The sequence below is a fragment of the Streptomyces sp. JH14 genome (assembly GCF_029428675.1).
Classification (GTDB): domain Bacteria; phylum Actinomycetota; class Actinomycetes; order Streptomycetales; family Streptomycetaceae; genus Streptomyces.
The window spans coordinates 400,318-515,660 of the sequence record NZ_JAJNEL010000001.1 but is presented as its reverse complement, the minus strand read 5'-3'; the positions used below and the strand labels follow the sequence as shown (position 1 = coordinate 515,660).

General features: G+C 69.7%; 91 protein-coding genes and 9 pseudogenes (2 of these 100 only partly in view). 66 read left to right on the top strand and 34 right to left on the bottom strand.

Going from position 1 to position 115,343, the window contains the following annotated elements; all coding sequences use genetic code 11:
• The 3 genes in view from LRD69_RS02290 to LRD69_RS02280 are tightly spaced (at most 27 nt apart) and all read left to right on the top strand, a layout consistent with a single transcriptional unit that may run on beyond the window.
• A protein-coding gene (locus tag LRD69_RS02290; protein ID WP_277324860.1) for an FAD-dependent monooxygenase crosses the window boundary here: on the top strand, positions 1–232 show its end. It extends 1,313 nt beyond the left edge of the window; only the last 232 of its 1,545 coding nucleotides appear in the window; its start codon lies off the left edge, out of view; the stop codon is at positions 230–232.
• A 27-nt stretch (positions 233–259) separates the two neighbouring features.
• Positions 260–1,192 (top strand): VOC family protein, encoded by a 933-nt coding sequence (locus tag LRD69_RS02285; protein ID WP_277324859.1) that lies wholly within the window; start codon positions 260–262, stop codon positions 1,190–1,192.
• Positions 1,192–2,040: an alpha/beta hydrolase gene (locus tag LRD69_RS02280; RefSeq protein ID WP_277324858.1), complete on the top strand. Its 849-nt coding sequence runs from the start codon at positions 1,192–1,194 to the stop codon at positions 2,038–2,040. The genes LRD69_RS02285 and LRD69_RS02280 overlap by 1 nt, the downstream gene beginning before the upstream one ends.
• A gap of 76 nt (positions 2,041–2,116) precedes the next feature.
• Here LRD69_RS02280 and LRD69_RS02275 read toward each other — a convergent pair whose 3' ends face one another.
• Positions 2,117–2,896: an IclR family transcriptional regulator gene (locus tag LRD69_RS02275; RefSeq protein WP_277324857.1), complete on the bottom strand. Its 780-nt coding sequence runs from the start codon at positions 2,894–2,896 to the stop codon at positions 2,117–2,119.
• Between the two features lie 74 nt (positions 2,897–2,970).
• Between LRD69_RS02275 and LRD69_RS02270 the strand changes: the two genes are divergently transcribed.
• Genes LRD69_RS02270 through LRD69_RS02255 form a run of 4 tightly spaced genes read left to right on the top strand, consistent with a single transcriptional unit; the run spans position 2,971 to position 6,996 of the window.
• On the top strand, positions 2,971–4,131 hold the full coding sequence (locus LRD69_RS02270; protein WP_277324856.1) for a cupin domain-containing protein: 1,161 nt from the start codon (positions 2,971–2,973) through the stop codon (positions 4,129–4,131).
• A gap of 2 nt (positions 4,132–4,133) precedes the next feature.
• Positions 4,134–4,961 (top strand): fumarylacetoacetate hydrolase family protein, encoded by an 828-nt coding sequence (locus LRD69_RS02265; protein ID WP_277324855.1) that lies wholly within the window; start codon positions 4,134–4,136, stop codon positions 4,959–4,961.
• Positions 4,958–5,677: a maleylpyruvate isomerase family mycothiol-dependent enzyme gene (locus LRD69_RS02260; protein WP_277324854.1), complete on the top strand. Its 720-nt coding sequence runs from the start codon at positions 4,958–4,960 to the stop codon at positions 5,675–5,677. The genes LRD69_RS02265 and LRD69_RS02260 overlap by 4 nt, the downstream gene beginning before the upstream one ends.
• Positions 5,678–5,712: 35 nt before the next feature.
• Entirely contained in the window at positions 5,713–6,996 is a 1,284-nt protein-coding gene (locus LRD69_RS02255; RefSeq protein WP_277324853.1) for an FAD-dependent oxidoreductase, read from the top strand.
• A gap of 67 nt (positions 6,997–7,063) precedes the next feature.
• On the opposite strand, the gene LRD69_RS02250 is transcribed toward LRD69_RS02255, so the two are convergent.
• Entirely contained in the window at positions 7,064–7,813 is a 750-nt protein-coding gene (locus LRD69_RS02250) for an IclR family transcriptional regulator (RefSeq protein ID WP_277324852.1), read from the bottom strand.
• A 71-nt stretch (positions 7,814–7,884) separates the two neighbouring features.
• Between LRD69_RS02250 and LRD69_RS02245 the strand changes: the two genes are divergently transcribed.
• The 7 genes from LRD69_RS02245 to LRD69_RS02210 all read left to right on the top strand — a co-directional run bounded on the left by LRD69_RS02245 (position 7,885) and on the right by LRD69_RS02210 (position 15,690).
• Positions 7,885–8,691: a fumarylacetoacetate hydrolase family protein gene (locus tag LRD69_RS02245; RefSeq protein ID WP_277324851.1), complete on the top strand. Its 807-nt coding sequence runs from the start codon at positions 7,885–7,887 to the stop codon at positions 8,689–8,691.
• Between the two features lie 9 nt (positions 8,692–8,700).
• Positions 8,701–9,663, top strand: a complete 963-nt coding sequence (locus LRD69_RS02240) for an acetaldehyde dehydrogenase (acetylating) (protein WP_277324850.1) — start codon at positions 8,701–8,703, stop codon at positions 9,661–9,663.
• Positions 9,660–10,670, top strand: coding sequence for a 4-hydroxy-2-oxovalerate aldolase (dmpG, locus tag LRD69_RS02235; protein WP_277324849.1), 1,011 nt, complete (start codon positions 9,660–9,662; stop codon positions 10,668–10,670). Before LRD69_RS02240 ends, dmpG begins: the two co-directional genes overlap by 4 nt.
• Positions 10,671–11,402: 732 nt before the next feature.
• Positions 11,403–12,284: an RNA polymerase sigma factor SigJ gene (gene sigJ, locus LRD69_RS02225; RefSeq protein WP_277329595.1), complete on the top strand. Its 882-nt coding sequence runs from the start codon at positions 11,403–11,405 to the stop codon at positions 12,282–12,284.
• An 831-nt stretch (positions 12,285–13,115) separates the two neighbouring features.
• Positions 13,116–13,640 (top strand): cupin domain-containing protein, encoded by a 525-nt coding sequence (locus LRD69_RS02220; protein ID WP_277324848.1) that lies wholly within the window; start codon positions 13,116–13,118, stop codon positions 13,638–13,640.
• Positions 13,641–13,796: 156 nt separating this feature from the next.
• On the top strand, positions 13,797–14,642 hold the full coding sequence (locus LRD69_RS02215) for an alpha/beta hydrolase (RefSeq protein WP_277324847.1): 846 nt from the start codon (positions 13,797–13,799) through the stop codon (positions 14,640–14,642).
• 823 nt (positions 14,643–15,465) lie between these two features.
• Positions 15,466–15,690: a hypothetical protein gene (locus LRD69_RS02210; RefSeq protein ID WP_277324846.1), complete on the top strand. Its 225-nt coding sequence runs from the start codon at positions 15,466–15,468 to the stop codon at positions 15,688–15,690.
• Positions 15,691–15,956: 266 nt separating this feature from the next.
• Here the strand turns inward: LRD69_RS02210 and LRD69_RS02205 are convergent, their stop codons facing one another.
• The gene (locus tag LRD69_RS02205; protein ID WP_277324845.1) at positions 15,957–16,475 is read right to left on the bottom strand and encodes a hypothetical protein; all 519 of its coding nucleotides are present in this window, start codon (positions 16,473–16,475) and stop codon (positions 15,957–15,959) included.
• 797 nt (positions 16,476–17,272) lie between these two features.
• Between LRD69_RS02205 and LRD69_RS02200 the strand changes: the two genes are divergently transcribed.
• Positions 17,273–18,388 (top strand): amidohydrolase family protein, encoded by a 1,116-nt coding sequence (locus LRD69_RS02200; protein WP_277329594.1) that lies wholly within the window; start codon positions 17,273–17,275, stop codon positions 18,386–18,388.
• Between the two features lie 346 nt (positions 18,389–18,734).
• Here the strand turns inward: LRD69_RS02200 and LRD69_RS02195 are convergent, their stop codons facing one another.
• Positions 18,735–19,358: a TetR/AcrR family transcriptional regulator gene (locus tag LRD69_RS02195; protein WP_277324844.1), complete on the bottom strand. Its 624-nt coding sequence runs from the start codon at positions 19,356–19,358 to the stop codon at positions 18,735–18,737.
• A gap of 55 nt (positions 19,359–19,413) precedes the next feature.
• On the opposite strand from LRD69_RS02195, the gene LRD69_RS02190 reads away from it, so the two are divergent.
• The 14 genes and pseudogenes from LRD69_RS02190 (at position 19,414) to LRD69_RS02125 (ending at position 29,829) form a co-directional block, all read left to right on the top strand.
• Positions 19,414–20,136: a hemerythrin domain-containing protein gene (locus LRD69_RS02190; protein ID WP_277324843.1), complete on the top strand. Its 723-nt coding sequence runs from the start codon at positions 19,414–19,416 to the stop codon at positions 20,134–20,136.
• Entirely contained in the window at positions 20,133–21,110 is a 978-nt protein-coding gene (locus LRD69_RS02185; RefSeq protein WP_277324842.1) for a hypothetical protein, read from the top strand. The genes LRD69_RS02190 and LRD69_RS02185 overlap by 4 nt, the downstream gene beginning before the upstream one ends.
• 149 nt (positions 21,111–21,259) lie before the next feature.
• A complete protein-coding gene (locus tag LRD69_RS02180) occupies positions 21,260–21,745 on the top strand; it encodes an Rrf2 family transcriptional regulator (protein WP_277324841.1) in 486 nt (161 codons plus the stop codon).
• 243 nt (positions 21,746–21,988) lie between these two features.
• Positions 21,989–22,249, top strand: a complete 261-nt coding sequence (locus LRD69_RS02175) for a hypothetical protein (RefSeq protein ID WP_277324840.1) — start codon at positions 21,989–21,991, stop codon at positions 22,247–22,249.
• 86 nt (positions 22,250–22,335) lie between these two features.
• Complete coding sequence (locus LRD69_RS02170; RefSeq protein WP_277324839.1) at positions 22,336–22,794, top strand: carboxymuconolactone decarboxylase family protein; 459 nt, start codon at positions 22,336–22,338, stop codon at positions 22,792–22,794.
• 34 nt (positions 22,795–22,828) lie between these two features.
• Positions 22,829–22,951 (top strand): annotated as a pseudogene (locus LRD69_RS02165) (twin-arginine translocase subunit TatC); the annotation flags it as partial.
• Between the two features lie 142 nt (positions 22,952–23,093).
• Positions 23,094–23,687: a DUF4291 domain-containing protein gene (locus LRD69_RS02160; protein ID WP_277324838.1), complete on the top strand. Its 594-nt coding sequence runs from the start codon at positions 23,094–23,096 to the stop codon at positions 23,685–23,687.
• Positions 23,688–23,757: 70 nt separating this feature from the next.
• Positions 23,758–24,328, top strand: a pseudogene (locus LRD69_RS02155) (IS5 family transposase).
• 50 nt (positions 24,329–24,378) lie between these two features.
• On the top strand, positions 24,379–24,633 hold the full coding sequence (locus LRD69_RS02150; protein WP_277324837.1) for a helix-turn-helix transcriptional regulator: 255 nt from the start codon (positions 24,379–24,381) through the stop codon (positions 24,631–24,633).
• A gap of 185 nt (positions 24,634–24,818) precedes the next feature.
• Positions 24,819–25,232 carry a CoA-binding protein gene (locus LRD69_RS02145; protein WP_277329593.1) on the top strand — a complete coding sequence of 138 codons (414 nt, stop codon included), beginning with the start codon at positions 24,819–24,821 and terminating at the stop codon, positions 25,230–25,232.
• Positions 25,233–25,318: 86 nt separating this feature from the next.
• Positions 25,319–25,990 carry a DUF4291 domain-containing protein gene (locus tag LRD69_RS02140; protein WP_277329592.1) on the top strand — a complete coding sequence of 224 codons (672 nt, stop codon included), beginning with the start codon at positions 25,319–25,321 and terminating at the stop codon, positions 25,988–25,990.
• A 439-nt stretch (positions 25,991–26,429) separates the two neighbouring features.
• Positions 26,430–27,308 (top strand): RNA polymerase subunit sigma, encoded by an 879-nt coding sequence (locus LRD69_RS02135; protein WP_277324836.1) that lies wholly within the window; start codon positions 26,430–26,432, stop codon positions 27,306–27,308.
• A 282-nt stretch (positions 27,309–27,590) separates the two neighbouring features.
• A complete protein-coding gene (locus LRD69_RS02130) occupies positions 27,591–28,337 on the top strand; it encodes a hypothetical protein (RefSeq protein WP_277324835.1) in 747 nt (248 codons plus the stop codon).
• Positions 28,338–29,148: 811 nt separating this feature from the next.
• The gene (locus LRD69_RS02125) at positions 29,149–29,829 is read left to right on the top strand and encodes a hypothetical protein (protein ID WP_277324834.1); all 681 of its coding nucleotides are present in this window, start codon (positions 29,149–29,151) and stop codon (positions 29,827–29,829) included.
• Here the strand turns inward: LRD69_RS02125 and LRD69_RS02120 are convergent.
• The 3 genes and pseudogenes from LRD69_RS02120 to LRD69_RS02110 all read right to left on the bottom strand — a co-directional run.
• Positions 29,826–30,031 (bottom strand): annotated as a pseudogene (locus LRD69_RS02120) (hypothetical protein); the annotation flags it as partial. The gene LRD69_RS02125 and the pseudogene LRD69_RS02120 overlap by 4 nt on opposite strands.
• A gap of 262 nt (positions 30,032–30,293) precedes the next feature.
• Positions 30,294–30,845, bottom strand: a complete 552-nt coding sequence (locus tag LRD69_RS02115) for a TetR/AcrR family transcriptional regulator (protein WP_277324833.1) — start codon at positions 30,843–30,845, stop codon at positions 30,294–30,296.
• Entirely contained in the window at positions 30,842–32,353 is a 1,512-nt protein-coding gene (locus LRD69_RS02110; RefSeq protein WP_277324832.1) for an MFS transporter, read from the bottom strand. Before LRD69_RS02110 ends, LRD69_RS02115 begins: the two co-directional genes overlap by 4 nt.
• Before the next feature lie 345 nt (positions 32,354–32,698).
• Here LRD69_RS02110 and LRD69_RS02105 point away from each other — a divergent pair, with 345 nt between their 5' ends.
• The 3 genes from LRD69_RS02105 (at position 32,699) to LRD69_RS02095 (ending at position 36,776) form a co-directional block, all read left to right on the top strand.
• Positions 32,699–34,942 (top strand): PQQ-binding-like beta-propeller repeat protein, encoded by a 2,244-nt coding sequence (locus LRD69_RS02105; RefSeq protein WP_277324831.1) that lies wholly within the window; start codon positions 32,699–32,701, stop codon positions 34,940–34,942.
• Between the two features lie 556 nt (positions 34,943–35,498).
• Positions 35,499–35,699, top strand: coding sequence for a hypothetical protein (locus LRD69_RS02100; protein ID WP_277324830.1), 201 nt, complete (start codon positions 35,499–35,501; stop codon positions 35,697–35,699).
• A 381-nt stretch (positions 35,700–36,080) separates the two neighbouring features.
• On the top strand, positions 36,081–36,776 hold the full coding sequence (locus tag LRD69_RS02095; RefSeq protein WP_277324829.1) for an IMP cyclohydrolase: 696 nt from the start codon (positions 36,081–36,083) through the stop codon (positions 36,774–36,776).
• 819 nt (positions 36,777–37,595) lie between these two features.
• Here LRD69_RS02095 and LRD69_RS02090 read toward each other — a convergent pair.
• The 6 genes and pseudogenes from LRD69_RS02090 to LRD69_RS02065 form a co-directional block, all read right to left on the bottom strand.
• Positions 37,596–38,615, bottom strand: coding sequence for a TolB-like translocation protein (locus LRD69_RS02090; RefSeq protein WP_277324828.1), 1,020 nt, complete (start codon positions 38,613–38,615; stop codon positions 37,596–37,598).
• Positions 38,612–39,892 carry an MFS transporter gene (locus tag LRD69_RS02085; RefSeq protein WP_277324827.1) on the bottom strand — a complete coding sequence of 427 codons (1,281 nt, stop codon included), beginning with the start codon at positions 39,890–39,892 and terminating at the stop codon, positions 38,612–38,614. The genes LRD69_RS02090 and LRD69_RS02085 overlap by 4 nt, the downstream gene beginning before the upstream one ends.
• A 1-nt stretch (position 39,893) precedes the next feature.
• Entirely contained in the window at positions 39,894–40,784 is an 891-nt protein-coding gene (locus LRD69_RS02080; RefSeq protein WP_277324826.1) for an alkaline phosphatase family protein, read from the bottom strand.
• Between the two features lie 439 nt (positions 40,785–41,223).
• A pseudogene (locus LRD69_RS02075) lies at positions 41,224–41,592 on the bottom strand (FAD-dependent monooxygenase); the annotation flags it as partial.
• A gap of 282 nt (positions 41,593–41,874) precedes the next feature.
• Positions 41,875–42,414 (bottom strand): nucleoside-triphosphatase, encoded by a 540-nt coding sequence (locus LRD69_RS02070; protein ID WP_277324825.1) that lies wholly within the window; start codon positions 42,412–42,414, stop codon positions 41,875–41,877.
• Positions 42,415–42,758: 344 nt separating this feature from the next.
• On the bottom strand, positions 42,759–43,856 hold the full coding sequence (locus tag LRD69_RS02065; RefSeq protein WP_277324824.1) for a hypothetical protein: 1,098 nt from the start codon (positions 43,854–43,856) through the stop codon (positions 42,759–42,761).
• 1,160 nt (positions 43,857–45,016) lie between these two features.
• On the opposite strand from LRD69_RS02065, the gene LRD69_RS02060 reads away from it, so the two are divergent.
• The 5 genes from LRD69_RS02060 to LRD69_RS02040 all read left to right on the top strand — a co-directional run bounded on the left by LRD69_RS02060 (position 45,017) and on the right by LRD69_RS02040 (position 50,895).
• Positions 45,017–47,248 (top strand): penicillin acylase family protein, encoded by a 2,232-nt coding sequence (locus tag LRD69_RS02060; protein ID WP_277324823.1) that lies wholly within the window; start codon positions 45,017–45,019, stop codon positions 47,246–47,248.
• Positions 47,249–48,003: 755 nt separating this feature from the next.
• Positions 48,004–48,129 carry a hypothetical protein gene (locus LRD69_RS02055; protein ID WP_277324822.1) on the top strand — a complete coding sequence of 42 codons (126 nt, stop codon included), beginning with the start codon at positions 48,004–48,006 and terminating at the stop codon, positions 48,127–48,129.
• A gap of 476 nt (positions 48,130–48,605) precedes the next feature.
• Complete coding sequence (locus LRD69_RS02050; RefSeq protein ID WP_277324821.1) at positions 48,606–49,229, top strand: dihydrofolate reductase family protein; 624 nt, start codon at positions 48,606–48,608, stop codon at positions 49,227–49,229.
• Positions 49,184–50,125: a GNAT family N-acetyltransferase gene (locus LRD69_RS02045; RefSeq protein WP_277324820.1), complete on the top strand. Its 942-nt coding sequence runs from the start codon at positions 49,184–49,186 to the stop codon at positions 50,123–50,125. Before LRD69_RS02050 ends, LRD69_RS02045 begins: the two co-directional genes overlap by 46 nt.
• Before the next feature lie 101 nt (positions 50,126–50,226).
• The gene (locus tag LRD69_RS02040; RefSeq protein ID WP_277324819.1) at positions 50,227–50,895 is read left to right on the top strand and encodes a CatB-related O-acetyltransferase; all 669 of its coding nucleotides are present in this window, start codon (positions 50,227–50,229) and stop codon (positions 50,893–50,895) included.
• Between the two features lie 431 nt (positions 50,896–51,326).
• On the opposite strand, the pseudogene LRD69_RS02035 reads toward LRD69_RS02040, so the two are convergent.
• Positions 51,327–51,534 (bottom strand): annotated as a pseudogene (locus tag LRD69_RS02035) (IS256 family transposase); the annotation flags it as partial.
• 203 nt (positions 51,535–51,737) lie between these two features.
• On the opposite strand from LRD69_RS02035, the gene LRD69_RS02030 reads away from it, so the two are divergent.
• A complete protein-coding gene (locus LRD69_RS02030) occupies positions 51,738–51,905 on the top strand; it encodes a hypothetical protein (protein WP_277324818.1) in 168 nt (55 codons plus the stop codon).
• A gap of 59 nt (positions 51,906–51,964) precedes the next feature.
• Positions 51,965–52,162: pseudogene (locus tag LRD69_RS02025) on the top strand (HNH endonuclease); the annotation flags it as partial.
• Here LRD69_RS02025 and LRD69_RS02020 read toward each other — a convergent pair.
• Both LRD69_RS02020 and LRD69_RS02015 read right to left on the bottom strand, forming a co-directional pair.
• Positions 52,091–53,656, bottom strand: coding sequence for a tetratricopeptide repeat protein (locus LRD69_RS02020; RefSeq protein ID WP_277324817.1), 1,566 nt, complete (start codon positions 53,654–53,656; stop codon positions 52,091–52,093). The pseudogene LRD69_RS02025 and the gene LRD69_RS02020 sit on opposite strands and share 72 nt — an antisense overlap.
• Before the next feature lie 158 nt (positions 53,657–53,814).
• Positions 53,815–54,039, bottom strand: a pseudogene (locus LRD69_RS02015) (transposase); the annotation flags it as partial.
• Between the two features lie 146 nt (positions 54,040–54,185).
• Here LRD69_RS02015 and LRD69_RS02010 point away from each other — a divergent pair.
• The 3 genes and pseudogenes from LRD69_RS02010 to LRD69_RS02000 all read left to right on the top strand — a co-directional run.
• Entirely contained in the window at positions 54,186–56,870 is a 2,685-nt protein-coding gene (locus LRD69_RS02010) for a LuxR family transcriptional regulator (protein WP_277324816.1), read from the top strand.
• A 248-nt stretch (positions 56,871–57,118) separates the two neighbouring features.
• Positions 57,119–58,117 (top strand): L,D-transpeptidase, encoded by a 999-nt coding sequence (locus tag LRD69_RS02005; protein ID WP_277324815.1) that lies wholly within the window; start codon positions 57,119–57,121, stop codon positions 58,115–58,117.
• A 412-nt stretch (positions 58,118–58,529) separates the two neighbouring features.
• Positions 58,530–59,561: pseudogene (locus tag LRD69_RS02000) on the top strand (MFS transporter); the annotation flags it as partial.
• A gap of 74 nt (positions 59,562–59,635) precedes the next feature.
• Here the strand turns inward: LRD69_RS02000 and LRD69_RS01995 are convergent.
• Positions 59,636–60,706, bottom strand: a complete 1,071-nt coding sequence (locus LRD69_RS01995; protein WP_277324814.1) for a WYL domain-containing protein — start codon at positions 60,704–60,706, stop codon at positions 59,636–59,638.
• A gap of 217 nt (positions 60,707–60,923) precedes the next feature.
• Between LRD69_RS01995 and LRD69_RS01990 the strand changes: the two genes are divergently transcribed.
• Entirely contained in the window at positions 60,924–64,307 is a 3,384-nt protein-coding gene (locus LRD69_RS01990) for a pyruvate carboxylase (protein ID WP_277324813.1), read from the top strand.
• 57 nt (positions 64,308–64,364) lie between these two features.
• Here the strand turns inward: LRD69_RS01990 and LRD69_RS01985 are convergent, their stop codons facing one another.
• Positions 64,365–65,585, bottom strand: coding sequence for a saccharopine dehydrogenase C-terminal domain-containing protein (locus tag LRD69_RS01985; RefSeq protein WP_277324812.1), 1,221 nt, complete (start codon positions 65,583–65,585; stop codon positions 64,365–64,367).
• Between the two features lie 135 nt (positions 65,586–65,720).
• On the opposite strand from LRD69_RS01985, the gene LRD69_RS01980 reads away from it, so the two are divergent.
• Positions 65,721–66,434, top strand: coding sequence for a TetR/AcrR family transcriptional regulator (locus LRD69_RS01980; RefSeq protein WP_277324811.1), 714 nt, complete (start codon positions 65,721–65,723; stop codon positions 66,432–66,434).
• A 111-nt stretch (positions 66,435–66,545) separates the two neighbouring features.
• On the opposite strand, the gene LRD69_RS01975 is transcribed toward LRD69_RS01980, so the two are convergent.
• On the bottom strand, positions 66,546–68,072 hold the full coding sequence (locus LRD69_RS01975; RefSeq protein WP_277324810.1) for a hypothetical protein: 1,527 nt from the start codon (positions 68,070–68,072) through the stop codon (positions 66,546–66,548).
• 485 nt (positions 68,073–68,557) lie between these two features.
• On the opposite strand from LRD69_RS01975, the gene LRD69_RS01970 reads away from it, so the two are divergent.
• The 6 genes from LRD69_RS01970 (at position 68,558) to LRD69_RS01945 (ending at position 74,611) form a co-directional block, all read left to right on the top strand.
• Positions 68,558–69,052: a lamin tail domain-containing protein gene (locus LRD69_RS01970; RefSeq protein WP_277324809.1), complete on the top strand. Its 495-nt coding sequence runs from the start codon at positions 68,558–68,560 to the stop codon at positions 69,050–69,052.
• A 368-nt stretch (positions 69,053–69,420) separates the two neighbouring features.
• A complete protein-coding gene (locus LRD69_RS01965; protein WP_277329591.1) occupies positions 69,421–69,666 on the top strand; it encodes a ferredoxin in 246 nt (81 codons plus the stop codon).
• Positions 69,656–71,050: an FAD-dependent oxidoreductase gene (locus tag LRD69_RS01960; RefSeq protein WP_277324808.1), complete on the top strand. Its 1,395-nt coding sequence runs from the start codon at positions 69,656–69,658 to the stop codon at positions 71,048–71,050. The genes LRD69_RS01965 and LRD69_RS01960 overlap by 11 nt, the downstream gene beginning before the upstream one ends.
• 77 nt (positions 71,051–71,127) lie before the next feature.
• The gene (locus LRD69_RS01955; RefSeq protein WP_277324807.1) at positions 71,128–72,366 is read left to right on the top strand and encodes a cytochrome P450; all 1,239 of its coding nucleotides are present in this window, start codon (positions 71,128–71,130) and stop codon (positions 72,364–72,366) included.
• A gap of 131 nt (positions 72,367–72,497) precedes the next feature.
• A complete protein-coding gene (locus tag LRD69_RS01950; RefSeq protein WP_277324806.1) occupies positions 72,498–73,394 on the top strand; it encodes an SDR family oxidoreductase in 897 nt (298 codons plus the stop codon).
• Between the two features lie 86 nt (positions 73,395–73,480).
• Complete coding sequence (locus tag LRD69_RS01945; protein ID WP_277324805.1) at positions 73,481–74,611, top strand: PP2C family protein-serine/threonine phosphatase; 1,131 nt, start codon at positions 73,481–73,483, stop codon at positions 74,609–74,611.
• A 221-nt stretch (positions 74,612–74,832) separates the two neighbouring features.
• Here LRD69_RS01945 and LRD69_RS01940 read toward each other — a convergent pair whose 3' ends face one another.
• On the bottom strand, positions 74,833–77,376 hold the full coding sequence (locus LRD69_RS01940) for a polysaccharide lyase family 8 super-sandwich domain-containing protein (RefSeq protein WP_277324804.1): 2,544 nt from the start codon (positions 77,374–77,376) through the stop codon (positions 74,833–74,835).
• Positions 77,377–77,541: 165 nt separating this feature from the next.
• Between LRD69_RS01940 and LRD69_RS01935 the strand changes: the two genes are divergently transcribed.
• The gene (locus LRD69_RS01935) at positions 77,542–78,438 is read left to right on the top strand and encodes an adenosine kinase (protein WP_277324803.1); all 897 of its coding nucleotides are present in this window, start codon (positions 77,542–77,544) and stop codon (positions 78,436–78,438) included.
• Positions 78,439–78,517: 79 nt separating this feature from the next.
• Entirely contained in the window at positions 78,518–78,958 is a 441-nt protein-coding gene (locus LRD69_RS01930; protein WP_277324802.1) for a GNAT family N-acetyltransferase, read from the top strand.
• A 26-nt stretch (positions 78,959–78,984) separates the two neighbouring features.
• Here the strand turns inward: LRD69_RS01930 and LRD69_RS01925 are convergent.
• Together LRD69_RS01925 and LRD69_RS01920 are read right to left on the bottom strand one after the other, a co-directional pair.
• Positions 78,985–79,188, bottom strand: a pseudogene (locus LRD69_RS01925) (alpha/beta hydrolase); the annotation flags it as partial.
• Between the two features lie 151 nt (positions 79,189–79,339).
• Entirely contained in the window at positions 79,340–79,807 is a 468-nt protein-coding gene (locus LRD69_RS01920; protein ID WP_277324801.1) for a DUF5709 domain-containing protein, read from the bottom strand.
• Between the two features lie 348 nt (positions 79,808–80,155).
• Here LRD69_RS01920 and LRD69_RS01915 point away from each other — a divergent pair, with 348 nt between their 5' ends.
• Complete coding sequence (locus tag LRD69_RS01915) at positions 80,156–80,905, top strand: DUF4118 domain-containing protein (protein WP_277324800.1); 750 nt, start codon at positions 80,156–80,158, stop codon at positions 80,903–80,905.
• 54 nt (positions 80,906–80,959) lie between these two features.
• On the opposite strand, the gene LRD69_RS01910 is transcribed toward LRD69_RS01915, so the two are convergent.
• Complete coding sequence (locus tag LRD69_RS01910; RefSeq protein ID WP_277324799.1) at positions 80,960–82,948, bottom strand: amino acid transporter; 1,989 nt, start codon at positions 82,946–82,948, stop codon at positions 80,960–80,962.
• A gap of 322 nt (positions 82,949–83,270) precedes the next feature.
• Here LRD69_RS01910 and LRD69_RS01905 point away from each other — a divergent pair, with 322 nt between their 5' ends.
• On the top strand, positions 83,271–83,954 hold the full coding sequence (locus tag LRD69_RS01905) for a response regulator (RefSeq protein ID WP_277324798.1): 684 nt from the start codon (positions 83,271–83,273) through the stop codon (positions 83,952–83,954).
• Positions 83,955–83,970: 16 nt separating this feature from the next.
• On the top strand, positions 83,971–86,514 hold the full coding sequence (locus LRD69_RS01900; RefSeq protein ID WP_277324797.1) for a sensor histidine kinase KdpD: 2,544 nt from the start codon (positions 83,971–83,973) through the stop codon (positions 86,512–86,514).
• 136 nt (positions 86,515–86,650) lie between these two features.
• On the opposite strand, the gene LRD69_RS01895 is transcribed toward LRD69_RS01900, so the two are convergent.
• Positions 86,651–88,834: a discoidin domain-containing protein gene (locus LRD69_RS01895; RefSeq protein ID WP_277324796.1), complete on the bottom strand. Its 2,184-nt coding sequence runs from the start codon at positions 88,832–88,834 to the stop codon at positions 86,651–86,653.
• A 222-nt stretch (positions 88,835–89,056) separates the two neighbouring features.
• Positions 89,057–89,968: a metallophosphoesterase gene (locus LRD69_RS01890; protein WP_277324795.1), complete on the bottom strand. Its 912-nt coding sequence runs from the start codon at positions 89,966–89,968 to the stop codon at positions 89,057–89,059.
• Between the two features lie 111 nt (positions 89,969–90,079).
• Here LRD69_RS01890 and LRD69_RS01885 point away from each other — a divergent pair, with 111 nt between their 5' ends.
• Positions 90,080–91,072 (top strand): aldo/keto reductase, encoded by a 993-nt coding sequence (locus LRD69_RS01885; protein ID WP_277324794.1) that lies wholly within the window; start codon positions 90,080–90,082, stop codon positions 91,070–91,072.
• Positions 91,073–91,107: 35 nt separating this feature from the next.
• Here LRD69_RS01885 and LRD69_RS01880 read toward each other — a convergent pair whose 3' ends face one another.
• Positions 91,108–91,503: a nitroreductase family deazaflavin-dependent oxidoreductase gene (locus LRD69_RS01880; RefSeq protein ID WP_277324793.1), complete on the bottom strand. Its 396-nt coding sequence runs from the start codon at positions 91,501–91,503 to the stop codon at positions 91,108–91,110.
• 139 nt (positions 91,504–91,642) lie between these two features.
• Here LRD69_RS01880 and LRD69_RS01875 point away from each other — a divergent pair, with 139 nt between their 5' ends.
• The gene (locus LRD69_RS01875) at positions 91,643–91,825 is read left to right on the top strand and encodes a hypothetical protein (protein ID WP_277324792.1); all 183 of its coding nucleotides are present in this window, start codon (positions 91,643–91,645) and stop codon (positions 91,823–91,825) included.
• Between the two features lie 53 nt (positions 91,826–91,878).
• Here LRD69_RS01875 and lepB read toward each other — a convergent pair whose 3' ends face one another.
• Positions 91,879–92,511 carry a signal peptidase I gene (gene lepB / locus LRD69_RS01870; protein ID WP_277324791.1) on the bottom strand — a complete coding sequence of 211 codons (633 nt, stop codon included), beginning with the start codon at positions 92,509–92,511 and terminating at the stop codon, positions 91,879–91,881.
• A 144-nt stretch (positions 92,512–92,655) separates the two neighbouring features.
• Complete coding sequence (locus LRD69_RS01865; RefSeq protein WP_277324790.1) at positions 92,656–93,228, bottom strand: hypothetical protein; 573 nt, start codon at positions 93,226–93,228, stop codon at positions 92,656–92,658.
• A 232-nt stretch (positions 93,229–93,460) separates the two neighbouring features.
• Here LRD69_RS01865 and LRD69_RS01860 point away from each other — a divergent pair, with 232 nt between their 5' ends.
• Positions 93,461–95,353 (top strand): APC family permease, encoded by a 1,893-nt coding sequence (locus LRD69_RS01860; protein ID WP_277324789.1) that lies wholly within the window; start codon positions 93,461–93,463, stop codon positions 95,351–95,353.
• Positions 95,354–95,473: 120 nt separating this feature from the next.
• On the opposite strand, the gene LRD69_RS01855 is transcribed toward LRD69_RS01860, so the two are convergent.
• Positions 95,474–97,420 carry a discoidin domain-containing protein gene (locus tag LRD69_RS01855; RefSeq protein ID WP_277324788.1) on the bottom strand — a complete coding sequence of 649 codons (1,947 nt, stop codon included), beginning with the start codon at positions 97,418–97,420 and terminating at the stop codon, positions 95,474–95,476.
• Positions 97,421–97,618: 198 nt separating this feature from the next.
• Here LRD69_RS01855 and LRD69_RS01850 point away from each other — a divergent pair, with 198 nt between their 5' ends.
• The 3 genes from LRD69_RS01850 (at position 97,619) to LRD69_RS01840 (ending at position 100,676) form a co-directional block, all read left to right on the top strand.
• Positions 97,619–98,641 carry a LacI family DNA-binding transcriptional regulator gene (locus tag LRD69_RS01850; protein WP_277324787.1) on the top strand — a complete coding sequence of 341 codons (1,023 nt, stop codon included), beginning with the start codon at positions 97,619–97,621 and terminating at the stop codon, positions 98,639–98,641.
• 246 nt (positions 98,642–98,887) lie between these two features.
• Positions 98,888–99,811 (top strand): SDR family oxidoreductase, encoded by a 924-nt coding sequence (locus LRD69_RS01845; RefSeq protein WP_277324786.1) that lies wholly within the window; start codon positions 98,888–98,890, stop codon positions 99,809–99,811.
• A 1-nt stretch (position 99,812) separates the two neighbouring features.
• Positions 99,813–100,676, top strand: coding sequence for a MaoC/PaaZ C-terminal domain-containing protein (locus LRD69_RS01840; protein WP_277324785.1), 864 nt, complete (start codon positions 99,813–99,815; stop codon positions 100,674–100,676).
• A gap of 90 nt (positions 100,677–100,766) precedes the next feature.
• Here LRD69_RS01840 and LRD69_RS01835 read toward each other — a convergent pair whose 3' ends face one another.
• Together LRD69_RS01835 and LRD69_RS01830 are read right to left on the bottom strand one after the other, a co-directional pair.
• Positions 100,767–101,561, bottom strand: a complete 795-nt coding sequence (locus tag LRD69_RS01835; RefSeq protein ID WP_277324784.1) for an acyl-CoA thioesterase domain-containing protein — start codon at positions 101,559–101,561, stop codon at positions 100,767–100,769.
• 120 nt (positions 101,562–101,681) lie between these two features.
• Complete coding sequence (locus tag LRD69_RS01830; RefSeq protein WP_277324783.1) at positions 101,682–102,314, bottom strand: TetR/AcrR family transcriptional regulator; 633 nt, start codon at positions 102,312–102,314, stop codon at positions 101,682–101,684.
• A gap of 297 nt (positions 102,315–102,611) precedes the next feature.
• Here LRD69_RS01830 and LRD69_RS01825 point away from each other — a divergent pair, with 297 nt between their 5' ends.
• The 5 genes from LRD69_RS01825 to LRD69_RS01805 all read left to right on the top strand — a co-directional run bounded on the left by LRD69_RS01825 (position 102,612) and on the right by LRD69_RS01805 (position 109,004).
• Positions 102,612–103,784, top strand: a complete 1,173-nt coding sequence (locus LRD69_RS01825) for an acyl-CoA dehydrogenase family protein (protein WP_277324782.1) — start codon at positions 102,612–102,614, stop codon at positions 103,782–103,784.
• Complete coding sequence (locus LRD69_RS01820; RefSeq protein ID WP_277324780.1) at positions 103,781–104,935, top strand: acetyl-CoA acetyltransferase; 1,155 nt, start codon at positions 103,781–103,783, stop codon at positions 104,933–104,935. The genes LRD69_RS01825 and LRD69_RS01820 overlap by 4 nt, the downstream gene beginning before the upstream one ends.
• 5 nt (positions 104,936–104,940) lie before the next feature.
• On the top strand, positions 104,941–105,339 hold the full coding sequence (locus LRD69_RS01815; protein WP_277324779.1) for a Zn-ribbon domain-containing OB-fold protein: 399 nt from the start codon (positions 104,941–104,943) through the stop codon (positions 105,337–105,339).
• Positions 105,336–107,459, top strand: coding sequence for an acetate--CoA ligase family protein (locus LRD69_RS01810; protein WP_277324778.1), 2,124 nt, complete (start codon positions 105,336–105,338; stop codon positions 107,457–107,459). Before LRD69_RS01815 ends, LRD69_RS01810 begins: the two co-directional genes overlap by 4 nt.
• Positions 107,460–107,675: 216 nt before the next feature.
• Entirely contained in the window at positions 107,676–109,004 is a 1,329-nt protein-coding gene (locus tag LRD69_RS01805; protein ID WP_277324777.1) for an MFS transporter, read from the top strand.
• Between the two features lie 2 nt (positions 109,005–109,006).
• On the opposite strand, the gene LRD69_RS01800 is transcribed toward LRD69_RS01805, so the two are convergent.
• The 3 genes from LRD69_RS01800 to LRD69_RS01790 all read right to left on the bottom strand — a co-directional run.
• A complete protein-coding gene (locus tag LRD69_RS01800) occupies positions 109,007–110,497 on the bottom strand; it encodes an MFS transporter (protein ID WP_277324776.1) in 1,491 nt (496 codons plus the stop codon).
• Between the two features lie 139 nt (positions 110,498–110,636).
• On the bottom strand, positions 110,637–113,507 hold the full coding sequence (locus tag LRD69_RS01795; protein ID WP_277324775.1) for an NHLP bacteriocin export ABC transporter permease/ATPase subunit: 2,871 nt from the start codon (positions 113,505–113,507) through the stop codon (positions 110,637–110,639).
• Position 113,508: 1 nt separating this feature from the next.
• On the bottom strand, positions 113,509–115,343 hold the 3' portion of the coding sequence (locus LRD69_RS01790; RefSeq protein WP_277324774.1) for an NHLP family bacteriocin export ABC transporter peptidase/permease/ATPase subunit. Its footprint extends 445 nt past the window's final position; only the last 1,835 of its 2,280 coding nucleotides appear in the window; its start codon lies beyond the right edge, outside the window; its stop codon occupies positions 113,509–113,511.

The following is a 115,343-nucleotide window of genomic DNA, read 5'->3' as shown; positions in this document are numbered from 1 at the left end:
CCCGGCGACCCTGCTGTCGGCGGAGGAGAAGGCCGGCTGGGACGGGCTCGGCGCCCACTACCGCGCGGTGCGCCCGAAGACCTCGCACACCCAGGGTCCGGACGAGCTGGTCGACCTGGACGAGGTCGTCCTCCCCTGGATGCGCCGGTACGGCGCCCGTGTCATCGCGGTCCGTCCGGACAGGTTCGTCGCCGCCGCCGACACCCACGGCCTCGCCGTGCCCACCGTCTGATTGAGCCTGCGAAGAAGGAGAAAGACTTTGTCTGGTGTCAAGGAACTCGGATACGTCGTCTACGAGGTGAGCAGCCTCGCCGACTGGGAGCACTTCGGTGTCACCCTGCTCGGCATGCAGCTCGGCGAGAAGACCGGGGACGGCTTCACGCTGCGTACCGACGAGAAGGCCCACCGCTGGGTCATCAGCGAGGGCCTGGCCGACGACCTGGTGGCCACCGGTTATGAGGTCGAGGGCGCGGACGCGCTCGACACCCTGGTCGAGAAGCTGCGTGCGGCCGGCGTCGAGGTCACCGAGGGCGACGAGGCGCTCGCCGCCGCCCGCAAGGTGGACCGGATCTTCATCACCGCCGACCCGATGGGCAACCGGCTCGAGCTGGTCAACGGTCTGGCCGACGCCGCCACGCCGTTCGAGTCCGCGTCGCTGCTCGGCGGCTTCGTGACCGGCGCCGGCGGCGCGGGCCACCAGGTCCTGCTGGCCCACGGCGTTTCCCGGGAGACCTACCTGGGCTTCTACCTCGACCTGCTCGGCTTCAAGATCAGCGACATGATCGTCGAGGAGCTCGCCCCGGGCATCGTCGCCGACCTGATCTTCCTGCACTGCAACGGCCGCCACCACACCGTCGCCTTCGGTGACCTTCCGTCGCCGAAGAAGACCCACCACTTCATGGTCGAGGTCACCGACATCCGCGACGTCGGCCTGGCCTACGACCGGTGCATGGACGCCAAGCAGCCGTTCGAGATGACGCTCGGCATGCACCCGAACGACCACATGTTCAGCTTCTACGTCTTCACGCCGTCCGGTTTCAGCATCGAGTACGGCTGGGGCGGGCTGATCATCGACGACGAGACCTGGGAGGTGAAGACGCTCGACCGGCTGCACAGCTGGGGCCACCGTCCCCCGGGCGTCGTCGCCGGCCTGCTCGCCGCCGCACCGAACCCGATGGAAGAGAACCACTGATGACCCTCAACCCGCAGGACATCGCCCGCACCGTCGAGACCGCCGACTGGAAGCTCCGCTACTACGAGGCGGGCTCCGGCCACCCGGTCATCCTGCTGCACGGCAGCGGCCCCGGCGCCACCGGCTGGAGCAACTTCTCCGGCAACATCGAGGCCCTGGCCGAGCACTTCCACGTGTACGCGGTCGACATGCCCGGCTGGGGCGAGTCGGACGCCGCCACGGTCGACCGGCTCGACCACGTCGAGGCCGCGATCCAGTTCATGGACGCCCTCGACATCGACAAGGCCGCCTTCGTCGGCAACTCGATGGGCGGCCAGACCTCGCTCCGTCTCGCCACCGAGCATCCCGAGCGGATCTCCCACCTGGTCACCATGGGCCCGCCGGTCGGCATGCGGCTGCCGACCCTCTTCGGCGCCGGTGACGGCCCGTCCGAGGGCCTGAAGGTCCTGATCGAGACCTACCGCGACGCCAGCCCGGAGAACATGCGCCGGCTCGTCGAGATCATGGTCTTCGACAAGGCCCGGTTCGCCACCCCCGAGCTGTGCCAGGCCCGTTCGGACGCCGCTCTCGCCCGCCCGGAGCACCTGCGCAACTACGTCGATGGCATGCCCAAGGGCGCCCCGCTGCCCAAGTGGGTCAAGCCGGAGCTGCTGCCGACGATTCAGGTGCCGACCCTGCTGATCCACGGCCGCGACGACCGCGTCGTCTCCTACGAGACCTCGCTGTTCCTGCTGGCGAACATCCCGAACAGCCGCCTGGTGGTGCTCAACCGCTGCGGCCACTGGGCGATGATCGAGCACGCCGACGAGTTCAACCGGCTGGTCACCGACTTCGTCGCCAACAACTGAGTCACGGGCAGACCGTCCGGGAAGGGCCTGTACGACACCGCCGCGCCGACGTCGTCGTACAGGCTCTTCTCGTTTGTCAGGGGCCCTCCTCGGCGAGGTCCTGCTCCAGGGCGTGCGCCGCCGCGTTCAGGGTGGCGACCAGGGACCGCAGGCGGTGCGGGTCGTAGCGCACGCTGGGCAGCGACACCGACAGGCCGGCCAGCGCGGCGCCGTCCCGGTCACGCACCGGAATGCCGACAGCGACCAGACCGCGTTCGGACCGTCCCTTGTTGACGGCGAATCCGTTGCGCCGCAGCCGCCGCAGCTCAGCGCGCAGCTGGTCGGGATCCGGGCGCTCGGCCGGACGCTCCCGGTACCGCTCGGCTGCGTACACCTCGTCCAGCTCCTCGTCGGGGAGGTCGGCGAGCAGCAGAAGGCCCGCCGTGGTGCGGTGGGCCGGGAACACCATGCCCTCCCGGGAGCCGACCCGCAGGGCCTGCCGGCACTCGACGCTGGCGATGAAGCGCACTGTGTCCCCGGTGCGCACGATCAGGTTCGCGGTCTCGTCCAGCAGGTCGACGACCCGGTGCAGATGCGGGAGGGCCGCGGCCCGCAGCCGTGAGACCAGCGACTGGGAGTGCGAGGCGAGTTCAAGCACCGGGCCCGCGCGGTAGACGCGGTCCTCGCCCTGGACGGCGAAGTCCCGGTACACCAGCATCGCCAGGATCCGGTGCGCGGTCGACCTCGCGACGCCCAGGCGCTCGGCGATCTGCGACACGCTCGCGCCGCCCTCCATCTGCAGGATGGTCGCGGCCCGCAGCGCGTGGTCCACGCTGGCGATGGGGTAGGGCGGCGGGGTCTTGAGCGGCTTGTCCATGGTGTACTCCCGGAATGGTTCTGCTCTGCAGAATCTACATGTTCTTCAGAGAGAAACGGCGCACGCTGTGGCTTGTGACTCACTCCTCCCTCGCCCATGACATCGCCTCGGGCTCCCCGGTGCGGCTGCAGGCCGTCGCCGCGGAGGGGCAGCCCGAGGTCACCCCGGCTCTCGAAGAGCTGTACCGGGGCTTCGAGAACGAGCTGCTCGTCCCGCTGTGGACCGAGATCGGCGACCTCATGCCGGCCCACCCGCGCTCGCGCGCCATACCGCACGTGTGGCGCTGGCAGCGGCTGCGCGAGCTGGCCGCCCAGGCCGGCGACATCGTCCCGGTCGGCCGCGGCGGCGAGCGCCGCGCCATCGCGCTGGCCAACCCGTCCCTCGGCGGCCGGCCCTTCGCCACCCCCACGCTGTGGGCGGCCATCCAGTACCTGATGCCGGGTGAGGACGCCCCCGAGCACCGTCACACCCAGCACGCCTTCCGGTTCGTCGTCGAGGGCTCGGGCGTGTGGACGGTCGTCGGCGGCGACCCGGTGCCGATGAACCGCGGCGACTTCCTCCCGCAGGCCGGCTGGAACTGGCACGCCCACCACAACGCCACCGCCGATCCGATGGCCTGGATCGACGGTCTGGACATCCCCCTCCAGTACGTCACCGAGGCGCAGTTCTTCGAGTTCGGCCGCGACGAGATCAGTGACGCCGAGCGGATCACGCCGGAGCGGTCGCGCTCCGAGCGCCTGTGGGGCCACCCGGGCCTGCGCCCGCTGTCGGCCGCCCCGGCCACCCCGGGCAGCCCGCTGCTCTCCTACAAGTGGGAGTACACCGACGCCGCCCTGCGCGACCAGCTGCTGCTGGAGAGGGAGGGCTACGGCGGCACCGTCGAGCCCGGCCACGCCGCGGTGCGCTACGCCAACCCGCACGACGGCTCCGACGTGCTGCCGACCATCCGTGCAGAGTTCCACCGTGTCGCCCGCGGCGCCGAGACCGCGCCCGTGCGCGAGACCGGCTCCTCCGTCTACCAGGTATTCGACGGCTCCGGTGTCGTGACCGTCGGAGAGAAGTCCTGGACGGTCAGCCGCGGCGACCTGTTCGTCGTCCCGTCCTGGGAACCGTTCTCCGCCAGGTCCGAGGCCGGCGGGACCGACTCGGACTCCGGCGCCCTCGACCTCTTCCGCTTCTCCGACGCGCCCGTCTTCGAGGCGCTTCAGCTCCACCGCACCCAGAAGGACGTCTGACCATGAAGCTCGCCACCATCCGCACCACCGACGGCACCCGGGCGGTCCGCCTCGACGGCGACGTCCACGTCGACCTCGGTTGCACCGACCTGGGCGAGCTGTTCGCCGAGGCCGACTGGCAGGCCAAGGCCGCGGCCGCCTCCGGCACCACCTACCCGGTCGAGGGCGCGGACTTCGCGCCGGTCGTCCCGAACCCGTCCAAGGTCGTCTGCGTCGGCCACAACTACATCAACCACATCAAGGAGATGGGGCGGGACCTCCCCAACTACCCGACCCTCTTCCCGAAGTTCGCCGACACCCTCATCGGCGCGAACGACGACATCGTCAAGCCGGCCGAGACCGACGCGTTCGACTGGGAGGTCGAGCTGGCCGTCGTGATCGGCAAGCAGGTCCGCCGCGCCGACGAGCAGCAGGCCGCCGACGCCATCGCCGGCTTCACCGTCATGAACGACATCTCGGTGCGCGACTGGCAGTTCCGCACCATCGAGTGGACCCAGGGCAAGATCTGGGAGGCGACCACCCCGGTCGGCCCGTACGTCGTCACCCCCGACGAGGTCGGCGGCGTCCGCCCCGCCCTGAAGGTCAGGACGGTCGTCGACGGCCAGGTCATGCAGCAGGACGACACCGGCACGCTGCTGTTCGACCCGGTCTTCCTGGTGCAGTACATCTCCACCGTCATCACCCTGCGTCCGGGCGACATCATCGCCACCGGCACCCCGGCCGGCGTCGGCAACGCCCGCGACCCCAAGGTCTTCCTGCTCCCCGGCCAGAACGTGGTCACCGAGATCACCGGCCTCGGCGCCTGCACCAACAAGGTCGTCGCAGCGTGACGAACGGCACCCGTACCTTCGCCGACGCCCGCCGCTGGGCCCTGATCGGCGCCGAGCTGACCTTCGACGCCGTCGCCGGACTCGACGACGCCGGGTACGCCGCGCCCAGCACCCTGCCCGGCTGGAGCCGTGCCCACATCGCCGCGCACGTCGCCGCCAACGCCGAGGCCCTGTCCAACCTGGTCCACTGGGCCGCCACCGGCGAACCCACCGCGATGTACGCCTCGCCCGAGGAACGCGCCGCCGGCATCGAACGCGGCCGCGCCCTGCCGGCCGACCGGCTGACCGCCTGGCTGCGCCGCTCGGCGGACGCGCTCGAGGCGCGGATGGACCAGCTCACCGACGAGCAGTGGCGGCACGAGGTCGTCACTGCCCAGGGCCGTACCGTCCCCGCCACCGAACTGCCCTGGATGCGTTCCCGCGAAGTGTGCGTCCACGCCGTCGACCTGGCGACCGGCGTCTCCTTCGCCGACCTGCCGGCCGACTTCCTCGCCGCCCTGTGCGACGACGTCGCCGCCAAGCGCGCCGCGGCCCCCGGCCCAGCCGTGGCCCTGCGGGCCCCGGCCACCGGCGCCGGCTGGGAGCTGCCGGGCGACGGCGAGCCCGTCCCGGTCACCGGCGAACTGCACGACATTGCGGCCTACCTCACCGGACGTCGCGCCGACCTGCGCGCCGCGGACGGCACCCCCGCCCCCGCGCTGGGCGCCTGGCTCTGAACCCGGGGCCCGCCCCGCACATGCAAGGACAGCACATGAACCCTGAACCCACGCCTGCCGGACAGCCTGACGTCCTGGTGGTCGGCGGTGGCATCGGCGGCCTCAGCACCGCCTACGCCCTGTCACGCCAGGGACTACGGGTACGCGTTCTCGAACAGGCCCCGGAGTACGGCGAGGTCGGCGCCGGCCTGCAGATCGCCCCCAACTGCACCCGCATCCTCGCCGAGTACGGCCTGTTGGACGAGGCGAAGTCGCTGGGCGTCGTCCCGGAGAACATGGTGATGCGGGACGCGCTCGACTCCCAGGTGCTGACCCGGCTCGACCTGCGCGACCTCGAACGCCGCTACGGCTTTCCCTACATGGTCATCCACCGCAGCGACCTGCACGGCATCTTCCTGCGCGCCTGCCGGCGCGCCGGTGTCGAGCTGCTGAACGACCAGGTCGTCGTCGGCTACGAGAACACTCAGGGCGGCGCCCGGGTCCTCCTGAAGGACGGACGGGTCGAGTCCGCCCAGCTGGTCATCGCGGCCGACGGACTGCGCTCCGTGGCCCGCCGCCAGTTGATCGGTGACGACGTGGTCAGCTCCTCCTACGTCGCCTACCGTGCGGCTGTCCCCATCGAGCAGGTCAAGGACAACGGCATCGCGGAGAACGACGTCACCGTCTACGTCGGCCCGCACCGCCACTTCGTCCAGTACGCCCTGCGCGGCGGCGACATGTTCAACCAGGTCGCCGTGTTCGAGTCGCCCAAGGCCCTGGCCGGCGAGGAGGACTGGGGCACCCCAGACGAGCTGGACGCGGCCTTCGTGGGCAGTTGCGACACCGTCGTCAAGGGCATTCCGCTGATGTGGCGGGACCGCTGGTGGCGGATGTTCGACCGCGACCCGATCGAGACCTGGGTGCACGGCCGGATCGCCCTGCTCGGCGACGCCGCGCACCCGCCGCTCCAGTACATGGCGCAGGGCGCGATCATGGCGATCGAGGACGGCTGGGTGCTCGCCCAGCACTACGCCCGGCTGGCCGAGGCCGCCCCGGCGGGCACCGAGCCGGACTGGGACGGTGCGCTGGCCGCGTACGAGGCGGTCCGGGTGGAGCACTGCCGCCGGGTGCAGACGACGGCCCGCGCCTGGGGCGAGCTGTGGCACCTCGACGGGGAGTCCCGGCTCCAGCGAAACGCGATCATGCGGGCGCGGGACGCCGACGACTACGCCTTCACCGACTGGGTGTACGGTCCGACCGCGCTGACCCCGGACGAGGAACCCGAGATGTTCACGCCGATCCCGCTCTCCTCGGCGGCCGTCGAGGACCGGGCGGCCTGACCACCCACACGCCCCGGACCGTGGCCGGGTGTGACGCGAAGTGCGTCGCACCCGGCCACGGCCGGTTTCAGGGGCGCCGGCGGGCGAGGGTGGAGCCCAGGGCCGTGGCCGCGGCGCGTACGGCGTTCGCGTGGGACTCGGGGCGGAAGCGGCCGACCGGGCCGGTCACGCTGATGGCGGCGACCGCTGTCCGGCCGTCGGGCGGGAGGACCGGCGCGGCGACGCAGAGCAGGCCCGGCGTCGACTCCTCGCGTTCGTAGGCGACACCTGTCTCGACCGCCTTCACGAGCTGTCGGCGCAGCAGGCCCGGGGCGATCACGGTGTGCGGCGTGCGGCGTTCGAGCGGGGCTCTCAGCACGGCGGCCTGCTCGTCCTCCCCGGCGTAGGCCAGCAGCACCTTGCCGATCGCCGTGCAGTGCACCGGCATCCGCCCACCGGTGCGGGAGGGCGCCTTGGCCTGGCGGTGTCCGCCGATCTTGGCGACGTAGACGACCTCATGCCCCTCGCGCACGCCGAGGTGCACCGTCTCGTGGGTGCGTTCGTACAGATCCTGCAGAAACGGCATCGCCAGCTCCAGCAGGGTGCGTTCGGTGGCGGCGCGCAGACCGAGCTCGAAGAGGCCCCCGGAGAGCCGGTAGCCGTGGTCGGTCTTGTCGAGCAGCCGGTGATGGACCAGGTCCCCCGCGACGCGGTGGACGGTGCCCTTCGCCAGACCGGTACGCCGCACCAACTCGGCGAGCGGCAGCACGGAGTCGGCCGGGCCGAACGCGCGCAGGATCGCCAGTGCCTTGCCCAGGACGGTGTCGCTGTCCTCCATGGAAAAGAGCGTACCGCTGAGTGGAACGCCGACGTGGAGTTCCCCGCGCCCCATGCCGCAGATTGGACGACATGCCCCAGAACCACCCCACTGCCGACACCGACCGCATCGCCGCCGCCGCGGCCCGGCTCCGTGAGGCCGCTGCCACCGGCACCCCCGCCGCCCCCGTGCGCGACCTGATCGGCCGCGACGACGTCGAGGCCGCGTACGCCGTGCAGGAGCGGCTCGCCGCCGAGCGGATCGAGGCCGGTGCCACGGTCGTCGGCCGGAAGATCGGCCTCACCTCCACGGCCGTGCAGCAGCAGCTCGGCGTCGACCAGCCCGACTTCGGCTTCCTCTTCGACGACATGGAGTACGCCCACGGCTCGGTCGTGCCGGCCGACGCGATCCTCCAGCCGCGGGTCGAGGCCGAGATCGCCTTCGTGCTGGGGGCCGACCTCGCAGACGGACCGCTCGACCATGCCCAGGTGCGCGAAGCCATCGACCATGCCGTCGCCGCGATCGAGATCTGCGGCAGCCGGGTGGCCGACTGGGACATCAGCTTCGGTGACACGGTCGCCGACAACGCCTCGGCCGGCGGCTACGTCCTCGGCGCGCAGCGCGTCCCGCTCACCGGTTTCGACCCCGTCGCGGCCGAGATGGCCATGACCGTCGACGGCGAGACCGTCTCCACCGGCAGCGGCGCCGCCTGCCTCGGCGACCCGGTCAACGCCGTCGTCTGGCTCGCCCGCCAGGCCCGCGAACTGGGCGAGCCGCTCCGCGCGGGCCAGGTCATCCTCTCCGGTGCCCTCGGCCCGATGCGTCCCGTGACGCCGGGCGCTGCCGTTCATGCCACTGTCACCGGCCTCGGCACGGTGTCGGTCACCTTCTCCGCGTAAGGAACGACGATGAGCAAGACCAAGGTCGCCATCATCGGGTCGGGCAATATCGGAACCGACCTGATGATCAAGATCATGCGCAATGCGCAGCACCTCGAGATGGGGGTCATGGTCGGTATCGACCCGGCCTCCGACGGTCTGGCCCGCGCCGCGCGCCTCGGGTTCGAGACCACCCCCGAGGGCGTGGAGGGGCTGCTGAAGTCGCCGCAGATCGACGAGATCGGCATCGTCTTCGACGCCACCTCGGCCGGTGCGCACACGTACAACGACGAGAAGCTGCGCCCGCTCGGCATCCGCATGATCGACTTGACGCCGGCCGCGATCGGTCCGTACGTCGTCCCGGCGGTCAACCTCGAGGAGCACCTCGATGCGCCGAACGTCAACATGGTCACCTGCGGTGGCCAGGCGACGATCCCGGTCGTGGCCTCGATCAGCCGGGTCGTCCCGGTGGCGTACGCGGAGATCATTGCCTCGATCGCCTCCAAGTCGGCCGGCCCCGGCACCCGGGCCAACATCGACGAGTTCACCGAGACGACCTCCGCGGCGATCGTGCAGGTCGGGGGCGCCCAGCAGGGCAAGGCGATCATCATCCTCAACCCGGCCGAGCCGCCGCTGATGATGCGTGACACGGTCTTCGCGCTCGTCACCCTGCCCGAGGGCGAGGACGGCGAGACCGCGAAGGCGCAGATCGCCGTGTCGGTTCGCAAGATGGTCGCCGAGGTCTCGGCGTACGTGCCGGGCTACCGGATGGTCCAGGACGTCCAGATCACCGAGATCCCGGCCGACCAGCCGGTCGAGACGCTGCTGGCCGAGGGCGCGACCGCACGGCCGACCCACCAGGTGTCGGTCTTCCTCAGGGTCGAGGGCGCGGGCATGTACCTCCCGGCATATGCCGGAAACCTCGACATCATGACCTCGGCCGCGGTGCAGATGGCCGAGAAGATAGCCGCCGCGAAGGAGGCCACGAAGTGAGCACCCCGATCTTTGTACAGGACGTCACCCTCCGCGACGGAATGCACGCCGTCCGGCACCGCATCACGCCCGAGGACGTCAAGCGCATCGTCGTGGCCCTGGAGGAGGCCGGCGTCGACGCGATCGAGGTCGCGCACGGTGACGGCCTCGCCGGCGGCTCGCTCAACTACGGCCCGGGCTCGAACACCGACTGGGAGTGGATCGAGGCCGCCGCCTCGGTCCTGAAGAACGCCCGCCTCACCACTCTGCTACTGCCGGGTGTGGGTACCATCCACGAGCTGAAGCACGCCTACGACCTCGGCGTTCGCTCAGTGCGGGTGGCCACCCACTGCACCGAGGCCGACATCTCCGCGCAACACATCGCCGCCGCCCGCGAGCTGGGCATGGACGTCTCCGGCTTCCTGATGCTCTCCCACATGGCCGAGCCCGAACAGCTCGCGAAGCAGGCCAAGTTGATGGAGTCCTATGGCGCCCAGTGCGTCTACGTCACCGACTCCGGCGGCCGGCTGACGATGGACGATGTTGCCGCCCGGGTGCGCGCATACCGCGACAGCCTCGACCCGGCAACCGAGATCGGCATCCACGCCCACGAGAACCTCTCGCTCTCCGTCGCCAACTCGGTGGTCGCGGTCGAGAACGGCGTCTACCGTGTAGACGCCTCGCTCGCCGGACACGGAGCGGGCGCGGGCAACTGCCCCATCGAGGCCTTCGTCGCCGTCGCGAACCTGTCGGGCTTCAAGCACAACTGCGACCTGTTCAAACTGCAGGACGCCGCCGACGACATCGTCCGCCCCCTGCAGGACCGCCCGGTCCGGGTCGACCGCGAGACCCTCACGCTGGGCTACGCGGGTGTCTATTCCAGCTTCCTGCGGCACGCGGAGACCGCCGCGCAGCGGTACGAAGTCGACGTGCGCGACATCCTGATGGAATGCGGCCGGCGGCGACTGGTCGGCGGCCAGGAGGACATGATCGTCGACATCGCCCTCGGCCTGGCGGCCGGCCGCTGAGGTCTGCGACGGCCGGTCGGTTCACGATCGACTCCGTCGCAAGGATGTCGAGATGGCAGCCCGAGGGACCCACGGCCGGCTTCTGCGCTCCGCAGTGGCGCTCCAGCCGCCGTGGTCATCCCGACAGGGGATGACCACGGCAACGGCGCTCGTCGACCTTCGGTCGGCACCCGCCGATCAGCCGGAATTGCACCGACTGGAGAAGCGCCCCGCCCTCCGGGCGGCCACACGTATTCGTCCTTGTCGGGCTCGGGGTCGAGTTCCGGCCTGTGGTGCCTTGCCGTCATTCCATTAAGAGCATATGCTCCTAATGTGAGTAAAATGCGAAACGCCGAACTCGGAGACTTTCTCCGCACCCGACGGGCAGCCCTCTCGCCCGCGGACGCCGGGATCGCCACCCGCGATTCGCCACGCCGAGTACCGGATCTACGGCGCGATCGGTGAGCAGATGCCGGATGGGCGGCTTCCGGCGCCCGTGCGCGGTGATCGGCGCCATGGGGCGGGCCGAGGCGGCCTGGCGGAAGGCGCCGGCCGAGCAGGCCTCGCCGACGTTCGGGGGAGGCGGAAGCGCACGTTCCTGCCGTGGCGTCGTATGTGCGCAGAGCGCGCGGGCGCGACCGAACCAGGTCCCGCACGACATCAACTGTTGCTGACCAGATTCTGGATAAAAAATATCTCGATTTATGCAGGGTGCTCACCCGAGCATCGGCGAGAGCGAAGGAGGCCACGTCAATGGACGTGACGCGTATGCCCAGGCCACCTGGGGTGCTCGAGAACGAATGGGAAACCGTCCGGCCCGCCGTCTTCGGAGCGGCGTACCGCTTGCTCGGCAGCGTGGCCGATGCCGAGGACGTGACCCAGGACGTATGGCTGCGGGCAGCCGCAGCGGACCTGCGCGGCGTCCGTGACCTCCGGGCCTGGCTGCTCACGGTGGCCGCGCGACGGTCGTACGACATCCTCAAGTCCGCCCGCGCCCGCAGGGAAACCTATGTCGGGCCGTGGTTGCCGGCGCCGTTGCTGACGGGGCCGGACGCTTCGGAGCCGGTGCTGGTCGACGAATCCGTCGGGTCGGCGATGCTCCTGGTGATGGAGGAACTGAAGCCGCCGGAGCGTGTGGCCTTCATCCTCCACGATGTCTTCGGTCTCGAGTTCAGCCAGATCGCCGACGTGCTGGGCGCCTCTGCGGCGTCCGCCCGCCAGCTCGCCTCACGAGCGCGGCGGAAGGTGGCCACGGCAAAGCAGTCCACGCCCCATGCTTCCCCGGCGGAGCGCGAGCGCCTGCTCACCACCTTCCGCAACGCGTACGAAGCGGGGGATATGGCCGGTCTGGTACGCCTCCTGCATCCCGATGCCGTCTATGTCACCGACGGTGGCGGCAAGCTCGCCGCCGCACGCAAGTACATCCACGGCGGCGCGCGCATCGCCATGGTGATGGTACGCGTGGGGCGCCAGTGGCGCCCGGACAGCATTGAGGTCATCGAGGTCGGAGGCGAACCAGCGCTCCTGCTGCGTCGGGAAGGGCGGGCCGTCTCCGTGGACACGGTGGAGATCAAGGACGGCCTGGTCACCGCCTACCGCAGGGTCGTCAACCCGGACAAGCTCGCGCACTTGTGACACCTCACGCCAGGTGGGGCGCTCGAAGTGAGGCGTGCGGGCACCCTGCTCCCGGCGCCGCCGGGCCGGCGCGCCGGACGGAGCTGGACCGGCGTCCCGTGGCCGCGGTCGTAAGTCCTCCGCAGCCGTAGAACACCCCTCCGCCAGCGATCTCCTGGCCGTCACACCCGTGCCAGCCACCTCGTCTCACTGGTGTGAGCACCGAGAGAACCCTGGTCACTGCCGGGGACAGGGTCGATACGCCAGTAGCTCCGGTCCGGGCTGTGCCTGGACGGAACAGCTGGATCTCCTGACTCACATCCCAGCAACCTCAATGGCGAGGGTCGGGTGCGGTAGGTGATGCGGCGTTCCGGTAGCTGACAGCCCACCGCCGTGCCCTCGACGGGACGCCACGGCGCTTTGCACATGGGTCGTGCTCGCATGCATGCACTTCCTCCCGGAAAGAACGGAAGCTTCATGTCAGATTCGGCAGGCGGAACATCCTGGGCATGGCCGGCGTCAGCGCTGCTGCCCTGGCCGGTGCCGACATCCTCAGGGGCGGCGTCTCCAGAACGAGGCACAGTCGACCGAAGGGCTCGGAGATGTTCAGGACCCGACGTCCGCCACGCTGACGCGGTTCCAGGACCCGCTGCGCGTCCCGCCGGCGCTGCGGCCCAAGGCCCACGGGATCACGGGCTGATCCCGGATCGACGCCGTTCCGCCGGACCGAACAGCCGGGCGCTGCGCCTTCCGAGCCGGTGGGGTGCCCAGTCCCACGATGCGTCACTGCCCGCACGGGCGGCTGTGACGCCTCTCTTCCATGTCAATCGAGACCAGATTTCGAGGAGCCCCATGACCTTTTCCTTGGCCGAGCTCGACTCGCACGACCCGCACTGGAACAAGCGCGGCGCCTTCTACGTGCCGTCGGGCAAGGGCCCGACGGTGTGGGCCGCGGGCGACGTCTACACGATCAAGGCCACGGGCGCGCAGACCAATGGCGGGATGGGCTTCATCGAGGCCACGGTTCCGGCTGGCGGCGGACCCGTTCCTCACGCGCACCCCGAGCAGGAAGAGACGTTCTACATCCTCGACGGGGAGCTGGAGTTCCTCGACGGCGACCGTGTCTTTACCGCAGTCGCGGGCGACTTCATCCACATCCCCCGGGGAGTCCGCCACCGCTTCAAGAACAAGGCCAGCCACGCCGCAAGGATGATTTTCATCTTCACGCCTCCGGGCCTGGAACAGATCATCGTCGATCATGCCCTCCCCGCCAGGCCCGGAGAGGCGCCTCCGTCCGTCATCGACGACGACCAGCTCGCGCGGTTCAACACCATGGCCCGGCTGGCGAAGTCGATCGTCCTTCCAGAACCCTTCTGAATTCCATACCGCCCCCGCAGCCCGATCCGCGTTGCGGCAAACAAGGGCGCCAGGTGGTTGTCGTGCACGGAGGCATCCGCCGGCAAGGCCGGCGCTCACCTGGTCATGGCCCGACTTCCGGGCGTGTGACCGTCATCGCACACAGGAGAACCAAACATGCTCGAAGGATTCGAACACGGCTACGCCGAGGTGAACGGTACCCGGCTGCACTACGTCATCGGAGGCGAGGGCGAGCCGCTCGTCCTCATGGACGGATGGCCGCGCACCGTGCACGCTCTGCGCGAGATCCTCCCCCCGCTGGCGCAGCGCTTCCGTGTCATCGCCGTGGACTACCGTGGTCAAGGCACTTCGGACAAGCCCGCCGGCGGCTACGACAAGAAGAACATGGCCAAGGACATCTACGAACTGATCCGTGGCCTGGGCTACGAGCAGGTCAACATCGCCGGCGGGGACATCGGGGCGATGGTCGCCTACAGCTTCGCCGCGAACTACCCACACGCCACCAAGAAGCTCGCCATCTGGGAGGGAGGACCCTTCTCCCAGATATTCCTCGATGTCATCAGTCCCTTCCCCACCCCGGAAGAGCCGAACGCCTGGTGGTATCCCCTGAGTCAGGTCGACGACGACCTGCCCGTCAGGCTGCTGGCGGGACGGTTCCGGCACGTCATCGACTGGTCGACCGACCACCTGGCGCTTCACCCGGAGCGGATCGGCGAGGAAAGCCGCGCTCTGTACGCCGCGGCGTACGACGCACCCGAAGCGGTGGCCGCGGCCTTCGGCGTGTACCGGACGTTCCACCAGGACCTGGCCGACAACAACTCCTACCCGCCGCTGACCATGCCGGTCCTGGGACTCGGTGGCCAGTACGTCGCCGTGGTGCAGGCGATGATGGAAGGCAAGGCCACCGACATCCGCTACGCCACCATCGCCGACAGCGGTCACTACATCGCGGAGGAGCAGCCGGCAGCGCTTGCCGCCGAACTGGAGAAGTTCTTCGGCTGACGCCCTCGCACGCGTGGTCGCGTTGCTCTTAGGCTCAGCGACAGCGCGTGGGTGAGCAGGGTGTGCGGGATCGGAGCAAGCCAGACTGCACGTTCGATGGACTCGCAGACATGAAGCGGGCTCCTGCCACTCACTCATCAGCGTGGATGGTGGGAGTCCGCTGCCCTGCACGCAGCAACATCTCTCGGCTCGATCAAGGCCTCGAATGCCGAGGCCAGACCCGGGTTGCGTTCTGCCGCCGGCTTGCGTCCACCGCCGTGTTTGCGTACCCGCCCAGCGGCACGGCCCCGTCGGCGAACTCGGCCTGCCCACGCGAGATCTCCGACTCGGAGACCTCGGCCAGCCGCCACGACCGCGATCACGCCGTGGCCCAGGACCTCCGTCTGGGAGGCCGGATACAGGCGCCGTTGTCGCTCGTCGAGGTGCGGCAGCAGGACCGCGAACTTCGCGTCCAGGATGCTCAAGGTCTCGTCCGATATGGCCATGGCAGCCCATCTACCGTGCCGCACAACGAAGTTGTGCCGAAACCGGCAGTCGTTCATTGACGGCTTCTGAACCGCTTCCAGTTCGTCGCCGACCACCAGCGCCGCTACGGCGTGAAGCGGCTGTGCAGCATCCTCGGCGTCGCCCGCTCCAGCTACAACTGCTGGTGCCGGACAGCTGCGGACTGGGCTACGTGCCGGGGGCTGCTGCCAGGCTCGCCGCCCGGATACGAGTCGTGCATCGTGAATCGGAGGGCACCTACGGTGTTCCCAGGACCACCACTGAGCTCCGATGGAGGTGAACGCGTCAACTACTGCGGATCGCGCGCGTCATGCGGAGCATGAGGCTTGCAGGAGTACGACTGCGTCGCAGGCATTGCACCACGGTCGCCGACCCGCCGAGGGCGAAGGCCCCGGACCTGATCGGCGGCGACTTCACCGTGACCGAGCCGCACACGAAGTACGTCGGCGACTTCACCTGTCTCCCGCTGGAGCACTACTTGGCGACCGTCGTCGACCTTGCTTCGCGCCGCCTGGTCGGCCGGTGGTCGCCGCGTGCAGGCTGACGTCTCGGGGTCACGGTCTCACAGTGCTCGTCATCACCTGTTCAAATGGTGATGACGAGCACTCGTCAAGAAGGTGATAACCCCCGCCTTCGAGGGCTGGCTGTGTCCGCAAAAGACATCCGTCCTCGTTTACCGGCCGCCAGTTCACCCGGTGGCGACGGGAGACAGCAGGCCGGCCGCAGGCCGGTGGCCCCAGGCGGTGACCACAATCCGGCCGGCTCCCGGAGACCCGGCCGATCCGGCTTCCGCTGCCGGTTCTTTCATGATCAACCGTTCATGTGGACGGTGAAGTGCCTCTCGGTGGCACCGGCGGGAATGGTGCGAACGAAGCCCGAGGCCTTGCTGTACTTGCCCGATCCGCCGGTAATGCCGACGTCGACGTAGGACGGGGCGGGCAGGTGCAGCAGCGCCTGCCCGGCGAACTGCCCCTCAGGCAGGGAGAAGGTACCCAGGCACTGCAGCGCCGTCGGATTGACGTGGCTGATGGTGCAGATCGCGCTGTGATCGCCGACCTTCTTGCCGTCGCGATAGAGGTCCTCGTGGACGATGCGCTCGTCACCGATGCTGGCGCCCTTCTGGCCCAGATCTATTTCTGCGCTTGCGGTCTGCTTGCCGACCAGCTCGAAGATTTCGGACCGGTGCTTCGCCGTGGGAGCACTGATGGAAGTCGACGTGTCCGCCGAGGCCCACGGCGCAAGAGTGATGCCGCCGGCGAGTGCCGTGGCCACCCCCGCGGCCGCACTCAGATAACGCACCTTATTGGTCTTAAATATATTCAGCATCATGTCGCTCCATTCGGTGGCGAGTCGATGCGGTAGCGACAGAAGGGGCTACCCTTCGGCCCCGATGGATAGGGCCGGCTTCGATCGACTCGCGTAACAACCCTCGTTCGGGTAGACGCTTTTGACGGTTGCACACACATTCGTCACCTGTCAAACAGGTGACGAATTGGCTTGGGCTCCCGGCCGTCCGGTGAGATTCGTGAAGCCTCGGGCCCGACAGCAAGGGCAAGCCTTCGAGCGGCCTTCGGGGTGACCGGCCGCGGTCGCGCACTCCGGGCGCGACATCGGACCGGCCGCCCGGGGTGCGAACCGGCAGGCCCGGACAGGAATGTCCACCCTTGCCGGCGCCCATTTAGGAGCAGCTACTCCTAAGTGTAACGCAGGCCGCGACGCCTGCCATTTTCCGAGCCAACTCCCGGTGATCACCGGTGGTCGCAGCAGTCCCCGCCCCGGCCCGACCGGCAAGATCACGATCTACCGGTGGAGTGCTGCCGGCGGAAACGCCGCAGATCTGGGCTGTCACACCCGTGTGGGCCATCTCGTCTACCTGACGCGAGTCGAACCCCGCTGACGGGCCGCGGCCGGACCTTCGAAGTGGGTGTACATGCCCCGGGTCTTTACGGAGCAAAGGCGCAGGTTGGCGGGTCGGCCAGGCCGGAGCAGCCGCAGATCTCCACCGCCCGGGACTTGCTGAAGCACCGCGTGACACACGCTTTCCGATTGGAGACATGCCGATGAATTCCTTTGCTATACACGCCGGTTCGATGTTCGACGGATTCAGCCTGTCGGGCCCCGCCACTGTGCACGTCTTGGGGGACCGCATTGTGCGCGTGGACCGCACCGGGGCACTGCCCGCCGACGGCAGCGCGGTCATCGACCTCGGCCGCTCGGCCTGCCTGCTGCCCGGACTCATCGACACCCACGTCCACCTTGCCTTCGACGCCGGCCCCGACCCCGTGACGTCCTTGGCCTCCGCCTCCGACAGCGACCTGCTGGTGCACATGCGGGCTGCGGCCCGGTCCGCTCTGCTGGCCGGCATCACCACCGTGCGCGACCTCGGTGACCCCGGCTACCTCTCGCTGACCCTCGTGGAGGAGATGGCCGGGCACCCGGAGCAGGGCCCGGAAATTCTGGCTGCCGGACCTCCGCTGACCACGCGGGGCGGCCACTGCCACTTCTTCGGCGGTGAGGTCGAGGGCGCCGAAGCGCTTCGTGCGGCCGTCCGCGAGCATCACGCCCGCGGCTGTGCCGTCATCAAGATCATGGCCAGTGGCGGCCATATGACACCCGATTCGGTGGCGCCGCACGCGTCACAGTACGGCTTGGAGGACCTGCGTGTCGTCGTGGACGAAGCACACCGCCTCGGGCTGCCGGTGGCTGCCCACGCTCACGGCATCCAGGCCATCAGGGACGCAGTCGAAGCGGGCGTCGACAGCTTGGAGCACGTCTCCTTCCTCTCCGCTGACGGCATCGCCCCGGACCCCGATCTCATCGACACCATCGTGAGGAAGGGAACCTTCGTCAGCCTGACGCTGGGCCAGGACCCCGGAGTAGCCCTGCAACTGTCCGAGGACATGGCCGTGTTTGTCAATGCTCTCTTGGATACCTACAGCAGCCTGCACAAGCACGGCGCCAAGGTCGTCATCGGCACGGACGCCGGTATCGGTCCCGCGAAGCCTCACAACGTCCTCCCTCACGGCGTGGCCGACCTGGCCCGGCTGGGCGCCGCACCGCTGGACGCGCTCATTTCCATGACCAGCTCGGCGGCCCGCCTGTGTCGTGTGGAGGGCCGCAAGGGCCGGATCGCCGCAGGCGCCGACGCCGACATTCTGGTCGTCACCGGTAACCCCGCGGATGACCCTGCAGCCATCCTTGACGTACAGGCAGTCTTCCGCGCCGGTATCCGCGTGCGGTGAGCTGACGGTCTTCCGCTGGGCCTCGCGCTACAACACCCGCCGACGACACTCGGCGAACGGACAGTGGGCACCGCGCCATGCCGATCGGCGACAAACACGGCGCAGCGACCGCCGTTCGGGCTCCACACCGAGCAGATCCACGGCAGTTCCTTGACCGTGCCGCGGGGCAAAAGCCGCTACGCCTGGATGTATCGCAGCCGGCCGTCGGCGCAACATCTCGCGCCTTCAGCCGGATCGACGGAGGGACGTCCTGCGGTATCGCCGCACCGCCGCTATGGCGAGCCCGAAGGACTTCCGCGTCCCGGTCGAGCCTCATCGCGCCATGCCCGCATCACGCCTGTCAGGCTCAGGACTCCTTCAGCAGTGCCTGGCAGGCGGACTGGGCGATCCAGGCCTGGGCGCGATCGAACGGCCAAGCGCGTTCGCCGACGAGCGTGATCCAGGCGTGCGGGCCCAGATAGAACAAGAGCAGGTCAATGGCCTCCGCAGGACTCACATCGGCGCGAAGCGCGTCGAGCGCCACGAGGCGGTCGGCCACACGGGTCAGGGCCTGGACGTAGTCATCCGCCCCCCGGTCCAGAACCGCTTGGACGGCGGGTTCGCCGGGCGGATTCCGATAGAAAAGCCCGTACACGAGCTCCCAGTGGCGTTCATGCGTGAGCCGGGTGCCCTCGGCGGTCAGCTCGACCACGGTGCGTGGGTCGTCGCTGGCCTCGACCGCGGCAAGGTTGTCGGCAATGGCCGGGTCCGTGAGGGCCGGCTCCAGCAAAGCCGTCAAGATTTTCGGCTTGTTTCCCACACTGCTGTACACGGTGGGCACGGCAACCTTTCCGGCCTCCGCGATCTCTCCGATGGTCACCCCGGCGTACCCGCGGGCCATGAAGAGGGTATGCGCGCTACTCAGGATGGCTTCGCGCGTGGCGGCCGCCGAGTTGGTACGACGGGGCGAGTTGTACTTCCGGCTGGTCACCGGCGCATTGTACCTCCTCTCCGGTAAGTCACTATATTGACAATAGGAGTCTATTATGAATATGGTCTACTACATGACGGATCTTTCCAATGAGCCCATCGCGGTCCTCGAGACCCGACTCGCCCATGGTGTCCACCGAGTGGCCACCACCCTGCTGGCGGAGGCGGCGGTTCGCCCGTCGGTGCCGCTGAGAGCGCTGGCGCAGCTGCGCGACTTCCTCGTTGTGAACCTGCGCCATCACCACGAGAGCGAGGATGAGGACCTGTGGCCGCGGATTGTCGCGGCGGTGCCGGCTACCGCGCTCGCGCTTGATGAGCTGAGCGGGGAACACGAGCGACTGGACGAGGCGCTCGACCGGCTTGCTGCCGTCGCGGTAAGCGATGACGGGACCGACGACAGCTCCGGCGAAACTGCCGGTTCGGGAGCCGGTCAGGGTAAGGGCGGCACGGGTGACGGAGTCCGGGATGCGCTCCACCGAGCGGCTGTCGCGGTACGCGACACGGTGCACGGTCACCTGGTCCATGAAGAGCCGATCCTTTTCCCTGCGCTGCGCGACCACATCAGTCCCGCGGAATGGGCGGAATTCTCGCAGCAGGTAATCGCCACCACGCCGCCCGTGGCCGGGCATCTCATGATCGGATTCCTCCACGAGGTGGGTACGCCTGCGGAGGTTGAACTCATGCTCGCGGCCCTGCCAGAGCCGGTCCGCCCGCTCATCCCCGCGATGCGCCAGCAGGCAACAGAAGACCTGCAGGTCCTGCGCGGGACCGGCTCGTGACCCCGGCCCGCGTCAGATGGCCGGACGCGGCGGATCCCGCCATCAGGGGCGACCTCACCGTCGCGGTCGCGTATATCACCCCGGCCGGGGGCGCAGTGGTCACCAGCGTCTCTCCGGTAGGCCTCGGAGACCGGGAGGCAGGTCGCGTCAGCTTCACCACATCGCTCGGCTTCCCGAAGAAGCTGGAGCGCATCCTGCGGAACCCGCACGTGTCACTCGCGTACCACACGCGGGAGCACGGTTTCGCCGCGACCAACTCATACGTACTCGCGCAGGGCACCGCGTCGGTCGACTTGCAGCCGTCACCGCAGCGCCTCGCGGAACTGAGGCAGGCCTCAGAGCCGTTCCTCGGGGAGACCAAGCGCGGGCCGATCTGGGACTGGCTGCTGCGCGAGTATCACCAAGAGCGCGTTTTTGTCGACGTCGACATCCAGCGTGTCGCCGTCTGGCCCGACCTGACGGCCCGCGGCACGGTGACGGTCACGGGTGCCGACTGGCCGGAGATGGCGACCGGGCAGAAGCCGCCGAAAAACGGTACAGGTCCGCGCGTCGACGTCTCCGCGGTCGCTCGCCGGATCGGCGGACTGCCGCACCGGGTTCTGGCCTACCAGGGCGCAGACGGCCTTCCTGTCATTGTCCCGGTAGCGGTCAGCGGGCACGACGACACAGGGCTGCACCTCGACGTACCGCCGGGACTGCTGCCGCCGGGAGGGCGAAGGGCCGGTTTCCTCGCCCACGCCTTCCAACCGCAGTGCATCGGACTCGGCATGCGAACCCTCACCGGCTGGCTGACCGTCACCGATGAAGGCGCCCTCTACGCCCCACACACATCCAAGGGCCTGGCCGCGCCACCGTACAAGACCCTCCTGACAGTTTCGAACGGCCTGCTGGCCAAGCACGGGCTATGGCGCGCCCGTCGCGACGGCACCGCCGAATGCCTGCAGCAACTCGCCGCTCGCGACCCAGTGAACTGACCCGGTCGCCCCCCGGAGTGACCCGGTGGGGCGGGGGCGACGTCGACGGCGTCGCCCGCCTCGGAATCCATCTGCTGACGGGGCGGCGGGGTGCCCTGCAACGGCAACCGGCCTTTGACGCGCGCTAATTGGATATTTACTATCCAGATATGCGGACGAGTAAGGGTGTCGAGTGGGCAGTGCACATGCTGCTCAACCTGGCGTGGCTGGGCGACGGGGAGCCGGTTACGACTGCACAGCTGGCCGCTGGTCATGACTTGTCGCCGTCCTATCTGAATAAGCAGCTGCAGCACCTGGTCAAGGCCGGCCTGCTCGAGTCGGTGCCGGGCGCGCGAGGCGGCTTTCGGCTGGCCCGGCCACTCGAGGCGGTGTCCATGCTGGACGTGGTGCTCGCCATCGAGGGAGACGAGCCCGTGTTCCGCTGCGCCGAGATCCGCCGGTGCGGCTCCATCGGGGAGCGGGTGCCGGAGAGCGGCTTCAGTCGGCCGTGCGCGGTGAACAGTGCCATGGCGCGGGCCGAGGTGGCCTGGCGGAGAGCGCTGGCCGAGCAGAGTCTCGCCGATGTGCAGGCGACGGCTGTGGCGCACGCACCGGCCTTGGCGTCGTACGTGAAGCGAGGCATGGGGCGCGACTGATCCCATTTCTGCAGTGTGTGACCGCGCAGTCTCGCCACATTTCACGCGGATCGCCGAAGTGCTGGGCGCCTCCGCGCTGGTCGCCCGCCGGCTCGCCTCGCGGGCGCGGCGGAAGGTGGCCAAGGCGAGGCAGGCTACGCCGCAGGCGTCCCGGGCGGGGCAGGAGCGGCTGCTCGCAGCGTTCCGCGCCGCCTATGGGCCGGAGACCTGGCTGGACTGGTACGGCTCCTCCATCCGGAGGCCGTGTACGTCACCGACGGCGGCGGTGAGATCTTCACGGCGCGCAAGCTCGTCCACGGCGGTGCGCGCATCGCCGAGCTGATGGTGGGGGTGGGCCTCCGGTGGCGTCCGGACCGCATCGACCTCGTCGAGGTCGGCGACGGGCCGGCGCTCCTGCACCGCCGGGCAGGCCGGGTCTTCTCCGTGGACACAGTGGAGATCAAGGACCGTCCGAACTCCGCGTACCGCAGGGTCCTCAACCCGGAGAAGACCGCGCTCGTCTGAGCCGTCACCGGACCGGAACGTCGCCGTGCGAGACGGCGAACTCTCGACAAGGCTTACCTGACAGGCAACACCAAGAGGAGTGACCCATGACCGAGCAGCAGCGCGTCAACATCGGAAAGCAGCACCCGGCCAGCTACAAGGCCCTTCTCGCCCTGTCCGTGTCGGTGGAGGAGAGCGCCGCCGCGGCGGGCCTCGACCCGCTCCTGGTCGAACTGCTGAAGCTCCGCACGTCCCAGATCAACGGCTGCGCGTTCTGCCTCCGGATGCACACGCGTGACGCCGTCAAGAAGGGCGAGAACCCGGACCGGATCGCGGTGCTGCCCGCGTGGGAGGAATCCGGCTACTTCTCCGAGACCGATCGAGCCGCCCTGCGTCTGACCGAGGCGATCGCGCACGTGTCGGAGGGGCACGTGGGCGACGCGGACTACGACGCCGCCGCAGCCGTGCTCTCCGCGGACCAGGTCTCGGCGGTCGCCTGGCTGGCGACGGTGATGAACGCGTTCAACCGAGTCGCGATCACCAGTCGGTACCGGGTCGCCGGATGATCCCGCCGCCGGCCTCCCGGGCGGGCCCGACTGGATCTCGCCCTGCAGACTCGCGCTGAAAGTGGCGATTACCGCCGGAGTCGTCGCCGCGAGCCCCGCGTGGCTCCACCAACTGTGGGCCTTCCTCGCGCCGGGACTGCACCGTAGGGAGAACCGGGACTGCACCGTAGAGCGCAAGGCCGCGCACTTCCTCGCCTTCGTCGGCATCGCCGCCACCCTTATCTGCTATCGCAGGCTGGGCGGCCTCGCACCGCGGTAATTCGATGGCGCGCGCGGAACAGCGTGCCCACTCTGGTCCCGTGGCAGAACCCAAATATCAGATTCGAGTCCTGCACACGGACTCCACGGTCACCGTCTACCAGGCGTACGCCCAGGAGATTGGCCTGCCGGCGGCCCGGGAGGGCCGTTTCCCGGAGGTGTGGAAGCGGGACCGGATGACATGGATCAAGCCGTCGTTCCTGTGGATGATGTACCGCTGCGGGTGGGGCGCCAAAGAAGGCCAGGAGACCGTCCTGGCTGTCGAGATCTCGCGTGAAGGCTTCGAGTGGGCACTGGAACACGCTTGCCTGTCCCACTACGAGCATGGCCTCCATGCCGACCGTGCCACGTGGAAGCGCCAATTGAAGTGGGCTCCGGCCCGAGTGCAATGGGACCCAGAACGCGACCTGCACCTTCAGCCGCTTGCCCACCGGTCGCTCCAGCTCGGTCTCGTCGGCGAGGCCGCACGCCTCTACGCCGATGAGTGGACCGTCTCTATCACCGACATCACATCGCTCGCCCACACCGTCCACGCGCATGTACAGGACGGAGACCTGGACGCCGCACGGCAACTCCTGCCCCGTGAACGTCCCTACCCCGTGAACGAAGGGGACCTGGCTCATCTACACCGATGAGCTCATCTGTCAATTGAGGTGATCTCTAAGACGGTGTCCTGCATGGTGAGGCTGGGTAGTGCTCCTCAACATGGGTCAGGGGACGTGGAGTTGGATTGTTCCGGACGGGCTGTGGGAGATCGCCAGGCCGTTGATTCCGGCGGATCGGGTGCGGCCGCAGGGCGGCGGAAGGGGGCGAACACACAGGTTCGAGCCCCGTGGATCGGGGCAAGCCGGGTTCCAAGATGCACGTCCTGTCGGACGCGAACGGCCTGCCCCTCATCGTCGGTCTCTCCGCCGCCAACGTCCACGACAACCTCGCGCTGAAACTCATGGTCGAGGGTCATCAAACGAGACATGACCCCTACCGCGGACGCTACTTCAAGCCACAACGCCTTCACGCCGACAAGGCCTACGACATCCCTCACCTACGGCGATGGCTCTGGGGCAAGCACATCGGGGTCCGCATCGCCCGCAAGGGTGTCGAGTCCAGCGAACGATTAGGGCGCCGCAGATGGGTGATCGAACGGACGACGTCGTGGCTGACGGGCTACCGCAGACTCAGCCCCCGTTACGAGCGCCAACCCGCCAACTACCTGGCCTTTCTCGGCCTCGCCGCAGCCCTCTGCTGCTACAAACGGCTCCTCGAACTCACCATGTAGGACACCGTCCTAGAGTCCGCCCGATCAGCAGCCGCGCCCGTACTGTGTCGGTGAGAGACGAGCTGTCGCAGCGGGAAGAGCAGGTCCTCGACTTCATCGCCGAGGGCCTGACACACGCTCAAACTGCCCGGGGTCTGGGGATCAGCCAGCACACCGTCGACACGTACGTGAAGCGTATCCGCAGCAAGCTGGGAGCGGGCAACAAGGCGGAGTTGGCCCGCCTTGCCATGTCACGGTGGCCCTCGGGGACTTCCACCCCCAATCAATCGCCCATGCTGGGCGCACCACAGCGAGCAGCCGGATGACTACCCCCGCTGCTCCTGTCGAGCGGTGGGTGCCCAAGGCGGTGAGCTATTGCATACAGTATTCAAATTGGCTAACGTCTGCTCATGCGACTGACGAAGTCCACGGGCCTGGCGCTCCCGATGATCAAGCGGTTGGCGGTAACTGGTGCGGAACTCACCACCGCACGGCGGTGCCAGGCATGACGATTTTTGGCGATGACGCGACAATAGGGCGGATTCTCACCGCAACCGGAGACACCTGGGCAGTGGTGGGCCTGTCCGAAAACCCCGAACGGGCCGCTTACCGCGTGGCCGAGAAGCTGCGGCGCATCGGCAAGAGGGTGGTGCCCGTGCACCCAACGGCTGAGACGGTGCACGGTGAGCAGGGCTACGCTTCCCTTGCGGAGATTCCTTTCCCGGTGGATGTGGTGGACGTGTTCGTCAACTCGGCCCTCGCCGGAGACATCGCCGACCAGGCTGTGGCGATCGGCGCCAAGGCGGTCTGGTTCCAGGTGGGCGTCATAGACGAGGCCGCCTACGACAGGACTCGCGAGGCCGGACTGCTGATGGTGATGGACCGCTCCCCGGGACGGGAGATACCCCGGCTGGGGCTGGGCTGACGCCTCCCCGCCGGCCGCTGCGAGATCACGCATCGCTCACGTTCCCAGGATCGGGAGTCAAGGTGCGGCGCGCCGGTCCGCTCAACATGCCGGGAGTGGCGTGGGGGCCCTCGACGGTGGCTCTCGACTTGGGCGGGCGCAGCAAGCGGTTCGGCCGTCCCCTCATCACCCGGACTTTGCAATCGCCCTGCCCCCGGTGCACGCCACGGCATTTACCACGCCCCAGGCGCGCACCGAACGTGCGCTGGACGCTGACCTGCAGGTATGTGGGCAGAACGAGAAAGGGCTACGAACGATGCTTGACGTGGATCAAGCCGTCGTTCCTGTGGATGATGTACCGCTGCGGGTGGGGCGCCAAAGAAGGCCAGGAGACCGTCCTGGCTGTCGAGATCTCGCGTGAAGGCTTCGAGTGGGCACTGGAACACGCTTGCCTGTCCCACTACGAGCATGGCCTCCATGCCGACCGTGCCACGTGGAAGCGCCAATTGAAGTGGGCTCCGGCCCGAGTGCAATGGGACCCAGAACGCGACCTGCACCTTCAGCCGCTTGCCCACCGGTCGCTCCAGCTCGGTCTCGTCGGCGAGGCCGCACGCCTCTACGCCGATGAGTGGACCGTCTCTATCACCGACATCACATCGCTCGCCCACACCGTCCACGCGCATGTACAGGACGGAGGCCTGGACGCCGCACGGCAACTCCTGCCCCGTGAACGTCCCTACCCCGTGAACGAAGGGGACCTGGCTCATCTACACCGATGAGCTCATCTGTCAATTGAGATGATCTCTTAGGCCTGCCTACCGTGAAGTGCACGCGGCTGAGCTGTCACACCCGTGTGCGTTACCTCGTCTCCCTAACGAGCCGCGGACGGTAAACAACGAGACGCCTGCCGAGGAATCCAACCACCGCAGTGGTGGATGGCAGAGGGAGCCCGTCGCAGCGCCCCTGCATCCGCGGCGGGAGTCGACGTCGCTGCGGTGCGCTGTCCACCCGCGCAGTATCTCCACGGTGCTGTGGTGCTGCTGCTCCACCCACGCGTAGTCACCCCGCGCGAGGCGTCACTGAGGGGCGAACAGCAGTCCCTGCAGCGCAGACGGGCGCGATGAGGGCTCCTGCGGTCGTCGCGCCGCCTCCTGCACTTTGCCGAGGTCCAAGTATGAGGCCGCGTTCTGCGGTCCTGTATGAGAGGAAGGATGCCGTATGGATGATGCCAGTGACATGATGCCGATCGCGGAGCTGCTTGACGAGCGGCGGCATCTTCTCGATGTCGCCCGCTGGTTGCTGGGCAGCAGCAACGAGGCGGAGAACGTGATCGAGGAGATCTACCGCCAGTGGTACGAGCTGCCGGAAACCGCGCGCGCGGACATCGCCTCGCCCCGCGCGTGGCTGGCGAAGACCGTGGCCGACATCTGCCTGGCCAGGCCGGCCCGGACCGAAGGACCCCACGAAGCCGGTCTCGCGCCGACGCTGGTCAAGCCCACTGACCCCACGCTGGACGACGAGGTCACTCAGGTCCTGCTGAGTGCCCTGCAAGCGCTTCCGCCGGCCGAGCGGGCGGCGTTCGTCCTCACCGATGTCGTCAGGGCGGCGCACGAAACAGTCACCGACGCCGTCGACCGTGCGGAGCCCGAGTACATGGAACATATGGACCACCTATGTTGCTCGCTCCCGGAAGCGCGGTCTCGTCCGGCGACGCTCCGGCAACATGACACGGTTGTCCGTGCTCTTCGGGCGGCGTGCGTTGCAGAGGACGCCGTGTTGCTCGAGTCCTTGCTCTGCCCGAATGCCACGGCCGTCTTCGACGGCGGCGGCAAAGTCCGGACGCGGGTGCGATCGGTGCGCGGTCGTCAGCAGGTCGCACGCAGCCTCCTGACGGTGCTCGGCCCGCATCCGCGCACCACGGTGGCTGCCCAGTCCGTCAACGGCCGTACAGGAATAGTGGTTCGCTACGACCAGCGGGTGGTCGCGGTGATCAGCCTCGACGTCGCCGGCGACCGTGTGACGCACGTATGGGCCGTTCTCAACCCGGACAAACTGCGACGATGGAACCAACCCATCGACCGCACCACCCCCTTGTGACAGCGCCGTTCCCGTCCGCCCTTCGGCGGCTCAGCAGCCCGTCGTACTGCGGGACTCGCAGAAGAATGTCGGACCTCCGGTCTGTCACACAAGCCCGCTCCGCCTCGTCTCCCTCATGGAACGCGAACGGCGGCGGAAAAAGCCCACCCCATCGGTTAGTGATCTTTCGCCCTGACGGACAACGACACTGAGGGCAGACGGGGCCCGACCCGCAGCGACGAGAGCCCATCCCTCAGTAGCACAACTGCAAACCCGGACATGTGAAGAGAACGGAGTGCAAGCATGACGACAGCGCTTGACCGATATTTCGAGATCGTGGATTCAGCCGACAGCAGCCACTCCGGCTTGGACGACCTTCGTGAGCTCTTCGCCGAGAACGTGCTGCTGATGCACAGCGGGGAGATGGTCCAGGGCCAGGAACTGGCCGTGGAATTCCATCGGGCGCAAGCGGCCAAGTGGAAGGAGTCCCGGCACCATTGGACGACTTCCGAGGAAGCCGACGGATCCATCACCGGCAGTTGGAGCCAGGCCGGTCTGGACCTGCGGGGCAACGGAAGCTCCGGAAGCGGGCACGTCGCCGTAACTCTGGACGCGAATGGACAGATCTCCCGGCTCCACCTGAGTCTGACCGGTGGATCGGATCACGCCCGGGTGCTCATAGCCAAGCACCTGGACGTCTGGATGATCCCGGACCCCGCCGAGCGCGCCAAGGCGATGGAGGAGATCTATGCGGAGAACATCACGCTCATGGAGCCTGATGACGTCTTCGTGGGGCGAGACGCCATCAACGACTACATCGACGTTGTGCAGCGCAAGGCACCGCCCCTGTACGGCCGGCTCGTGAGCCACTTCCAGAACAAGGAATTCATCCACTGGACCTGGGACTTCGGTTTCCCGGGCGACAAGTCGGCGCTGGGATCGGAGACTCTTCAGCTCAATGGAAACCTGATCGAGAAGGTCATCATCTTCAGCACAGACATGGACATCGTCATCGAGGGCACGCGGCAAGCGCACGACCATGCATTTTGAGCGGCGTCGCCACTCGGGTCAGTGCCGTCACCGACCCGGGATGATCCCCAGCGCGGTCCCCTCTCTGCCGAGTAGCAGGGGTGGTGGACGGCACGAGGGAGTGATAGGCGCCGCGACTCTCAGGCCCGAATGCGGCGGCATCTGAAAGGTGCCTTCTGATCCAAGGGCCATCCGCACCGATGTGGGTCTGATGGCGGGTCGTCTCGGCGGAGCCGGACATCTCACGAATCCAGGCCGTGCTGGAGCGGCGGACGCATCGACCTTCGTCGGCGCGGCCACTGGCCCTGCGTGCGATTGAGGCGGCGCATGCAGGGCCGTGATGCTGACGTGGCGATTGTGGGGTCTGGTTGCTCCGCTACGCCGTCCCGCGTTCGAGGAGCGCAATGATGAGCCCTCCTCAACATCGCCCTCCCTGCCCGGTCGACGTGGCACCGCCGTCTCCAGCGTGAAGCTGTTCGCCGGCGCGGCCACCGAATGTTCCACGGCTTCCGGCTCACCGGCGACCTCGGCCATCGGTGGATCCCAGCCGGTCACCGTCACCGCGACCCAGCTCGCGGGCAACGCGGCCGATCCCGTACCGCCACCGAGCGGCTCAACGGCGGCATCCACACCGCCCTGCCCGCGGCGACCGCAGCCTTTTCCAGCGCCCTGCACGTCGTGCTCCGGCTCGGCCGTCCTCGCCCTGATCACCGTCCCCGTCCTGCTGCGCACCGTGGTCGCAGGCATCACCCACGCTTGTCGTGGCCCGCTCCGAGACCCATCGCCGACAAGCCCGCCGCCGGGCAGATGTACTGACCCTCACGGAGGAAGCGTGCCCACCATCGATTCAGAGCTCTCGCGGGGCGTCCTGGACCTTCAGCCGTCACCGCCGATCCATGCACCCCTCGAGCATGGACTGCACCAGTTCGCCGGCCCCACCCGGCCCGCCCTGCTCTACGTGCCCGCCCGGCTCCCGACCCGGCCCCGCCCCTTGCTGGTGGCCTTCCACCACGCCGGCGGCGCACCCAGCGACATGCTTGCCCTCCTCCGCTGCGAAGCCGAGCGGCGCGGGGTCCTGCTCCTGGCCCCTGCCGCTGCCCGGCAGACTTGGGACGCCGTCAGAAACGGGGTGTACGGCCGGGACGCCGCCGCTCTGCGGAACATCCTGACCACCGTCCGCATGTACTTCCCCATCGACCCCGACCGCATTGCCATCGCCGGGTACCGCGACGGCGCCTCTTACGCACTCGGCCTGGGGCTGGCCAACGGCAACCTGTTCACCCGCATCCTGGCCTATTCCCCCGACCACATACCGCCCGGCTGCAGGACCGGACGGCCCACTGTGTTCATCTCCCACGAGCGGCACAGCACACCTGCCACAGCGACAACAGCCGGCCGGCGCATCGTGGCTGCACTCGAAGACGACGGCTACCACGTCGACCACATCCAACATCCCGGGGGTCGGAGCACCCCCGCCGGCGTGGTCAAGACATCAGCCGAACTCCTCGGCTAAGACGGTGTCCCACGGGGTGAGTTGAGGAAGCGTTTGTCGCAGCGGAGGGTGGCGGCGAGGCCGAGAAATCCCAGGTGGTTACGGGATAGCGTTCGTAGCGGTGGTTGAGTCCGCGGTAGCCGGTCAGCCAGGACATGGTCCGCTCAATCACCCGTCGTCGGCGCCCTGATCGTTCGCTGGACTCGATGCCTTTGCGGGCGATGAGCACGCCCTCACCGTCCTGGTGCCCGTCGGCACGGCGCTGCTCGTCGCCTTCGGGCTTGCGCTGGTCGTCACCCGGAATGGGGCGGTCACACCCGGGCCCGCGACCCAGGAGTTCAGGGCCGACCCCGAACCGCCGGCCGTGGTCAGCCTGCTCGGCAACCACTGGCGGGGCGTGGAGCATGCCGCCGCAGCCACCCTGCTGGATCCCGCCGCCCTCGGCCCTCGTGCACATCGCCGGCCACGTCTCCTCGTGCCGGCGCTCAGCGGCCCTGGCCGAGCATGTCCAGCACCAGCTGGACGACCTCGTCCGTGCCGGCCTCGGCCAGCGCCCTGAGCGCGCCGGAGTGGCGGGACAGGAGGACGCCCATGAATGCCGCCACCGCCAGTTCCGCCCGCAGCTGGGGCCGGTCCAGGCCCTCGCGGGTGAAGCGCTCGCACAGCGGGTCCACCAGTCGCCAGTGCAGCTGGTCCATGGCGGTGGCCTGGACCTCGGGGTCCTCCAGCGGGGTGACCGCGGCCCGGAAGATCGGACCCGGGCCGCGCTGGTCGACGCCGTTCACCAGCATCAGGTTGCGTTCGGGCTCCAGCAGGTCGGCCGGCCTGGCGCTGGCCCGGTCCAGGTCGAGCACGGCGATGTACAGCTGCGCCTTGCCGCCGAAGTAGCGGGCGATCAAGGCCGGGTCGACACCGGCTCGTTCGCCGATCTCCCTGGTGGTGCTGCGGTCGAAGCCGCGTTCGGCGAACAGGCCGGCCGCCGCAGCCAGCAGCAGCTGCCGACTGCGGGCGGAGTCCCGCCGCTTGCCGGGGCTCACCGGCCGGACCGGCCCGGTGCCGCGGTGACACTGTCCTCGGCGGACTCGGCGTCCGCGATGCTCTCGTCCATCAGCAGTTCCTCGTCCAAGGTCACGGGGGTCACGGGGCGCTCCGCCGCGGCGGAGCGCCCCGGCAGAACGATCGTAACGACAGCGGTGACCACCCAGATCGTGCAACCCAGCCAGGCGGCAGTCTGGTAGCCGCTGTTGGCCGGCAGCAGCTGGCCGGGGGCGGTGTGCGCCTCCAGGACGACGGCGCTCAGGACGCTGCCGGTGGTGTAACCGATGGTGCGCACCACCTGGTTGAAGCTCATGGCGCTGCCGGTCTCGTGTGCGGGTACGGCGCTGACGATCAGTCCCGGCATCACCGCGAAGGTGCAGCCGACACCGAGTCCGGCGACACCCATGATCACGAACAGCTCCCACAGACTGCCCCGGGCGAGCAGGAACAGCACCATCGACAGCAGCGAGATCCCACAGCCGATCGGCAGCACCATCGCCGTGGAGGTCCGCCGGGTCAGCAGCGGCACCAGCTTGCTGGAGGCCACACTGGCGGCTGAGAACGGCAGCAGCACCAGCCCGGTGACCCATACCGAGGTGCCGAAACCGTAGCCGGTGGCGCTCGGGGTCTGCACGAAGCGGGTGACCATTGACATCATCATGTACATCGCCACACCGGCGATCAGCCCGGCGACGTTGGCGGTCAGCACCGATCGGTTGCGCAGCGTCCGCAGGTCCACCAGCGGATGGGTGGTGCGCAGCTCATGGAAGCTCCAGCCGGCCAGCAGCGCCAGCGCGAACAGGACCAGGCCCAGCACCCGGGCCGAGGTCCAGCCCCAGACCTCGCCCTCGCTCAGCGCGAGCAGCAGCGAGGCCAGCCCGACGGCGAGCAGCACCGCCCCCGGGGCGTCCAGTGGCCGCTTCTCCCGTCCGTCGACCTGGGGCACGACCAGCGCGGCGGCCAGGAGGGCGAGACCACTGATCATCGCACCGAACCAGAAACCCGCGTGGATGCCCATCGACTCGGTGATCAGCCCGGTGAGCGGGTAGCCGAGGCCGACACCGGCCACGGTGGTGATGGAGAGCAGCGCCACCGCCGGGCGTGACCGCTCGGCCGACAGCACATCGCGTGCGGTGGCGATGGCCAGCGGGATGAGCCCGAGGCCCACCCCCTGCAGCGCGCGCCCGGCGACCAGGAAGCCGAACCCCAGCGGCAGCGCCGCCAGCACACTGCCGGCCAGCACCACCGTGATCGCCCCCAGCACCACCCTCCGCCGGTGCGGCCCGTCGCCCAGTCGTCCCATCACGGGGGTGGCGACCGATCCGACCAGCAGCGTGATCGTGAGCGACCACTGTGCGTCGGTCAGCGACACATGGTCCACGGCAGCGATGGTCGGTACCAGCGGAGCCCCCAGGCTGCTGATCACCGCAACCACCGTGCCGAGGAACACCAGCACCGGAACCAACGCACGCTGCCGCAGGTCGGACCCTGTTTGTCGGGCAGGCATCGACTTCTCCCCAAGCTTGTCATCAATTGATGTCTCCGCATGATGACATAGGTGCGATGCTCATCCTGTACCACTGCTTCCCATCGCCGCCTCCAGCGTTGCGACTGGCCCTGGCCTCGTGGCCGACGCCCCACGGGGTCTGACCCTTACCGGCGGTCCGCCGTCCTTCGGGGGAGCCGGGAACAACTACTCCCGGTACTCCCGGAGGAAGAGGTCACGCACGTTGTGAGGGGTCCTTGTCCTCACCCGCTTCGCTCTGCCGTACTGCCCTGCGGCTAGTTTGTGTGCAGGACAGGTACGCAGGCCCGTGGTGGCAGAGCGGCACGGGGACGGGGGAGGTCAAGGGTGTCGCTGCGCAGAGGTGATCCAGCCGAGATCGGCGGTTATCCGCTGGAGGCTCGGCTCGGCTCGGGTGGCATGGGCACGGTCTATCTGGCCCGTACGAGTTCGGGGCGGCCTGTCGCGATCAAACTGATCCACCAGCAGTTCGCCGGGGACGACGAGTTCCGCATCCGTTTCCGGCAGGAGGTGGCGGCGGCGAGGCGGGTGAGCGGCGCGTTCACCGCCGCCGTTGTCGACGCTGCCCCTGAGGCCGAGCAGCCGTGGATGGCGACGACCTATATCGAGGGGCACACGCTTGCCCAGCGCATCGCCACGCAGGGCCCGCTGAACGGAGCGGAGCTGAGAAGGCTTGCCATCGGGCTGGCGGAGGCGCTGCGCGACATTCACCGGGTGGGGGTCGTCCACCGTGACCTGAAGCCCTCGAACGTCGTACTCTCGCCCGAGGGCCCGCGCGTCATCGACTTCGGAATTTCGCGCGCCGTGGACCAGCAGACGCTGACGATGACAGGGCGGGTCATCGGTACGCCGCCCTTCATGTCGCCGGAGCAGTTGCAGTCGCCGCGTGGTGTGGGGCCGCGGTCCGATGTCTTCTCGCTGGGGACCCTGCTGGTGTACGCGGCGACGGGCCACGGGCCCTTCGACGCGGACAGCCCGTACATGACGGCGTATCAGGTGGTGCATGAGGAGCCGTCGCTGGGTGCCGTGCCGGTGGCCTTGGGCGCGGTCGTCGAGTCGTGCCTGGACAAGGAGCCCGAGCGGCGCCCCTCTGCGGACGAACTCCTCGTGCTGCTGCGGGACCTGCCGGCCGACCTCGGCGCGGCCGACGCGAACGGGGTCGGCGCGGGTCGCACCCGAGACGTGATCACCCAGCATCACTTCGCGACGCGGGCCACCCCGGCGCCGACTGCCCCGACCACCGCCCCGGCCGGTCCCGGTACAGGGAGCACCGGCATCCCCATCGGCCGCCGTCTGCGCCGCCGATGGCGGCCTGTGCTCGCGGCCGCGGTCGCGGTGGCAGCGATCGGCGGGGGAGTCGCCGCGTTGCAGGCGGGCGGCTTCGGGGAAAACAGTGGCGGCGACAAGGGCAACAGCGTTGCGGTGCCGGGTGCCGCACTTCCGGTCGGCTTCGAGCCGTGGCGCAGGACTGTGCAGGGCGGCCGCGAGGACATCCCTGACGAGCTGCGCTGCGTCGCGCGCGGCGACGCGCTGTTCTGCGGGGGCGGAGGCGTTGTCGCGACCCGTATCAGGGCTCGGGACGGCTCGAGGGTGTGGACGGCGAAGAGCCCGGGCGTCCCGGTCCAGGGCATGCACCTGGTGGGCGCCACCGACGACACGGTGCTCGGTTACCGCTTCGCCGCCGAGGGCGCCTCGCAGGACCCACCCAGCGAGGTGGTGGCCATCGACGCGAACAACGGCCGGGAGCTGTGGTCCGTACCGTCCGGCGCCCAGTCGACGGCCGTCACGGGTCGCACTCAGGACGCCCTTGTGGTCGGCTCCGCCGTCGTGACGGTCGACGCTTCCGACTCCCGCCTCGAGGCCCGGGACGCGCACAGCGGTAACGTCAGCTGGACGACGCCGTTTCCCGCGGGTACGCAGTGTGCTCCTGTCCCGGTGGGCCCACAGCTCGTCGCGATGTGCGCGACGAGTGCGGAGGTGGATGCCTCGGAGGTGCGCCACCCCACCCTGTACACGGTCGACCGCGCTTCGGGGAAGCTGGGCAGGCCCATCGCGGTGAACGGCCCCGCCGTGCCGATGGGCGTCGCCAACGGCAGGCTCGTACTCCTTCAGGAACACATGGAGGGAACGGCGCTGGCCGGGTACGACGGCGTGGCGCGGGTCGACCCGGCCTCGCGGAAGGTCACGTACTCCCGACTGGCCAAGACATACGCGGGGACGCCCGGCATGGCGGACGGCACCGTCTACGTGAGCGGGCAGACCGGTCTCGTCACGGCCCTCGACCCCGCGACCGGCCGGAAGAGGTGGTCGCGGCAGACGGCCGTGGAGGGCGCGTCGGGTCCCGTGGCGGGAGCCGGTGCGCTGTACTTCAGCTCGGCCACCGGTCGGGTGGTCGCGCTGTCGCCGTACGATGGCAAGCCCCTGTGGACAACAGATCCGCAGGCCGATGGTTTGACGGGCGAGCAGGGTGCAAGCCCGCGCGTGACCGTTGCGGGGCGTGCGGTGATCGTGGCCGCGGCCAGGAACACTCTCTTCGCCTTCGACGCGCAGAAGCCGCCGAAGTCGGGCTGACCCGGCGGCACCGGACGCCGACCGCCTTCCTTGCCGTGCCGGCACCTCAGCGGCTCACTCGGTCGTCTGCGCGGCGAGGTGGCGTCTTGTGGGAGTGCGTGCGCCGCGCCCGTAGCGCTTCTGGTGCCGACGAGCTCGTGCATGGTTGGTGGTGGCGCGTCCGGACGCTGCTGATCGAGCCCAACGGCTGCCGCGGTGTCACCGAAGGAGTGAGCCCCGCCGGCCTCCGCCGGGGCGAGCTGGGTGTCCCACTCACTCGACGCCCGTCCACCACGACGGGCCGGCCATCGCCGTCGGCCGGACCGTCGTCGAAACCGGTGGCCTCCAGGCGAGCCGTCCCGGTCCGCCGGAGAGTATCGCCCTGCCTTCAACCAGCAGGCGGTGACGGTGAATCGGCCGCCCGAACACGAGTGGCGCGGCGCCTGACCCCGATGTTCGAGTGCGAATGAGTGTGGTCGTGTGCGGGTGATCCGTAGAGGGCTTGAACGGCGTCGTTGTGTCATGTTCCCGCGCCCGAGCCAAGACGAGGCAGACGAGGCAAAGGAAGCGAAGCTGAATGCGTACACAGAAGACGCGCACGCAGATGAAGACGCGTGCACAGAGAAGGCCGCGATGGGCGGCGCTCGTCGCGGCCGCCGCCGTGACGCTGGGGACGGGACTGGTCGCCGCGCCTCCCACGCACGCGGCGGACGACCCGGTCGAGGTCGTGGTCGACGGTGACGACGTGCGTGCCGACAACGTGAACGGTCTGACGTGAGGTCGTCCTGCCGGACCGCGCCGAGCCATTCCGGCAGGCACTCACCCTTGCGGTCCGCGAGCATGATTACGAAAGACCGGACGTGACGAGTGAGCGCGTCCATTTCGGTGTGGTGCGGCTTCGCGGCATACGGATTCAGCGGTCTGTCGATCTTACCGACGGCAGGAGCTCGGATATCTGCTCTGAACTGCGACGATTCATCGACTTCATGTCGGTGACACCAAGTCAGTACCTGTCGCAGTCGCTCTTCCGAGTGTTTTCAGGACGGCCTGGCCATAGGGCGATAGAGCCTGCCTGGCCAACACCGACGCCGTTGCGGTTGGATGGTGTTGCGGAGATCCTGCTCTTCGCGTTCGAGCAGGTAGAGGAGTGTGCGGCCCGGTGGATCAGGTGCACGAGGTTGTGACAGGGAACCGCTATCCGGGGCGGGGCGTGCTGTGGGCGAGGACGCTCAGCGGCGCACTGTGCGGTGCCTACTTCCTGACTGGGCGCAGCGCGGCCTCCAAAGCCCGCGCCGTTCGCCGCGGCGAGGGGGAACTGATCGTCTCGCCGAACGGTGAATCGGAGCACGATCCGCTTCGGCACTATGTAGCGGCCCGCGAGCGGGGTGGGTGGTTGGTCTTCGGCAACGGCGAGCAGGTCGCCGTGGTGTCGGACCGCCTGCAGAAAGCTCAAAGCCCGGTCGAGGCGCTGGGCGGGCTGGAGTACGAGCCCGACCCGCCGATCTTCACGCCCCGTATCACCGTGGTGGCGGACCTTCGCTCGGGGCAGGAGGCGTGGTTCGGTGCCGCGCGACGGAGCCGTGGCGGCAGGACCGCAGCGGACGTGCTGACGCTCGCGGTCCGGGATCTGGAGCCGGGGGATGCCGTGCTGATGACGACGTATCGCTCCGACGGCCACGTAGTCGCGACCGGCGAGCCGTTCCTCGAAGTCCAAACCGATGCTGCCGACCAGGACGAGCTCCTTGAGGAGCTCTGGGGTGCGCTGGCCCCGGAGCTCCGCGTGGCGGTGGCGGTCTTCGAGCCGGGACGGCTGGCCGACGCCGTCATCCGCCACGAGGTGTCTTCTCGGGGGTGATCAGCCGCCGGGAGAGGCGAGCTGGGCTTCGAGGTCGGCGACGCGGCGATCCTGAATACGGAGGTTGGAGCGGGTGGCCTCGAGCCGCTCGTCGAGGGTGCGGTTGTCGGTTGTGAGCTGGCGGATCCGCTGCTTGAGGGTGGTGTTCTCGGCGGTGATCCCATGGATGGCTTCCTCTGCCCTCCGTCAGCCCGGGGCCGACCAAGCCGTAGTAGCCGGTCCTGCCCCGGGGCAGGCGATGAAGCCTGCGGGGATGGCGTGGCGGTGAGCCGGTCCTGCCCGCACCCGCAGTGGGTGGCGTGGTACCGGCTCCACTTCCATGCCGTGGTCACCGACGGCCGGAACGGTTTGTCAGAGGGCTGTCCCCGGTAGGGCGCCCACCTCATCTGACCTGCGCAAAGCCATGCGACGTGGCGCCTCTACGGCCTTTTGGGCCCGCAAGTGGCCCGCAGCGTCGCCGAAACGGGTCCTTGACACGTGCTTCGCGATGCAATCTTCCCTGCATCGATCAAGGCGCCCGGCGTCGCTCACGCTCCGCCGGGCGCGCGGCCCACGCGCGACCGCGCCCACGCTCCTGCCTCCGTCCTGCTCGGCACGGCCGTCCGCCGCCGCACGCCCACACATCGTCAGGTGCTGGTGCATCCGAGCGGCGAGGAAGCACAGGGCAGAGCTGGAGAGGTCCAGCCCAGACAGGTGGACAAGCACACGAAGTCTCTGGTGGAGACGGATTTCTTGGTCGAAAACCCATCTACCAGGGGCTTCGCCTGTCTGTCAGCCCGATCGCCCAGCCCGCCCGGCAGGTTGGAAAACGCTCCGTGTTCACAGGTATGCCGGGGACACGGCCGCGGTCAGTACACGGTGCGGGCGGCCGGAGCCGTCTGCCGCCACCTCGTAGAGATCCGCACCGAAGTCGCCGGGCAGCGCGTAGGTCACGGTGGTGTCGTCCTTCCAGACCGCCTGGTCGTCCACGCTGCGGGTCTCGGCCAGCGGGTGGTCGGCGAGCGTGTGCAGGTCCAGGACGTGCAGGCGCCAGGGGGCGTCGGCGGGCAGCCCCTTGTCGCGGCTCTTGTAGGCGATGCGGGTGCCGTCGGGGGAGAGCGAGGGGCACTCCACATTGGTCCGGAGGGTGGTGAGCGTGCGGGCGCGCAGGTCGCCCCGGACCAGGTAGGTGTGTCCCTTCGTGGCGAGGGTCGCATAGAAGTGCCGGTCGTCCGAGTCGAAGGTGACGCCCCAGAAGTTGACGTCCGCGGCTCGGTAGGGCCGGCCGTCCTTGCGTATCGCGAAGCCCTCCAGGGTCGGGGTGAGCCTGCCAGTGTGGGTGTCGAGGATCGCGGCGCGGGTGGAGAAGTTCGTGCCCGCGTAGCTGTCGCCGCCCACGAAGACCGTCCAGGTGGCCAGCCGGCCGCTGGGGGAGACGCGGGCGCGGGAGGGGATGCCGGGGATCGAGTAGTGCGCGCGTTCTTCCAGCCGCCGGTCGAGGATCGTGGCCCGGTAGGTGTCCTGGATCGCCCCGTGCACGACCTGGAGGCAGACTCCGGTGCCCGAAGCCGCGTAGAAGCGCAGGCACTTGACACCCGAGGCGGTGCGGGCGTCGGCGGGTGCCGCGACCGGCACAGTCGTCAGCTCGTCGCGGTGCGGCCCCCACGCCATGTTCCGGAAGGCGATCCGGTGCTCGTCGGTGAGCGTGATCCGGCCCGCCGCGACGGTCGGCCCGCCGGGCTTCGCCCCTGCACGCCGGTCGGACCTGGCTGCGGCGTGCAGCACGGAGGAGGTGGCAACGACCGCGAGCACGGTGACCGCGCAGGCAAGGACGAGGAGTCTGGTGCGCAGGCGCGTCATGCGGAAACCCTCACGGTCGGGCCGATACGGAGCGAGAATCCGGCACACACGGCGAGTGCGACCGCGGTCGCGAGCAGCGCGGTGCGGTCACCCCAGACGGTCCATGCCGCGCCGAAGGCCAGCGAGCAGACGAACCTGGCGAGAGCCTGTCCGGTCTGTATCAGGGCGAGTCCGGACGAGCGCAGTTCCTCGGGCACGCTCTGCGAAGCCGCCGCCATCAGGACCCCGTCCGTGGCCGCGTAGAAGGTGCCGTGGAGGACGAGCACCACGTACGGGAGCGCTGCACCGTGCCACGACGAGAGCAGCAGACCGTACGCGCCGAGCAGCGCGCCGTGCCCGGCGAGGAACACCCGCCAAGGACCGACCCGGTCCGCGAGCCGGCCCAGGGGCAGGGCGAGCAGCAGAAACGCGGCGGCGGTCCCGACCGGCAGCAGGGCGAACCAGCGGTCGGGTACTCCGAGGCGGTTCCGGAGCAGCAAGTAGACGAACGAGTCGCTTACGGTCGCGAGGCCCAGCAGCAGCGCGCAGACGGCGATGCGCCGGATCCTGCGGCGCCGAAGCAGCGCGAGGGCCGCGCGCACGGTGGGGCGGGGGTGTTCGGCCGCCTGCGCGGTGCGGGGGGTTCCGGTCCTGGAGGGTACGAACAGCACCAGCACCAGGACGCCCGCCACCGCGACACAGAAGCTCACCGTGAACACCGCGTCGTAGCCGTCGACCGTGGCGCGCAGGATCAGGAACGCGGCGACCGGTCCGAGCAGGGCGCCCGCAGTGTCCATCGCGCGGTGGACACCGAAGGCACGGCCGCGGGCCTCCGGTGGTGACGACAGCGAGATCATCGCGTCACGCGGCGCGGTGCGCAGCCCTTTGCCGGTGCGGTCGGCCGCCAGGACGAGACCGATGGGCGTGAGGGTGTGGGCCATGAGGAGGAGAGGTTTGCAGAGCGCCGAGATGCCGTATCCGACGGCAGCGACGAACTTGTGGCGCCCGCCTCCCCGGTCCGCGAAGTGACCGCCGACCAGCCGTACCAAGGCGGAGAACCCGTTGTAGACGCCGTCCAGCAGCCCGAAGCCGAGTGGGCTGAGGCCGAGCCCCGCCACCAGATAGAGCGGCAGAACCGCCGTCACCATTTCCGAGGACACGTCGGTGATCAGACTGACCGTGCCCAGCGCCAGCACGGTGGGAGCGACCGCCACGCGCCGCCGGGCCGGCTCCGTGCCCGGCCCGGCGGCGCGTTCGGCGGACCCCGCACGGGCGGCGCGGCTGTCCGCTACATACATGTCAGGACGTCCAGACCCCGGTGATGTCCTTGGCGGACGCGGCGTTCCCCGCGTGCCCGAGGCCGTGCATGTCCTCCAACGTGCGCAGGAGGTCGTAGTGGTTGTACGTGGTGGAGGAGGTGGCGCCCGGAGTCACCTGCTGCCCGTAGAGGACCGTCGGGATGCGGTTCCCGCTGAGCCGGTTGTCCTCGTCGAAGGTGACGACGAGCAGGCTGTTGTGGGTCTTCGCCCAGGTTGCGTAGGCGCCGAGGTTGGTCTTCAGCCAGGTGTCACCGCTGGACACCGAGCAGTCGTGCATGTCGCTGCACAGGTTGGGAACGACGAAGGAGACCTGCGGCAGCTTTGTGTAGTCGGTGGGGAACTGCTGGAACGTGTACGCGGACGAGGTGGGCACGTTGCTGAAACCGAACCACGGGTTGTGCTTGCGGGCGTACTTACCGCTGCTGCATGAGGTCGAACCCTGGCTGGGCAGCGTCTCGTTGTAGCTCGCCCAGGTCTTGCCCGCGGCGATCAGCTCGGATGCGAGGTTGGGCTTGCTGGAGAAGCCGGGGGTGTAGCAGCTGTCGTCCGTGATGCCCTGCGTGGAGCCGGAGAACAGCGCGAAGTAGTTGGGCTGGCTGGGGTGCGTCTCGGCGTACGAGGCGCTCAGATTGGCGCCTCCACTCTTCAGTGAGTTGATGTACGGGGCGCTCGAGGAGCCGATGACTTGGCTGTACGCGTGGTTCTCGAAGACGACGACGATCACGTGATCGGGGGTGGGAACGCTGGCCGCGGCCTGCGCGGAGGACGAGCCGCCGATGCCGGTCCACAGGCCGACGGCGGCCACGGCGGTGAGGGTCAGGGCACAGGTGAGGGCGGTGCGACTGCGGCGGAACACGGATCTGCCGGGCACTGGGGGCCTCCGGTGGGGAGTGGCGAGTGACGGGGGCGGTGCAGGCAGAGCATGCTCACGCCAAGAATCATTTGGCGCACCCCGCCCCGATGGAGTCATGAAGATCGGGTGAACTGTGCGTTCCCGTGTGCTCGGTAACAGCCATAGGTCAGAGAAGCCACAGATGGTGTCCTGGGCAGACGGCGCGGTCGCCGGGTGCGCACATGGTCCGACTGTGACCGCCGGAACACCGACGGCCGGCAGCCGCTACCGGTGTTCTCGGGACCGGCCTCGGCCAGGTCGCTCACCACGGAGGCAACCTCAGGTCGGGCCCGCGCTCGGCAGGTCCGGTTGATCGGCGCCAGGCGGGGGGCTTGGGGGCCAGAAGCAGCTTCATTCGCGCCGGGACAGTCCGGGGGCGAGGAACCGGCGGACCGGGGCATGCTCTCGCGCTTGGCAGTCAGGAAGGCTGGACCTCGTCGAAAAGGGCGAGGGCTTCGGAGGGGTCCGGGCTCACGAGGCGTGCCAGACCAGCCATCGTGATGTGCGCCCACCTGCCCGCCCGTGCCCACATCTGTTCCTCGAAGGCGCGGACGGCCTCGTCCGGATCTCCAGGGCCGGAGGCGGCGGCGATGGACTCGGCGAGTTCGGCGCCTTCCAGCATCGCGAGGTTCGCGCCGACCCCCAACGGGGGCATCAGGTGGGCGGCGTCGCCCAGTAGCGTCACCCCGGAGACGTGGGCCCAGGTGTGGGACACGGGAAGGGCGTAGAGGGGGCGGTGGGCGAAAGCTGTGCCGTGGCGGAGGAGATCGAGGACGGGAGCGGCCCAGGGCGCACGGTCGTACGGGGTGGCCGAGGAGTTGGAACACGAGGGTGCGGTGGGGGCGTGGAGGGTGCGGACGTGCACGCGGCTGATGTCGGGTTTGACTGCAGGCGCGCGTGGCGGGGGCGGCAGAACGACTACCGCAGTAAGCGTGGGCAGGGCCCGGACCGCCTCAACGGCTACCGGGCCGTGGTGACCGCGCTGGACAGCAGGGCCCGGAGATCAGCCGGCGGATCCGCACCCTGAGCCCGGACGCGTGGAGGCCTGCCTCTCATCCGTGAGGGGGGCTTACAGCGTCCGGGGCTGTTGCAGCCGGTCCGCGAGCTCCCCCGGCAGGACGTCCCGGTTTGCCGGAGTGAGGTGGACGACTTCGATGTCGGCGCGCCGCTTGAGGGCGTCGGTGAACGGATCGCGGTGCGTGTGGACCGTGGCGACGACGTCGACCTCTGCGACGAACAGCGCGTCGACCGCATGCCGGAATGCGGGGCAGGCCAGTTCCATCCGCCCCAGCTCGTCGATGAGCACCAGCCGTCCTGCAGCCTCCCCGGTTGCTGCACGCCCGAGCGACGGCAACGCCAGTCGTTCCATGACGCCCAGGTCGACGCCGTATTTCCCTACCCGTGGCGGACCGGGCAGGTCGATATGGGCGAGTACCTCCCGCCGGCCGGCCAGAGTCTCCAGGGCGAATCCGACGCGGGCGCCGGATTGCCGGATCTCCTCGGTGGTGAAGCCGGTGGCCGCGTGGGCGGGCAGCAGCGCGGCCAGCCGACGGAGGGCGGTCGTCTTGCCCGCGCCAGGGCGGCTTTCGAGCAGGATCCTTGTCGGCACTCCGCCATCTTCGCCCCCGCTTCCGGTGGCGGCCCGGGTGGGCTCGGCCGAACGGGGGCCCGGGGGCGCCGACCGGTGCCGGTGCCGCCGTTGGGGGTATGGCGGCGCGCATGAGCGGAATGGAACTCAGCGGCACCGCTTTCGACGACAAGCGGTGATTCCCTGTCGGTGCAGCGCGGCGTGTTGCTGATCTCTGCCGTACTGTCCCGCGGCGCCAGGACATTGGTCTCCGGGCGGTGGGCGGCGGCGGAGCCGGGTGCGGTCGGGTAGGGCGCCAGCCGGAAGTCCGCCGCGCCGCGCTCGGTGGGGGTGACCCGTGACCCGGGAGGCGCAGCGCGCCGGCGTCAGGACGGAGTCCCCCGGTCGGTGTACCGCAGCAGGGCGGCCACGCCCTCGTACAGCCTCAGTCGGCTCTCCGGTACGACGACCAGCTCGGCGCCGGTGCCGACGAGGGCCCGGACGAGGACCTCGTCGGCGCGTTCCTCGCGCGGGGACCGCACGCCGAAGGACATCAGCTCCGCCTCGGTGAGGGCGAGCTGAGTCGGCTGGGAGCCGGCCCAGAGCCGCAACGAAGACCCTGGCGGCCGGTTCAGCAGCAGTGCGGCGACCTGGCCGCGCTGGAGGGCGGCGACGGTGGCGGCCAGCCCCTCCGACATGGGTCCGTCCAGGGCGCGCCGGCCGATGAAGATGTCCACGAGTTCCCGGTCGTGCGCGGCCATGCGGCCGCGGAAGACGCCGTCGAGCTGCGGCTCCAACAGGGCGCGTCCGGTGTCGGTGGGGGTCCGGCCGCCCACGCGTACGACCTTGTCCCGCAGGGTGTGCGGCAGGCGGCGGATCAGTACGTTGCATGCCCACTCGTCCCCGCCCACGACGATGGCGTCGGCATGCGCGTGCCGCGCCCGTTCGTCCAGCTGGTGACCGAGCCGGAGGGAGGTGCGGTGCCAGGTCGCCACCGCGACCCTGCGGTGCAGCCGCTCACCCGGGGTGACGGTGGACGCGGGCCAGGTGCCGGTCTCCGCCTCCAGGGTCACCCAGCCGTGGGTCTCAGCGGTCGGAAGGCCGCTGTAGTGGACGGCTACGGCCATGTAGGGGATCTCCGGAACGTGCTGGGTGACCAGGGGCATCGCGTCCGGCAGGGTGCTGTAGCGCGCGGAGTCGTGCTCGGGCGGCCTGGGCAGCTCCCCGTCCAGGACGAGCGTGCCGTGGGCGGCGAAGATGGCCTGACCGTGCGCCCCCGGCACCTCAGTGTCGGCGCCGACCATCTCCTCCAGTACGTTCAGCAGCGCCCGGTCCGAACCCTGACGGGAGAGGCTCTCGCGCAGCCGCTGCCAGCGCAGCGCGATGGCCCGCTCGGGATGCTCGACGTCTCGGGAGGTGTCCAGGTACACGGAGGCGAACGGGCCCGGCTCCGCGTAGAGGGGATTCAGGAACGACAACCTCATCGCCACTCCTCGTCGATGGTCTCCCCTCCTTTGATGATGCGCGCCCCGGGGGAGCGATGGAGTTCGGCGAGCGGCACAGCGGTACGGAACGCGGAGCGGCCGGGCTCCGGCCGGCAGCAGCCGGCCCATCGTGAGCATGGTGACGGCGACGAGGCCGTCCAGCCCTTAGCCGTGGGGGCGGGACAGCAGGCCGCTGGGCAGCCGGGCTCCGTAGCCGAGGGGGTGGAAGCGGGGTCAGGCCGGACAGCCCGGTGGAAAGCTGTTCGACCCACCCCGGTCGGCAGGTGTGGCTGCAGAACATCGTCGGACAGAACATCTCTCACATGTGCTGAAGCAGGCATGTGCGGTGGTGACAGGTTGTGGCGGCGAGTCACGAGGGCCGGTGTGAGCGGACGGAGCCGGACGTCGCGGGCGGAGTGCACGGCGCTGAGGAGCGCCCGACGTGATCCAGGCGTAGGTGGTGCGCGGAGGACCTGGCGTGCGCCGGGGAGTTTTCGCTTGCGAAGGCGCGAGGTCTTGTCAGGGCCCCCTCATCATGGGTAGGACTGTCCGCGTGGGTGATCATCGGAACTCGCGTGTGCTGTCAGGGGACTCACCTCGTCGTGGGCGCTTTGCGCGTGGTGGAGGCGACGATCAGGGTGATGACCGCGGGCGCCATCTCGGTGGGGCTTCCAAGGGTGTTGGGCCGGGCCGCGTCGCAGCGGCAACTCGCCGGAACGATTCCGAGGCCGGCGTGATGTGCCGGTCGGCCGGCCGGACTTCCCTGCTGCGCCGTGGGTGCGGTGGTCGGCGACCGAGGCGGGGTCCCGGCGGCGCCCTTGGAGCGGCGTTCGTCTTCGTGACCGTGGACGGCGACCACTCCGCTCACCTCGAAGTCACCGGCCGAGGTGGGGTGTTCGGCATCCGAGCCACGCCTGGCGGATACGTGTCCGGTCGTGGGCCGTGAGGAGCGCGGGCGCGCGGACCGGACCAGCGCCTCATGCCGTGAGAACGCCCCCGACGTCGTGCCCTGGGCGGGCGGCGCGGCGACGCAGCGGTCCGACGACCATGCCGTGCCGTGCCGGACGGAGCGCCGCGCGCCAGGCGCGGACCACCGTCCACAAGATCACGTAAGGCTGCTCGATCCCCTGATCCTCGAAGGAAAAAAAAAGGTGCCATTCATGAGCCATGCGCAGAAATCCGGGCCGAGCCGACGGAGCGTCCTGGGCGGAGCGGCCGGACTGGCCGTCGCCGCGGCGGGGCTGCCGTCCGGCACCGCGTTCGCGGCATCGGCGACGCCGGCCGATGAGGCCCGCTGGCGCAGGCACGCTGCCCGGGTGACGATCACGCGGGACGACTGGGGTGTCCCGCACGTCGTGGGCGAGACCGATGCCGACGCGGTGTTCGGGATGATGTACGCCCAGGCGGAGGACGACTTCAACCGGATCGAGCAGAACTACCTCGTCGCCCTGGGCCGTCTCGCCGAGGCCGAGGGTGAGAGCGCGATCTGGCAGGACCTGCGTCAGCGGCTGTTCCTCGACCCCGAGGCGCTGAAGAAGCAATATGCGAAGTGCCCGACGTGGCTGCGCACGTTGATGCAGGCCTGGGCGGGCGGACTCAACTACTACCTCGCGACGCACCCCGAGGTGCGTCCACGCGTGCTCGACCGGTTCGAGCCGTGGATGCCGTTGAGCTTCTCGGAGGGCAGCATCGGCGGCGACATCGAGTCGGTGCTGCTCACCCAGCTCGAAGCCTTCTACGGCGAGCGGGACGTGCCGATGACCGACGAGGAGCGCGGGCTGGTGCTGCGTGAACCCACGGGGTCGAACGGCATGGCCATCGCGCCGAGCCACACACGGGACGGCCACGCGCTGCTGCTGATCAACCCGCACACCAGCTTCTTCTTCCGTGCGGAGCAGCATGTGACGAGCGGCGACGGGCTCAACGTCTATGGCGCTGCCACCTGGGGGCAGTTCTTCATCTACCAGGGCTTCAACGCGCACACGGGCTGGATGCACACGACGAGCGGCGTCGACAACATCGACGAGTTCGCCGAGACGATCGTCACGCGGGCCGACGGAACCCGCTCCTACCGCTACGGCGACGAACTGCGCCCCGTCACCACGAAGACGATCACCTTGTCCTTCCGTACCGCGAACGGCGGGCAGCAGGAGCGCAGCTTCACCACGTTCGCCACACACCACGGCCCGATCGTGCGCGAGGCGGACGGCAAGTGGATCGCGTGTGCGCTGATGAACAAGCCCGTCGAGGCGCTCCAGCAGAGTTTCCTGCGCACCACGACGCGGGACTACACGCAGTACCTGAAGGTCGCGGGACTGAAGGCGAACAGCTCGAACAACACACTCTTCGCGGACTCGAAGGGTGATGTCGCCTTCCTGATGCCGCAGTTCATGCCGGTGAGGGACGACCGGTTCGACTACCTCAAGCCCGTCGACGGCAGTGATCCGGCGACCGACTGGCGTGGACTGCACAGCCTGGACAGCATGCCGCAGGCTGTGAACCCGAAGAACGGCTGGGCGTTCAACACCAACAACTGGCCCTGGACCGCCGCCGGCGCGGACAGCCCCGACGCGGCCGACTATCCACGCTACTTCGACCGGGTCGGCGAGAATCCGCGCGGACCGCAGGCGGTCCGGGTGCTGACCGCGCGCGACGACTTCACGCCGCAGACGCTGATCGAGGCCGCGTTCGATCCGTACCTCACCGCCTTCGCGCGGCTGGTGCCGGGGCTCGTCGCCGCGTGGGACCAACTGCCCGAGCACAACGGGCAGAAGGCGAAGCTGGCTGGTCCGATCAGCCTGCTTCGCGGCTGGGACCACCGGTGGGCCGCGGAGTCGACCGCGACGTCGGTGGCCGTGTTCTGGGGTGAGGATCTGTGGGCGCTCACGTCCCAGGCGGCGACGGAAGCCGGCATGTCGGTATGGGACTACATGGCCGGCCGCGCCACGGATGCGCAGCGGATCGGGGCGCTCGAGACGGCGACAGAGCGGCTGCGGCGGGACTTCGGCAGCTGGAAGGTGCCGTGGGGCGAGATCAACCGCTACCAGCGCAACGACGGTGCGATCGTCCAGGAGTTCAGCGACGCCAAGCCGAGCATCCCCGTGCCCTTCGCCTCGTCGCGATGGGGCTCCCTCGCCTCGTTCGGAGCCAAGGCCTACCCGGGAACGAAGCGCTACTACGGCACCAGCGGCAACAGTTTCGTGGCGGTGGTGGAGTTCGGGCCGCGACTGCGCGCCTGGGCGGTGACGGCGGGCGGGGTGAGCGGGCACCCCGACTCTCCGCACTTCGACGACCAGGCCGAACGCTATGCGAGCGGCGACCTGCGGCCCGTCTATTTCTACCCCGGTGACCTCGAGGGCCATGTCGAGCGGAGGTACCGGCCCGGTAGGTGACCGGTCGCCCGGCAACGGGTGCGACGGCGTGTGCGGTGTGCTCTGCCCCATCGGAGCGGTCCGGCATCGCGGAGTTTCCCGGCGCGGATGCGTGCGGTTGTCTGCGTACCGCAATCGCTGAGCATCGGCGCTCGCGGGCTTGACCGGGGGTTGGCGACTGCTTGCCGAGGAGGGCGCATGGGGTCGATTTAGCTCGATCGTGTGATGGTCAGCTTCCGGGCTTGCGGGGCGTTGGGGTGGCCGGGGTAGCGTCGCCGTGCGATCTGGGACGCCGAGTGCGGTGCCAGCGTGCGGGGCCCCTGCTCCACCAGCGTGATGGTTCAGGGCCTCCCCGCCGCCTCTGGCCGCACCACATGGCCAGGTCGTAAGGGACTCCGCCCGCCCGGCTCGGACCACGGACAGGATCCGTGTCGCCAACCGGGATGCGAAAGCGGACGACCAGTGCGCCCAAGACCGTTCGGGGCGTGCCAGTGCGCGGACTCACTCCCGCTCACTGCTCAGGAACGGTAGGCCGCATCGCTGGGGGCCGAGGAGCTGCGGGTTCAGATCCTGTTGTCTCGACGGCTACATCGGACATGTGCGCAGGTCAGGGGTCATCTTCAGATGGCCCCTGAGGCGCTTCGGGACGTTCGCGGTGAGGATTCCGTACAGCGGCGTACAGGGCGTCCGCCGGCCGGTGCGGGCGGACTTGGCGCGGCTCTCGGGTTCAAGTTGCACTCCCTACCGGCTCGCGTGACCGAGCCCTCGGCAACCCGGTGCTGAAGGGCAACGGAGAGCAGTCCGGCGGAAGTTACGATCCGTACGGTGTGTTCCAGGTGCCGGACGAGGACTCCGCGTACGAGCTCACCCAGACCATCACCCGCGCCTACGACGTCCGGTAACCGCACAGTCCTGCCGGGCGGTGTCCCGCAACGGACGGCCTGCCCGGCCGGCCACTGGTGTTCCCACCCGTGATCATCACAGCACGGTCGGTCCAGGTGCAGACCGCCGCAGCCCCGGCAAGCAGACTGCTTGCCGGGGCTGCGGCGGTCTGCTTGGGACTCCGCGTACGCAAGGCGTACGACACCGGACGGGGCCGGGCACAGGGTGGCGGGCGTCGGTTCCGGGCCCCTCGGCGTAGCGTTCCAGCCCGTGGTGAGTGCCGGATCCGTTCCCGCCGACACAGTGGCCGGCCTGCCGGGGCTGCTTCTCGAGCACATGCCGCCTGACAGCCGCCGTCGATACATCTACTGATACCGACCCGGGCAAGTCCCGGTCGTGACAGGTCGCATTACGTCGGGTTGACCGATGCCCTCCTGAAGCCGGCTGCCTAGTGTCGTGTCGTCCCTGGCAGCAACGGATCGAAAGCGGGCCCTGCATGCGTCGGCTCACGTACGTCATCGGCTGCAGTGTCGACGGCTTCATCGCCGGTCCGGACGGGCAACACGACTCCTTTGCATTCGACGGCGACCTCAAGGCCGCGATTCTCGCCGAGTGTCCCGAGACCCTCCCGGACCACGTCCGCAGGTCCCTGGGCGTCGGCGGCACGGCCAACAAGAAGTTCGACACGGTCGTCATGGGGCGCGGCGCCTACGAATCGGCTCGGGCAGCCGGTCCGACCAGTCCGTACCCACATTTGCGGCAGTACGTGTTCTCGTCGACTCTGATCCGGCCCGGCCCTGAGGTCCATGTCGTCACCGGCGACCCGGTGGAGTTCGTGCGCGGGCTGAAACGGGAGCCCGGCATGGGTCTCTGGCTCTGCGGCGGTGCTGTGCTGGCCGGTCAGTTGCTGGGGGAGATCGACGAGTTGATCGTCCACCGTTACCCGGTGGTATTCGGCGACGGCATTCCCCTGTTCCACACCTCGTTCGCCCCTTCCCCCTTCACCCTGACCGGGTCCCGGGTCTTCAGCACCGGGACGACGGTCACCACGTACGCCAAGCAGGAGGAGAACACGTGTTGTTTCGACCCACGACCGAGGCCGATCTGGACCGCGTCGTAGAAGTGATCGTGGATGAGCCGGTGGGCTGGATAGACGCCGGCCGCTACCGGGCCGAGATGCGGCAGGGGATGTACCGGCCCGAGTGGACCTGGATCGCCGAGGACGACGGGCGGGTGGCGGCACGAGCCCTGTTTTGGGGGCGGACGGACAGCACTCACCCCATCGCTCTGGACTGCCTGCACGTCGACCCCGCATGCGCCGACCGGGCAGACGTCGCGGCAGGGCTACTGATTGCTGCGCTGCGGGCGTTCGCCTCTCAGGGTGCGCCCGAACCTCCGCTGTACAACCTGACGCTGCCCGTGGGCTGGCGTGACGACCCCGCTGCGGCGGCAGCCGTCGAATGGCGGGGTCGAGTTGCGGCACGGGCTGGGCTCACGCGGGAAGTGGAACGGCTGCGCCTGGAGTGGATACCGGAATGCGGTCTCCCCCCGGCCAGGGGAAAGCTGACCTTTGCGCCGGCGTCGGACGAGGAGTTCCTCCGGCTGTTCCGGCGGATAGCTGTCGGCAGCTTGGACGACGAGACCCGCAGAAATTTGGAGGCCAAGGGCGCCGAAGCCACCGCTCGGGGCGAAATGGACTTCTACCTCGGCTGCCCCGGCCGGCGTGATTGGTGGAGGCTGGCATACGCCCCCGACGGGCAGGTCGTCGGGCTTGCTCTCCCGTCCGCGACGCCGTACGCCCGCAATGTCGGCTACCTGGGTGTCGTACCCGAATTCCGTGGCCATGGGCACGTGGACGATCTGCTCGCCGAGATCACCCGCATACACGCGGACACGGGCACCGAGCTGATCACCGCCACAACGGACACCGGCAACGCGCCGATGGCCGCAGCCTTCGACCGCGCCGGCTACCGGATCACAGAGATCCGCATGATCTATTCGGCGCCGGCGGCATGAGGACGGAGGCGACACACCCTGCATCCGACAGACCGGACGGCCCTTGCTGCCGTACGAAGCCCCCTGGCTGAGCCCCACTATTCAGACCACCGGCCCCATTGATGAAGGACGTTACGTTGTCTCCCGATCCGAACACCGTTCACCCGCTGCCTGCCCATGACCGCGTGGTGTTCCTCCGACCAGTGATCTCCTCACCGAAAATCGTCGTGGGCGACTACACCTATTACGACGACCCCGACGGCGCCACAGACTTCGAACACCGCAACGTGCTCTACGCCTACGGGCCGGAGCGTCTGATCATCGGCAAGTACTGCGCCATCGCCGCGGGCACCAAGTTCCTGATGGCCGGCGCCGAGCATCCGACGATGGGGGTGTCCGCGTTCCCCTTCACCATGTTCGGTGGTCGGTGGGCCGAGCAGACGCTGGACATCATCACCGCGATGCCGAGTCGTGGTGACACGGTCGTCGGCAACGACGTCTGGTTCGGCCACCAGGTGACGGTGATGCCCGGCGTGCGGATCGGAGATGGTGCCATCATCGCGGCCGGAGCCGTGGTCACCAGTGACGTGGCGCCTTACACGATCGTGGGCGGCAACCCGGCCCGGCTCATCCGTCAGCGCTTCGCCGACGACGACATCAAGCGTCTCCTGCACGCCGCGTGGTGGGATTGGCCCGTCGAGCTCGTCACCGAACACACCCGCGCCATCATGGTCGGGACCCCGGCAGAGATCGAAGGGATCGGCAACCGGCTTGACATGTACGGCAGTTGACCAACAGTCGTTCGGGTGAGGAGCTACGGACGCAAGCCGCGCATGAAAGCGTCAGGTCGACCACCACGCGTGATGGTGCAAGCCCTGCTTGTTGTCTGCGTGCGTACAGAACGGCGGCCGGAGGGACGGCCAGTGGGGGCGCTTCCAGGCCCGGCAGAGTGATCCCGACGTGTTTGAGAACGAAGACTCCTGGTGGGCACGTGTCTTTGAGGAAGTCGAGCTCGGGGTGCTCAACCCCGAAGAGGCGTAAGCGACGACTCTGCGGTCATGGGCGGAGTCACAGCCGGATTGCCGCGGCCGTGAGCGTCCCGTGAAAGACATAGGCCCTCTTGCCGTAGCGGGTGGCGACCGCACGGCCCCCTCTTCAGCGGGATCGCCGCTGCGAACAAGCAATCGTCAAGTCCTGTGGATCAACTGTTGGTTGTGGTGAGCTAATTCGGGCGGGACAGGGCTCTCGCCGCAGCTGTTTCTGGCCTCTCGACCAGCACTCCGCACTGGAAGCGGGCTCCGGCACGGACGAGGGCGACGAGGTGGGGTGCATGCACAGCCCGCCAGCGGGCCTGGCGGACTCGACGAGCCTGAACACCACCGCCAGGGCCGCAGCCTGGCGCCCTTGGTGACCTTGGTCCGCAGGCGGAGCCGAACTTCACGCCGTGGCGGCGCTTCAGCTCTGCAGCGGACGAAAAACACGTTGGCCAACCGCCGACGAGCTGGCGTGCGACGGCCCCGCCAATGACCGATTGGAAGCCCAGCCGTGGCGGAATCCCGTCGACTACGGTCCCACGGGGTCTGCTTCTCGCGTATGGGGGCACAAGTGTTCCAACTAAGGAAAAGGAGCTGCCATGTTGGGTATAGCTGCCGCCGTGCTGTTCTTCATCGCTTTCCTCATCAACGCTGCCGATGTTGCGACCAACGAGGTTTTCGCCTCGGTGAACGTCATGCTGCTTGGTCTGGGTCTGTTGGCCTTGCATGTCGCAGGTATCGGAAATGGCTGGTCCCGTCGGCGCTGACCGCAGCCTCACCGACCGGGTCGATACGCGGAGCCTGGTCCCGTCTTATGTCCTCGAAGTGGACTGCCGAGCGGCGCGAGCAGTACGTCAACAATCTGGGATCGGACCGCTCCCTGGTCGCAGTTGTCGCGACGAACCGCAGCAAAGCCGATAAGGACCCCGCGCAGTGGCTCCCGCCAACTGATTCAGCTCGCCGTACCTACGCCGCCGACTGGGTTGGAACCAAGCTGCGCATTCACGCCGTCACCGCTGAGCAGTGGCGGCGCCGAGCGGCAACCGGCTGGACCGCCTGTCTCGATGCCCGTCATACCGTCCAACAGTCCGCTCAGGGCTGGGCCGCTTGTGACGCGGTCCAAGTTGACGGGCCGAACGGCCCTCGGGTTGCGCCAGACAGATCTTCGGAACGGGGGATTCTCGCTCCAGGCGGTGGTCGGGGGCTGTGGCGGACGGGGCTTGTCCTGGTGCAGGACAGTGACGGCATCTTCGACGTGGCCGAGGTCAATGAGGTACCCGGCCAGTTCGTGGCTGTTTGCGGGGGCGTGGGGTCGCAGGACCGCGACGGCCTCCTCGGTGCGTCCGGCGCCGGCCAGCAGCTCGGCGATGTGCGGCGCCGCGTACGACGTGCCGCCCTCGCGATGAGCCCGAGCCCTCTCAAACGCTTCATCAACTCGGCCGCAGGCAGCCATCAGTGGAAGCCGTATCCAGAAGAGGTCCCACTCCTCCTCGCCACGGCGTTTCTTGAGGGCGTCGAGGCAGGTCAGGCCGTCCTCGGGGCGGCCCTGGTCGGTGTAGAGGGTGCAGAGCACGTGCAGGATCCAGTCCTCGGCCCCGCCAGGAGGATCGGCGAGGGCCCGCATCACCTCGATCGCCTTGTCCCCGCGGCCGCGCCGCGCCAGGAGGTGCGCGAGCTGCACCGTCATGTTGCCTTGGCGAACGGATGAGTCGCCGGCCTGTCGGTACACGGCGATCGCGCCCTCCACGTCACCGCGTTCCTCCAGCAGTTCCGCGAGGCGCTGAGCGGCGTACCCCAACTTTTCGGTTACTGCGTAGGCGCGCAGTTCCCCGGTCCGGTCGTGCCGGGCCAGCAGATCGGCCAGCTGGTCCCGACCGTTGACCGAGATGGCGTCCCGGGTGCGGAGCAGGGCGATGGCTTCGTCGATGCAGCCCTGGCGTTCACGGATCGTGGCAAGCAAGCCGATCGCCGTGTCGGGATCGAGGCCGCGGCAGCACCAGGGAGTGTCGCAACGGTGCTCGTCCGGGATCCGGTCGGCGAGCAGCGCTACGGCCTCCTCGTCGCGGCCGGCGCCCTCCGCGACGTCTACCAGGGCCGCAGCGAGGGACCAGTCGTCGATGTATGGCTGCAGCAGAGTGAACGCCTCGTCGCTGCGGCCGTGCCGGGCAAGCAATCGCGCGCAGTACTCCAGTGCCAGCGGATGCCCGGCCTCCATACGAGCTCGGGTCAACACGATCGCCTCGTCGGCCCGCCCCCAGCTCTCCAACAGTTCCGCCGTGGTCCTGGTGGCCGTCCACCAGCCCGTTGCGAGATACGGGGCGAGTGTCTCCAGCGCCTCAGCCCGTCGGCCCTGCTCACCGAGCAGCTGCGCCCACTCCCGTGCGCAGAACCACTCTCCATGGCTGGCCCAGAACTCCACCTTCTCGGCGTGGCCGAGTTCGAGAAGTCGGGAGACCAGATGCGGCGGGATGCAGCCAGACTGCGTCCGGGCCCGATAGTCAAGATCAGCAGCGTCCACAGCGACCCACCGTAGCTCCTTCCCCTGACACCACCTCCAGCTCCGAATATCGCGTACTTGGAATGACGCTCCCCGCCAGTCAGCGCCTCAAAGTGGACAGCCGAGCGGCGCGAGCGATACGCCGATGACCTGGGACCAGACAATGCTTGGACGCGCCCGTAGGTGATCACGCAGCAGGCTGGCTTCAGGAACGCCTCATGGATGTCGTCGCGAATCTCCCAGCGGATCCGCAGGCGTCGGAAGCCGTGGATCCAGGCGTTCGTGCGCTCGACCACCCACCGAACAGTGCCCAGGCCGGAGCCGTCTGGCACCCCTCGGCGGGCGATGACCGGCTTGATGCCACGCTTCCACAGCAGACGGCGGAACTTGTCGTAGTCGTAGCCCGAAGCCCCAGCGAGCGCTGCCCAGAAGGCCTTTGTGGGCAGCGCCGGAAGCCGGCACCTGGGCCACCAGGGTCACAAACCCCCAGACATATAGTGGCGATCACGATGCCCGGTTGCGGCCGGGGACGCGGACCGGGGAGCGCGTGGTGCAGGGTCGTGCAAAAGAGCAGTGCCACATCCGTCGGATACTCGCCGACGCCCATCGCGGGGAGAGCAACTGCCTACTCCTGCACGGAGAGGCCGGCATCGGCAAGACCACCCTCCTCGAGTACGCGGTCGCCCAGGCCGAAGGCATGAGTGTGCTGCAGGTCGAGGGCATCGAGTCGGAGATGGAGCTCGCCTTCGGCGGGCTCCATCAGCTTTTCCTGCCGGTGTCGGATCGGCTCGACCTGCTGCCGCCACCGCAGGCCGGGGCCCTGCGGGCGGTCTTCGGCTTGAGTGACGAGACCGTGCGGGACCGTCTCACCATCGGGCTTGCGGCGCTGTCGCTGCTGTCCGAGGCGGCCGCCGAAAAGCCCGTGTTGTGTGTGGTCGACGACGCGCAGTGGCTCGACCGGCCGTCCGTGGACGCGCTGGTCTTCGCCGCCCGGCGGCTGCGGGCCGAAGGTGTCGTCATGCTCTTCGCCACTCGCGAAACCTCATCGGCGAGCGGAACGAAGGCGCTGCCCCACCTGCCCGTCGCCGGCGTCGACCGGCAGTCGGCCGCGTCGCTGTTGCCCGGCCTTGCGCCCCCGGTCACCGAGTGGATCATCGATCAGGCCCAAGGAAACCCGCTGGCGCTGCAGGAACTGGCGGCGGCCCTGACCCCGGCCCAGCGGGCCGGGCAACTGGGGCCGTTGACGCTGACCGATGCGCAGTCTGCGGCACCGAGTCGACTGCAGGACGCCTTCGCCGAGCAGATCCGCCGCCTCCCCGACGCCACTCAGCGCATGCTCACGGTGGCTGCCGCGGACGACACCGGGGACCTGCCCACGGTGCTGGCCGCCGGAGCCAGGCTTGGTGGGGAGGTCAGCGATCTGGAGCCGGCCGAGCGTGCGGAGCTGATCTTCGTCTCCGCGCAGAGGCTGCGTTTTCGACACCCCCTCATTCGGTTCGCTGCCTATCAACGCGCCCCGTTGGCATGGCGGCTGGAGGTGCACCAGGCGCTCGTCGCTGTCCTGGACGGTCACACGCACGCGCACCGACGCGCCTGGCACCTGGCTGCCGCGGCGACCGGCCCGGACGAGCAGGTCGCCGGCGAGTTGGAGCGGGTCGCCGAGTGGGCAGGCAGCAGACAGGCCATGGCATCCGCGTCGGCCGCGTACGAGCGAGCCGCTCACCTCACTGCGGATACGTCGAGGCGCGCCCGCCGCCTGATCAACGCCGCGCAGAAGGCGAGCGATGCCGGCCAGGACGAACGATGCCGTGCCCTCACCGACCAGGTGCCGCTGCCTCTCCTGGACCCGGGTATGGCGGCGGACTTCACCCGCGTACGCTCCGTGGTCGAGCTGGGCTACGGCAGTCCGGGGCAGGCCGCCCGCCTGCTGGCCGCATGCACGGATGCGGTTTCCGTCAGCCGTCCCGACAAACTCGCCCCTCTGTTGACCGACGCCGTCCATGCGGCCTTCTCGGCCGGCGACGCAGCCCTCATGGTGGAGATCGCTCTGCGCACTCCCTGCCTGCCCGTGGTGGCTACGCCCGCGAAGCTGCTCGCCGGCGACATTCCCGGCGCACTTCGAACGCTGGACGATCACGTAGAGGCCGCTCGCCTCGCCGGAAGCGGCCTCATGGACCGGTTGATGGGCGGGATCTACTGTCACCTGGTCGCCGACCATGAGAGCGCGCACGAGCTGGCCGCCGCGGCGGTCACCCACTGCCGGGAGCAGGGCATCGGCGGATGGCTGCCCACCACGCTGCATCTCCTTGCCCAAGCGGAGCTGGCACTGGGCCGGCACGACGACGCACACGCACACGCCGCCGAAGCACTCCGGCTTGCGGAGGCTTACGACCTGGACCACCGAGCCGCCCACCTGCGTGCCCTGCTCGCGGTGCTCGCGGCCGCCCGCGGGGAGGAGGAACAAGTCCGGGAACTGGCCGGCCTGGCACTGGAATACACCCGCCCCCGCGACGTCGGACGGGCCACGGCGGACGCGCTGTGGGCGCTGGGTCTGCTCGACCTCGGCCTCGGGCGTGCGCAGGCTGCGCTGGAACACCTGGAAGCGGCCCGGCAGGCAGCGGGGCACCCCCTCCTGGCCCGGCACCTGATGCCCGATCTGATCGAGGCCGCCGTTCGAGCGGGCCATCCGGAGCGGGCGAGGGAACCCGCGAAACAGCTCATGAGCTGGGCGGACGACCTCCAACAGCCCCATTTCACGGCACAGGCCCACCGCTGCGCCGCCCTGACCGGTCCGGACGCGTCGGCCGAGAAGCACTACACATCGGCCCTTGCCCTGCACACCGCGGGCTGTGACTTCGAGCGTGCCCGCACCGAACTGCTCTACGGAGAGTGGCTGCGCCGGGGCCGCCGCCGGCTTGACGCCCGCGACCATCTGCGTACCGCGAGGGAGCTCTTCGACAAGCTGGACGCACAGCCATGGGCCCGCCGGGCGGCCACAGAACTGCAGGCTGCCGGCGAGACCGCTCACCAGGCCGATGCCATCGACTCGCCCATCAGCCGCCTGAGCTCGCAGGAACGTGAAGTCGTCCGACTCGCAGCCACCGGGGCGACCAACCGTGAAATCGCCACCCAACTGTTCCTGAGCCCGCGCACCGTGGGACACCACCTCTACCGTGCCTTTCCCAAGTTGGGCGTCAGCTCACGAACAGAGCTCGCCGACCTGCTCGCCTCCTGACAGCAGCGCGGTGCTGTACTCGGCGAGCCCGCACCGCACAGGACTCGGGTGGTCCGACGGCACCGCACCCCGGTCGGGTCCGGCAGGCCCGGGCGAATACCGCCCGGGCCTGCCCCGACCGGCATGATCAGGCCCGTGCGGCCGCAGGCTTGGCACGCGCTTTACACTCCGGTCCGCAACCGCGCTGGTCACCTGCTTGTCTCTATGCATGTTGAATCTCTGAAGCAGTGACGTGAGCGGAGCGGGACATGAGGCGGGGCAAAGGCGGCATGGGTATCGCGCTACTGGTGAGTGCGGTACTTCTGGGGGCGAGCGCATGCGGCGGCAACGCCTCGGCCTCGGACGACTCGGACAACGGAGCCGCGAAGGGCAGCTCGTCACCCAGGGCGACCGTCAGCGCGCACCCGTCGCCGACGCACCCCTCGGGTCCGCCGATGCTGCTGGAATCCATCGCTCCGCTGGACAAGGCGACTGTCGGTGTCGCGATGCCGGTCTCGGTGGTCTTCAGCAACCCGGTGGCCGCCTCGGCCCGCGCGAACATCGAGAAGCACATCAAGATCTCCGCCTCGGTCCCCACCACCGGCGCCTGGCACTGGATGGGCAACCAGCGGGTCGACTGGCGTCCGCAGAACTACTGGCAGTCCGGCACCAAGGTCCGGGTGGACGCCGACCTTCAGTACGTGCCCAACGGCAACGGCCGCTACGGCACCCACGCCTACACCCACTCCTTCACCGTCGGCGACGACGTCCGAGCCGATGCCTCGGTCAACGGTCACACCATGAAGGTCACCCGTAACGGCGCCCTGGTGCGCACGCTCTCCATCAATGCGGGCAGCACCGAGTACCCCACCTGGAACGGCACCATGGCAGTGATCGACAAGCAGGAGAAGGTCCACATGACCTCCTGCAGCGTCGGTATCAGCTGCACCAAGGGCAGCGCGAACTACTACGACCTGACCCTGCCCTGGGACGTCCACCTGACCCAGTCGGGCACCTACGTCCACTTCTCCACCGGCGACACGAACCCGGGCAGTGGCAGCGCCCGCGGCTCGCACGGCTGCATCCACCTCTCGTTCTCCGACGCGAAGTGGTTCTACGGCCAGGTCAAGCAGGGCGACCCGGTGACCGTCACCGGCTCCCCGCGTGCCAAGGCGTCCGCCGACAACGGCTACGCGTCGTTCAACCTGTCGTGGTCGCAGTGGCTGTCCGGAAGTGCGAGCGGCGAGCAGACCACCAGCACCCTCTGAGGACGGCCGTCCGCTGCGATCGCCGCGGGGCGAGGGTGTCTGCGCTCGTCCGACGCCGTGAGGCGCCGGGCCGGCGAGGGACGCGGGGTACGCGGGAAGCCCTCCGACCCTGACCCCGCAGACTTCTCCCCGCGACTGCTCTACTCTCGCGCCCGCGTCGCCCGGCTTTCGGGCGGCGCGGGCGCTTCGCGTTGCCGGGGGTGGCCGTGCCGGCCGCCATGGGCATCGGCGCCATGGAAGTTCTCCCCGGTGTTCCCGGTGTTCATGGGCGAGCGGTGAAGCAGCGGCGGAGTTCCTTCGGCCGCCGCCTTCGCCCGGGGGCCTCAGCCATAGGGGAGCCGGGCCGGGAGTCCGCCTGACGTCAGGCACTTCACTGACAGAAGACGTCAGTGAACCTCCGGACACTGATGCCATGATCCTCAGTCACCACCCCCGCCGGGCCGAGCCGCTGCTCGTGTCCGCCGCCTTCGCCACCGCCCTCGGGAACAATGTCCAACTCATCGTCGGTGCACTGCTCGTGATCAGGGAGCAGCAGACCATGATGGCCGTCGGCTGGCTCTTCATCGCCGTCGCCGGTCCGCAGGCGGTGCTGTCGCCCTTCTTCGGACGGCTGGCCGACCGCTTCGACCGGCGGACCCTGTGGATCGGCTGTGATGCCATCAGCGCGGCGCTGGCACTCGGGCTGCCGCTGTGGATGGCCTGCGGTGGCGCGCCCGGGCCCGGGATCTACGGCGCCAATCTGGGGCTGGCCGTCGTCAGCGCTCTGTTCTTTCCGGCCAGCTCCGCGCTGATCAAGGAACGGGTCCCGGCGGACCGGCTGCGGCGGTTCAACGCCCGCTACGAGATGGGGACCCAGGCGGGGATGCTGCTCTCGGCGACGGTGGGCGGGCTGTCCGTCCAGGCGTTCGGTGCCGCGCCGCTCCTGGTACTCAACGCCGGGACCTTCGTGGTCTCGGCGCTCTGTGCCGCCGCGATCGGGCGCCGCCCGGACCGGGCGCCGGCTGTCACCTCCGCCGGGGAGCAGCCGCCGGTGCCGGCCGTGTCGCGCAGGCCGCTGCGTGTGCGCCGCTTCATCCTGCTCTACGCCCAGGGGAGCGTGGTCGTCACGGTCTTCAACGCGCTGCTGCCCACGGCCGTCATCGGCGAACTCCGCCTGGGTGCTGCGGTGTTCGGTTCCGTGGACGCCCTCGGGTGCCTCGGATTCCTGGCGGCCACCGGTGCCTACCGGATCGTCAGCAGACGCAATCCGGACCTGCGCATCGCCGTCGTGGGCTTTCTGCTCTGCAATGTCGCCCTGGTGCTGCAGAGTCAGTTCGGGATCGTCGGCTACCTGGTCGGGGTGCCGCTGGGGGCGTTCTTGTTCGGGCAGGCCAGGATCGCCTCCCGCACCATGCTGATGGACTCGGCCGACGAGGCCTCGGTGGGCAGGGCCTTCGGGTTGGCGAACGGCGGCGGGCTGGCGGCTACGGTCGGGGTGATGTTCCTCGTCGCGACGGTCACCGACCGCAGTGACACACGCTACGGCTTCGGGGTACTCGCCGCCCTGGCGCTGCTGGCGACCCTGTCCGCCGGACTGCTGCTGAGGGCGCCGGCCTCCGCAGGGCCGCGCACTTCCGCCGGCCGGTACCGGTCGAGTACGGCCGCCGCCGCCCCCGCGATCCCGCGACGCAGCTCCTCGGGGGCGAGCACCTCGATGTCCGCGCCCAGCGACAGCAGCGTCGGCACCGCCAGGTCGACCGACTCCAGTGGCACCGTCGCCGTCACCCAGCCGTCCGCGTCCGGCGGTCCTGCCGAGGCTTCGACGGCGCGGACCAGCGCCGTGTCCAGGCGGTCCGGCAGCGCGGACAGCAGTGCCGGAGCGATCCGGACGGAGGCCTGAAGCCGCAGCCTGCGGGCGTCGTAGGCGGTGAGGTAGTCCCGCCAGTGGGCGGCGAGGTCGAAGCCGTCGGGGCGCTCGAAGCCGTCCTCCCCGACGTCCAGGCGGAGGATCGACGAGACGCGGTAGGTCCTCACCGCGCCGCCTGTCGCTGCGACGAGGTACCAGACGCCCGCCTTGAGGACCAGGCCGTAGGGGTCGAGTGCGCGCTCGACCTCCTGCGGTTCGACCCAGCGGCGGTATCGCACCCGGATCCGCCGCTGATTCCACACGGCATCGGCGAGCGCCGCGAGAGCGGACGGTGAGTCCTGTTCCCGGTACCAGCCGAGAGCATCGAGGTGGAAACGCTCACGGATCCGGCCGGCCCTGTCCCGCAGTGGGGCCGGCAGCGCTGCGGTCAGTTTCAGCTGCGCCGCCGCCAGCACCTCGCCCAGTCCGAGGTCGGCGGCTGCGCCCGGCAGCCCGGCCAGGAACAGCGACTCGGCCTCGTCGGCGTGCAGTCCGGTGAGCCGGGTCCGGTAGCCGTCGAGCAGCTGGTATCCGCCGCCGTGCCCGGCATCCCCGTACACCGGGATGCCCGCGCCGCTCAGCGAGTCGATGTCCCGGTAGACGGTACGGACCGAGACGCCCAGCTCCTCGGCGAGCTCATCGGCCGTCAGCCTGCCGCGGTTCTGCAGCAGGAGGACGAGGGAGAGGAGCCGTGCCGCACGCATGAACCGATCATTCCAGGTCCGGTCACGGGCCGGGTTCGGTTCCCGGACCCCGCTGGGGGCTGCCCGACCGTTCGATGAGGGCCTTCGCGAACCTGCGGACGGGCGACCGGCCGGTGGTGATTCGGCCCGGGCTGTTCTTGTGCCGGGGTAAACGGGGCATCAGTCACGAGGGCGCCCGCCGGGCGCGCATGTCGCGAACGTCAGGAAGGGACCGTGCATGTTCCGGAAGGTACTTGTCGCGAACCGTGGTGAGATCGCCGTCCGCGCGTTCCGCGCCGCTTATGAACTGGGCGCGGGAACGGCGGCGGTGTTCCCGTACGAGGACCGCGGCTCGCTGCATCGTCTCAAGGCCGACGAGGCCTACGAGATCGGCCCGAGGGGCCACCCGGTGCGCGCCTACCTGTCGGTCGAGGAGATCGTGGGCGCGGCGCGCAGGGCCGGGGCGGACGCCGTGTATCCCGGATACGGCTTCCTGTCGGAGAACCCGGATCTGGCCCGGGCCTGCGAGGATGCCGGGATCACGTTCATCGGTCCCGGCGTCGGGGTGCTCGAACTGACCGGCAACAAGGCGCGCGCGGTCGCCGCGGCCCGTGCGGCGGGCGTGCCGGTCCTGACGTCGTCGCAGCCGTCGACCGACGTGGACGCGCTGGCGTCGGCCGCGGAGGAGATCGGTTTCCCGTTGTTCGTCAAGGCGGTTGCCGGAGGCGGCGGCCGCGGGATGCGGCGAGTGGACGACCCCGCGCATCTGCGCGAGGCCATCGAGGCGGCGTCGCGCGAGGCCGAGTCCGCTTTCGGTGACGCCACGATGTTCCTGGAGAAGGCCGTCGTCGACCCCCGCCATATCGAGGTGCAGATTCTCGCCGACGGACACGGCGACGTGATCCACCTGTTCGAGCGGGACTGCTCGGTGCAGCGGCGCCATCAGAAGGTCGTCGAACTGGCCCCGGCGCCCAACCTCGACCCCGCGATCCGGGACCGCATCTGCGCCGACGCGGTCGCCTTCGCGCAGAGCATCGGCTACCGCAACGCCGGCACCGTCGAGTTCCTGCTCGACCGGGACGGCAACCACGTCTTCATCGAGATGAACCCGCGCATCCAGGTCGAGCACACAGTGACCGAGGAGGTCACCGACGTCGACCTGGTCCAGGCGCAACTGCGCATCGCCGCCGGGGAGACCCTGGCCGACCTCGGTCTCGCGCAGGACAGGATCCACCTGCGGGGTGCCGCACTGCAGTGCCGGATCACCAGCGAGGACCCGGCCAACGGCTTCCGGCCGGACACCGGCACCATCAGCGCCTACCGTTCACCGGGCGGCTCCGGCATCCGGCTGGACGGCGGCACCGCCTTCGTCGGCTCGGAGATCAGCGCCCACTTCGACTCCATGCTGGTGAAACTGACGTGCCGGGGCCGCGACTTCGCCACCGCGGTGCGACGCGCCCGGCGTGCGGTGGCCGAGTTCCGCATCCGCGGCGTGGCCACCAACATTCCGTTCCTGCAGGCGGTCCTCGACGACCCGGACTTCCAGGAGGGCCGCGTTACCACGTCGTTCATCGAGGAGCGCCCGCATCTGCTGACCGCGCGCCACTCCGCCGACCGCGGCACCCGGCTGCTCACCTACCTCGCCGACGTCACGGTCAACAAACCGCACGGCGCGCGTCCGCACCTGATCGACCCCATGACCAAACTGCCGGACACCGCGAACGGTGTACCGCCCGCCGGATCGAAGCAGAAGCTGACCGAGCTGGGGCCGGAGGGCTTCGCGCGGTGGCTGCGGGAATCACCGGCGGTCGCCGTCACCGACACCACCTTCCGGGACGCCCACCAGTCCCTGCTGGCCACCCGGGTGCGGACGAAGGATCTGCTGGCCGTTGCCCCGGCCGTGGCCCGGACTCTTCCGCAACTGCTGTCGCTGGAGTGCTGGGGCGGCGCCACCTATGACGTGGCCCTGCGCTTCCTGGCCGAGGACCCGTGGGACCGCCTGGCCCGCCTGCGCGAGGCGGTACCCAACATCTGCCTGCAGATGCTGTTGCGTGGCCGCAACACGGTCGGATACACCCCGTACCCCACGGAGGTCACCACCGCCTTCGTCGAGGAGGCCACCCGGACCGGTGTCGACATCTTCCGCATCTTCGACGCGCTCAACGACGTCGGGCAGCTGCGGCCGGCGATCGACGCCGTACGCGAGACCGGATCGGCCGTCGCCGAGGTGGCCCTGTGCTACACCTCGGACCTGTCCGATCCGGCCGAGAAGCTCTACACCCTCGACTACTACCTGCGGCTCGCCGAGCAGATCGTCGAGGCAGGCGCCCACGTCCTGGCGGTCAAGGACATGGCCGGGCTGCTCCGGGCACCCGCCGCCGCGACATTGGTGACCGCGCTGCGCAGGGAGTTCGAGCTGCCCGTCCACCTCCATACCCACGACACAGCCGGCGGTCAGCTGGCCACCTACCTGGCCGCGATCGGCGCGGGCGCCGACGCCGTGGACGGGGCGGTGGCCTCGATGGCGGGCACCACCTCGCAGCCCTCGCTGTCGGCGATCGTCGCGGCCACCGACCACTCCGAGCGGCCGACCGGGCTGAGCCTGCGGGCGGTCGGCGACCTCGAACCGTACTGGGAGATCGTGCGCAGGATCTACGCGCCGTTCGAGGCCGGCCCGGCGTCGCCCACGGGGCGCGTGTACGACCATGAGATTCCCGGCGGTCAGCTGTCCAACCTGCGCGTCCAGGCACGGGAGTTGGGTCTCGGTGACCGCTTCGAGGACATCGAGGCGATGTACGCCGCGGCCGACCGTATGCTCGGCCGCCTGGTCAAGGTCACACCGTCGTCCAAGGTGGTCGGCGATCTCGCCCTGCACCTCGTCGGGGCGGGGGTCCCGCCCGAGCGGTTCGCGGCCGAGCCCGGCGCCTACGACATCCCGGACTCCGTGATCGGGTTCCTGCGCGGCGAGCTGGGCGAACCGCCCGGCGGCTGGCCGGAGCCGTTCCGCAGCAAGGCACTCAAGGGCCGCGCCGCCCCCAGGCCCGTCGCCGAACTGTCCGACGGCGACCGCGAGGGACTGGAAAAGGACCGGCGCGCCACCCTCAACCGGCTGCTGTTCCCCGGACCGGCGAAGGAGTTCGAGGCGCACCGCGACGCCTACGGCGACACCGGCGTCCTGCCGAGCAAGGACTTCTTCTACGGCCTGCGACCGGGGGAGGAGCATGCGGTGGACCTCGAGCCCGGGGTGCGGCTGCTCATCGCACTGGAGGCGATCGGTGAGGCGGACGAGCGCGGCATGCGCACGGTGATGGCCACGCTCAACGGCCAGCTCCGGCCGATCCAGGTGCGGGACCGCTCGGTGGCTTCGGATCTTCCGGCTGCGGAGAGGGCCGACAAGTCCGACCCGAAACATGTGGCGGCGCCGTTCGCCGGGGTGGTGACGCTGTCGGTCGCGGCCGGAGAGCGCGTCGAGGCCGGTGCGACCGTCGCGACGATCGAGGCGATGAAGATGGAGGCCGCCATCACGGCCCCGGTGGCGGGAGCGGTGCACCGTCTGGCCATCAACTCCGTCCAGCAGGTCGAGGGGGGCGATCTCCTGATGGTGATCGATGAGCCCCGGTAAGGGGATCGCCCGGGCGGGCTGCAGTCGCCCGCCCGCCCGGGTCCGGGCCGGGGACCGTCACTGCTCGCGCATGCCCCACGGGGAGCCGTACGCGCTGAGCAGGTCCAGGAAGGGGCGGGCGGGGAAGGCCTCCGGGCCGAGGACTCCGGAGCCGGTCCACACGCCCGTGGCCAGGAGTTCGAGGGCGACGACCGGGTTGACGGCCGTCTGCCACACCACCGCCTGGGAGCCGTACTCGGCCATCGACCACTGGTTGTCGACCACGTGGTAGAGGTAGACCTCGCGCGGCGCGCCGTCCTTGGTGCCGCGCACCCAGGTACCCGCGCAGGTCTTGCCGTGCATGCGCTCGCCCAGCGTCGCGGGGTCCGGCAGACAGGCGGCGACGACGTCGCGGGGCGACACCTCCACCGGGCCCGCTGCGCTCGGCACGGTCACCGGGTCGGTGCGGTCCAGGCCCAGCAGGTGCAGCGTCCTGAGGGTCTGGATGAACTCCTCGCCCAGGCCGTATTTGAAGGTCACGCGCTGTGCGTCGATCCAACGGGGGACGAGCAGCACCTCCTCGTGCTCCACGTTCACGCACTCGACCGGGCCGATGCCCTCGGGGAAGTCGAACACCTCCGGCTCGCTGAAGGGCGCGGTGGTGAACCAGCCGCGGTCCGCCTCGTAGACGACCGGCGGATTGAGGCACTCCTCGATGGTGGTCCAGATGCTGAAGGAAGGCGCGAACTCGTAGCCGTCGACGGTGAGGTTCGCACCGTCGCGGATGCCGATCTCCTCGATCTCGTCGAAGAGTTCGTCGGCCGCGTACCGCGCGAAGACATCGGACAGCCCCGGCTCCACACCCATGCCGACGAGGGCCAGCGCGCCCGCGTTCTCCCAGTCGGCGGCCTGTGCGAACTGTGTGTCGCCGAGCATGACCCCGCACTCCTCGTACGGCCGCTCGGGGTGCGGGCGCGACAGGGACATCGCCATGTCGAGGTACGTTGCGCCGGCCGCGAGCGCCGCCCGGAAGAGGGGCATCACGAACCGCGGGTCGGTGGCATTGAGCAGGACGTCGCACTCGTGCCGCGACAGCAGCGCCGTCACCGCCGCCTCATCGGACGCGTCGACGTGCTCGGCACGGAAGCGGCCCGCAGCGCCCGTGAGCGCAGCGACCGCCGCCTCGGCCCGGCTCAGGTCGTAGTCGGCCACGACCATCTCGTCGAAGAACGAGCGCCGGGCCGCGATCCGGGTGATCGCGGTGCCCACACCGCCGGCTCCCACAAGCAGAACACGCATGACACGGACTTCCTCTCTGCGGAGACGGGGCGTGCCCGCGCGGACCGGACGTGCGGCGCCCCTGCCGGCAGATCCAACGCCGCGTGCCCGGATAAGGTCAATGGTGTTGGCATAAGCGCACGCGAGGAGGCGGCGGTGGCGAAAGCTGTGGTGCCCGAGGAGAAACGGCGGCGGCGCCGTCCCACCAGGAGCGGCGCCGTGCTGTCCGAGCAACTGATTCTCGAGACCGCCCTGCGGATGCTGCGTGAGCACGGCAGCGCGGGACTCACCGCCCGCCGTCTCGGCCTGGCCCTGGACGCCGACCCCAGCACCCTCTACCGGTACTTCCGCGGCATGGACGATCTGACCCTCGCCATCGGCGACGCCCTCATCGGGCAGGCCCTGCAGGGCTGGCGGCCCACGGGGGAGTGGCGGTCGGATCTGCGCGGCCTCGGGTTGCGCATCCACGCGGTGTACGTCGCCCATCCGCACGCGGCGCTGCTGACCGCGAACCGGGTCACCGGCCGGGCCCATGAGCTGGCGGCCGACGAGGCCATCCTCGACGTGCTCCGCTCGGCCGGGTTCCCGCTGCCGGACACGGTACGGATCTACCAGGCCTTCATCGACCAGACCCTGGCCTTCGCCGCGCTCGACGCCGCCTCGCTGGCTCTGCCACGCGAAAGTCTCAGCGCCGACGAGGACATGTGGCGCTCGACGTACGCCCGCCTGCCGCGCAGCACCCATCCCCGGATCGCCGAGGCGGCGCCCCTTCTGGCGACCCGCATGCTCGACAGTGCCTATCCCACGGCTCTGGAGATGCTGCTCGACGGCGCCGCAGCGCAGTGGGAGGCACTGCGCCCCGAGCGGTAGGGGATCGTCCGGGGTAGTTGGAGGTCGCCCCGTCGGCCGCGGCCGATCCCGAGGCCGTCCCGGCACCCCGGGCGCCCGACCGTGCGGCCGGGGGCCGCAGGCTGGGTGGTGTCACCGGGACGGCCCTCCTGCCGCGGTGCGGTCCATGTGCTCGGTGGGTGCCAGGTGGACGGTGAGGGCGGGACCCCCGCGCAGCGGTGGCAGGGACTCCTTCTGCCAGGCGTGGGCGTAGGCGGGTGCCCCGCGCCCGGGAGTCACGATCACCGCGACCGGTGCGCGACGTGCTGCCGCGAGCAGGCCGTCGGCGGTGATGCTTCCGTCGTGGCCGCCGATCTGCCGAGACGCGCAGCCGGCGTAGTAGCCGATCGGCACCGCGTCGTAACCGGTGACCACGCACGGCGGGCGAACTCCCAGAAGGTGCAGCTGGTCGGCGATCGCCGTGTACTCCTGCCGTGCCACGCGGCTGCGGGCGACGGCATGGCTGAGTACCCAGTACTGGACGGCGAAGTGACCGGCCAGGGCGAACGCGAGCAGCACGCCGACCGTGGGCCGCCATGCGGGGCGGGCAGCGAGGAACAGGGCGCGCACGCACTCGGCGACCGGAAGCGCCAGCAGGGCGTAGGTGGGAAGCAGGAACCGGGGGGCAGCGTAGTCGATCATGAACAGATAGGGCGTCGCCATGGACGCGGCGACCAGGGTCGCGAGGACGACGGCAGGGCGGCGCGTGCCGGCGGCGACGATGCCGCCCGCTGTGAGCAGCGGCAGCGCGAACCACCACGCCGCGGTGGACCGGTGTCGCCAGGGCACCTCGCACGGGCGGCACAGAGTCCGCCCGTCCAGGGCACGGATCTGATCGTCGACGGCGAAATGACGGCCCAGGCCGCCCTGGATCTCGCTGGCACGGTGCAGCCGGGCGGTGAGGCCGCCGTAGTGCAGGTACGCCTCGATGATCCATGGGGCCGAGCCGAGGAGAAGAGCGGCCACGAGCACGGCCGGCACGGCCGGGCGGCGCCAACGCGGGACCGCCAGGGCTGCCACGATCAGGGGCAGGACCAGGTAGCAGGCGTCCGGTGGCCGCATGAGGGCGACCAGAGCCACACCGCAGCCGAGGCCGACGAGCGCCTTGCCGTCGGACTTCCCCCTGACGGCTCGCAGGAAGCAGCCCACGGCGGCCAGCGCCCCCAGGGCGCACCACAGGTTGGGCATCGCCTTCGGGCCGTAGTACAGGGTGATCCACAGCCCGGCGAACATCGCGCCCGCCCCGGCGAGAACGACGGGCGGCAGAAGGCGGCGCCAGACCCACAAGGCGAGGAAGAGCCCGCATCCGGAGCACAGGGCCAGATACACGTGCAGCGCAGCTGTGGAGGAGGTCAGCACGGCCACCGGCGCGACCAGGTACGAAATCCCCCGGGCCCGGGGAGCACTGAAGAACGCGGCCGGGACATCACGGCTGACCTGGCTGACGTACACGGTCTCGTCCCAGCCGAGTCCCGAGCCGGGCACCACCAGGACCAGCTGGACGAAGGTGAAGACGGCGGCGACGGCCGCCAGCCAGGGAAACGGGCGGTCGTACAGGTGGTCGGGATCGGAGAGCCGCATCTGCGCCACTCGCGGGTCGACGGCCAGTCGGTCGTGCATGGATCAGTCCTCCACGGCGCTGGTCTGCGGGCCGGGCTCTGTGCGCAACTCTGCGAGTGCCGGCCGCAACCGACCAGATGTGATCGGCCATGTGGAGCACACACACGATGCCCCTGCGGAGGGGAGGCGGACGAGCAGGCCGGCGGTTCATCTGTCGGGCATGGGGCGGCCGGCGGGCCGAAGGCCGCACATGCCCCGTCGTCGAGGCGGCCGCAGACGCAGCCCTGCCGTCGACGGGGCACGGGCCGGTGGCGGTCCGCGCGACGGAAGGCGGCTGCGGCCGGAAGCGCGGGCGGCATGTCGACCGCCGGCGGGCGTCGACCTGCGTCTGCCGCCGCCAATTCGTCGGCCGTGCCTCGTACGTGAGTGGGTCCGGGCCTGCACGGCATGACTGTCTTCACGTATTAATCACGTTTTCGACATCTCTCCGTCACGAGCTGTGTAGGCTCCAGGCGCTTCATCCGCACCAATTGGGGGGAAACCTGATGCGCATACGCCATGCCGTGTCCACTGTCGTCGCTGCCGGAACCATCGCGGTTGTCGCCACCGCCCCGGCACAGGCGGCCGAGTACTCGTCGGCGCTGAAGATCAAGGGTGTCCAGTACGACGCGCCCGGCTCGGACTCCAACAAGTGCTCCACCGGGAACACCAAGGAGGAGTACCTGACGATCAAGAACTACTCGTCGACGGCGACCGTCAATCTCAAGGGCTACGTCGTCAAGGACGCCGTCGGCAACCGCTTCACCTTCTCGGCCAACCACTACCTGCAGCCCGGCGACTACGTGAGGCTGCGCGGCGGCCACGGCACCGAATCCGACGCCAAGAACGTCGCCTACCGCCAGAACTGCAACTTCATCTGGAACAACGACAAGGACACCATCTACCTGTACAAGCCGTCGGGCAGCCGGGCCGACGTCCACGCCTACACCAAGGCCGGCTCCGACCCCGACCGCAACGGCTACATCACCTATCACGGCTGACACACCACCACTGCGCACCGGTGGAACGGCGGCAGAGGGCGAGCGCTCTGCCGCCGGGTCGCCGGCGGGACCTCCCGCTGTCGTCGGGTGCTCCGGTCAGTGGCCGGCGGCGCTCTCCTCGACCCACCGGCGAGGCGGCCTCAGGTCGAATCGGGCCGGGACCGGCGGAACCCGCCATCGGCCCGTCGCAGCCCGGCCCTGTGTCCCGGCCCGCAGTTCCGTGGGCGGCTCACTCCTTCGGCTCGCCCGGGCGAGCGCCGACCCCGCCTCTCCTTCGATGCTGGCCCAGGAGAGATGACCACGGCCCAGGCGCCCCCCGAGCACGCGCCGACGGTGCCGGACCGGGCTGCCGGAAGGGCGGAGCGATGATGAGGCTTGTCGTCGACCTCAACAGATGTCAGGGATACGCGCAGTGCGCGTTCCTCGCGCCGGACGTCTTCACCATGCACGGCGAGGAGGCGCTCTCCTACAACCCGCTCGCCGCCGAGGAACAGCGCGAGAACGTGGCGCGCGCCGTCGCGGCGTGCCCCGTCCAGGCCATCATGGTCGATGCACTGGATGCACCGGGCGGTCCGGCGGTCGCACCGGGCGAGGTGACGTCCCGTGACCGCTGACGGATTCCTGGAGTGGTTCAGGCGCGAAGGCCGGATCGTGATCGTGGGCGCCTCACTGGCCGGCCTGCGGGCGGCCGAGACGCTCCGCGACGAGGGCTTCGAGGGTTCGCTCACCGTGATCGGTGACGAACCGTACGAGCCGTACGACCGGCCGCCGCTCTCCAAGTCGGTACTGCTGGGCCAGGCGACGCCGGACCACACCGCGCTGCCCCGGCGCCGAGCGGTGGACGCGCAGTGGCGGCTCGGTGTCGCGGCGACCGGGCTGGACATGGCGGACAAGCGGGTGCTGCTGGCGGACGGCGACACGGTGGAGTACGACCGGCTGCTCATCGCGACCGGTGTACGGGCCCGTCCCTGGCCGCACGAGGAGGAGGCCGAGCTGGACGGCGTCTTCGTCCTGCGGACGCGCGACGACGCGGCCGGGCTGCAACGGCGGCTGTCGGAATCGCCGCGCAGGGTGTTCGTGATCGGGGCCGGCTTCACCGGCTCGGAGATCGCGTCCGCCTGCCGTCACCGCGATCTGCCGGTCACCGTGGCGGAGCGGGCCGACGCGCCCCTGGTGGGCGCGCTCGGCGGGGTCGTCGGTGCGGTGGCCGCGGAGCTGCACCGTGAGAACGGGGTGGACCTGCGCACCGGCGTCATGGTCACCGGCCTCGAGGGCGACACCGCGGGGCGGGTGCGCGCCGCTCATCTGTCCGACGGAAGCACCGTCGAGACGGACGTGGTGGTCGTCTCGCTCGGTGCGACCCGCAACACCGAATGGCTGGCCGGATCCGGACTCGGGGCGGGACCCCGCGGGATCGCCTGCGACGCGGGATGCCGGGCCTTCGACTTCCGGGGCATCGTGACCGATGACATCTTCGTCGCCGGTGATGTGGCGCGGTCCCCGCACCCGCACTTCGGCTACCAGTTCCTCTCCCTCGAACACTGGGGCAACGCCGTCACACAGGCCGAGGTGGCGGCCCACAACATGATCAGCGCCAGCACGGACCGTCGTCCGCACATGTGGGTGCCGGCCTTCTGGTCCTCCCAGTTCGGGGTGAACATCAAGTCGGTCGGCGTCCCGTCCATGGGCGAGGAGATCCTCATCACGCAGGGGTCGCTCTCCGAGCGCCGCTTCACCGGGGTGTACGGCTACCAGGGCCGCGTCATCGGAGCCGTCACCTTCGACAATGCCCGGTGGCTGCAGTTCTACCAGGGGCTCATCGAGACGGCCGAGCCCTTCCCGCCGGCGTTCGCGACCGTGGACCGCCGTCCCGAGGGCAGGCAGCCCGTCCCCGCAGACTTCCCGGACCCCTCGCTGCCCACCCACGGGCCGACCGTCACCCTCAGCGGCTACTCGCCCGACGAGCGACGGCTGGTCTTCAAGCCGGCCCACTCCTGACCACCGGCGGGGCGTCCGACAGCCCGCTGCCCGAGGCCGGACCGGCCCCCTCTGCTCCCACGCCCCAAGGACCCGCCATGACGCAAGCCCCGCTCCTGCGCCAGATCACCGATTACGCCAACCGTGCCGACCCGTATCCGCTGTACGCGGAGCTCCGCAGGACGCCGGTGCTGCAAGAAGCGGACGGCGGCCCGTACGTCATCAGCAGGTACTGGGACATCCAGAGTCTGCTCCATGACCCGAGGATCAGCTCCGACGCGTCCCGTCTCACCGCGCGAGGCGGCGACGCGTTGTCCCAGCCGGAGGAGGAGACGGCGCTGCCCCCCAGCTTCCTGCGGCTCGACCCTCCGGAGCACGACCGGCTGCGTCGGATGACCAACCGTCCGTTCGGCCCACCGCACAGCCCTCGGCTGGTGGCCGGCATGCATGACGAGCTGGCCGGGATCGTCTCGGACCTCGTCGCCGGCTTCGGGGACGCGGACCGGATCGATGTGGTCGACCAGTTCGCGTACCCCTTTCCCGTGACCGTGATCTGCCGACTGCTCGGGGTGCCGCGGGAGGACGAGGCGCGCTTCCACTCGTGGGCGGACACCATCGCCGCCGGTCTGGACCCCGCTCCGGAGGACGACCTCGCCGAACGGAACCGCGTCACCCACGAGGCCCGCACGCAGCTGGGCATGTACCTGGCCGAGCTGGTCGAGGAGCGCCGCCGGACACCCGGTGACGACATGCTCTCCGAGCTGGTGACCAGCCATGGACCGGACGGTCCGATGACGACGATCGAGGTGCTCAGCACCGCGGCCCTGCTGCTGATCGCCGGCCATGAGACGACCGTCAACCTGATCACCAACGGGATGCTCACCCTCCTGCGCCACCCCGAGGTCCTCGAGCGGCTCAGGAGCGACCCGCGACTCGCCGTCAACATCGTCGAGGAACTGCTGCGCTATGAGCCGCCGGTGCAGTTGCTGCCGCAGCGTACGTGCATTGCGGACATCGAAGTCCGTGGGGTCACCATCCCGAAGGGCTCGTCGATCTGGCTCGTCCTGGCCGCCGGGAATCGCGACCCGCAGCGCTTCGAGGACCCGGACCGGTTCGACCCGGACCGCAAGGACATCCAGCACCTCGGTTTCGGCAGCGGCATCCACACCTGCTTCGGCGCACCGCTCGCCCGGCTGGAGGCGCAGCTCGCCCTGACGGCGCTGGCCCGTAGGCTCGACAGGCCCCGTCTGGTGGAGGACCCGCCGCCCTACCGGCAGAACGCGGTCCTGCGCGGCCCCCGTCATCTGCCCATCACGTTCGACGGCCTCCGCCCCTGACAGGTGTGGACGGCGCGACGCCTCCCACAGCCCCCTGCGACCGGCTGCGGGACCGAACAGCATGGCCTGACGCGGCAGTTCACGACTGCACGCGGAGTGTTTTTGACGGTCCGTCATGAGACGGTACGCCGATGACGTCATCAGCGGCACTCGACGGCAGGGCGGCCCTGATCACCGGAGCCTCCCGAGGCATCGGCCTCGCCACGGCGCAGGCCCTGGGCGAGGCGGGAGCGAGGCTCTGCATCACCGCACGCGACCCCGGGGGAGTGGCCGCGGCGGTGGACCGGCTCGCCGCCACCGGCATCACGGCGGTCGGCTGCGCCGGATCGGTCGCTGATCCCGCGCACCTGGCCCGGTGCACGGATCTTGTGATGCGGACGTTCGGCCGGCTCGACGTCCTCGTGAACAACGCCGCGACCAATGCGCCGTTCGGCCCGCTGATGGACGCCGACCCCGGGGTCTGGCGCGACGCCTTTGCAGTGAACGTGGAGGCGCCGCTGCGCCTGACCCAGCTCGCCTGGCGGGCCTGGATGCGTGAGCACGGCGGCGCGGTCGTCAACGTCTGCACCGAGGGCACCTACGGCGTGGGGCCGCACGTCGGCGCGTACGGCACGAGCAAGGCGGCCCTGCTGCACCTGACCCGCCAGCTCGCGGGTGAGCTGGCGCCCGGTGTGCGGGTGAATGCGGTGTCGCCGGGCCTGGTGCGCACCGAGATGGCGCGGTTCGTGTGGGAGCGGTCCGAGCAGCGGATCGCCCGGAGCCTGCCGCTGGCCCGGATCGGTGAGCCGGACGACGTGGCCCGGGCGGTGCTGTGGCTGGTCTCCGACGAAGCGGACTGGGTCACCGGCACGGACCTGCTCGTGGACGGCGGCACGAGGGTGCGAGCGGCCCTCCGGGCCGGATCCGGCGTGCCCACGGATGCTGTACACGACGTTCTGGCGCGCACGGACCCGTGGGGCGGTGCGGAGCCGCCGGCGACGGCGGGCCCGGATCCGGAGGGCTCGGACGCCGAGCGGTCGCCTCGATGAGGGACCGGTTTCGAGGCTCGGCGGACGGCATACGGGCGGAGGGCGCCTGAAGGGCGGCCGCAGAGGGTGTGAGGTATTCCGGAACCATGACATGGAAGCGGCTCCAGCGCTCGCTCTGCGCGACCCAGCGGCACTCGAAGGCTCTGGTCGCCATGCCGTTCGCTCTGATCGCCGCCGTCACCGTGATGGACGTGAGCGCGCCTCCGGACGTCCACCTGGGACCGTTTCTCGTGGCAGCGCCCGCTGTGACGTCGTCGTTCGCCGGCCCGCGGATGACCGGCTTCGTGGGCGCGGTCGCTGTGCTCGCCCAGTCCGTGGTCGCCTTCGCGCGCACCAGCATCAACGACCTCAACCACACTTACCAGATCATTGCGCTGTGCCTGATCTCCGCGTTCGTCACGGTCTTTGCCCACCTGAGGGAACAGCACGAAAAGGAGATGACGCAGCTCCGATCGGTGGCCGAGGCGGCACAGCACGTACTGATGCAGCCCCTGCCGCGGCGCAGCGGTCCGCTGCGCATCGCCTCGCTCTATCTGGCGGCAGAGGCGGAGGCGCAGCTCGGCGGTGATCTGTACGCGCTTGCCCGCACGGCCGACGGCACCCGTCTGATCGTCGGCGACGCACGCGGCAAGGGGCTCGACGCGATCGGTGAGGCCGCCGGTGTACTGGGCGCGTTCCGGGCCCTGGCGCACAAGGAGGCGCACCTGCCCGATCTGGTGGGGCACCTGGAGGACGGGGTCACCGTGGACCGGAACGGCACCGTGGAAGGGGCGGGAGGCGGCCAGGACGCATTCAGTGCGGAAGCCTTTGTCACTGCGGCCGTGCTCGACATTCCCGACGCCGCTCGCGAGGTGCGGCTGGTCAGCTGCGGCCATCCGCCACCGCTGCTGCTCCGTGCGGGCCGGGTGCACTCGCTCGACGTGTACGAGCCGGCTCCGCCGCTCGGGCTGGCGCAGCTGCTCGCCCCCGCCTTCACCGAGGAGACGTTCGGCTTCGACATCGGCGATGTCCTGCTCCTGTACACCGATGGCGTGCTCGAGTCCCGCGACGCGTCGGGGTGCTTCTATCCCCTGTCCGAGCGGGTTGCGGCACGGCCCCGGGAGGATCCCGAAGCCCTGCTGAAGTACGTCTGCGCCGACCTCCTTCGTCACGCGGGCGGGCGCCTGGGCGACGATGCGGCCATGGTCGCCATCGAACGGCTCCCGGATGCCGTGTAGCGGAGCCGCTGCGGGTCAGGGCAGGACGCAGCGGAGTCCGTACCCGCCCCGCGGCCGGCCACGCCCGCACGGGACGGCCGAAGAGAAGGGGCACCGCGTCCGCAGGCGGACCGCCGCACGGATCGCTGGCTCCCCACGCCGGACGGCTGCGACCGGACGGCGACGGGCGTCGTCGGGCCCGACGTGACGCCGCCGGTCCAGGGTCACGGACAGTGGTGCGGTCAGCCCTGCAGGGTGACCGTGAAGCTGCGGCCGTAGGCGTGCCGGGTGTCGAAGTCGAGCCGGGTGCCGCCGTGGACCGGGCTCACACGCACCCCGTCGTCCGACGAGACCTTCCGCAGCGACCGTCCGTGGATCACGACACCGACCGTGTCCCGGCCCATGGTCGGGTCGGACACGGCGACGGTGGTCGGGCCGCGGTGCCCGCGGCGCTGCACGATCACCGAGGCCGGTCCGTCGATGCGCAGGCCCGCGGCCTCGTGGTGGCCGGCGGCGAACGTGTTGGCCGCCGTCAGACCGAGGCCGGCATGGGAGACGGCCTGCACGCGCGTCGAGTTGGCCAGGACCGTGAGCGGCCCTTTCGCGTACGGTCCCAGCTGCGCCTCGGCCGCGTTCGGCACCAGCGCGTAGGCCAGGCGCATGGGTCCGGCCCCGGGCGCCCGGTCGACCGTCACGCCGAGCACGGTACGGGTGACGATGGTGTCCGGGTTCGACGTGCGGACGACCCGGCGGCTGCGGACGACCTCGTCCAGGGAGACGCGGACCTCCGGGGTGTCGAGGAAGACATAGCCGACGGCGGTGTGCTGCGTGGCGTTGGCGTACCGCAGCCAGCGCAGGTCACCGGTGCCCGCGCCGGTCCAGGGGCGGCCGTCGCGCAACATCCCGGTGAGCGAGATCCGGTCGGCGGGCAAGGCGGTGCGGGCGTCGACGGCCGTGGTCACGGCGCGCCCGGCAGGGTCACCGACACCTGCGGCCAGCACCACGATCTCCTCGTCGAGGAGGAACCACGACTTGGTGGCCGTCGCATTGCGGTAGACCACGAAGTCGTCCGGCAGGAGATGCCTGTCGCGCACGCCGACGTCGCTGGACTGCACCATCGCGGCCGCGGCGTACGCCCCGAGCACGGCGCCGCCGGAGTGGGGATCGGTGCCACGGGGGAAGTAGACGTATGTGTTCTGGGACTCCGACGACGAGGTGAAGTTCAGCGCATGCCCGGGGTTGTCGTAGTACGGGGTCCCGTACAGCTCGGGGACGGTCCGGCGCTCCTCCACCGGAGCGGTGACACCGGCCAGACCGTACGGCGAGACCGTGGTGAAGTAGTCGACGCCGTACGCCTGCGACTGGTCCTGACCGGAGAGGTAGAGGTAGTACGCCCCGTCGCCCTGGAACCACGGCATGAGGTTCTCGCCGCTCATGTACTCGTACTTGCTGATCCGGTCCGAGCTGCGGGCGAGCGCGAAGGCGAAACCGGGCCTGCGGTGCACGTGCCGGTCCATGGCGTTGAAGGCGACGCTGCGCGAGGCCGCATTGAGATCCGCGGCCGGTACGGAGGCGTCGCCGATGATGTCGGCGTACCGCACGACGCTGACCGGCGAGACGAAGCGCCCCGGATCGAGCGTGCCGCGTGACGTGGAACCGACGTACTTGACGTAGCTCTTGAGGGCCATGGCGTCGTCGCCGCTCGCCAGCGAGGACAGATCGACGACGGCCTCGACGACCACACCGACATCGGTGTACCCGCTGTCCGGACGTGACACCGCCCGTCCCTTGACGATCTCCATCATCCAGCCCTCGAAGATCAGCGGGGCGAAGCCGTTCTGCACCCAGCTCCGCACGGCCGGCACGAGCTCCTCGCCGTACGCGAATCCCGTGCCGTCCGTGATCTTCAGGGTCTGCACGACGCGGGTCAGGAGGCCCTTTCCGTACGAGCCCGTGTAGGCGACGGAGGCGTGCTGGATGAAGGACCCGTCCGCGTAGTAGCCGTCCGTGACGCCGTGCGCGAGGTGGTACGGGTCGATGGTGGCGAAGACCGTCAGCTGGTCGGTGAGCGCCTTGCGGATACGGGCTTCGTCGCCGAGGAGACCGCCCTGCAGGATGCGGTTGGTGGTGATGTCGGCGAGGTTGGCGCCGGTGTGGAAGCGCGAATCGAGATTCACGTCGCCGTCGACACCGTTGCGCAGGTAGGCGTCCATGGAGGCCACGAACGTGTCCACGAGGCCCGGGCGGTAGGCCCGCACTTCGTCGGCGAGAAGGACCAGCGTCCTGCTGATGTGCTGAGAGAGGCCGATCTCCCAGTAGAACCAGTTGCCGTAGTAGCCCGTGGACTGGTCGCCGTAGTAGTGGTCGTGCAGCCATCCGAGGCCGTCGAGCACACGGCGCTGAACGGCGGTGTTCCCGTAGAGGTCGGAGGCGGCCCCGCCCGGTGGTGTGCGGGTGGCGAGGGCGATCTCGTACAGCCGCTGGAAGGCGGTGTTGAGGACGGCCTCGCTCCCGCCGAGCTTCAGACCGGCGAACAGCTCGCCCTCGACCGCGGCGTCCATCGACGCGAGATGCGACCGTGCCGCCTTGTCCACTGCGGCGAGCTTGGCGGCCGTCTCGGGACGGGAGTTGGACGCGGCGGTCCCGGCGAGGACGGCAACGGTGTTGGCCAGCAGGCGGGCGCTGTCCGCGGCGACGTCGGCGGCGGTCGCCGGCCGGGCGGGGAGTACCGAAAGGAGACCGGCGGCCGACAGGGCGGCCAGCAGACGTCTGCGGGTGATCTCCATGTGGCTTTCTCCGCCCGTGAGTTGGTGGCCCGGCGCGCGGAGTCAAGCAGAGGCCCCGGCCGACGGCAAGGGGACGGGACCGTCATGCCGTGACCGGGTCCGTGCTCTTCGCCGTGGTGCAGCACCCGTTACGCTGCCCGGACTTCCTCACCTTCAGGAGAGCCGTTGAGCATCGAGACCGACATCCTCGTCCTGGGGGGTGCCGGCGTGGACACGCTGGTGTACGTCCCGCAGCTGCCGCTCCCATACGCCGACAGCCACATGGTGCCTGCCATCGAAACACGGGCGGGACAGACCGGCGACTTCGTGGCGCTCGGGGTGCACGCACTGGGGCTGCGCACCCATCACATCGACATGATCGGCGACGATCACGCGGGCAGCCTGGTCCGCGCGCTGCACCGCGACCGGGGCATTGCGCTCACCGGCATTCCGCAGCCGGCCGGCACCAAGCGCGCGGTGAATCTCGTCGGCCCCGACGGGCGGCGCCTGTCGCTGTACGACAACAGCCGCTCGCGGGAAGCGGACCGGCTGCCCACGGAAACGGTGGGCGCCCTGGCGTCGGTCAGCCGCCACGCCCACGTCTCCATCACCTATCCCTGCGCCCACGCCCTGCCCACGCTGCGTGAGGCGGGCGTGACCATCTCCACCGACCTGCACGACTGGGACGGCGTCAACGCGTACCACGAGGCCTTCGCCTACGAGGCCGACGTGGTCTTCCTGTCGGCCGCGGCCCTCGCCGACCCGGAGAAGACCATGCGGCGGATCGCCGAACGAGGCCGGGCCGAAGCGGTCGTTGTCACAGCGGGAGCCGAGGGCGCTCATCAGCTGATCGGTGGCGAGCTGACCCACATTCCGGCGGTCACGCCCCCGGCGCCTGCAGTGGACTCCAACGGGGCCGGCGACGCGTTCGCGGCCGGCTATCTCTTCGGCCGTCTGGCCGGCGAGCCGCCGCAGCGATGCGGCCTGTACGGTGCGATTGCCGGGGCCCACGCCTGCACCGTCCCGGCGACGGGGACCGATCCCATCAGCCGGGCCGAACTCCTCTCCCGCGCAGCGGCGTAGCGGCCGGACCGGCCGACGGCATGACGTGCCGGATGCTGCCGAGGTTGACGTCCCACAAGGCGCGCGGTTTCCTGCTGCGATGACTGATCTTCGTATCGAGCAGGTGGACGGCGATGCCCTGCTGCGGGACTGGCAGCACGTCCACAACACGATCATCCCCACAGCCGTGCTCTCTCTCGACGAGGTACGTGAGCGCGTCCGACGCAACCGGCTGGAGGTCGCGTATCTGGGCGACGTCCTTGTGGGCTGCTCGACCCTGCGTCCGCCCACGAGCGAAGCATCCGTGGCCACGGTGATCGCCAGGGTGCTCCCGGCTCACCGGAGACAGGGATTCGGCCGGGCACTCTACGTACGAGGGCTGGCGCAGGCGCGAGAGCTCGGCGCCGACGTCATCGAGACGGTGGTCCTGGAATCCAATCCGGACGGGCTGCGGTTCGCGCAGGCCCAGGGATTCGTCGAAGTCGAGCGATACCTGCTGCCGGGTGACAGCGTCCGCTTCATCGACTTGAGACTGGCCTGAGCCCGGCGTCCACCGCCGACCGGACCTCAGGAGTCCGTGCCCGACCGGAGCAGAATCCGTGCCGGCTCGCGCGGCTGCGAGAACATCGGCCAGTGGCCGGTGTCCATCTCGACCAGCCGCCAGTGCTCGCTGCTCAGCCGCTTGGCCACGTCGTCGTTCGGCTCGGCGCCGTCGAGCAGGCACGTGATGTACGTCGCGGGAAGCTCACCGAGCGGGCGCGCCGGCACGGCCATGGTGAGAACGCAGCGCAGGGGTCCGACCACCCGCGGCCGTCCCGTTCCTGACCGGGCGTGAGGTGGGTGGCAGGGGCGCGGCCGGTCCAGGGGCGGACCTCAGCGGCCCGCACCGGCTGTGGAGCGCGGCCGGTGGTGCGGTGGGGGCCTACAGACCTTCCGGGGCGGGGACCACGTGCATCGCGGCCTCCTCGGCGGACGCCGCGGCGCCGTCGATGCCGATGTCGAAGGCAATCATGTCCTTCTCGTCGTCCTCGTGCGCGCCCTCGTCGGGCGCGACCAGCCGTCCGGCCCGCAGGCCCCCGACCTCGTCGTCACGCACCTCGCCGTCGGTGTCCAGCACATCGCCGATCTCGTCCCCGTCGGGGACGGGCAGCTCCGGCTCCTCCTCGCTGAGGCGCTGGTCGAGGCTTTCCCCTTCGTGCTGCTCGGCCGCCGTGACACCGTGGTGTTCCACGCCCCACGGCCGCTCCGGGGGCGAATAGCCCGTGTCGAACGGGTCTGCGCCGGCCCGGTCGTCGAGGGTGTCGGCCGCATCGAGCAGGCCTGCATCGTCCTGGACCTCCGAGCCGTCCGGCTGGTAGACCTCGTCGCCCATCGTGGTGTCGACGTCCATGTCACCTCCCATGTCCGGAGTGAACCGTCGGGCTACGTCCATGCGCGTCATGCCCTCACTCTCATCATCAGCGGTGTCGGCCCTCGGGACGAGCCGAACCGCACCAGCGCCCCGCTGCGGACGCGGAGAGCGGGGTCGCGGACAGTGACGTCACGTGACCGGACCGGTACGGTACGCGACGAATCCGCCCGGAATGCCGACGGAGGTGCCGAGCGCGTCCGTGTACGGGCCATGGGCGCCGCCTCGCTGTCAGTGCGCCATCAAAACGGGTGACGGACGCGTCAGGGCCGTGTCAACGCCGTTCGCCGCCGGGGCGAAGGGGGACAGACTGGATGCAGGAGGTGCCGCATGAGCAGTCACTCGCTCCGGAACCGGCTTGCGCTCGCGGCTGCGCTGGTGGCGCCGCTGCTGGTCGCCCTCGCGCTGGTGCCGTTCCGCACGGACCTGTCGAACGCCAATGCGGCTCTGATCCTCGTGGTCGTCGTCGTCGCGGTTGCCGCGTTCGGCAGCCGCATCGCGGGCGCGGTGGCCGCGCTGTCCGCCGCCGCCTGGTTCGACTTCTTCCTGACCCCGCCGTATCAGCAGTTCACCATCAACGGCGACGACGACATCGGAACGGCTGTGCTCCTGCTGGCCGTCGGCCTGCTCGTCTCGCAACTGGCCGTCCGGGTCAGGCGGCTCCAGGTGATCACCGTGACGGATGCGGGCCATCTCGCCCGGATCCATGGCACCGCCGAGCTGGCGCAGGCGACGACCTCCGCCGACGCGGTGGCCGCCCATGTGCGGGACGAACTCGCGGAGCTGCTGCAGCTGCGGGGCTGCCGCTTCGAGTACGGAACCCTGCTGGGCCGGCCACCGCGGCTGGAGCAGGACGGCAGTGTGTCCGTCGGACGCAGGCGCTGGGACGTCGAGCGCGACGGCTGGCCGGAGGGCGAGATCGAGCTCCGGGTCAGTGGGCAGGGCCACTACCTCGGCAGGTTCATGCTCGATCCCGCGCCGGGAACCGCACCGGACCTGCAGGCCCGGCTGGTCGCGGTGACCCTGGCCGACCAGGCCGGCGCCACGCTGGACACGGCGGGCCGGACGCCGGCCGGCTGAGTCCGGCCGCGAGGATGACGACGGCGGCCGGACGGGACCCCGGGACCGACCGGTTCAGCCGACGTGGATGCGGGGCCGGCGCGCCGGGTCGGGTTCCGCCCGGCGCAGTACCTCCCGGGTGACCGGTGCGACCTCGCCGTCGCCGAAGACGAGGAAGCGCAGCAGATGACTGACCGGGTGGCCCTCGGTCCAGTTGAAGTAGGCGTGCGGGACCTCCCCGGTGCGGTTGCGCAGTTCCATCAGTACCGCCGCAATGGTGTTCGGTACCACCGCGCTCTCCATGCGCAGCCTGCGTACCCCGTGCTTCTCGTCGCCGTGGACGGTCACCGCGGCGGTGAAGTCCGAGGAATCCTGGATGAACACCTCCAGGAACAGCACAGGGCGGCCGTCGGGGATGTGGGTCGTTTCGCGCTGGCTGTACTCCTTCGTGCGGTAGGCGACCGTGCTGTGCTCCTGAGGCTCGTTGGCGATGATCCGCAGTGGCCCGGCCGCCGCCGCCTCGTCGATCAGCCGCAGGGCGTTCTCGTCGAAGGTCACCGCAGCCGCACGCAGTTCGAAGGCGCGGTGCACCCGGGAGGCGGACGACGTCAGCAGGATGGCGATGATGAACAACGAGGCGATCTTGATGCCGTCGGGCCGTTCGACCACATTGGTGACCAGGGTGTACGCGAAGACGGCGGTGATCGCACCGAAGCCGACGGCAGCCCACCGGTGGCCGCGCCGGTGCACGGCGACCGTCGACGCGAAGGACGCCGACAGCATGAGGACCAGCACGCCCGTGGCGTAGGCGCCGCTCTGGTCGTCCACATCGGCGTTGAACCACACGGTGATGAACACCGCGATCGCCGTGAACACCAGCACCAGAGGCCGCACCGCCCGGGTCCACTCGGGCGCCATCCCGTAGCGCGGCAGATAGCGCGGTACGAGGTTCAGCAGTCCGGCGAGCGCCGAGGCACCGGCGAACCAGAGGATGGCGATCGTCGAGACGTCGTACACGGTGCCGAAGGCCTCGCCGAGGTACTCGTGCGCGAGGTACGCCAGCGCGCGGCCGTTGGCCTGCCCGCCGCTCTTGAACTCGCCCTGCGGGATCAGGATCGTGGTGGCGAGGCTGGACAGCAGCAGGAAGCAGCTCATGATCAGGGCTGCCGTGGTGAGCAGCTTGCGGGTGCCGCGGACCCGGCCCGCGGGATTCTCGTACGTGTCCGTCGGGTCCCCGGCCACCTGAGGCATTACGGCAACGCCGGTCTCGAATCCGGACATGCCCAGCGCGAGTTTCGGGAAGACGAGCAGCGCGACACCGACCATGGCGAGCGGTGAGGAGTGCTCGAGGGTCATGGCGTCCGTCCAGTCGCCGATCCTGACCGGATGGGTGAGGACCTGCCAGGCGGAGACGGCCAGGACGACGACGTTGAGGAGCAGGTACGTCGCGACGAGCGTCACCGCGATGCCGATCGCCTCCCGGAAGCCCTTGAGGAAGACCGCAGCGAGGGCGGCGACCAGGACCAGGGTGATCCAGATGTTCTCGCCGTGCATCCAGGCCGGGGCGAAGGGATTCTCCACGACGTGCGCGGAGGCGTCGGCCGCCGACAGCGTGATGGTGATCATGAAGTCGGTGGCGGCGAACCCGAGGAGCACCAGCACGAAGAGCTTCCCCGCCCACCAGGGCAGCAGGCGCTCCAGCATGGCGATCGAACCCTCGCCGTGCGGGCTCTCCTTGGCCACCCTGCGGTAGACGGGCAGCGCGCCCAGCAGCGTCAGCGCGATCAGCACCAGTGTGGCCAGCGGCGAGAGCAGCCCGGCGGCCAGTGCGGCAATGCCCGGCTGATAGCCGAGGGTGGAGAAGTAGTCCACACCGGTGAGGCACATGACCCGCCACCAGGAGTGCCCCTTGTGCTCGGGGCTCGTTGTGCCGTGCGGCCCCGGGTGCCGTGCCGTCTGTTCGCTCAGCCCCTCCAGCAGCCAGGCCCGCCCCCCGCTCCGTTCCCGCAGCGTGACCTGTCCCGGTCCGGATCCGACCGGATCGGGCTCGTGCATGCCAGTCATGTGTGCTCTTCCTGCCGATCGGCGTACGACGAGCAGCGAGTATCCAGCACGTCGTCACCCGTCCGGCGGCCGGGGGCGAACGTCGTCGCCGGTCAGGAGTACGGCAGGCGCGTCAGTATCCCGTCAGTGGCGCCCCGATGGCCGTCAGTATCGCGTCAAGGGAGGGCGGACCCCCAGGTCACCGGGCATAGCGTCGCAGTCGAGCCCCGGCCCGCCTCCCGCACCGGGGTCCATGACTCTCCAGGCTCATCGAGGAGGAACCCATGGCAGGGCCCGCAGCCCGGCCTGCATACTCGTCGGCCGGCGCCGCGACCGGCCGCCGATGACACGCGTACTGGTGGCGGTGGACGACCCCCAGCTCGTACGGGCTCTCGTGATCAACATGCAGGCGCGCGCGTACGAGGTGGACACCGCACCCGACGGGAGGACCGCCCTCGGGCTCGCCGCCGAACGGCGGCCGGACGTGATCCTGCTCGATCTGGGTCTCCCCGACACCGACGGATTCGAAGTGATCAGGGGCGTGCGCCGCTGGACGCGCTTACCGATCATCGTGCTGTCAGCGCGGCGCGGATCCGAGGAGATGGTCACCGCGCTGGACGCGGGCGCCGACGACTACATCGCCAAGCCGTTCAGCATGGACGAACTGCTGGCCCGGCTCCGGGCCGCCGTCCGCCGGACCGAAGCCGCACCGCACTCCGGCGAGCCGGAGACGATCACCACAGCCGATTTCACCGTGGACCTGGTCGCCAGGAAGGCCGCCCGAGCAGGACGCGAGATCCGGCTGACTCCGACAGAATGGCATCTGCTGGAGTTCCTGATCAGCAACCCGCGGCGGCTCATCACACAACGGCAGCTGCTCCAGGAGGTCTGGGGCCTGTCGTACAGCAACAAGACCAATTATCTGCGGGTCTACATGGCCCAGCTGAGGCGGAAACTCGAATCGGACCCCTCCCGTCCGCGATATCTGATCACGGAACCGGGCATGGGGTACCGCTTCGAGCCCTGACGATCGGGCGGGAAACATGGGACGCGGGAAGCTCCGGATCTACCTCGGCTCCGCTCCGGGCGTGGGCAAGACCTACGCGATGCTCTCGGAGGGCCATCGACGGGTCGAGCGCGGCACGGACTGCGTCGTCGCGTTCGTGGAGCACCACAGCCGGCCGCGTACCGAAGTGATGCTGCACGGCCTGGAGCAGACGCCGCGCAAGGAGGTGGAGTACCGCGGCGCCGTCTTCACCGAGATGGACGTCGACGCGCTGATCGCGCGCCGGCCCGCCGTGGCCCTCGTCGACGAGCTGGCCCACACCAACATCCCGGGGTCGCGCAACGCCAAGCGCTGGCAGGACATCGAGGAGCTCCTCCAGGCCGGTATCGATGTCGTCTCCAACGTCAACATCCAGCATCTGGAGTCGCTGGGCGACGTCGTCGAGTCGATAACGGGTGTGCGCCAGCGCGAGACGGTGCCGGACGAATTCGTCCGGCACGCCGACCAGATCGAGCTGGTCGACATGTCGCCCCAGGCGCTGCGGCGCCGGATGGCCCACGGCAACATCTACAAGGCCGACAAGGTCGACGCGGCACTCTCCAACTACTTCCGCCCCGGAAACCTCACCGCCCTGCGCGAGCTGGCGCTGCTGTGGACCGCCGACCGGGTCGACGAGTACCTCCAGGAGTACCGGTCCGAACACCGGGTCTCCAAGATCTGGGGCTCGCGTGAACGCATCGTCGTCGGCCTCACCGGCGGCCCCGAAGGCCGCACGCTGATCCGCCGTGCCGCCCGGCTCGCGGAGAAGGGCGCGGGCGGCGAACTGATGGCCGTGTACATCGCCCGCAGTGACGGTCTCAGCTCCGCGTCCCCGAAGGAACTCGCCGACCAGCGCACCCTCGTCGAGGACCTGGGTGGTACCTTTCACCACGTCATAGGGGAGAACGTCCCTTCGGCGCTGCTGGAGTTCGCCCGTGGCGTCAACGCCACACAGATCGTCCTCGGGGTGTCCCGCCGCAAGTCCTGGCAGTACGTGTTCGGACCCGGTGTCAGCGGTACGGTCGCGCGCGACTCGGGCCCCGACCTCGACGTACACCTCGTCACCCACGACGCGATGGGCAAGGGCCGTGGACTGCCGATGACCCGGAGCACCCGGCTCGGCCGCTCCCGGATCATCTGGGGCTGGCTGACCGGGGTGGCCGGACCCGCCCTGCTCACCGTCCTCCTCAGCAGCCTCGCTCCCGAAGTGGGGCTGGCCAACGACATGCTGCTGTACCTGTCGCTGACGGTCAGCGCCGCCCTGCTCGGCGGGCTCCGGCCCGCGCTCGCCTCCGCGGTCTTCGGCTCCTTCCTCCTGAACTGGTACTTCACCCCGCCCATCCACACACTGACCATTGCCGATCCGCAGAACATCGTGGCCATCGCGATCTTCGTGGGTGTGGCCTTCTCCGTCGCCTCCGTCGTGGACCTCGCGGCCCGCCGTACCCAACAGGCGGCCCGGCTGCGTGCCGAGTCCGAGATCCTCTCCTTCCTCGCGGGCAGCATCCTGCGTGGCGAGACGACGCTGGACGCTCTGCTGGAGCGGGTCCGGGAGACGTTCTCGATGGAGTCCGTGGCTCTGCTGGAGCGGGAGAACGACGTCGCGCCGTGGACCTGCGCGGGCAGTGTCGGTCCGAGGCCCGTCGGCCGTCCCGAACAGGCCCATGTGGACATGCCCGTGGGCGACGACATGGCGCTCGCGCTCTACGGCCGGGTGCTGCCCGCGGAGGACCGCAGGGTGCTGGCCGCGTTCGCCGCGCAGGCGGCCGTCGTCCTGGACCGCCAGCGCCTCCAGACCGAGGCCCAGCAGGCCCGCGGACTGGCAGAGGGCAACCGCATCCGTACCGCCCTGCTCGCCGCCGTCAGCCACGATCTGCGCACCCCGCTGGCGGGCATCAAGGCGTCCGTCACCTCGCTGCGTTCCGACGACATCGAATGGTCGGAGCAGGACCGGGCCGAATTCCTCGAAGGCATCGAGGCGGGCGCGGACCGGCTGGACCATCTGGTCGGCAACCTCCTCGACATGTCACGCCTGCAGACCGGCACCGTCACTCCGCTGATCCGTGAGATCGACCTCGACGAGGTGGTGCCGATGGCACTGCTCGGCGTGCCCGAGGGCAGCGCGACGCTGGACATCCCGGAGGATCTGCCGATGGTCGCCGTCGACAAGGGACTCCTCGAACGGGCGGTCGCCAACGTCGTGGAGAACGCCGTCAAGTACAGCCCGGAGGGCAGACCGGTGCTGGTGTCGGCCAGCGCCATCGCCGACCGCGTGGAACTGCGGGTCGTGGACCTCGGCCCCGGCATACCGGACGAGGCGAAGGACCGTGTCTTCGAACCCTTCCAGCGTTACGGTGACGTGCCGCGCGGCGCGGGCGTGGGCCTCGGCCTCGCGGTGGCCCGGGGCTTCACCGAGGCGATGGGCGGCACACTGGCCGCCGAGGACACGCCCGGGGGCGGTCTCACCATGGTTCTGACCCTGCGCACGGCATCGGAACGGGCGGGGCAGCGGCCGGAGCTTCCGGCCATCGCGACCTCGTAGGCGCGGTGTCCACCCGCCGCCCCGCCGCGTTCCGCCCCGCGCAGCCGGTGGGGGCGCCGCACGGGTGTGGGGCCCGGCAGTCGCTGCCGGGCCCCACGTCATCCGTTCACCTCACGAGTTCCTGGCCGGACCCTCCTCAGGGGAAGGACACCACCGTCGAGGGAACGGTCGAGGTTCCCGACGTGGGCGCCCCCGTGCTGTTGATCACGTGCTCGTACTGTCCCTGGCCGCCCAGGGACACCACCAGGAGATCGTGGAATCTCACCCCGGACTTCACCGGGGCCTCGAAACCGTGGTCCTGGCGGATCGTCGGGTCCACATTGAAGTAGCAGTAGCTGCCCAGGCCCCAGCCCTCGTGGTTGTTGACCGAGTCCGCGACCTTGTAGGCGGCATACCCCTTGACGGTGCCGTTCTGGACGGCGGCCTGGTTCGGCGCGTCGTACGCCTTCTCGTTCTGGAAGAAGATCGTCCTGCCGTTCTCGCCGTACCACTGCACGTCGTACTTGTTGAAGTGCTCGACGAACAGGCCGGTGACGAGGACGTCGTCGCCGTTGACCCGCAGCCCGTAGTCGGCCCGGTTGGTCTCCCAGCCGACGCCTTCGCCGTGGTCGGCGCGCCAGATCCAGGTGTGGTCGACGATCGTGTCGTCACTGTTGATGACCATGCCGGTGGTGGCCTTGCCGGCGCCCGCGCCGCCGATCCGGACGAACACGTCCTGGACCGTGGTCGGATTGGCGGAGTGGTCGGCCGACGCGCCGTCGGGGCCCACCTGGAGCAGCACCGAGGAGTTCTGCGGTCCGGCGTCGATCAGAAGACCGGCGAGTTTCACGCCGTCCACGTCGCCGACCTTGATCGCGGTCACGCCGTTGTCCGGGATGATCGTCGCCAGTCCCAGTCCGAGGACGACCGTGTTCGCCCGGTCGATGTCGATGGTCTGGTCCACGTGATAGACGCCGGGCGTGAACAGCAGGTGCAGGCCCTGCTGCACCGCCGCGTTGATGGTCTGCGCGGTGGCGCCGGGCTTGACCACGTAGAACTGGCTGAGCGGGATGGACTGGCCCTGCGTCGTGCCGTTCCACGAGACGCCGCGCGCGTTGGTGCGCTTGGCCGGGACGAAGACCTTGTACTCGGCGCCGTCCAGGTAGAGGAACGGCTTCTCACGGGAGACCGGGGTGGTGTCGAGCGTGGTGTACGGAGGGTCGGGGAAGCTCTGCGCGGGTGCGCCCTCGACTCCGGAGAACGTCATGTTCCAGACGCCGTTGGTCCAGCCGCCGACCGAGCTGTCGCGGGTGTACCACTGCTGCTGGGAGTACGGTCCGACCTGGCCGTCGATCATGCTGTCGGCGATGTAGCCGCCGCTGGCCCAGCCGTAGCCGTCGGGCGCCAGGTTGAGCCCGCCCTTGACGTGCATCCGCCGGAACGGCGCCGCCTGCGACACGGCCCAACGGTCCGTGCCGTTCACCGGGTTGAGCGCCAGATTCTCCGCCGAGCGCCAGAAGTTCTGCGTGGCGTTCCCGTTGAACCAGCCGGCGTCGACGGTCACGTCACCGTTGAACGTCGTGTCGTCCGGCTTGAGACCGAGCCCCGCGATGGAGGTGTAGAAGCCGAGCTGCGCGTTGATGTTGTTGTACGTGCCCGGCTTGAACAGCAGCGCATAGCGGCCGTCACCGAACTGCGCCGACTCCTGCTGCTTGAAGATCTCGTCGACCTTGGCCTGGATGCCGGGCGTCGACGGGTCGAAGACCAGCACATTGGGTCCGAGGTCGCCGCCGCCGGGAATCTGCGGGCCGCCGGTGTCGCCGGTGGTGCCGAACACCTGGAACTCCCAGAGCGAGTAGCCGTACGGGGTGGCCCGGGTGGTGCCGGTCAGCCGGACGTAGCGTGCGGTGCCGGAGACGTTCAGGGTCTCCGTGCCGCCGGGGCCGGTGGTGGTGGAGTAGGCGGTGGTCCACGTGCTGTTGTCCGTGGAGAACTCGATCCGGTAGCCGGTGGCGTAGGCCGCCTCCCACTTCAGCACGATCTGGGAGACCGAGGCGGAGGCACCCAGATCGACCTTGATCCACTGCGGGTCGGAGAAGGCGCTCGACCACCGGGTGCTGTCGTTGCCGTCCACGGCGGAGGCTGCGGGGGTGCCGGCGTTCTCCTCGCTGGAGACGGTCACCGTTCTGCCCTGCGACAGCAGCGCGGTTGCCGCACTCACGGGGACGGCCGGGACGAACGCCAGCAGTGAGATGACGAGACCGGCGACGACGGCCAGAACGCCGGTACGCCGTCGGTCCGCCGAACGGACAGGTCTGGGGGGTGCGGGGGGTGCATACATGGGGGTATGTCTCCTGGGTCGTGATGCGGGTGCACGACGCGCAGCATGAGAGCGCTCTCAGGCTGGGGGAGATACTTCTCTCTTGATTCGGACACGTCAATAGATGAGACAACAGCCGCTGTGTCAGGGCCTGTTGAGAACAAGAGTTGAACGAAGGATGCTGCCGAGACCCCGGGTCCTGCCCCTGCCGGCGAGCACAGAACTACCGGCGGGCCGTTGGTGTCAGGAGATGTCGCCGGGCGGCGGTGGTGACAGCCGGACCCTGCGCAGTGGCTCGCGTGCCGGGCGGGCCCGCCACTCGCGCGGGTAGCCGATCGACACCTCTTCGAACCGCACTCCGTCGTAATGGGTCACCCGGGGGATGTGCAGATGCCCGTAGATCACGGCAGCGGCGCGGAAGCGGAGATGCCAGTCGCGGGTGAGTTCCGTACCGCACCACTGCGCGAACTCCGGGTGCCGCAGCACATCGGTCGGTTCGCGCACCAGCGGATAGTGGTTCACCAGGACCGTGCGGTGGTCGTCGGGGATGCCGGCCAGCCGGAGCTCGGTCTCCCGTACCCGCGCACGGCACCAGTCGTCGCGCGTCGGGTACGGGTCGGGGTGGAGGACGTACTCGTCGGTGCAGACGATCCCGGCCCGGTGGGCGATCTCCAGGGACTCGTCCTTGGTGGTCGCACCAGGGGCGCGGAACGTGTAGTCGTACAGCAGGAAGAGCGGCGCGACGGTCACCGGCCCGTTCGCGTCCTCCCACACCGGATACGGATCCTCGGGGGTGACGACGCCCAGGCCGCGGCAGAGCTCGACCAGATGGAGGTAGCGTGCCTCGCCGCGCAGCTGCACGGGGTCGCTCGGGTGGGTCCACAGCTCGTGGTTCCCGGGGACCCAGACAACCTTGGCGAAACGTCCGCTGAGCAGTTTCAGCACCTGCTCGACGTCGGCGGCCTTCTCGGCCACGTCGCCCGCGACGATGAGCCAGTCGGCGTCGGTGCCGGGGCGCAGGGACGACACGATGTCACGGTTGTCGGCGTAGGCGACGTGCAGGTCGCTGACTGCCAGCAGGTGTCCGTCCGCGTGTCCGTTCAGGGCAGGAACTCCTCGTTCGCCGGTCGCAGCCGACAGCCACTGTAACGGCATCCCTTCCGGCGCGGCCAAACTCCTTTCGAAGAAATGGACTTCGACGGACGGCGAAAGGGTGGGCGGGCATGACCCGTGCCCTGCCCGGCCGCCCACCTGTACCGGCGTAGCATGATCCCCATGGAACAGCGCACACTCGGCAGGACCGGCCGGAACGTATCCGTCGTCGGACAGGGCACCTGGCAGCTCGGCGGTGACTGGGGCGAAGTCCAGGAGGCGGACGCCTTCGGCGTCCTGGACGCGGCCGTCGAGTCGGGCGTCACGTTCTTCGACACGGCGGACGTGTACGGCGACGGTCGCAGCGAACAGCTCATCGGCCGCTATCTCAAGGACCGCCCGGACGCGGACGTGTTCGTCGCGACCAAGATGGGCCGTCGCGCCGACCAGGTTCCGGAGAACTACGTCCTCGACAACTTCCGTGCCTGGAACGACCGCTCGCGGGCCAATCTCGGCGTCGACACGCTCGACCTCGTGCAGCTGCACTGCCCGCCCACCGCCGTCTACTCCTCGGACGAGGTCTACGACGCGCTCGACACCCTCGTCGCCGAGCAGCGGATCGCCGCCTACGCGGTCAGCGTCGAGACGTGCGCCGAGGCGCTCACCGCCATCGCCCGCCCCGGCGTCGCGAGCGTCCAGATCATCCTCAACCCGTTCCGTCTCAAGCCCCTCGACGAAGTCCTCCCGGCCGCCCGGGCGGCCGGTGTGGGCATCATCGCGCGGGTCCCGCTCGCCTCCGGACTGCTCTCCGGGAAGTACACCAAGGACACCGTCTTCGCCCCCGAGGACCATCGCACGTACAACCGCCACGGCGAGGCGTTCGACCAGGGCGAGACCTTCTCCGGCATCGATTACGAGACCGGGGTGGCCGCGGCCGCGGAGTTCGCCGGACTCGCACCCGAAGGGGCGACACCGGCCGGGACCGCACTGCGCTGGATCATCCAGCAGCCCGGCGTCACCAGCGTCATCCCCGGCGCGCGCTCCGTGGACCAGGCCCGCGCCAATGCGGCAGCCGCGTCGCTTCCGCCGCTCCCTGAGAGCACCCTGGACGCGGTCCGGGACCTCTACGACCGCCGCATCCGTGCGGAGATCCACCACCGTTGGTAGGGAGATCGGGCCGGTTCCTTCGGGGGCCGGCCCGGTCAGCCGGTGAGGTCGACCCGTACGGACAGCAGATTCGTGCCGACCGCCCGGACGGCGGCGCTGTTCAGGCGCGGCAACGTCCTGAGCCGCGCACGGGCGTCGTCCTGCGGGACGAGGTGCGCGGTCCCGGCGTGCCATCGTCCCTTGATCCGGACCCTGACCTGCGGGTCGGCCTGGATGTTGCGTACGTACTGCGACTTCTCGCCGTACTCCGAGACCAGCCAGAACTCGTTCCCGACGCGGCGTCCGCCGACCGGTGTCCGGCGCGGCAGCCCGGACGAGCGCCCGGTGGTCTCCAGAAGCGTCTGATGCGGCAGCCGGCGGATCAGCGGATTGCCGATCCGCCGCTGGAACGACGTGACGGCCCGGAACTTCATCTCGTGATACCGCGACATGCGTGACTCTCCCCGATCGGTGCCGGTGACCCTTTCCGGAGGCCAAGGTAGTGGGAGGCCGCCGCGCGAGGCGTCCTCGCGTCCGGTCGAGTCGCTGCCATCGACCGGTGGGCCAGAGCTGCCCGGCAGGATCGCCCGCATGGAACGCGCACACGCGCTCGACGATCTGGATGCCTGTCCCTGGCGCGCCATCTCGTCACGTGGCCATGTCCTGACTCACCCGGCCCGCAATGCCGATGGTGGCCGTCGGCTGCTGATCCGGGCGAGGACCGGGGCGCAGACGCCGGAGTACCCGAGCCCGGCGGCCCGTTCGACCGGCTGACCTGAGTGTGGTCCGGCCGCCTCCACCCGTACCGTTCTGCCCGTCACGACGGTTCACGCCAGGGGCTGTGCGATCAGCGCCGGTGCCGCCGGCCGGCGCCGTCGTATCAACCAGCCGATCAACGTACAGACGGCACCCGCGAGGGCAAGAACCACACCGAGCAGCACGCCCGACCCCAGCACCACCGGCACAGTGGCGTCGTCGAGCGCCCGGCCCTGCACGGCCGTCACGGGTACGGTCCCGAAGTCCTCGCCCCCGAAGTAGCGGGAGTCGAAGGAGTTCGCACGGTGGTCGCCGAGAAGGAACATCCGCCCGGCCGGTACCTTCACGTCGTACGGCACGTGCCCGCCGTCGACCTCTCCGTCCTTCAGGTAGGGCTCCTTGAGCGGGTTCTCGTTGACGGTCAGGCGTGTGCCGTCGAAGACCACATGGTCGCCCCCCAGACCGATGACGCGCTTGAGTACCGGCTTGCCGTCGAACCGGTCCGGCACATCGAAGAGCACCGCATCGCCCCGCCGCACCTTCGCGCCGGAGATCTTCGCGATGACGATCCGGTCGCCCGGAGCGTATGTGGGCTCCATCGACCCGCCGGAGAAGGTGACTCCCTCGTAGTCGCTGCGAAGGGTCCAGAGCGCGCCCGCTGCCAGCACCACCCCCAGGACGGCCAGCACAGCCCCTGTGATCAACAACCCTCGCCCAGCGCGCCGCATCCGCCGATCTCCCCTCATGATCCTCACGCCACCCATGTGGCCGCAGCGACACGGTAGAGGGTCCCTTCAGGTGGGACGGCAGTGGCATCGGGTGGAGAGGCGGCCGGGTCGGTGGTGCTGCTACTCCAAGCCGGATACCTGGAACACCGTTCGGGCCGTCCGGAGGTCGATACGGGCTCCGAGCTGCCGCAGCGCGGTCGCCCCGCTGAGCAGCGTCCCGCGCTCGACGCACGCGCGGGCGTCCTGCCCCAGCCGGTGCCACAGCGCCGGGTTGTCGACGAACACCTGGGGATCGACCTCGACCCGGTGGCCCTCGGCGTCGCGGAGCACCAGGCGTTGCGCGACACCGTCGGACCAGCGCACGGACACGAGCCGGTCGGTACGGACGGCGCGAGCCCGCACCAGCCCGCGGGACGAGAGCCATCCGGCGCCCGCGCAGATACGCGGCTCCACGAGGACCAGGAACAGCGTCAGCGCGATGGCCGTCCACAGCGGGGTGCGCAGCCAGGTGAGGCGGCCGGCGACCGCGTCGACCGCGAGCAGCAACCCCAGGAGAGCGGCGGCGCAGCCGATCGCGAATCGCACCTTGCCGGCCCAGGTCTCGTCGTACGCCGTCATACCCGTGGGGCGCAGGGCGCGGCCGCGGCCGTCGGGGTGCGGGCCGGGCACTGTGCGGGCGATCCGTCGTTGCATGGCGTCGAGGCTAGGGACGGCGCCCCGGCCGGTCAGCGCCTTTTGACGAAGCACTGACGCCACGGCCGCATCTCCTGACGGTTACCTGACGGCCCACCATCGCTCGGCCGGCGGCCCGGGTAAAGAACGCGTGAAGACAGGGACGGCCGGCGCCAAGATCTCGCCAGGACGAGGCGCTTACGACCAGGGACGGGCGCAATCTGAGCGGACCTGAACAGAAGGAGCCCGTGTCATGTCCGCCCTGACCACCGAGGCCGCACCCAGCGGTGCACAGCCCGGCGCCGAGGACCCCCACGATACCGGCGCTCAGCACAAGCTCACCGCCGTCACCGGACTGGCGGCGCTCTCGCTCGACGCGATGGCCTCGGTGGCATACGGCCCCGAGGCCATCGTGCTGGTCCTTGCCGCCTCCGGGGCGCACGGGCTCGGCTTCACCCTGCCGGTCACCGTCGCGATCGCCGTTCTGCTGGCGGTGCTGGTGGCCTCGTACCGCCAGGTGATCGCCGCGTTCCCGGACGGCGGTGGCAGCTATGCCGTCGCCAAGGCATACCTGGGCCCGCGCACGAGCCTGGTCGCGGCCGCCTCCCTGGTCCTGGACTACGTACTCAACGTCGCCGTCGCGGTGACCGCCGGCGTCGCCGCGCTCACCTCGGCCTTTCCCGCGCTGTACGGCGACCGGGTCTGGCTGTGCCTCGTGGTCCTCGTTCTGATCACCGGGGTCAACCTGCGCGGGATCGTCGACTCGGCGCGCGCATTCGTCGTGCCGACCGTCGTCTTCGTCGGCTCGATCCTGGTGCTGATCGCCGTCGGGCTGTTCCGGGACGCCCCGGTCTCCACGGCGGCTTCCGCCGGGCACGCTTCCGTGCTCGCCGACAACGCCACCACCGTCGGCGCACTGCTCCTGCTGAAGGCATTCGCCTCCGGCTGCTCGGCGCTGACCGGCGTCGAAGCCATCGCGAACGCCGTCCCCTCCTTCCGGGCCCCGGCCGCCCGCCGTGCACAGCGTGCGGAGGTCGCCCTCGGCGCGCTGCTCGGCGTGATGCTGATCGGGCTGTCCGTCCTGATCTCCCGCTTCGGACTGCAGCCGGTCGAGGGCGTCACCGTCCTCGCGCAGCTCGCCGACGCGTCGGTCGGCCACAACTGGGCCTTCTACGTCGTCCAGTTCGCGACGATGACGCTGCTGGCGCTTTCGGCCAACACCTCGTTCGGTGGCCTTCCGGTGCTGCTGAAGCTGCTGGCCCGTGACAATTACCTCCCGCACGTCTTCGGGCTGAAGGCCGACCGCCAGGTCCACCGGCACGGCGTATTGACCCTTGCCGCCGTCTCCGCGGCGCTCCTCGTCTTCTCCGGCGGCGACACCAACACTCTCGTCCCGCTGTTCGCGATCGGCGTCTTCGTCGGCTTCACCATCGCGCAGACGGGCATGGTGCTGCACTGGCGGCGGTCACGTGGACCGCGCTGGGTGGGCAAGGCGCTCCTCAACGGTTCCGGCGCCCTGCTCGCAGGCGTCTCCGCCGTCGTCGTCACCGCGACCAAGTTCCACGACGGCGCGTGGCTGATCGTGGTCGCGCTGCCGGTGCTGGTCGCCGCGTTCGAGTTCGTCCACCGCGCCTACGGAAGGATCGGCGAGCGCCTCGGCGTCGGACGCATTCCCGAACCGCCGCACCGGGACCGCTCGTTGGTCGTCGTACCGGTCTCCTCGCTGACCCGTCTCACCAGCGAGGCGCTGACCGCGGCGGTGTCGCTGGGAGACGAGGTCAGGGCGGTCACGGTCTGCCACCCCGACCCGGAGGACCGCGCCCTGAGCGAGGCGCTGGTGCGGGACTGGGCGCTCTGGGACCCGGGCGTGACGCTGGTACGGCTCGCCTCGGACCGCCGCTCGCTGGGCCGCCCGATCGCCGCGTACGTACGGGAGCTGGCCGCGGCCGAGCCTGGCACCCGGATCACGGTACTGATCCCCGAGGTCGAGCCCGTCCATCTGTGGCAGCGCGTACTCCAGAACCAGCGGGGCGCGGTGGTGGCGCATGCCGTACGCCGCGACACCCGTGCGGTGATCTGCCGGCTCCGCTTCCGGCTGGACCGCGATCAGGAAAGGGAGCCGGCTCCGGAGCGTCACCGGGGCTGAGACGGCCGGCCGAGACCGGGCGTGCCCCGGCTCTCGCAGGAACAGAGGTACCGCGCGAGCCGCCTGCCGGTGGTGGACCGGCAGGCGGGGCGGGACCCGGGCGTGGAGCGGGGGCGGGCGTCAGGCGTAGAGCCGGATGTCGGCGAGGCTCCACCAGCTGCCGGCCGTCCCCGTGGACGTCACCCGCAGATGGCGGGCGCGGGTGGCCGGGATGTCGATATCGGTGTTCTGTCCGGTCGCGGTCCCGGCGCCGACATCACGCCAGTGGGTGCCGTCGTCGCTGACGGAGAGCCGCCACGCCCTGGCGTAGTCGCCCAGGTTGTCCCCGCTGTCGAGGGCGACCCGGCTGAAGGCGGTACGCCGGCCCAGATCCATCTGCAGGTACTGCCCCGGCTCCTGCGACTGTCCGCTGGTCCAGCGCGTCGAGGCGTCGGCGTCGATCGCCAGGCCGGCGGAACCCTGGCCGACGGGCAGGGAGTTCGCCGTTGCGCCGTCGAGGGAGAGCTCATGCAGCCGCGGGCTCAGGGCATGGGACCTGGACCAGGTGAAGGTGGCCAGTGCGCCGCCCGGGAGCGTGTACTCGAAGGACCGGTCGCCCACCGCGACGGCGAATGTGCGGGGATCGTCGTTCTCGTTGTGGACGATCAGCGCGGTCGACCCGTCGGGGTTGCGGAAGGCGACATCGGTGATCTGGCCGTTCCAGCCGGTCGTGCCGAAATTCGTGCTGGCGATCCGGACCGCACCCGGCTTCACGAACTTCGAGAGATGCCCGATGGTGTAGTACTCGGCATTGGTCGTCACCGTGCCGTCCGCCTGCGTGGTGAGCAGGCCGGTGCAGGTGTCGCAGCCGCCGTTGTGCGGTCCGCCGGTGGAGTCGAGGGCGACGTTCCAGTCCGCGACGGACTTGGCCCAGTTGCGGGTGGTGCCCACCGTGATCGTCCGCGCGTGCCAGGTGAGCGTGGACCGGAAGAACTGCTCCGGTGTGTCGGCCGCCCCGTGGGAGCCCGAACACTCGGTGAACCAGACGCCCTTGTCGGGGTGGGCGTCGTGCAGGGCGCTCTGCGCGCTCGGGTCGCCCGAGTAGCAGTGGTAGGCCGTACCGGCGACCCACCGTGCCGCCTTGCTGTCCAGGATCTCGTAGGGGTAGTCGGTCTCGGGGCTCTCGCCCGGCGGGGTGGAGGCGGCGTCGCCGGGGTGGATGCTCCAGTTGTGGTCGTAGGCAAGGATCTTGGTACGAGGGCTGGATCTGTGCAGCAGCGGCCCGAGTGCCTCGATGACCGCGGCCTCCTGACGGACGGGCAGATCGGTGCCGGGGTAGGCGCTGGGATTGCGGTTCTGGGGCTCGTTCTGCACCGTGAGGTAGTCGACCGGAACGCCGGCGGCCGCGTACGCCTGCACGAATTTCACCAAGTAGCGGGCGTAGGCCTGGTATATGGCCGGGTCGTCCTTGAGCCGGCCGCCGACCAGGGAACCGCCGGTCTTCATCCAGGCCGGCGGGCTCCACGGTGTCGCCATGACGGTGAGTGACGGGTTGAGGTGCTTCGCCTGGCGCAGCAGAGGCAGGATCTGCTTCTCGTCGTGCGCGATGCTGAAGTGTTTCAGCTCGTAGTCGGTCTGCCCCGCCGGAACGTCGTCGTACGTGTAGTGCTGCGGTGTTGCCGTGAAGTCCGAGGATCCGACGGGCTGACGCAGGAAACTCACACCGATACCCCGGTCGGGGTCGAAGAGCTGCTGCATGGCGTCGTTCCGGGCAGCGGGGGCCAATGCGCTGAGCACCCTCGCCGACGAGTCGGTGAGCGCCGCGCCGAAGCCGTCCATGCGCTGGTACGTGCGGGTGGGGTCGACGGTGATGGTGGTCCGATCGGATGCCCCCGGCCGGAAGGTGACCGGTGCCCGCCGGTGGAGCAGCTCCGAGCGGTCCGTGGTGGTGACCCAGACCGCGGCCTGCGGGGCAGTGGCGTGGGCCGGCTGCTCTCCGGGCGCCTGGGCGGACGCCTGGAGGACGGTTGTGCCGGCCAGGCAGAGGGCGAGAGCAGTGGCCATGGCAGCGCTGCGGACAGGTCTCATCGTTCTCCTCGAAGGCAGGGGATCCTCTGTAACAAAATGAAACGCATCTCGCAGAAGCGGTGCAACATCAATGGTGTGCGCTACAAATAAACGGAACCGACTCCCGCAAGTCAAGGTTCTGGACAATCAATTGGCAGCTCACGGCCGCACCGGGGCAGGGGATGTGGAGTATCGCAATGAAACGAAACTGTGAAACAAATGGCTAGGCCGAGGTCGACCGGGGTGACGGTCCGAGCCATCGCTGCCGAGGCGGGCGTCTCCATCGCCACGGTCTCCCGCGTGCTGAACGGTCACGCCCATGTGACGCCGCAGACCCGTGACGCCGTACGGGGGGCGGCCGAACGGCTAAGTGCTGACGCGACGTTCCCGGGCGCGGCCGGGCGTCCGCCCGGCGCCGTGTTCGTCCGCTGCCCGTACTTGCTCACGGACTACTTCGGCATCATCGTCTCGTCGATCACGGAGACCCTCGACCTGCACGGCAGGCAGGTGATCCTCAACGCCGGTGGAGGCACCCGGGATTCGAGTGTGCTCGCCGGTCTCGCCGACCGGTCGGGGGTCGACGGCGCGATCCTGATCCTGCCGCCCGAGCCGAGCAGCGAACTCGTCGCCCTGCGCGCCCGCGACTTCCCGTTCGTGGTGGTGGATCCGCGCACACCTCTGCCGCGCGACATCGCCGGGGTGTCCGCCGCCCACTTCGCCGGAGCGCGCAGCGTGACGGCTCACCTCGTGGGACTCGGTCACCGCCGCATCGGCGTGATCGGCGGCCCGGACGAATGGATGGCGAGCCGGTCCAGGCGCGCCGGTCACGCCTCGGCGCTCGCCGATGCCGGTGTGCTGCCGTCCCCGGAGCTGATCAGCAGCGTTGAGCCCACCGCCGACGCGGGGCATGGCGCGGCGTGCCGACTGCTGGCACTGCCGCAGCGGCCGACGGCCCTGGTCGCCTTCAACGACAAGGCGGCCGTGGGCGCCCTGCGCGCAGCCCATGAGCACGGCTTGCGTGTTCCCGAGGACCTTGCGATTGCGGGCTTCGACGACGACTACCTCAGCAGCAGTGTCGTGCCGCCGCTGACGACCGTCCGGCAGCCGCTGGAAGAACTCGGCCGGATGGCGGTGAGTCTGCTGACGCGGCTGATGGCCGGTCATGCCGTGGAGGCGCTGCACGTCGAACTCGCCACGGAGCTGGTCGTACGGGATTCCACCGGCCCGGTGGCACATGCCTGAAGGCCGGGCGCGACCGGTCCGCCACCTGTGTCCCGTTGGGTGCCGACGGCCCGGCGGGACGCCTGCGTCGGAGCACCGGTCCTGGTCGTGTGCGGCATCGCCGCCGGCCGTACGACTGAAGTCGCCGCGCATGCAGGAGGGTTGACATCGCACTGCCGCACCGAGACGCTTTTTAGAAAGTGATTCTATCATTGGCCGGCTCGCGCAGGCACTGAGCCGGAACGGAGTTGCGGACGGGAGAAGCGTATGGATGGCGTCGTGGAAGGCCGGGTCGTGATCGTCACGGGGGCGGCCCGTGGGATCGGGCGCGGGCACGCGCTGGAGTTCGCGCGACAGGGTGCGAAGGTGGTGGTCAACGACCTCGGTGCGGAGGTCGATGGAACGGGCTCCTCGTCCGGACCGGCCGGCGAGGTCGTGACGCAGATCCGCGAGGCCGGCGGCGAGGCCGTGGCCAACGACGACGACGTGTCCGACTTCGAGGGCGCGCGCAGGCTTGTGGAGTCGGCGCTGACGCACTTCGGCGACCTGCACGTACTGGTGAACAACGCCGGCATCCTGCGCGACCGGATGCTGGTGAACATGAGCGCCGAGGAATGGGACGCGGTGATCAGAGTGCACCTGCGGGGTACGTTCGCCCCCCTGCGGCATGCGGCGGCGTACTGGCGCAAGCAGGCGAAGGCGGGCGTGCAGGTCGACGCACGGGTGATCAACACCACGTCCTCGTCGGGGATCTACGGAAATCCGGGGCAGGCCAACTACGGCGCCGCCAAGGCGGGCATCGCGGGGCTGACCGTGATCGCCTCCCGGGAGCTGGAGCGCTACGGCGTCGCGGTGAACGCGGTGGCGCCCGCCGCGCTCACCCGGATGACTGAAGGGCTGCGGTCCGACCGTACGGCGGCGGAGCCGGGCACATTCGACCCGTCGGCGCCGGAGAACATCGCCCCGCTGGTCGTCTGGCTGGCCGGTCCCGCGGCGCGGGGCGTCACCGGCCGGGTGTTCAACGTGCGCGGCGGCATGATCAGCGTCGCCGAGGGCTGGCACGCGGGACCGTCCGCCGACAACGAGTCACGCTGGGAATTTTCACAACTCGACCAGGTCATACCGGCATTGGTCGACAAGGCCCGCCCGAACGCGCTGCAGAACGGACGCGCGCCGGGGGAGGACTGCTGACATGCCCCTCGACCACAGTGTGATCGGGATCGAGTCCCCACCGGTCGAGCGGTCCTGGACCTCCAAGGACGCCTTGCTCTATGCGATCGGGGTCGGCGCCGGAATGGACGACCCGCTGCGGGAACTGGCCTTCACCACGGAGAATTCACACGGCATCGGTCAACAGGTGCTGCCCACGTTCGCCGTGCTGGCCGCGCAGGGGGCCCGGGGCCGGAGTATCGGTGCCTTCGACCCGGCGATGCTCGTGCACGCAGAGCAGTCCTTCGACCTGCACAGACCGCTGTCGACGGCCGGAACCGTGCGCATCACCTCGAAGGTCACCGGGATGTACGACAAGGGCTCCGGCGCACTCGTCACCAGTGAGGCGGTGGCCGTGGATCCCGCCACGGGCGATCCGGTGATCACCTCACGCAGCGCCGTGTTCATCCGAGGAGAGGGCGGCTTCGGCGGTGACCGGGGACCGCGTGACAGCTGGCTGGAACCCGATCGCGCGCCGGACCACCGCATCACTTGCCCGACCCGGCCCGAACAGGCGCTGCTGTACCGGCTGTCCGGTGACCGCAATCCACTGCACTCCGATCCCGCCTTCGCGGCGAAGGCAGGCTTCGAGCGTCCGATCCTGCACGGCCTGTGCACCTACGGGGTGACCGGGCGCGCCCTGTTGCACACGCTGGCGGATTCGGACCCGTCCCGGTTCGCCTCGATGTCGGGCCGGTTCAGCAGGCCGGTGTATCCGGGCGAACCGCTGACCGTATCCATCTGGAGGGACGGCGACACCGCCCGGTTCCGTACCACCAAGGCCGACGGAACCGTCGTGATCGACCGTGGGCGTGCCGCCGTCCGCGGCGGCGGCGCGATCGCCTGACGGCCGTCGCGCCGGGGTGACACCGTGGGGCGACGTCTGCAGGAGCGACGCGGCTGCGGTGTCACCGGGCGTGCGGTCCGACGGCCACTCTCATCTGCCTGGCCTGGAGTTGGCCACCGCCGTGGTCATGCAGTAGCCGATCGGGCCGGCGGTGTCGTGCAGTGTGCAGTGCCCGACGGCGACCCCGTCCTCGCTGGTGTGAGCAGTGGACTCCAGCCCGATGGCGTCACTCAGCGGAAGCCTGCTCAGGCACAGGGTGTAGTCGGCGTTGATGAACTGCAGCCCGGCGTCACCGGCATGAGCCAGCGGACTGGCCGTGTCGGCCGCCAGCGCTGCCCGCACGAACGGCGACAGTGCCTCGCCGGCCACCAGTTCGCAGGACTCCCGCAGCCAGGCGCGGCGCCTGCCGCGGCCCTGCCGTTCACCGTTCACCGGGACGTTGTCCTCATCGAACTTCCATACCGTCCAGGCCCCTTCACGCGGCGCGGGCAGTTCATCAGGTGCGGGGGCGTCCCAGGGGGGCGTTGCAGGGACATGGCCGGACGGCTGTTCGCTGCGGCGCAGCAGGACGGCGGCGGCTCGTGCGACGACGCCGTTCGCACCGTGGACGGTGGCGTCGACGACCCGGATGCGCCGCCCGTCGCGGACCCGGAGTGTTTCCACCCGCACCGGAGCCATCGGCGCGTTGCGGAACAGGTCGACGGTCAGCCGGGTGAAGTGCAGCCCTTCGGCGGCGTGTTCACGCTCCAGGGTCCGGGCCGCCAGTGCGCCGAGCAGCCTGCCGTGCATCATGCCGGGGGCCCACCAGCTGCGAGCGTGCGCGGCGGGGACGAATGCGTCCCCGGCACGGGTGAAGAAGGCCTCCTGGTGTTCGGCCTGGGCCACGGGCATGTCCTTCCTGAAGAGCCTGGGTACCTACGTGCCGACGTACGGGCATACCGGGACGCGGGATCGCCGGTGCACCGACGGGCCCGTTCGCTGTCGTCCCGGTGCTCCGTCCCGCGGTCAGGTGTCCTGTCCGGGTGAGCCGAGCCGGCGGATCAGCACGATCGCGGCTTCGGTGATCTTGTTGGCCTGGCGTTTGTTCGGGCACGTCGCGATCTCGCGTCCCGCCTCGCCGATGATCGTGGTCAGCACCGCGACCGTGAGCCGGTCGATCGAGTCGAGACCGGCGCCGAGCAGCACTCCGTTCTGCCGGACCCACTCCCGGCTCCGTGTGCGCCGGACCAGTTCGAAGCCCGGCGGTCCGTCGCCGTCCATGAACAGCCTGGCCAGGTCGCGGCGCTGCCAGGAGCCCTCGAGAAAGGCGCGGGCGCCCACGATGAACAGATCGAGCGGGTCCTCGGCCTCGCCCGCGGCCCGCGCCGCTGCGACCGCGGCTACCGCGTTCTGCTCGTGGGCGGCCTGGTGCTCCTCCCACAGGGCGAGGAAGAGCTCGGTCTTGCCGCCGAAGTGGTGATAGAGGCTGCCCACGCTGGACCCGGCGCGTTCCACCACCGCTGCGATGCTCGCCTCGGCGAAGCCCTGTTCGCAGAACACCTCACGGGCTGCGTTCAGCAGCACGCGTCGGGTCTCCGCGGTGCGGCTCCACTGCCAGGCGTTCCCGCCGGCTGCGGCGCTGCTCGCGCTTCGGGCCATGGGACCCCCTCCTTGCTCCGTCGAAGTTACGACACCGTCCACCGTACCGAATCCAATCTTAGAATTTCATCTCCGCGTTCCATCGCTGTCCCGCGAAGTGTCCGGTCCGCCCTCCCCGCGTCGACGGTGACACGGAGGCCGCCGTCATGGACCACCGCTGCGTGAAATCCCGCTTGTGGCACGTGTCTTGACACGCTCGTCCGGCCGGGCGCAGGCTGAGGCGATTCCTAGAGTTCCGTTCTAGAAAAGGATCCGGGCGATCGCCCGTGCCTCCTGAGAAGGAAAGGACACCGCTCGATGGTCGATTTCTCCCTCAGTGTCGAGGAACGTCAGATCCGGGACACCGTCCGGGCGTTCATCTCCAAGGAGGTGATGCCGCTGGAGCAGGAGGTCCTGCGCAACGAACGGGCGGGTCTTCCCGCGATCGCCCCTGACGTGCTTGCCGAGCTGCGGAACAAGGCGCGCCGGGCGGGCTTCTGGGGAATGAACACGCCCGAGGAGTACGGCGGCATGAACCTCGGCGCCGTGATGTCCGCGATCCTGGCGATGGAGACCGGCAGGACCTACGTCCCGTTCAGCTTCGGTGGCTCGGCGGACAACATTCTCTACAGTGGCAACGACGAGCAGAAGCAGCGCTACCTCATCCCGACGATCGAGGGCGAGCGGCGGTCCTGCTTCGCGATCACCGAGCCGGGAGCCGGATCGGACGCACGCAACATCCGCACCCGCGCGGTGCGCGACGGCGGCGACTGGGTGATCAACGGGGAGAAGACCTTCATCACCGGCGGCAACGAGGCCGACTTCGTCATGGTGTTCGCCGTCACCGACCCGGACAAGGGCGCCAACGGTGGAGTGACGTGTTTCCTCGTCGACCGGGACATGGGCTGGAAGTCCGAACCGATCCAGACGATGGGCCAGTGGGGCCCCGCGGCGCTGGTCTTCGACGACGTGCGCGTTCCCGAACGGAACGTACTCGGCGAAGTGGGCCACGGTTTCGCGCTGGCGCTGCGGTGGATCGGCCAGGGCCGCTACATGATCCCGGCCCGTGCGATCGGTGCCGCCGAGCGGATGTTGCAGATGGCGATCGACTACGCCGGGATCCGGCACTCGATGGGACGGCCGATCGGCGACTACCAGGCGATCCAGTGGCAGATCGCGGACTCGCAGGTGGAGATCGAGTCCACGAAGTGGCTGACCCTGTACGCGGCTTGGCGGGTCCAGCAGGGCATGGACGCGCGCCATGCCTCCTCCATCGCCAAACTCGACGGCGCGCTCATGGCCAATCAGGTCGTGGACCGCGTGCTGCAGATCCACGGCGGCATGGGCTACACCAAGGAACTGCCGATCGAGCGCTGGTACCGGGAGTTGCGACTGCTGCGGATCTTCGAGGGCACCGACGAGATCCAGCGCCGGACCATAGCCCGCAACCTGCTCAAGGGGCACGTGCGGCTGGGCGGGATCGGCGAATGAGCCCCCGCAGGCGCGCGGCCATCGTGGGGGTGGCCGAGTCGCAGGTGGGCAGGACCCCGCACCTGACGGTGCTGTCCCAGCAGGCCGGGGCGAGCCGGGCGGCGCTGACCGAGGCCGGGCTGGGCCCCAAGGACGTGGACGCCCTGTTCGTGGCCGGCAACTGGTCCTGGGCACCTGCGCTGACGCTTGCCGAGTATCTCGGGCTGCAGCCGGACTATCTGGACGGCACCAACATCGGGGGATCGTCCTTCGAGGCCCACCTCGGCCATGCGGCGGCCGCGATCGAGGCCGGGGTGATCGACGTCGCGCTGATCACGTACGGAAGCACCCAGCGAAGCAGCCGCTCGCGCAACGTCCCACGGCCACCCGCGTCCCTGACCGAGCAGTTCGACCGGCCCTTCGGGCTGCCGCAGCCGGTCGGCGCCTATGCGCTGGCGGCCAACCGCTATCTCCACCAGTACGGTGCGACCGGCGAGCAGCTGGCCGAAGTGGCGGTGAGCGCACGACAGTGGGCGGCACTCAATCCCGACGCCTACTACCGTGACCCGATCACCGTCGACGACGTGCTCGGCTCGCCGATGATCAGCGATCCGCTGCACCTGCTGGACTGCTGCCTGGTCACCGATGGCGGCGGTGCGGTGGTCGTGGCGGCCGAGGACCGGTGGCCCGACGTGGACACCCGTCCGATCGTCGTGCTCGGCCACGGAGAGACCACCACGCACAGCAGCATCGCCCAGATGCCGGACCTGACCGTCACCGGCGCGGCCCGTTCAGGACCGACGGCCATGAAGATGGCCGAGGTGACCCACGACGATCTCGATCTGCTGGAGATCTACGACTCCTTCACCATCACCGTACTGCTGACCCTGGAGTCACTGGGTTTCTGCAAGCCGGGCGAGGCCGGGGACTTCGTCGCTCGCGGCCGCACCGCCCCCGGCGGCCCGGTGCCGATGAACACCAACGGCGGGGGGCTGTCCTACACACACCCCGGAATGTACGGGATCTTCCTGCTCATCGAGGCGACCCGGCAGCTGCGGCACGACTTCACCGGCGACCCGCGCCGTCAGGTCGACGGCGCTCAACTGGCCCTGGTGCACGGCACCGGAGGCGTGCTGTCGTCCACCTCGACCGTCGTACTCGGAAGGAGTTGATCACTGTGGCGGACCTTGCTCCGGACGTCGAGACGAGGCCGTTCTGGAACGGCATAGCCGCAGGGGAGCTGCGTCTGCAGCGCTGCGACGCCTGCAACCGTGCGGTGTTCTACCCGCGGGCGCTCTGCCCGCACTGCTTCGGTGACCGGTTGGAGTGGTTCGTCTCACCGGGAACCGGCACCGTCTACTCGTACACCGTCGCGCACCGGGCGTTCAGCCCGTCCGCCGGGCAGCCTCCGTACACCGTCGCGCTGATCGACCTCGACGAAGGGGTACGGATGATGTCCAGGATCGTCGGCGGGGACCGGGTGCGCATCGGCGACCGCGTCGAGCTGGAAATCACCCGCCTCGGTGGCGAGGACTCCCCGGCCCTGCCGTGTTTCCGGGTGGTGGAGGCGGCATGAGCGTGCCCACGCAGGCGGGCGCCGAGGCCATGCGCGCGCTGTTCGCCCCGAAGTCCATCGCCCTGGTCGGTGCCACCGACAAGTCGGGCTGGTCGCTGTCCACTTTCGACAACCTGCGCAACCACGGCTTCTCCGGACCGGTCCATCTGGTCAACCCCCGCACGGAGGTGGTGCACGGGCAGCGCGCCCACCGCAGCCTCTCGGAGATCGGCGAGCCCGTCGACATGGCGTACGTCATGGTGCCGACGCCGGCGGTGCTTCCCGTGCTGCGGGAGGGCGCAGGTCTGGGCATCCGGAGCTATGTGGTGCTCACCGCGGGATTCGGCGAGACGGGCCCCGAGGGCAGGCGCAGGGAGGAGGAGATCCTCGACTTCGCCCGCGAGAACCGGTTGACCGTACTGGGACCCAACGGCAACGGCTACATCAACGCCACGGCCGGTACGACCCCCTACGGTCTGCCCGTCCCGGCGCCGCTGGTCGCCGGACCGGTGGGCGTGGTGCTGCAGAGCGGCGCGCTGGCCAGCTCCATCCTGGCCTTCGCCCAGGCCCGGAACGTGGGCCTGAGCCTGCTCACGTCCATGGGCAACGAGACGATGGTGTCGGTCACCGACGTCATCGACTACCTGGTCGACGACCCGGCCACCAAGGTGATCGCGCTTTTCCTGGAGTCGGTGCGGCAGCCGGAGCGGTTCGCCCGCGTCGCTCGCCGCGCCGCCCGGGCAGGCAAACCGATCGTCGCGCTCAAGATCGGGTCCAGCAGCATCGCCTCGCACACCGCGCAGGCCCACACCGGGGCACTGGTGGGGGACGACAGGGTGATCGACGCCGCGTTCCGGCAGTTGGGCGTGGTGCGCGTCCATTCGCTCGAAGATCTGATCATCACGTCCGGGCTCCTCGCCCAGGTCGGCAGGATCGACGGACGGCGGATCGGAGTGGTGACGCCCTCGGGCGGGGCGTGCGAGATCATCGCCGACCGGGCCGAGCAGGAGGGCCTGGAACTGCCGCCGTTCGCGCCGGAGACGGTGGCACGGCTGAAGGAGATCGTGCCGGGGTTCGCGACCGTGCAGAACCCCCTGGACGTCACCGGGTACGTCGTGGTGGACCGGACGCTGCTCGGCCGCGCGCTGGAGGTCGTCGCCGACGACCCGGGCATCGACGCGGTCATGCTGCTGTCCGACCTGCCCCGGGTGCCGCCTGCCGATCCGGCTCTGACACTGGCGCACTTCGGCGCGACTGCGCAGCGCATCCGCGACGCGAACCGGCCGGTGATGGTGGCCGGCAACATCCTCACCGACATCACCGAATTCGGCCGCCGGGTGCAGGAGGAGACCGGTTTCCCGTACGTGGCCGGCGGTATCGAGCACGCGATGACGGCGATCGGCGCGGCCGTGCGCTGGTCCCGGGATCTGCCGGAGGCTGCCCGCCCGGCGCCGCCTGCGCCGGTCACCCAGCCGGTGGTGCACGGCCCGACCTCCGGGGTGTGGACCGAGTACCGGGCTTCGCGACTGCTCGGCGACAACGGCATCCCGGTTGTTCCCTCCGCCCTGGCCGCCACCGAGGACGAGGCGGTGGCGGCAGCCAGCCGATTCGGTTACCCCGTGGTGCTCAAGGCAGTCGCCGACGGTCTCGGGCACAAGAGCGACATCGGCGGGGTCCGGCTGGGACTGGGGGGAGCCGACGAGGTGCGGCAGGCCCACCACGAGGTGTGCGCCGCCATGCGCGAACGCGGACTCACGGGCATCGGCACCCTTGTGCAGCCACAGCGCAGCGGCGGTGTGGAGCTGCTCGTCGGCGTCGTCCGCGATCCTGCGTGGGGGCTGACCCTGGCCGTCGGCCTCGGCGGGGTGTGGGTCGAGGTGCTGCGCGACTCGGTGCTGCGGCTGCTGCCGGCCGGTGCCGAGGACATCCGTCGGGCGCTGGGAGAACTTCGCGGCGCCCGGCTGCTGGACGGCGCCCGCGGGACGGAGCCCGCGGACCTCGGCAAGGTGGCGGAGGTCATCGCGCGGATCGCCGAACTCGCGCGTGGTCTGGGGCCCGGGCTGGAATCGCTGGAGGTCAACCCGCTCCTCGTACAAGGGAGCCGGGTCGAAGCGCTGGACGCGCTGATCACCTGGCATTGAGCCGCACGCTGCGGCACCTGTCCGAGGGCCGCCGCGGTCGCCTGCTGCGACCGCGGCGGCCCTCGCTCTGCCGGGCCCCGATGGGCATCCCGGGACGGCTGACACCCATCGAAAGTCACATTCCAGAGGGAAATTCAGTTCCGCGGCTCCCGCCTGCGCCCACGGGGCGAGAGCGACGGAACCAGTCGGAAGTCCACTCGCAGAAAGGCCAGAGCAATGAAGCTCTCCTACGTGCGCGAACTCGACGAATACCCGACCGGCGCGCGCCGGATGCGCATCCTCACCATGGCGGTCCTCGCTGTCCTGATCGGGTCCTACGAGGGGCAGATCGCCCCCGTGGTTCCGCTGCTTCTCAAAGACCTGCACATGTCCCTGGCCACCTACGGCACGGTGTCCGCGCTGGCCACCGTCGCCGGTGCGCTCGCCTCGGTCCTCGGCGGACGGCTCACCGACAACCTGGGCCGGGTGCGTCTGCTCATCCCGCTCATGCTGCTGACGACCGTCTGCTGCCTGGCGATGACCGCGGTGCACTCCCCGAAGCAACTGCTGCTGGCCCGCATCGCGTTGTCCGTCATCGACGGAATGGCCATGGCGGGCACCGCTCCGCTGGTCCGGGACTTCTCACCGCGGATGGGTCGCGCCCAGGCGTTCGGCTTCTGGACCTGGGGTCCGGTGGGCGCCAACTTCCTGGCCGCCGCGGTCGCGAGCGCCACCCTGCCGCTCTTCCACGACTCCTGGCGTTCACAGTTCGTCATCATGGCCGTGCTCTCACTCGTGGTCTCCGTCGTGATCGCGTTCAACATCGCCGACCTCTCGCCGCAACTGCGGTCGCGTATCCAGCAGACGGAACGGCAGGCCTTCGCACCGGCCGACCACAGCAGGCCGCCCCGGGCACGTGATCTGCTCACCCACCGCACCATCTGGGCGCACATCGTCGGCATCGGGCTGTGGCTGATCCTGTACCTGACGCTCTCTCTGTACGGCCCGACCATGCTCGGGCACGCCTTCGGCCTCAGCGCGGCGAACGCGTCCGGCATCATGTCGGTCTTCTGGGTGCTCAACCTGCTCACCGTCGTGGTGAGCGGGCGGATCTCGGACCGCCTGCAGCTGCGCAAGCCGATCTGCGTGGCGGGGACCACCGCGGCGGTGGCGATCACGGGCTATCTGGTGATGCTGATGGGGCGCGAGGACGTCTCTCATCTGCACCTGATGCTCACCGGCGCACTGCTGGGCGGCGCACTGGGCGTCGCCTACGGGCCGTGGATGGCGAACTTCTCCGAGAACGCCGAGGACATCGATCCGCGGCTGCAGGGCAGTGCCTGGGGCCTGTTCGGGTTCGTCTCCAAGGGAGCAGCCGTCCTGGCGCTGTTCCTCGTGCCCCGCGTGGTCGAGCACAGCAGCTGGCACGCCTGGATGATCACCGCGATGTGCTGCATGGTGCTGTTCATCCCGGCGGCGGTCATGTTCCACGGACCGTGGCGGCGTACGGGCACGGAGCCCATGTCCGTACTCGCGCCGACGGTCGGCCGGTCCACGGTGGACTGAGATCACGGTGCTTTGCCGACCGGCTCCTCACTCGGCCGGATTCCGCCGGCGGTGACATCCGCCACCCGGTGCCGGCCGAGTGAGGCGATCACCGACAGTGCGGAGATCGCCGTCATCACCAGCAGGGCCAGCCGATAGCCGGTGACCAGCTGTGCGACTCCCCGCGAGGAGACGTCGGCGATCGTGCCGGCGAAGACGTACTGGCGCAGGCCGGCCGGCAGGGGGCTGGTCACGAGCGACATGGCCAGAGCCGTGCTCACCACGACACCGGTGTTCTGCACCATCAGGCGCATCGCATTCACGATCCCGATGCGCTGGGAGGAGACCCCGTCCAGCAGGGCCGTGGTGTTGGCCGGCATGAACATTCCCGACCCCGCGCCGATGAGGACCAGCCCGCAGGCGATCGGCGCGTAGCCGATGTCCTCCGAGATGTTCAGCAGCAGGACCAGCAGACCCGCGGTGCCGGCGGACGTCCCCAGCAGAGCGATCGTGCGCGGTGTCAGCTTCGCGTGCAGCATCCCCGAGCACGCCGAGGCGATCATCGCCGCCACCGGCAACGGCAGCACCCTCAATCCGGCCGGCACCGGGGACTCGCCGCGCACCGCCTGATAGAACAAGGCGATCAGCAACACCACCGCCATCCGCGCCACCGCGTTGAGGAACGAGGTGAGCAGGCCGAGTGCGAACGGCGGGTCCCTGAACAACGCCACGTCCACGACCGGATGGGGGCTGCGCCGCTCCACCCACACGAACAGCGGTGCCAGCACGGCGCATACGGCCAGGCCGACGAAGACCACAGGATCGGTCCAGCCGCCCTCACCGACCTGCGACAGACCGAACAGCAGGCTTCCCAGACTGATCAGCACGAGCAGGTTGCCCGCCGCGTCGATGCCGCGCTCGTGCGCGCGGCTGTCCGTCCTTCGCAGCGCGACCGCACCCCAGGCCAGACACACCAGCCCGATCGGCACGTTGTACCAGAACACCCACTGCCAGCCGAGTCGGTCCGTCAGGAAGCCGCCGAGGGTCGGGCCCACCAGCTGGGCGACGGAGAACGAGGCGATGTAGACGCCCATGCCCCGTCCCAGATGACGTTTCGGGAACGCGTCGGCGAGCAGGGCTGCGCTGTTGGTCAGCAGCATCGCGCCACCGGCGGCCTGCACCGCCCGCAGGCCGATCAGGAACCACACGCCGGGCGAGAAGCCCAGCAGCAGGCTGGCCCCGGTGTACGTGGCCAGCCCGAGCAGGTACATGGTGCGCCGCCCGAACATGTCCGCCAAACGGCCGAAGGCGACCATCAGCCCCGTATTGGTCAGCATGAAGGACAGCAGGATCCAGTTCGCAGCCGTCGCGCTCGCATCGAAATGCCGTACCACCTGCGGCAGCGCGACATTCAGCGAGCTGCTGCCCAGCGCCGTCAGAATGCTCGCCATGCTGACGACGGACAACGCACGCCAGGCGTACCGAAGTTGTGCCTCCTCGCCGGTTCCGGACATGGGCGCTCCTCGCGGTATGTGAAATTTTAAATCAGAATACTAGAACTCCATTCTGTTCTGGGTGTCCTGAACGAACCCGGGCAGCGGGATTGCGCGGCTGCGCCGAGCGCGCCGCAACTGCTGTACGTGAAGGGCTTGTTCAGCGCATCTGGCGCCGCACCAGCTCGTGGAGCCGGCCGCCCGTGTCCGCGAGAAGCTCGGCGGGCGGTCCTTGCTGGACGACACGGCCGTCCGACATGACGATCACCCGGTCGGCGTCGAGGACCGTGGAGAGCCGGTGCGCGATCATGATCCGGGTGGCGTTCAGTGCGCGGGTGCTCTCGATCACGATGCGCTGGGTCTCGTTGTCGAGCGCGCTGGTGGCCTCGTCGAAGAACAGGATGCGCGGCCGACGCACGAGAGCCTGAGCGATCATCAGGCGCTGCCGTTGGCCGCCGGAGATGGCGCCGCCCCCGGCGATCATGGTGTGCAGGCCCATCGGCATGCGCTTGATGTCCTCGGCCAGCCCCGCCATCGCGGCGGCCTCCCACACCTCCTCCTGGCTGAAGACCTCGGCGCCGCAGATGCAGTCCAGGATCGATCCGGTGAACGGCTGGGAGTTCTGCAGGACGACTCCGCAACTGCGGCGCACAGCCGCCTGGTCGAGCGATGCCAAGTCCTGACCGTCGTAGAGCACACTGCCCGACACCGGCTTGTCGAAGCCGATGAGCATCCTCAGGAGCGTCGACTTGCCGCAGCCGCTGGGGCCGACGATCGCCACGAACTCGCCGGGACGCACCTGCAGGGACACCTCGTCGAGGACCAGTGGGCCGTCATCGGTGTAGCGGAAGGAGAGGGTCCGCGCCTCGATCTCCCCGGACAGCACGCCGGGCTGGGTGCTGGCCCCACGCACCTCGGGTGCCTCGTCGAGCACCGGCTTGATCTGCTCGAACATGGGCAGAGCGGCCGCGGCCGAGACGAACGCACCCGTGAGCTGGGTGACCGACGTCAGCAGCATGGTCACGGACGTGTTGAAGGTCAGGAACGCGCCGGCCGACATCGACCCACGAGCCGGGCCCGCCAGCAGGACGAACATGGCCAGCGAACACAACGGCAGATACACAGCGTTGAGGACGGTCGTCAGGTTCTTGATCCGCCCCGCGCGCTGCTGCAGCTCACGGCTGCGCGCGAACTCCTGGGCCCACGAGGCGTAGGCGAAGCTCTCCGCCGCCGCGACCCGCAGTTTGGGCAGCCCTCGCAGCGTCTGGAACGCCTGGTTGTTGAGCTTGTTGCCGAGCTCGACCAGCCGCCGCTGCCATCGCAGCTCCCACATTCCCATGGTGAGGAACACGACGGCGATGACGAGCAGCATGGCGATCGCCGCCAACGCCAGCGGGACGCTGAAACAGAACAGCAGGACGAGGTTCATCGCACCGACCGTGCCGGCCTGCACTGCGACCGGGCCGATACCGGACAGCACACGCCGGATGGCGCTGATGCCCATCGCGGCGCTGGCCAGCTCACCCGTGGAACGCCCGGTGAAGAATGTGGCAGGCAGCCGCAGCAGCCGGTCCCACACCGCGGGCTGCAGCGTGCTCTCGATACGGCCCTCCATGCGCAGGATGGTGAGGTTCTGCATCAGCATGAAGGCGGCCGAGACCACGCTCGTGATCACGATGGCCAGTGAGACCTGCACGATGAGACTGTGCTCGGCGTTGGGTACGTAGACGCCGAGCACCTGCCCCGTCGCGATCGGCACCAGCGCACCCAGGGCGACCGTCACCAGTCCCGCCAGCGCCAGATTGCGCAAATCGGCCCGGGTGCCGTGCAGGCTGAACCGCAGCAGCCGCCACTTGCTCATGGGCCGTTCCGGCAGCGGGCGGTAGAACATGACCGCACGCTGTTCGAACTCGTCGGCATTGGCTGCGCCGACGCGGGTACGCCTGCCGGTCACCGGGTTCACCGCCTCGTACCCGCCGCGCCGCCACAGCAGGGCGACCGGCGCCCCACTGGCGGCCCGGTGGCCCACGAGGGGACCGGCGTTCTCCCGCCACCAGCGCCGGTCGAGCCGGACCGGACGTGTACGGATCCGCGAGCCGACCGCGACGCGCTCGACCGGGTCGATCCGGTCGCTCACCACACCGCTCCTCGACGGTTCCGACAGGGTGATACCGGCAGCCTCGGCCACGAGCCGGCACGCCGCGTACGTCGCGTCGTCGCCCGCACCCACGGCGCGCGTCGTCGCCCGCCTGGAGCGACCGATGGAGGAGACCAGCGTCCGGTCGGCCTCGTCGCGGACGGCTTCGCCCGCCTTGATGCCGGCCGCCGTGCGGTCCTCGTGCGCGAGCTCCATCCGTTCGATCCAGCGGTCCAGCGCGGACAACAGGCGGTACTGCTGGTTCACCATGGCCTGCCACAGCGTGCCGTCGACGAGCAGATCGCCTGCCGCCTCCGTGCTGTACGCGGCGCCGTACTGCACGCTTCCGGGAGATACCGGTAGCCACAGGATGTCGTCCTCCGCCACCGTCTCGTCGACGGTCGTCCGGCCGTCCATCGGGGCCTCGAACAGGACCTGCCTGCTGCGCCCGACACCCAGCGCCACGGCGTGCTCCAGCAGACTCAGAGCCGTGTCGCCGGTGTCGTACCAGCTGGGGTACTGACCACCGTGGGCCGCCGTGTCCGCGTACTCCGGGCGGTACAGCTCACGCAGCGGGATGCGGCGCAGCACGCACTCCTGCAGAGGCCTGCCGACCAGGGTGTGCCGGGGGCCCTCGACGGGCCCCAGCAGCAGAGTCCCGGGTTCGAGCCGGCCGAGGAAGTGCCAGTGGCCCTGTTCGGCCGCGTCGACCGCGAACAGATCCAGGGCGCCGCCGACCACGAGCCACAGCACCTGCGGCCCCTCCAGCGAGAGCGTGCGCAGACCGCGGCAGTCGATCTGCCGGCCGAGCCCGCCCAGGGCGCCGATGACCGCGTCGTGCTCCGCGGGGTACGGGTCGGGGCCCGTGCCCGCAAGATGGTGAAGGGATGTCACGTCAGTGCTCCTTGACCAGCTCGGCGTACGGGCCTCCGGCGGCGACCAGATCCTCGTGCCGCCCCCGTTCCACGACGGAGCCGTGGTCGAGGACCACGATCTCGTCGCTGTCGCGTACCGTGCTCAGCCGGTGCGCGATCACGACACAGGCGCAGCCGCGCCGCCGCAGGTTGTCGATGATGATCTGCTCGGTCTCCGCGTCCAGCGCGCTGGTCACCTCGTCGAGAACGAGGATGCTCGGCCTGCGCACAAGGGCCCGGGCGATCTCCAGCCGCTGCCGCTGTCCCCCGGAGAAGTTGCGGCCGTCCTGCTCCACCCGGCTGTGGACCCCGCCGGGGCGCCGGGCGACGACCTCGTACAGCGCCGCGTCCTCGAGGGCCGCGACGACGGCGTCGTCCGGAATCGACGGGTCCCACAGCGCCACGTTGTCCCGGACGGTGCCCTCGAAGAGGAAGATGTCCTGGTCGACGAAGGAGACCGAGGCGGCCAGCGCACTGCGGGGGATGTCCTCCAGACGCTGTCCGTCCACCCGGATCGTGCCCTCCCACGGGCTGTAGAGCCCCGAAATCAGGCGGGAGACCGTCGACTTGCCGCTGCCGGACCCACCGACCAGTGCCACCTGCTGTCCCGGCCCGACGGACAGCGAGAAGCCGGTCAGCAGAGGCTTGTCGAGCGGGCTGTAGCCGAACGTGATCTCCTCCAGGGTCACATGCCCCTTGAGCCTGCGGGTGCTCGCAGCCGGTTCGCGGCGCGTGTACAGCGAGTCCACCGGGAAGTTCTCGACGTCCTTGAGACGGGCCACATCGGCGGCGAAGTCCTGGACCCGGCCCGCCACCGAGTTGAGCCGGGCGACCGGAGCGGTGAAACGGGTCACCAGCGCCTGGAACGCCACGAGCAGACCGATCGAGATGTGGCCGTCGACGGCGCGCAGCCCTCCGATCCACAGAATCAGGGCGCTGTTGAGCGTCGCGAGCGCGGGGGCGACGACACCCAGCCAGGCGCTCGGCACGCCGAGGCGCTGCTGTTCCTCCAGCGTGGTCGCGTGCTGCCCCGCCCAGCGGCGGAAGTACCCGTTCTCGCCTCCGGTGGCCTTCAGCGTCTCGATCAACTGCAGTCCGGTGTACGAGGTGTTGGTCAGCCTGGCGCTGTCGGCCCGCAGTTTCTGGGTGCGGGTGGCCCGCAGACGGACGGCGATGCGCATCGCCACCACGTTGAGCAGGGCCAGCCCCACCCCGATGACCGTCAGCTGCGGGTCGTACGTCCACAGCAGCACCGCATAGAGCAGTACGACGACCCCGTCCACGCCGACGGCTGTGAGGTCGCGGGCCAGGGTCTCGGCGACGACGTCGTTGGACTGCAGCCGTTGGACGAGATCGGCGGGGCTGCGCTGGGCGAAGAAGGTGACCGGCAGCCTGAGCAGATGCCGGAAGAACCGGGCGCTGCTGAGCGTGGAGGAGATGATGCGACCGCGCAGCAGGTTCGCCTGCTGCAGCCAGGTCAGCACGACCGTGAGCGCCACCATGGTGCCCATGGCCGCGAACAGGACGCCCAGCAGCGAGGTCTGATCGCCGATCAGGAACATGTCGATGTACGCGCGGCTCAGTGCGGGCAGCGTCGCGCCGACGGCCACGAGCAGCAGGCTGGCGAGCAGCGCGGCCAGCATCGTGCCCGAGGTGCCGCGCAGCCGCGCAGGCAGGGCGCCCATGATTCCGGGCTTCCTGCCTCCGCGACGGAAACCGTCCCCGGGCTCGAGGACCAGGACGACGCCGGTGAAGCTTGTGTCGAAGTCCTCGGCCGACACGAAACGGCGGCCCTTGTCCGGGTCGTTGATGTGCA

Bases quoted from the DNA above. Each gene is read 5' to 3' on its own strand.
- LRD69_RS01955 (WP_277324807.1), top strand. From the start codon at position 71,128: ATGACGCAAGCCCCGCTCCTGCGCCAGATCACCGATTACGCCAACCGT.
- LRD69_RS02085 (WP_277324827.1), bottom strand. From the start codon at position 39,892: ATGTATGTAGCGGACAGCCGCGCCGCCCGTGCGGGGTCCGCCGAACGC.
- LRD69_RS02100 (WP_277324830.1), top strand. From the start codon at position 35,499: ATGCGTACACAGAAGACGCGCACGCAGATGAAGACGCGTGCACAGAGA.
- LRD69_RS01880 (WP_277324793.1), bottom strand. From the start codon at position 91,503: ATGTCGCGGTATCACGAGATGAAGTTCCGGGCCGTCACGTCGTTCCAG.
- LRD69_RS01855 (WP_277324788.1), bottom strand. From the start codon at position 97,420: ATGAGACCTGTCCGCAGCGCTGCCATGGCCACTGCTCTCGCCCTCTGC.
- LRD69_RS01890 (WP_277324795.1), bottom strand. From the start codon at position 89,968: ATGCCGTTACAGTGGCTGTCGGCTGCGACCGGCGAACGAGGAGTTCCT.
- LRD69_RS01910 (WP_277324799.1), bottom strand. From the start codon at position 82,948: ATGACTGGCATGCACGAGCCCGATCCGGTCGGATCCGGACCGGGACAG.
- LRD69_RS01930 (WP_277324802.1), top strand. From the start codon at position 78,518: ATGACTGATCTTCGTATCGAGCAGGTGGACGGCGATGCCCTGCTGCGG.
- LRD69_RS02275 (WP_277324857.1), bottom strand. From the start codon at position 2,896: ATGGACAAGCCGCTCAAGACCCCGCCGCCCTACCCCATCGCCAGCGTG.
- LRD69_RS01970 (WP_277324809.1), top strand. From the start codon at position 68,558: ATGCGCATACGCCATGCCGTGTCCACTGTCGTCGCTGCCGGAACCATC.
- LRD69_RS01920 (WP_277324801.1), bottom strand. From the start codon at position 79,807: ATGGACGTCGACACCACGATGGGCGACGAGGTCTACCAGCCGGACGGC.
- LRD69_RS01860 (WP_277324789.1), top strand. From the start codon at position 93,461: ATGTCCGCCCTGACCACCGAGGCCGCACCCAGCGGTGCACAGCCCGGC.
- LRD69_RS02040 (WP_277324819.1), top strand. From the start codon at position 50,227: ATGAAGGACGTTACGTTGTCTCCCGATCCGAACACCGTTCACCCGCTG.
- LRD69_RS02240 (WP_277324850.1), top strand. From the start codon at position 8,701: ATGAGCAAGACCAAGGTCGCCATCATCGGGTCGGGCAATATCGGAACC.
- LRD69_RS01805 (WP_277324777.1), top strand. From the start codon at position 107,676: ATGAAGCTCTCCTACGTGCGCGAACTCGACGAATACCCGACCGGCGCG.
- LRD69_RS02280 (WP_277324858.1), top strand. From the start codon at position 1,192: ATGACCCTCAACCCGCAGGACATCGCCCGCACCGTCGAGACCGCCGAC.
- LRD69_RS01995 (WP_277324814.1), bottom strand. From the start codon at position 60,706: ATGCGTGCGGCACGGCTCCTCTCCCTCGTCCTCCTGCTGCAGAACCGC.
- LRD69_RS02065 (WP_277324824.1), bottom strand. From the start codon at position 43,856: ATGAGGTTGTCGTTCCTGAATCCCCTCTACGCGGAGCCGGGCCCGTTC.
- LRD69_RS02005 (WP_277324815.1), top strand. From the start codon at position 57,119: ATGAGGCGGGGCAAAGGCGGCATGGGTATCGCGCTACTGGTGAGTGCG.
- LRD69_RS02250 (WP_277324852.1), bottom strand. From the start codon at position 7,813: ATGGAGGACAGCGACACCGTCCTGGGCAAGGCACTGGCGATCCTGCGC.
- LRD69_RS01840 (WP_277324785.1), top strand. From the start codon at position 99,813: ATGCCCCTCGACCACAGTGTGATCGGGATCGAGTCCCCACCGGTCGAG.
- LRD69_RS01845 (WP_277324786.1), top strand. From the start codon at position 98,888: ATGGATGGCGTCGTGGAAGGCCGGGTCGTGATCGTCACGGGGGCGGCC.
- LRD69_RS01965 (WP_277329591.1), top strand. From the start codon at position 69,421: ATGAGGCTTGTCGTCGACCTCAACAGATGTCAGGGATACGCGCAGTGC.
- LRD69_RS01895 (WP_277324796.1), bottom strand. From the start codon at position 88,834: ATGTATGCACCCCCCGCACCCCCCAGACCTGTCCGTTCGGCGGACCGA.
- LRD69_RS02255 (WP_277324853.1), top strand. From the start codon at position 5,713: ATGAACCCTGAACCCACGCCTGCCGGACAGCCTGACGTCCTGGTGGTC.
- LRD69_RS01975 (WP_277324810.1), bottom strand. From the start codon at position 68,072: ATGCACGACCGACTGGCCGTCGACCCGCGAGTGGCGCAGATGCGGCTC.
- LRD69_RS02170 (WP_277324839.1), top strand. From the start codon at position 22,336: ATGACCGAGCAGCAGCGCGTCAACATCGGAAAGCAGCACCCGGCCAGC.
- LRD69_RS01865 (WP_277324790.1), bottom strand. From the start codon at position 93,228: ATGCAACGACGGATCGCCCGCACAGTGCCCGGCCCGCACCCCGACGGC.
- LRD69_RS01850 (WP_277324787.1), top strand. From the start codon at position 97,619: ATGGCTAGGCCGAGGTCGACCGGGGTGACGGTCCGAGCCATCGCTGCC.
- LRD69_RS02180 (WP_277324841.1), top strand. From the start codon at position 21,260: ATGCGGACGAGTAAGGGTGTCGAGTGGGCAGTGCACATGCTGCTCAAC.
- LRD69_RS02050 (WP_277324821.1), top strand. From the start codon at position 48,606: ATGCGTCGGCTCACGTACGTCATCGGCTGCAGTGTCGACGGCTTCATC.
- LRD69_RS01810 (WP_277324778.1), top strand. From the start codon at position 105,336: ATGAGCGTGCCCACGCAGGCGGGCGCCGAGGCCATGCGCGCGCTGTTC.
- LRD69_RS01885 (WP_277324794.1), top strand. From the start codon at position 90,080: ATGATCCCCATGGAACAGCGCACACTCGGCAGGACCGGCCGGAACGTA.
- LRD69_RS02135 (WP_277324836.1), top strand. From the start codon at position 26,430: ATGGATGATGCCAGTGACATGATGCCGATCGCGGAGCTGCTTGACGAG.
- LRD69_RS01945 (WP_277324805.1), top strand. From the start codon at position 73,481: ATGACATGGAAGCGGCTCCAGCGCTCGCTCTGCGCGACCCAGCGGCAC.
- LRD69_RS01905 (WP_277324798.1), top strand. From the start codon at position 83,271: ATGACACGCGTACTGGTGGCGGTGGACGACCCCCAGCTCGTACGGGCT.
- LRD69_RS01800 (WP_277324776.1), bottom strand. From the start codon at position 110,497: ATGTCCGGAACCGGCGAGGAGGCACAACTTCGGTACGCCTGGCGTGCG.
- LRD69_RS02190 (WP_277324843.1), top strand. From the start codon at position 19,414: ATGAATATGGTCTACTACATGACGGATCTTTCCAATGAGCCCATCGCG.
- sigJ (WP_277329595.1), top strand. From the start codon at position 11,403: ATGGACGTGACGCGTATGCCCAGGCCACCTGGGGTGCTCGAGAACGAA.
- LRD69_RS02030 (WP_277324818.1), top strand. From the start codon at position 51,738: ATGTTGGGTATAGCTGCCGCCGTGCTGTTCTTCATCGCTTTCCTCATC.
- LRD69_RS02130 (WP_277324835.1), top strand. From the start codon at position 27,591: ATGACGACAGCGCTTGACCGATATTTCGAGATCGTGGATTCAGCCGAC.
- LRD69_RS02060 (WP_277324823.1), top strand. From the start codon at position 45,017: ATGAGCCATGCGCAGAAATCCGGGCCGAGCCGACGGAGCGTCCTGGGC.
- LRD69_RS01825 (WP_277324782.1), top strand. From the start codon at position 102,612: ATGGTCGATTTCTCCCTCAGTGTCGAGGAACGTCAGATCCGGGACACC.
- LRD69_RS02110 (WP_277324832.1), bottom strand. From the start codon at position 32,353: ATGCCTGCCCGACAAACAGGGTCCGACCTGCGGCAGCGTGCGTTGGTT.
- LRD69_RS01900 (WP_277324797.1), top strand. From the start codon at position 83,971: ATGGGACGCGGGAAGCTCCGGATCTACCTCGGCTCCGCTCCGGGCGTG.
- LRD69_RS02215 (WP_277324847.1), top strand. From the start codon at position 13,797: ATGCTCGAAGGATTCGAACACGGCTACGCCGAGGTGAACGGTACCCGG.
- LRD69_RS01915 (WP_277324800.1), top strand. From the start codon at position 80,156: ATGAGCAGTCACTCGCTCCGGAACCGGCTTGCGCTCGCGGCTGCGCTG.
- LRD69_RS01940 (WP_277324804.1), bottom strand. From the start codon at position 77,376: ATGGAGATCACCCGCAGACGTCTGCTGGCCGCCCTGTCGGCCGCCGGT.
- LRD69_RS01990 (WP_277324813.1), top strand. From the start codon at position 60,924: ATGTTCCGGAAGGTACTTGTCGCGAACCGTGGTGAGATCGCCGTCCGC.
- LRD69_RS02220 (WP_277324848.1), top strand. From the start codon at position 13,116: ATGACCTTTTCCTTGGCCGAGCTCGACTCGCACGACCCGCACTGGAAC.
- LRD69_RS02210 (WP_277324846.1), top strand. From the start codon at position 15,466: ATGAGGCTTGCAGGAGTACGACTGCGTCGCAGGCATTGCACCACGGTC.
- LRD69_RS01985 (WP_277324812.1), bottom strand. From the start codon at position 65,585: ATGCGTGTTCTGCTTGTGGGAGCCGGCGGTGTGGGCACCGCGATCACC.
- LRD69_RS02245 (WP_277324851.1), top strand. From the start codon at position 7,885: ATGCCCCAGAACCACCCCACTGCCGACACCGACCGCATCGCCGCCGCC.
- LRD69_RS01875 (WP_277324792.1), top strand. From the start codon at position 91,643: ATGGAACGCGCACACGCGCTCGACGATCTGGATGCCTGTCCCTGGCGC.
- LRD69_RS01830 (WP_277324783.1), bottom strand. From the start codon at position 102,314: ATGGCCCGAAGCGCGAGCAGCGCCGCAGCCGGCGGGAACGCCTGGCAG.
- LRD69_RS02090 (WP_277324828.1), bottom strand. From the start codon at position 38,615: ATGACGCGCCTGCGCACCAGACTCCTCGTCCTTGCCTGCGCGGTCACC.
- LRD69_RS01820 (WP_277324780.1), top strand. From the start codon at position 103,781: ATGAGCCCCCGCAGGCGCGCGGCCATCGTGGGGGTGGCCGAGTCGCAG.
- LRD69_RS02205 (WP_277324845.1), bottom strand. From the start codon at position 16,475: ATGATGCTGAATATATTTAAGACCAATAAGGTGCGTTATCTGAGTGCG.
- LRD69_RS01950 (WP_277324806.1), top strand. From the start codon at position 72,498: ATGACGTCATCAGCGGCACTCGACGGCAGGGCGGCCCTGATCACCGGA.
- LRD69_RS02140 (WP_277329592.1), top strand. From the start codon at position 25,319: ATGCCGGGAGTGGCGTGGGGGCCCTCGACGGTGGCTCTCGACTTGGGC.
- LRD69_RS02265 (WP_277324855.1), top strand. From the start codon at position 4,134: ATGAAGCTCGCCACCATCCGCACCACCGACGGCACCCGGGCGGTCCGC.